The organism is Aquimarina sp. U1-2 (genome assembly GCF_017897595.1).
Classification (GTDB): Bacteria; Bacteroidota; Bacteroidia; order Flavobacteriales; family Flavobacteriaceae; genus Aquimarina.
Genome location: NZ_JAGKIK010000017.1, coordinates 1 through 82,628, shown reverse-complemented (window position 1 = coordinate 82,628; position 82,628 = coordinate 1). Strand labels below are relative to the sequence as shown.

The window sequence follows — 82,628 nt, the reverse complement described above, 5'->3', positions numbered from 1 at the left end:
TCTTTGATGGCTTCCAAAGCAACCTTTGCTTTGAAAGATGGACTAAATTTTCTTCTCGATTTTTTCATAAGTACAGCGTTAAAGTTACATCTTAACTAGCTGTCTTAAAAATAGGGAGTACTATAGCCTATACTTGGCATTTAATGTAGTTCTTTCTTTTAGCAATGGATATCCCGATAAAAAGTAATAATTTTGACCACCTTCTAGTGTGCTAGTGGGAATACCATCTAAATGCTCACCACCTAATGAAGTTGAAGTTTGATTAATAAATACCGCATTGCCTAACATTGTAGCTGCTTCTACAACACTTGGAATATGCCAATCCTTATAACCATTCAATTCTAAACCGCTAGCAAAACTCTGAATATTATCTCCAGGACAATTTTCAAACAATACTCTTGTATTTTCAGCTCCGGTTCTAAATCCCATTTCGGTGGTAACACAACAGTCTATTTGCATGCGTTCTGTCTATTGAATGTGGCACACCATACCATGTTTTCTTGTCGAATCTAGATAAAAAATTACTCCTCCTTCATGGAAATCTCCAAGCTTTAGACCTTCTTCCTGGACAGATATATAAACAGAAGTTCTACATCATTAATAATATTTGAAACAGGAGGGTCTACCGAATAAGTAAACGAAACCGTTCCTGTATAATTTTCATCTTCTGGCTTTGGGGTATATGTGATTGTATTATCATCATTTACTTTAAAAACATCAAAATTTCCTGCAGATACTATTTCAATTTCATAAAAATCTGGAAGATCATCGTTTGCAGTAATATCCATAATAATTGATTCTCCAGGAAGTGCATGATGCCCATCACTTACTATAACCGCATCAAAATCGTTATCAAAAATCGAAAAGGTTGCTTCTCCTGTAAAACAGGACTGTTGATTGTTTATATCACATACCTGATATACAAAAGTATCTCTTCCTGTAAAACCCGGATTAGGCGTATAGATAAAATCACCTGTATTAGAATCTAAAGTCAAGGTTCCATCACCTACATCCGTAACAACTTCAACAAGAACATCAACATTAACAATATCATTACGCAAAACATTTCCTTCAATATTATTTGACTTTGTGCCAGTATACTTTTCATTATCTATACGAATATCAATTTGTAAAATATTCAAAGTCACCTCAGCGATATCACAGACTTTGACTCCTTCTAAAGTACATACCTGATATGTAAATTTATCTATACCTGCAAAGTCTACATTTGGAGAATATGTAAAGGCTCCTGTTAATAAATCTATGGTCAACGAACCGTTTGATACATCTTCTATAATTGTGATAGAGACTCCTTCTTGTTCTGAATCATTATCTAATACATTACCTTGTATGTTCTTTCGATTGTCAAACCAACTGGTAACAAACATTTCGGTTTCATATACTTCTGGGTTTGCTGTTATCGAAGGGGTGGTATCTTCATCCTCTGAACAGCCTTGAATGATAATCAAAAGCAAAGAAAAAATAATGAAACTGAAAAAAAGATTACTCTTCATAATTATTAATGTTTAATTGCGCGGTTTAAGGTTAAAAAATGAAACTGAAATAAAAATGCCATAAAAATCACACCTACTTCTCTTACTAAAGTACTCTCTACCAGCGAAAAGAGTAAAAAGATCAAAAGCAACCCCAAAAATACTATATCTTTTCTCTTAAATACAATAAAACTGGTATAACATATAAAGGCGAGCAATACTGATATCCCAAACCACCCATACATAAGGCCATATTCTAAAAAGTTGTTATGGGCATTTTTCTCTTCAAGCAAATCTTTGTTTGATTTACTAATTTTTTGCCATATGGTCTTTTTAGTCTTTTGACAAAATGATCCTAAGGGTTCTTTTTTGATTATGTCGAGACTTGTTTTCCAAATAAAAATGCGTTCTGATGCGGGGCTTTTATTATCTAATTTGAAACCACATTGTTTGAAGTTTCTAAAGTCTACGGTAATTCTATCTCGTATTGAGGGCAATGCATAGTACATAGATATCATGAGTAAGAATCCAGACAATCCCAGAAAAATAACTTGTTTGTAAAGTCCAGCCACAACAAGCCGTACCAAAAAAATACATACTAATAAGAGCAATAGTATGTAAGCCATTTTTGAAGAAATCAATATGGTAAAAAGGGTGGTAATGATCAAGTAAAATATGTTTGTTCTATCAAATGTTTTGTTTTGCAGGTCTTTGTAAAGCAAATTAAGATTCCAATTAATTGCAGAGAGTGAAAAAAGTGACAAATAACTAGGGTGGATTTCTAATGATTTTAAAAACGCTTTGTGTACAAAGTTATTCCACCAATACGTTGTAGAAATTTCATTTATTGCTTCATCAAAAGAGTAAACCAAAAAGTAATTTTTAAAAAAAAAGACTCCAGCATTCAAAATACAAACCAAAAAGACAAGAACCAATGAAATATTCAATGATTTGTAAATCCATCTATCTATATCCCTATTTTTAAATAGATCGGTACTAAACACTAAAAAGAATAAAGGAAAGATAATATTGAGGGATATCGTTTTACTATTACATATTTGAATCATTGAGTAAATCAATGGGAGTATAAAAAAAACCTGAAAAATTAATGCTTTTTTGTTGAGCTCAAGTTTTTTTGATTTGTATAATTGGATTATAACACATAAAACCAACAACCCTAATGCGATTCTATTAAGTACTTGCGCTTTCTCAAGAAAAAATACCGATAAAACATAAAGAGAAACTAGTAATAAAAGGTAATTCTCTTTAATTTTTGTTTTTAAATAGGCCATTTTGTAATTTTTCTCATTGAGGTTCTTATAAATTTAGTCATTTACCAATAAAATAAGGGTTATGCGCTTTTTCTGCGATATAACAACTTAATTGCTTTAAATAAAGAATTAAATGATATCAGAATTTTAGGATTCTTAGCTATTAATCGAAAGCCTTGAGAATAATTTCTACCTTTCAGTTGTTTAAATAGTGCAACAAGAGTCAATAGATATTTTGAGTTGTAATTTCGATTCAATTTATTTTCATAGGATACCAAATCTTCCATTAGTTTATCATCAGTTAAGGCATCTTTTCCAAATTTTTCTCGTTGCTTTAACATAAACTTTAGTAAATCATTAATTACTAATTGCTTAAACGATTTGGCGTTAGCCGTAAAAGAATTAGAATGGATTATATAATTGTATAATGAACGATTTACACAAGATACTTTAAACTTTTCACTTATAAGATAAAACCAATAGTAGTCTTCGGCTCCAACTTTATTAAAATAATCATTATACCCTCCTATTTGATTATAAACTTCTCTACTAAATAAAATACTATTGATATTAAATCTCGAGTTAAAGTAATTGGACAACGCATCTTCTTTTAGCTTCTCAATATTTGGAACATCTTCAATAAGGTTTTCTTTCTCGTCTATTACCTTAAATCCAGTAATACAAGCACCTACAGTATCATCATAAAATTTTTCTATTTGGCATTCTATTCTATTAACTTCTGACCAATCATCGGCATCCTGGGTGGTAATTAACTCTCCAGTGCATTTTTCCATAAGATAGTTAATAGTATACAAGTATCCTTTGTTTTGCGAATTTCTATGTACCTTAATCCTATTATCAAATTTAGATCTTTTGGTTATTAAATCGTATGTTTCATCGGTAGAACAATCGTCACAAATCATGATTTCGAGATTTGAATATGATTGATTTACTATAGAATCTATCGCTTTATCAAGCGATGATTGAGCGTTATAACAAGGTATTAATACAGAAACAAGAAGTTTTTTTTGATTCATATTAAGTGTGTTATTTTAATTTAACTAAGAAGTAAACTTAAACTCGAAAGTATTTTCTTTTTAAGATAAAAGAAATCTTCTTGTATATATTCATCGACAAAAAGAGTGCGTAATTAAAAGAATTAAAGCCTTTTCGTAGTTTTTTTAATTCACTGTCAATAGTTAATTCATTGTTGCCAAAAAGCTTCCTCATTTTTTTCAAATAAAAGAAACTATTGGTGCTGGAATACTTATTCCAGATTTTGGTATTCAATACTTTTTGTGAAGACAAAATTCGACTTTTAATTTTTTGGTCATTACTTATAAAGTTAAGTAAAGTCCTAGAATCTTGACTTTCATTAAAGCCAATTCTATACATAGAAATAGGATGGCCTCCAATAATCGAACATTTATGTTTTTCAGATAATTTTACATAAAAATCATAATCAATTGAGGGGTAATTCTTTTGACTAAATCCTCCAACTTCTAATACCACATCTTTTTTCAGACACATTCCAACAGGAGGGCCCACTATATTTCCCCATAAAAAATCCTTTGTTTTCAGTCTTTGATCATATGAAATAAAATACTTTTTTCTTTCAGGAAAAGAAGAATTAGAGTCACCATTAATTACTGTATGAGGAGTAAAAATTGCATCATAAGGTACTTTTAGATTTGAAATTACTTTGTCCAAGTATGTCAAAAAGTTGGGATACAAAAGGTCATCATCATGCAACATAACGACATAATCACCAGATGCCAAATTAAACAAGCGATTCCAATTACCTGTCATACCTAAATTTTCCTCATTTTTAAAGTAACTTAATCGATAATCTTGATAGCTAACAACCAAATTTTCTGTCGAACAGTTTCGTGTTGGATCATTATCAACAACAATTATTTCAAAGTCTTTATTGTATTCTTGATTTAATGCACTATTAATTGCTTCTTGAAGTAAAGGTACTCTTTTATAAGTAGGAATTGCAATGGTAAATTTTGGAGTTCCCTTTAATTTATGTTTTCTAATAGATATCGAATTAATCTTATTAATTGATTTGAAATTATCCTCTTCATTATCTAAATTCATACTTTCTTTTTTGATATATTCAACAGATATTTAATTTTATTAAAAGATTCTAAACCACCTAATTTTAAGAAACGGATATAACTAATATTAAATTCTTTACAAACTTCTGAAGGCCATTTCCAATTAGCATATGCTAATTGTGTTAATCCCTGGACCACTATCAATCCCAATATGTCAAAGTTTGTTAACTCTAGAGATAGATAAGAGCACAGCCCGATAACCCCTCCGGATATCAGTGCAGATTTTACAAAGGGGATATCATTCTTAGTAACTATAAAGGTTGCAAAATTAGCATGATTTCCTTCTAAAAATATAATCATCAAAAACATTGACAATATATATCTTTCAGGCAACTCTGCATTTGATCCTATCAATTCTAAACCTACGGGGCCTAGAAACACCAATAAAACAGACCCTAAAATATACAACAAATAGTAAATATTCATTGAGAAAGAAAACTCATGTAACAATAATTTCTTTTTCTTTTCAATCCTTAATGCTGAGAAACGAGGTTGATATATAATGAATAATGTACTGGAAATAGTTCCGATGGTACTTGCAAGCTGAATCATTAATCCGTAAGAAGCTACTTGCTCTAATGACAAATATAATCCTGCCAGAAACATGCTTAACTTATTTATAGCATAACTTCCCAAAAAAACTAAACCGAGTTTTTTAGAATTATACCATATAATGTTAAACAAATCCAGTTTTTCTTTCTTTTCAATATCAAATTCAGAGATTTTTAATTTTAGTTCTTTTGTGAAAAAAAAACGATAGGACAAAAATCTTCCAATAAACGGAGCGATAAGATTAGCGACAGCTACACCAAGTAATCCTGTTCCTAGATACAATAATAAAAATGTTAGTGCGATATAAAAAGATTTAGAATATACATTGGCTTTTCTGGATTCCATAATAAGCCCTTTCCCAATTAAAAGAGAATTATAATATGAATAGTAAATATTGAAAAATACTGAAAGTGAATAAACAAACCATATTAGAAATGAATTATTAACACTAGTAAATCCTTCGGTTGCCTCATAAATATACCAGCTTCCAACGGTAAGCATAGTTAGCAAAACTATAAATGCTAGTCTTCTATAGACCAATTGGGCAGTACTAATCATTGTAGCCAATATCCTATAATTAACTTTTCCGTTTACTGTTTCATCATCTATTCCTTCTTTTTTAATATTATTAGCCCCACTAAATACATAGCTAATATTTCTGCTGAATTGAGGGGTAAACCCAAAGTCAAAAAGTATTACTAAAGAACCTACTGTAAGCATTAAATAATTTAATCCAATTTCTTCAGTAGATAAAAGCTTAAGTATTAGTGGTAGCGTAATTAATCCAGAAGCTATAGAAAAAAATTGTGAAAAGTAGCTCCAAAGAACATCTTTACGGGAAATTGCTATTGACATTTTAATTGCATTAATCCTTCCTCCAAAGAAATTAAGGGTTTATACGATGGTATTGGCCTCCCTTTTTCCCAAGGTATCATTACTTCTCTCTCTCTGTAATCCCTCTCGCCCCACTGAATGTTTAATTTAGTTTCCATTACCTTTTCATAAAGGTTCGCTAATTGTTTTAATGTTGTTCTTTTATCGCTCATAATAGCAAAGACATCTCCATTATTAACTGCAGGAGATTTATCTTGCATATGCTTAATTAATGTAATAAAACCATGAACAACGTTATTTACATGGGTAACATCAATTAGTTGTTCTCCTGGAGACATTTTAAGAATTTCTCCGGTTTGAGAAATTTTTTCCCATAAACTAAATATCTTTGGTCGAGTATCATTAGGGCCAAAAGTATCGGAAAGTCGTATGGTACAAAAATGTATTTGGCTTGTTTCGATATAAAATTTAGCAATGTTTTCAAAAGCCTCTTTGGTTGCAGCGTAAAGATTAACAGGAGAATACTTCTTGTTTTGATAGTTTTGCCAAAATGTTCCTGTGTTTATAAACCATTTTATATTTGCCCTGACGGCACATTCAAGAGTATAGGTGCTAAATTTTATATTTGAATCTATTAAATCATTAATGTCATTGGGACTATGACTACTTAAATACAGAGATGCTAAATGAACAATCCCATCAAATGCTTCTTTTTCAAGAAATTCAATATCATCTTCAACAGCTTTTTCTCCAAGGCAATAAGTTTTTATTTTTTTGCCATAAGGAGAAATTTTTCCTTTTCTTAAGTTAATTGTTACCTCATAGCCAAGTTCATTAAGCTTATTTACCAGATGACTTCCTATAAAACCAGTTGCTCCTGTTACAAATATACGCATAGCTAAAATGGTGATTGAAAATCTTTTAAAGAAGGATGATTTTTATCTCTTTCAGAAACAATAGGCTTAATAACATTCCATTCAAAACCAATACTATTCCAGTGGATTCCTTTGTCGTTTTCAGGACTATAAACACTTGATACTTTGTAGTACATCAAAGTATTATCTTCTAAACTCATAAAACCATGTGCACATCCTTTGGGAATATACAGCATTTTATCCAAGGTATTAGAATCCAACTTAAATGTTGCGTATTTCTTGAATTGAGGTGAGTTCTTTCTTAAATCTATAACGACATCTAACACAGAGCCCGTAAGGCATGTTACAATCTTGTCATGGTCCATTGGTGGTGTCTGAAAATGCATCCCACGAATAACATTTTTATTGGAAACCGAAAAATATTCTTCTTTCCAATTACAGCATAGTCCTTTTTCTTCAAAAACATCTGAGTGAAACGTTTTAAAAAAACTTCCTCTATTGTCTTCAAAACTGTCCAAGGCTATTTTATAACATCCCGGGATAAGAGTTTCTTTAAGCTCCATTTTAAAAATTCAATCCGAAAAACTCTTCCAGTTTTTCTCCAATAAAATCGAAATGTTCTTGCCCTAGTGCAGGATATATTCCTATCCAAAACGTATTATTCATGGTTTTATCTGTATTAGTAAGATCTCCAACTACTCTATGTTCAATATTTTTGAAATATGGTTGCTTAATCAGATTTCCTGCAAATAATAATCTAGAACCTATTTTGTTGTCGTCCAAGAATCTTAGTAAATCAACTCTATTTACGCCACTATCATCTTTTAGTGTAATAGGAAATCCAAACCATGATGGGTTACTGTTAGGAGTCGCAACAGGTAATTGAATAAAATCAGCAAGACTACTTAGTCGATCATGCAATAATTTAAAGTTTTCTCTTCTTTTTTCTATAAATCCGGCAGCTTTATCTAATTGCGCAAGTCCACAGGCTGCCTGCATATCGGTTATCTTTAAATTATAGCCCAAATGAGAATAAACGTATTTGTGATCATAGCCAAAGGGTAAATCCCCATGTTGCTGCTCAAAACGACATCCACATGTGTTATCACATCCTGGTGGACAATAACAATCTCGTCCCCAATCTCTAAATGATTCTGCTATCATTTTTAACTCTGCACTATTCATAAAAACAGCCCCACCTTCTCCCATAGTAATATGATGAGCAGGATAAAAGCTTAAGGTCGCTATATCCCCAAAAGTTCCAACCAGTTGACCATTATATGTTGCACCTAATGCATCACAACAATCTTCAATAAGCCATAAATTGTATTTATCGCAAAGTTCTTTAATTCTTCCCAGGTTAAACGGATTTCCTAGGGTATGCGCCAACATGATTGCTTTTGTTTTTGGAGTAATAGCCTTTTCTATTAAGTCGGCATTGATATTATGCGTTTCAATATCTACATCCACAAATACTGGTATTGCACCGAATTGCACAATCGGGTTCACTGTTGTTGGAAAACCCGCAGCAACTCCAATAACTTCATCTCCTTTTTTTATTGCTCTATCTCCTAATTTTGAAGAGGTAAGTGTACTAAACGCCACCAAATTAGCTGAAGATCCTGAATTTACTGAAATGCAGTGTTTAACTCCTAAAAATTCTGCTAATTTTTTTTCGAATTCAGTATTGAACCTTCCTGTGGTCAACCAACCATCTAACGAAGCCTCCACCATATTTTGAATTTCTTCTGTGCCAAGTACCTTTCCTGAAGGAGGGATTATTGTTTCTCCTGGTATAAAATCTTTTTGTTTTAGGGCTTTCTCTGAATACTTTGATACAAGTTCTCCTATCTCTTTTCTTAATTCTTCCATTGTAGTTTCGGTTTCTAACATAAGTTTTATCTATTGTAGTCTACAATTTCTTGTATACATTTTTCTTGAACATTTTTTCCTGACAGCCATGACTGGTGCCAATCTATAATTAATCTTAACGTATGCCCTAATTCCCATTTTGGTTGCCAATTCAGTCTTAAGGCAGCTTTCGAACAATCTAGTTTTAAAAATCCTGCTTCGTGAGGATTCTTGTTTTTATCCAACTCCCAACAAGCTCCATTACCCCAATTTTTTACCATTTGATCCAAAATCCAACTTACTTGTTTGCAATCATCGTCTTTGGGTCCAAAATTCCAAGCTTCAGCTGCTACTTCGCCCTCTGCATACAGTTTTTCTGCTAGAACCAAATAACCCGAAAGAGGTTCAAGGACATGCTGCCAAGGACGTGTAGATTTAGGGTTTCGTATAATAACAGTTTCTGATTTCTCAAATGCTCTGAGAATATCTGGCACCAAACGATCGGTCGCCCAATCTCCACCACCGATAACATTGCCAGCCCTTGCTGATGCCACAAAAGCTGAATCATTCGTGTTGAAAAAAGAACGTCTATAAGCCGATGTCACTAATTCTGCACACCCTTTGCTACTGCTGTACGGGTCGTGACCTCCTATCGGTTCATTTTCTCTATAGCCCCACTCCCATTCTTTGTTTTCGTAACACTTATCCGTTGTAACGGACACAATTGCTTTTAAATTAGGGCAAGATCTAGCAGCTTCCAGAACATTGGCTGTACCTATAACATTGGTCGTATAAGTTTCCAGAGGCTCTTGATAAGATAATCTTACTAAAGGTTGAGCCGCCATATGGATTAGAATATCAGGGTTGAACAACTTCATACTGGCACTTAAAATTTGTAAATCCCTAATATCTCCAATTTCTGAATCCATATTCTTCTCTACGTTTGCTTCGAAAAACAAAGATGGTTTGGTAGGTGGTTCAAGTGAAAACCCCTTTAAAGTTGCACCCATATGCTGCAGCCATAAAGAAAGCCAACTACCTTTGAATCCAGTATGTCCAGTCAAAAAAACTCTCTTTCCTTTCCAGAAAGATGAATTAACTTTACCTTTTAGCTCTTCCATAATTTCCATGGTGCGTTGTTAGAATCCCAAAGGCTTTCTAATTTTCTTTTATCTCTTAAAGTGTCCATAGGTTGCCAAAATCCTTCATGTTTAAATGACATTAATTGACCATCAGCAGCAAGATTTTTTAATGGCTCTTGCTCCCATATGGTTTCATCACCAGAAATTCGATCAAGTACTTTTGGCGACAAAACAAAAAAACCACCATTGATTTGGGCACCATCACCCTTAGGTTTTTCTTGAAACTTTTTTACGACCCCGTCTTCAATATCTAAAGCTCCAAATCTTCCCGGAGGGTAGGTAGCCGTTAAAGTAGCTTCCTTACCATGGAAAGTATGAAAATCTATTAATGATTTAATATCTACATCGGCAACTCCATCTCCATAAGTAAAACAAAATGCCTCTTCATCTTTTATATACGGAGCGACTCTTTTTAATCGCCCTCCAGTCATTGAATCATCGCCTGTATCGACCAAAGTAACTGTCCATGCCTCAGCTCTTTTTTTATGAACAATCATCTCATTTTCTTTCATATTAAATGTCACATCCGATAGATGAAGAAAATAATTAGCGAAATACTCTTTTATAACGTAACCTTTATATCCACAACAAATTATGAAATCATTTATTCCATAATAAGAATAAATCTTCATAATATGCCATAAAATTGGTTTCCCTCCTATTTCCACCATTGGTTTAGGCTTTGTTGTTGTTTCTTCGCTTAATCGGGTTCCAAGACCTCCTGCTAGTATAACTGCTTTCATATTTAATTGTTAGTTTGAGCACACAAACGCATCAGAATAAAAATTATTCTTTGGTAAACCATGTTGCATTAATAGTTTTTGAGACGATTCTATCATATCATTTGAGCCACATGCATAAACTTGAGCATCCGTTAAGTCACTTAACTCCTCTAAAAGTATGTCTTGAACATATCCTTTTTTACCGAACCACTCTTTTTGTCGAGACAAAACCGGAATAAACTCTAGATCTTCCTGACACTGTGGTTTCCAAAAAAGGTCTTCTTCATATCTTCCTCCCCAGATTATTATAACTCTTTTATTTTCAATTAATTCTGGATGATTACTAAACTTCTCAAGTATTGCTTTTACAGGAGCAATGCCCGTTCCGGTTGCTAAAAAGACGATGTTTTTGAAATTTGATTCTTTATAGAAAAAAGTTCCCAATGGTCCTTCTATTCTTAATAAATCATTTTCTTTAGCTTCTTGAAACCAGTATTTGCTCATTAATCCATTTTCATAATTCTTAATGAGAAACTCTATTCCACCATTATTAGAACCATTAGCAATAGAATAACTTCTTCTTATATTTCCTTTTATTATATTAACGTACTGACCTGGGATAAATTGAAAATTACTATTTGGAGGCAATCTAAGTACTACTTTAATTACGGTAGAAGAAACTTGAACCACCTTGGAAATCTTTGCTGGTAAAGTTCTGGACTTTGGTAGAATCATATCACCCATATCTTCAATGTCCAGATTTATGTTTGACAATGCTTTTGAATTACAAGAGAGAATATATCCTTCTTCTCTTTCATCGCTAGACAAAACAAGGTCTTCCTGAACATCTTTGGTCTCACCATCCAAAACCTTCACTATACAACTTCTACACCTTGCTGATAAACAACTATGTTCTAAAACAATTCCTTCTTTCTTTGCAGCTTCAAAAATGGTTGATGACTCGTCGCAAACGAAAGTTTTATTATTTCTTAATCTTATTTCAAACATATCACACAAATAGATTCAATCCTTTTCGAAAAGAAATAAATATTAATCGAAACAAATTATAAGATACTATTGTAAGCTTTTCAATAGTTTTCTCAAAGAAACAGGCCATTTGGATATATTCAAATTCGAAATTTCATGAAATTTCTTTTTATCCAAAACACTATATTTTGGCCTTCGTGCAAAAGTAGGGTAATTATCTGTTTTTTCAAGCTTTATGGTATCAAGTTTGCCAGAAAGCCTTAAAATTTCTTCTGCAAAATCATACCAGGTCGCTTTTCCTAGACTGCTAAAGTGATAAATTCCATATTTTGAACTATTTAGATTTATAATATGAAGAATGAAGTTTGCCAGATCATTAGCATTGGTAGGAGTGCCTGTTTCAGCCATTGTGACCTTAAGTTTTTTTTCAGATTTTGACTTTTTCAAAATCGTTGTAAAAAAATTATTGCCGAATTCAGAATATAACCATGAGGTTCTAATAATAAAATATTTCTCCAGAATTTCCTGAACATACTTTTCTCCTTCCAATTTAGATTTTCCGTATTCATTGATTGGATTGGGAATATCTTCTTCGGTATACGGAGCTCCTTTTCTGCCATCAAATACGTAGTCTGTTGAGATGTGAATCAATACTGCGCCATGTTCTCTACACAATTCTGCTAGATTCTTTACCCCTTCGGCATTAATCAAAAAGGCTCTTTCTGATTCTTTTTCGGCTCTTTCAACGTTGGTAAACGCTGCACAATTGACTACAAAATCAAATTTTCTCCCAGAGAATACTTTATCTATCTGGTCCTTTTGGGTGATATCCAAAGCTTTAGAATCAGTAAAGTACATATCTAAAGTAGGATAGTCTTTTTCTATTTTTTTCAAACATTGCCCTAATTGACCATTTGATCCGGTGATTAGAACCTTTGCTTTATTACGTTTTTCCTGCATTTTCAATATCTTTTAGACGAGGCAGTGTTTTGTCTTTTTCAGACAGCAAAATCTCGGTATCGCTTAATTTCCAATCTATAGCCAGATCAGGATCATTAAATACAATTCCAGATTCTGAAGCCTTATGATAATAATTATCACATTTATATGCGAAAATGGCTGTTTCGCTAACAGTTACAAATCCATGAGCAAAATCCCTTGGAATGAATACCTGAAAATAGTTGCTATCATTAAGTACTATAGAAAAATGTTTCAAATACGTTTTTGAGTCTGGTCTTAAATCAACCACAACGTCTAAAACTTCTCCCCGAATCACTCTTACTAATTTTGCTTGTGCAAACGCTCCGGTCTGAAAATGTAAGCCTCGCAGCGTTCCTCTGGTTGATAATGACTCATTATCTTGAACAAAATTTACCTTTACCCCTGTGTTTTCCAGAAACGTCTTCTGATTAAAGCTTTCAAAAAAATAACCCCTATCATCTTGAAACACTTTAGGTTTCAGGATAAAGCAACCTTCTAAATATGTCTTTTCTATCTGCATTTGCTATAGCCCAAAATAATTCTAATCCTATCTGTTCTAAAAATGGATTCCAGCCTACGCTGGAATGACAAATTAATAGTCCTCTATTCTAATTGAAGTAAATATTTACCATAACCACTTTTTAAAAGAGGCTCGGCTAATTTAACGAGTTGTTGTTTATTTATAAAGCCTTTTTTATAGGCAGTTTCTTCGATAGCACCTATCTTGAGCCCTTGTCTTTCTTCGATTACCTGAACAAATTGAGACGCCTGCATTAACGAATTAAATGTTCCTGTATCTAACCAGGCAGTACCTTTGTCTAATATGCTCACTTTTAATTTTCCTTTTTTTAAATATGAGTTATTGATATCGGTAATTTCTAACTCCCCTCTTTTACTCGGAGTAATGCTTTTTACTATTTCTACCACTTCATTATCATAGAAATAAATACCAGGAACCGCATAATTTGATTTTGGTTGTTTGGGTTTTTCTTCAATCGAGATTGCTTTACCTGAATTATCAAAATCAACAACTCCATACCTTTCGGGATCTTGTACATGATAGGCATAAATAATCCCTCCATCGGGATCATTATTACTTTCAAGAAGATTTTCTAAACCTGAACCATAGAAAATATTATCTCCTAAGATTAAAGCAACTTTATCTTTACCTATAAACTGCTCACCAATAATAAAGGCTTCTGCAAGCCCGTTTGGTTGATCCTGAACTGCATACTCAAACCTACAACCATATTTTAAACCATCTCCCAAAAGTTTTTGAAATAAAGGTAAGTCTTGATGAGTAGAAATAACTAATATTTCCCTTATACCCGCAGACATAAGTGTAGAAAGCGGATAAAAAATCATAGGTTTATCATACACCGGCATGAGTTGCTTACTTACAGCTAACGTTAAAGGGTATAATCGTGTTCCAGATCCTCCTGCTAAAATTATTCCTTTCATTTTTAATTGTTATGGTGTTACCTTGTTATCTTGTTATCTTCATAACTCGATAACTAATTAACTACTATACTTTTCTAAATACCAAGTTATAGTTTTTTCAATGCCTGTCTCAAAATTTTCATCAGCTCTCCACCCCAAGCTATTTTCAATTTTTGAGGCATCAATAGCGTAGCGCATATCATGTCCCGGCCTGTCTTTCACATAGGTGATATATTCTTTATATGATTTTTTGTTTTTCTGCGGAAGTTTAGCATCCAATATTTCACAAATTTTTATAGCTATATAATTATTGTTGCGCTCATTTCTTCCTCCTATATTGTATGTTTGTCCTGATAATCCTTTGTTATATACCAATTCGATGCCTTTACAGTGGTCTAAGACATATAACCAATCTCTTATATTTTCGCCATCTCCATAAATCGGAATTGGCTCTTGAGCCAGTGCTTTTCTAATTATAGTCGGGATTAGCTTTTCATTATGTTGTTTAGGCCCATAATTATTAGAACAATTACTAGTGACCACATTTAAACCATAGGTATGAAAATAACTTCTAACAATAAAGTCTGAAGATGCCTTCGTGGCACTATACGGACTATTGGGTGCATAGGGTGTGGTTTCTGAAAACAAACCAGTTTCTCCTAAGGTACCGTAAACTTCGTCTGTAGAGATATGATGAAACCTACTGGAGATGTGTTTTTCTTTAAAGTTATATGGAGATTTCATCCAATGATTTTTGGCCACATCCAATAGTGTAAATGTTCCAAATACATTAGTTTTAATAAATGCATCTGGGTGTGTAATTGAATTATCGACATGAGATTCTGCTGCGAAATGAATAACCCCATTAAAATCATATTTCTCAAATAGAAATTCTAATAACGTACGATCACAAATATCACCTTCTACGAATGTATAGTTTTCATTTTGTGATACTTCTTGTAAATTCTTAAGATTTCCTGCGTAAGTAAGCTTATCGATATTTACCAAATGTATCGATTCATTTTTATTCAAAAAATAAGGTATAAAGTTTGAACCAATAAAACCAGCACCGCCTGTTACCAAAATATGTTTCATGAACTATTTAATATACACTTCTAATAATTTCATCCCTCCCGAATCTTCTTCTAAAAAGATTTTTTCTATAACCGAAGGGATCAAAACGGTATCGCCAAGCGTTATTGTTTCTGTACCACCATCAAATGTAAGTGTTCCATTACCTTCTACACACATCAAAATTATAAAGGAAGGAATTTCCTCGTAATTTCTTTCAAAACTTGAGACCACATTAATAAAGTTTGTTGTAAAATAAGGAATAGATGCGACTTCATTAACAGCGTTACTATTCTTCTCAAACGAAAGCTTACAATTGTTATTGGTTTCAAAATTCAATGCATCAATAGCTTGTTCTGTATGCAACGCTCTTGCATTACCGTCATCGTCTGTTCTATCCCAATCGTAAACTCTATAGGTAATATCTGATGTTTGTTGAATTTCGGCTATCAAAGCCCCTTTACCTATGGCATGTATCGTACCTGCCTTAATCATATAACTATCTCCCTTCGAAATAGTTTCAAAATTTAATAAATCAACGAGTTTATTATTTTCCAAATAAACTTGATACGCTTCTTTATCGGTTTTTTTCTTAAAATCTACAATCAACTGGGTACCCGGATCGGCCTGGACTACGTACCACATTTCTGTTTTTCCAAAAGAATTATGTCTTTTTTTAGCTAACGTATCGCCAGGATGCAATTGTACCGATAAATCCTGCGTTGCGTCGATATATTTGATTAAAAGTGGGAACGTGTCTCCAAAAGATGGGTATACATTTTTGCCTACCAGGTCACCTTTGTATTTTGTGATGAGCTCTTTTAGTGTGATCCCTTGATGTACCCCGTTTGATACTCTAGAAATGTTATCAGGTACGGTAGAAATCTCCCAGCTTTCGCCTGTAGTACCAGATACACAGGGTTTGTTTAAGATTGTTTTAAGCTTTGTACCTCCCCATATTTTTTCTTTTAGAATGGGATGAAATTTTAATGGATATAACATACTACATTATCTTAACCCTAGCATTGTTTACTTCGCTACGGGATACTTTTCTTCTTGAACAAAAGAACTTGCTGATCTCATTAAATATCGTAATGCATACAATAGTGATACCAAACCAATTAAAAATAAGGGTACTGTAAAAAGCATTCTGTTCACCAGGATCTTTCTTTGAGTTACAATACTTCCATAGTTCATTATAGTGAATACTTCTTTATCAAGTGCTAACGCTTTTTCATCTGATTTGATTTTGGAAATCAAATCCTGTTTTCTTTTTAATAAAGAAGAAATGGTTGGTGTCTCTGACTCTGATGCAAAAATAATTTTCCCATCTGTCTGGGCTGGGTTCTGACTCAAATTAGCCAAATACTTATTAATAAAGTCTAATGACTTTCTATTTTGTGCCAATCCCGATTGAACTTGTTGAAGCTCTAAAGCGATGCGTTCTTTAAAATGTTGATTAGCTTTAAGATAGTCTAGAATACTTTTGGATACTTTACGATTGGAACTTTGTTTAATTCTAAAAATGAACGTTAGTTTATGTTCTTTATAGAAGGTTCTAAATCGCTTTTCTTTTAACGTAGCCTCATCATAAGCTTCAATAAAAGTGGCTTCACCTCCGTTCTTTTCGAGCCCTGTTAGTACTTCTTCGGCTACGATAATTGGTTCTAATAGTATTTTTTTTACATTTTCTACTTCTGCGATCTGCAAACCTAATTCTTTTACATACAAACTATCTTTCAGATTATTTTCCAGGTCCTCGATAAAGTCATATATATATTCTGTAGATTCGTATTTGGGTTCAATAATAATTTCCTGAACATACTTGTTTTTAGTATCTTGGTATTGATCCATAAAATAACCAATCCCTAAGCCAACCACAGCCAGGATTACAAACAGCAACCACTTTTTTCGATAAAAATCTATAATCGAAATAACCAATCTCAAGACTTTCCTAAAAAACTCTTTGATCATGCCAAAAAGTTGCATCAAATCAATTTCTTCGTTTTGATTTTCCTGACTCATGTGTTATCGTTCTTTAAATATTTGTTCTAGTATTTTTTCTGTAATTAAATAGGTGGGTTTTACACCCGTGGTTCCCAATCCACCCGAAGCCAAGGTGCTTCCGGTTTCCAAAGGGTTGTCTGAAGCATAATAGGCATATCTTACCTTAACTTTTGGACTTATACTTCCTCTAAGTCGTGAGGCAGACTGAATCGCTTTCTGGTAATGCGCTCCTTCCATCTCTAAACCAATTACATTCCATGTAGAATCATGAAAGAACTTTAAAATATCCCTGTTTTGTAGTGAGGTTCCTAATACGGTAATCATCGCTCCGTCATAAACATCAATACCATGACCTTCTAAATCTTTCTTTTTCAGTTGATTTTTAAAAGGGTAATTGTCTGCTGTACCTTCAAATACATGAGCCGACGGAATCATAATATCTCCTTTTCCTCCTTCTAAAATTCCGGCTTTGCCCATTACGGAAACTGATTTTACATCGAGATGTGCTTTTTTTTCTTCTGAAAAGATGTAGGGCTTGAGCAATTCATCCATAGTCTCATAAGCCTGCTCACCAAAAGCATAATCCATTACAATAAGTATAGGTTTATATTCTTTAGCTATAGCTGGTAGTGAACTTTGATAGTTACTTTCGGGATATTTGGCGGTATCAAAAACTTGTACATTAATATTAGCTCCGCTCTGATCTTCGATATAGGTCATTCCCTTTTGTAAAGCTAGTTTTTCAACCTTTGCCCTTAGTTTATCATTTTTTTTATCACTTAAAGACTCATAAACATCAAAAACTGTTTTATTTTTAAGTTCTGTTTGTAAGGCTAATGGTGCATATAATGTATTCATTACACTATGCATGTTTGCACTAATGATATGAATCGGTCGTTCCAAAACTTTAAGTTCCTGTAATTTCTCTTTAATAGTATTTGCCCATTTTTCACCATGAATATGATGCCCCAAACGTTCTCTTAACACTGGACTAAACGTTACAATTCGCTTTTTGTCTTCAATATATTCCTCTATAGCTAATTTGCCTAACCAATAGATAATGTGTAAGAAACGTTCTTTATTTTTTAAACAAGAAAAGTCATCATAGATCGTAGATACTTCTTCAAAAGTTCTTCCTAAAATATTTGCTGTATGTGTTAATGCGACTTCTTTTTCGGCTTTTGTAAGTTCTTTCTTAGACAATACTGCTTTTTCAAGCTTCTCCCAATCTCTAATCACATTCCCTTCTTCATTAATCACAACACGGTTCATGATTTTATGGGATTCTATAAAAAGAAATGTCAAATGCGTAAGAATATCGTAAATCTCTGATCGACCCCTGGTAATTTCTATATTCATTTGCTCCTCGTCAATCCGGTAACAGTTTCTTCGCCGCTTTGGAGGCACAATAACTTTAAAATGAGAGTCTTTATACCCCTCTTCGCTTGTTAAGTTAATATACCGACACTCTTCGATACCAAAAGGTAGACGGTCTATAACGTATAACAAACCGCTGAGTTCTACTTTCTCTTCAGCTACAGAACCATAAATCTCGGGTCGTAAAATTAACAATGCTTCTCGAAGTGTTTCTCCTGAGACCCCCATAGGTTTATAAAAACCTCTATTAAAAAGATGACGCATGGTGATATACATGCGTTCTATTGCACTAGAGCTTTCTTGAGCCCTTGTTCTTCTTTGTAAGATCAGATTTGCCATATATTTTTCGTAGCAAATATAGCTTATTTGTGAATCATAGCCGTGAGACTATCGGCAATTTTTCGATCATTCGCCAGTCGAGGCAGTTTGTTTTGACCCCCTAATTTGCCAATGGATTTCATATATTTTTTGAATCCATCTTTTGGAACGATCGTTATACGCAATGGTGAAAGAATTTTTCCTTCAATCAAATCGTTGTAATATGAATTTTGTTTTCTTAAGGCATCGTCAATCGCTTTTGCCAATGGTGCTATCGTGTTAGGAGTCTCTTGAAATTCTATAAACCATTCGTGATAAGGTAAAGTTTCTTGTTCTGGATGTACTTGAGGAGCTACCGTAAAGTCTTTTATGATGATACCTAGGGCATCTGCACCTTCTTTAAGTGCCTGATCAACTTCTTTACCAATCACATGCTCGCCAAATGCAGATATAAAATGCTTAATTCTACCAGAAACTAGTACGCGATATGGCGAAGTGCTCGTAAATTGTATCGTATCACCAATATTGTAGGCCCATAATCCTGCATTTGTAGAAATCAGGAGTACATAATTAACACCTATCGCTACCTCGGCAAGAGTTATCCTTTTTCGGTGCTCTTCGAAAAATTCATCGGCTTTCACGAATTCATAAAACATACCCGAATCTAATTGCAAGAGCATTCCGTTTTCTTTCTGGTTATCTTGAAAAGCAAAGAAACCCTCTGAAGCCGGATACAATTCGATCCCTGCTACCTTTCGACCGATCAATTTTTCAAAAGTACTTTTATAGGGCTCAAAATTAACACCTCCATATATAAATAACTCAAAATTTTTAAAAAGCTCTCCTATATTTTGATTTGTTTTTTTCTGAAGTTTTTCAAAATACATTTGCACCCAGGGCGGAATACCACTAATAATGGTCATATTTTCATCGACAGTCTCTTCTACAATGGCCTCTACTTTCTCTTCCCAGTCCTCTATACAGTTCGTCTTCCAACTTGGCATTCTGTTTCTTTGAAGATATTTAGGAACATAATGTGCGACGATTCCTGATAATCTACCTACTAATATGCCGTTCTTTTCTTCCATTTCAGGACTTCCCTGAAGAAAAATCATTTTACCATCGACGAAGCTTGCGTTTCCTGTTTCTGCTATATAACATAAAATTGCATTTCGCGCTGCATTGATATGGGTTGGCATTGATGCAGCAGTGAGCGGAATGTATTTTGCGCCACTCGTAGTTCCAGAGGTTTTTGCAAAATATAAGGGTTTCCCTGGCCAAAGGATATCTTTTTCACCCTGCACAACACGATCTACATAGGGTTTTAATGCTTCGTAATCTCGAATAGGCACAGCTTTGGCAAAGTCTGAGTAAGATTGTATACGCTGAAAGTTATGATCTTTTCCAAATTGTGTATCCTTTGCTTGTTGTAGTAAACTTTTAAATACCTTTTCCTGAGTCTTTACCGGGTCTGAAGCCCACTTGTTAATTCTTTTCCTAATGTACTTGGCGAATAATTTAGCGCCTACTGTTTTTAGAGACATCTATATGCTGTTAATTTCAGATACAAGGTAAATGGTGAGCGCGAAGTTTCATTCAAAATCAATAAAATTTAACGGATCGGTGGGGAATCCGTCCTTCCACAACTCAAAATGCAGATGGGGGCCGGTAGATAATTCGCCCGTCGAACCAGCGGTTGCTATCACTTCTCCAGAGGCTACCTGTTCCCCTTGTTGTTTTGCCAGTGAAGCATTATGTTTATAGACCGTTAACAGGTTGTTGTTATGTTTTAGAATAATCACATGACCTGTTTCTGCCGTCCATTCTGCAAAAATCACAGTTCCTGATGATGCAGCTTTAACGGGGGTGTCTTTGGTCACCGCTACATCTACCCCGTAGTGTTTTTCGTTTACATCATATCCTGAAGTAACGTTACCTTTCACCGGAGGAAATAACGAGAAGTCGGTGCTGGATTTTTCGCTTTCAAACAAACTGTATTTATCCTCTTTTGATACTTCTTCTCGAAGTTTTATATCTCGTGCCGAAGGTGCGAGGTCAATTTCTTCAGGATTCAATTTTTGAGATTGTATGGCAGAATCGACATCAAATTCGACAGTTTTCACATCACCGGTCAATACTTTTCGTATAGATTTATAATACTCTTGATTAACATTAATTACCGTTTCTAGAGAATCTGTGGTACTGGCAAGCTGGGTAGCTTTTAAATTTAAAGAAGTCGAAGAGTATCCCGGTATGTATTCCCGCAAAGGCGTAAAAGCAATCAAAAAGGTGGTCCCGGCTATCAAAACAATACCTGTAATAGTTACCATAACGAACACATTAAGCCTATTGAGTTTAAACGATATACGTTCCTCAAAAGTGTCTTCGTTTAAAATTACCAAGCGATACTTATTCAGTAGCTTTTTCGTAATTTTTTTTGGTTCTTTATTCTTTTTTGCCATAGGTTTACGACACAAATATACATAATGAACGCATACCACACATAGAATAGTATAACGTATTTAACAGGGTTTATGCGCTAGAAAACCCCCGTCTGCCATTTTAATAGAAAAAGGCGGGCAGGTATTACTGCTTAAAACTGCCGCAAAACCAAACACTACGTTGTATTTTTAAGTGTCACCGTAGCCCTTGGCCTCCACTCAGGGTAAACTGCTATGCCAAAACTTAGAAGACACTTTCAACACTACATCTCACCCAAGGTATTGCGTTGTAGTAACAGTTTCAAACCTTTTAACGACGTTTTAATACTTAAACCAGGTTGAAGTAACAGTTCGAAAAAACGGATTCTAACTGTTTTTTAACAGCATAAACCTAATATTTCGTCATTTCTTGCTAACTTTGTAATCTAATAGGTCAAATATGATAGCATCAAGTATAATTTTAGGAATGATAGGTCCCTGGCAAATTGCCCTGATAGTAGTGATTGTGCTACTGCTATTTGGAGGTAAAAAAATACCCGAATTAATGAGAGGACTAGGTAGCGGAATTAAAGAATTTAAAGATGCGTCTAAAGAGGATGAAGATTCTCAAATAGACGAGAAAAAATAGTTTTAAAAACATACATTAATTGCACCCCTTCTACATTAGTAAAAGGGGTTTTTTGTGTTGTTCTCTTTCAATCTTAATCCCATAGGCAACGACCACCATTCATCGAAGGCGAGATTACTATATCCCTAGCTCTAAAAGGTATACTAACATTCGCTAAGCATGAGCTTAAAAAACACCTAGTCAATCAAGGATAACTGAATTCTTTTTCTGGAAATATCTACATCAATAACGGTAACCATCAAATGCTGGTGTAGTTGTACAATGGCATTTACATCGCTTATAAATTCATTAGCGAGTTTAGAAATATGGATCAATCCACTCTCTTTTATCCCTATATCGACAAAACAACCAAAATTGGTAATATTATTTACAATGCCAGGAAGCTTCATTCCGGTTTTTATGTCGGAAATACTTTTTACATTAGGATCAAATTCGAAAACCGTAGCCTTTTTTCTTGGGTCTGCTCCTGGTTTTTCGAGTTCTCTTACAATATCGGTCAATGTGGGTAAACCGACCTCTTCTGTAATATAATTTTGTAATTTGATGTTTTTGATGGCCGAAGCATTACCAATCAAATCTGTTAAGGGTACTCCGGCTTCTTTTGCCATTTTTGATACCAAAGGGTATCGCTCTGGATGCACGGCAGAGTTATCCAGGGGATGGTTCGGACTCGTAATTCGTAAAAACGCCGCGGCCTGTTCAAAAGCTTTCTCGCCAAGTCGCGGTACTTTTTTGAGTTCTTCTCGTGATTGTAGGGCACCATTAGCAGATCTGTATGCTACGATGTTCTCGGCAAGTTTTTCTCCAATTCCCGATACATAACTTAACAAAGGTACACTTGCAGTATTTACATTAATCCCTACACTATTTACACAACTCATCACTACGGTGTCTAATTCATTTTTTAGTTTGGTTTGATCCACATCATGCTGATATTGCCCAACACCAATAGCTTTTGGATCAATTTTTACCAGTTCTGCCAAGGGATCTGCTAATCGTCTTCCTATAGATACCGCACCTCGAACCGTTACATCATAATTGGGAAACTCTGATCTCGCAATTTTTGATGCCGAGTATACCGAAGCTCCACTTTCATTAACCATAAAAACCTGAATTGGGTTTTCAAAAGGAATTTTTTTTATAAAAGCTTCGGTTTCGCGAGCCGCAGTACCGTTGCCAATTCCTATCGCTTCAATCTTATAAGCATTAACAAGAGAACGTATTTTTTTGATGGCATTGGTCGTTTCTCGTTGGGGCGCATGCGGATAAATATTCTCATTATGTAATAAATCCCCTTGATTATCTAAACAAACTACTTTACAGCCCGATTTAAAGCCAGGGTCTATTGCTAATATTCTTTTTTGCCCAAGGGGTGAAGCTAATAATAGTTGTTTGAGGTTTTGAGCAAACACCTTGATCGCATTATCATCAGCTTTTTCTTTGGCTTGATTAAGTACTTCTGTAGCAATAGCAGGGGCCAAAAGTCGTTTGTAGGCATCAGAAATGGCCAAGAACATATGATCGGTACATGCCTCGACATTAGTTTTGATCACAATGTCATCAATACGGTCTAGGGCATCATCTTCGGGTACCGAAATTTTTACGCGTACAATTTTCTCATTTTCCGCTCTTAATATTGCCAATAATCGATGTGAAGGGCATTTATGTAGCGGTTCTTCCCAATCAAAATATTGCTGGTATTTTTGAGCTTCCTCTTCCTCTTTTTTAGTTTTTATAACCTTTGCAACAATGGTCGCTTTTCGTTGATACAATCTTCTTAAACGCTGTCTCACTTCTTCATCTTCATTGATCCATTCAGCAATGATATCTCTTGCTCCTTGTAGTGCCATTTCTTCATTCTGTACAGTATCGTTAAGATATTTTGAAGCTTCAAAAAGGATTTCTTCTTCTTTTTGCTTCATAATAGTTTGTGCCAAGGGTGCTAACCCTTGCTCCCTGGCCACTGTTGCTTTGGTTTTTCTTTTTTTCTTAAATGGAAGATAAAGATCCTCGACTTGGGTAAGGGTGTCTGCCGTTTTCATTTTCTTTTCAAGATCCGGGGTGAGCGCCTCTTGTTCTTTGATTGCTGTAAGAACAGTTTCTTTTCTTTTCTGCAGCGTTTCAAACGCAGTTTTATATTTTACAATTTCACCAATAGCTACCTCATCCAGATCTCCTGTCATTTCTTTACGATAACGAGCAATAAAAGGGATTGTAGCACCTTCATCTAAAAGAGCAACTGTTTTACTAATTTGTTTTTCTGAAATAGGAAGATACTTTGTGATATAAGAAATGGTATTCATAAACATAGTATTACAATCGCTAAATATAGCTAAATTGATACAAAATGACATTTAAGATTTATAAAGAATAAACTTGGAGTTTGAGGCAAAAAACGTAGGTATAGCCTTAGCTACACCGAGGATTTTTAACGAAAAAATCGAAGTCTTTTCTATGAAGATTTGTGTTATTTTATATTGATTTAGCTATATAATGCCAAAAATGGTCGATTATTTTATAGCAAAGAAGAAAGTTTTCTACAACTTCGAATCTACGTACAGGTTGCTAGTATAATTCGTCTTTCACAGTTTCTTCAATATCTAATTTTACCAATTCCCAATACTTATTTCTTAAACAAATTGGGTCAAAATCGGTATCTGCCTCTGTAAAATCAGTTAACTTTTTTATAAGTTCATCTTTGGAATGCCCATAGGGATATTTCTTAACATAAAAATTTATCATTTGCTTTAGTGAAAAATGTTCTAAAAGTTCATGTAAATCCCAAAAATCTTTTTTTCTACCATTATTGCCAATCACTTCAAGTTTCATTGCTGTAATTTCTTCAAGTTGAGACAGCCTTAGTCCTTCAAATTCAATAATTGGAAATACAAATGGTTCTGTATAAAATAAATCTACCTTTATAGTTTCATCAACATCACCAATGTAATAGGATTTACCTATACTTTTGTTTCCTCCATATCCCATTTCTACTTTTTCAAAAGAATTAAGAAATAAGTTATCTAGTCTTTCAAAATTAATTGAACCGTATACTACATCGGTAAATAGATCAATATCTATAGAGACCCTATGACCTAGCAATAAGCTAAGTGAGGTACCTCCTACTAATCGAAAAGATTTTAACTCATCAAATGCCATAAGTTTTGAGAGTATCCTTAGCAGTGCATCTGATACTGTGTTTTTATGAAAATTCATTTTAAAGATTTATTTGTCCAAAAAAAGACTGTACTTCTTTATATTATGGTCAAACGAAGGAAGAAAATCATTTTTTATATTTTTGAGTTCTTTTGAAACAACCTCTTTTCCGTAAAACGAAATAATTTTTCCGATATCATGGTCATTGCCTCTTTCAAAAACCCTTTTTATAACGGCCCTTTTATTTTTGTCCCAATCAATAGTGTCAAAATCAGTATCCCAAAATATATTTTTTCTAATATGTAATGCACTGTAATTTTTATAACGTTGTTGTTTCAATCGCGCTTTTCTTACATCATAACTTGCCTGTAATAACATGAAGTAGTCATCGCTAACTCCAAATCTTTTTCCTAATTTTATTGAAAGATTGGGATTAATGCCTCTCTTTTGGTTTAAGATAGCGCTAATTGTTTGCGCATGTTCATCTATAGCGCTTGCTAAGTCTTTATTTTTAAGTGCTTTCTTTTTTAACACTCTTTTTAAAATTGCTCCAGGGTGTATTCCTTTTATTTTAGAAATTTCGGGCAGCATAACTCTTTAATTTATATCTTAAAGATACTAAAATGAGTTTTGATAAACAAATTTGTTTATTATTTCAAAATTGATATCATACGTGGTGTATTATGAAAGAAATATTAAAGAAAAATATCAATCAAGGTGATTTTTCGTAGTGAAATGAAGAAAAATTGTATCAAAAATAGATTTTCAAATGAAAAACCCTACTTACATACACTTTTTTTTCAGTAACGCACCCAAATGGACTGATTTTGAATGAGAAAATCAAAATGCTTAACAGGTTCGAGAGGTAAAATTTAAAAATAGTCTTTACTATAAAAGATTAAAATTTATACTCTAGGAATATAACAAATAATAATAGTAACAAAATAGTGATATCTATTCAAAAACGGCTACCGCTCTAACGGGTGAGCCAGTTCCTCCTCTAATCTTTAAGGGAAATGCGATAAATCGGAAGCGACCTCTACCTATTAATCGATGAAGATTGATCATATTCTCATAATGCGTAAAGTTAAGTGCTCCACAAATACGATGTACTTCTTTATTCGAAACTCCGGGTACACCGGGAGACATCGTTTCTACTCCAAAAGCTGCTATTTTCTGCGCTCCTAACCACTTTGCTGCTTCGGCAGTAATACCTGGTCCCTTAAACCAATCAGACTTTCCAAAATTTCTTCTATAATGGTCGGTATGTAACAAAATGGTATCGCCTGGTTTGACAACTAGGTGGTCTTTTTTACAAGCTTCTTCGATTTCATGAGATTGAATGAGCTCTTGTAGCCCTTTGTGCGAAAAATCCAAACAAATACCTTCCGTATAAAACAAATGTAACGGCATGGTATCAATAGATTGATCTTTGTAAGCTTTACCCATGTGATTTATAGCGTCTACATGAGTACCTGTATGTTCTCCGAGCTCAAGTTTGTAGACACTGGGGGTATTTGTAGTTGCATTGATATTACCCTCCCACTCCTCATGAGAATTGTGCATATTTATTTTTACCTCAGGTAACCCTTTATAGACAGGCATCCCCGCATAAATTTCTTGACTTAAGTCGATAATCTCTGGCGTCATAATTATTCAAAAGTAATACTCTTCATAATAGCTTCTAGCTCGAACATCTGATCTCTTTTGTTTACAGAAGGAGCAAAAACAAACCCTTCTAACACGACTATTCTATTGTTTGGTACATCTCTAATAACATAGTTTACAAAAGGTCCTGCCATAAACCTATCTTTTATTTCCCATGTACCTTTCGTTTCAAACGTAAATTTATCGTCTAATGTAGTTTCATATAAATAAGGCGCATAGGCCTCTTCTGTTACGAAATTGCCTACTTCTGTCGGAATTTTTATGGCACCAATAGAATCTCTCATTTTAATAATGCTTGAAATCGTATTAGAATCTTTGGAAACTATACCTAACGGAAGTTCATAAATCATAAGATTCATACTACCTTGCGGAATATCTTTGCGAATCCAAAAGAAATTGTCTTCTTCTATAGCAATTCTATACGCTGTTGGAATATTTAAAGAAATACCCAATTTTTCTTGCAGCTGTGGTATTTTTTCCAAAGATTTACGTATTCGCTTTTGTTTTTCACGTGTTTCTATCAATTTATATTTTGAAATGATCGTTTCATGATTTTCTTGTATATGTTCTATAATTTCTTTTTCGCTCCCAGAAAGAACTATACCCAGTTGCGGAGTCGCATACTTATTGTCCAATTCGGTATACTCACTTTTTGAACCTATATTAATTTGAAGAAAGGTACGGTTCTTACGAGCCAATCCCGAAAATGCATTATGTGGTATTTGCCGCATAGAAAATAGAGGTTCTTCCTGCGGTAATCCTGGTACTTCGGCTCCAAAATACTTTCGAATAGTGTCACCTAACCTTCCGTTCCACAAATCATTATCAAGAACTACAGAAAGTTCATTAATTTTACCTACTGAATGGGCCATAGCACCTTTAGATGCCTGATTTTTATTCGTTTTTGTTTCTGTACAGCTTAACATACATAATACACAACATAGCAGGAGTAGTAAAAAATTCTTCATGTGTTTGAATTTCAGTAGTTATTTAATAATACGCTAATTGCAAATTGAGAACGTATAGAATCATGATATAATCATATCGATAGGTATTAACCTCATCGCAAAGGCTTATTCCAAAAAACGTAATTTGCGGTTAGGATCTTGAAAGCTTCAGTTTCATACCGGGTTTTATACCACTACCGCTAATATCGTTCCAATTTCTAAGATTTTCGACAGAAATGCCTTTAAATTTTTGAGAAATACTCCATAAAGTGTCCCCAGGTTTCACCGTATACAGTTCTGAAGAACTTTTTATCACAGGTTTTGATGATGTAGAAACCGTTACATTCTTTTTTGGTTGATGTACCACAGGCCTTCTTGGATAAATAGTGAGTCGTTGCCCTATTCTAAGATTATTGGTTCGAAGACCATTCCATTTTTTTATACTGCTTACCCGTACCCCGTAGCGTCTTGCAATTTTGCCTAGGTAATCTCCACTACGCACTCGATATCTAATCCTATCGTTAGCCTCAAAATACTTTGGTAATGGTTTTTCTCGTTTATCAAATTCGGCTTGTGCCAATGCGTAAATTTTTTCTTCGTTGGCTACAAACGGGCCAATTTTATCCAAAGGTAAACGCAATACATAATCTTCATCTTTAATGAAAGGAATAATATCTAATTTGTACGAAGGGTTTAAAAATTGCAATTCTTCAATATCAATATTCATATATTCTGAAACCTGATCGAGAGTTATCATCTGCTTTACCTTGATGGTGTCGGTTTCAAAATGTCCAAATTCTGGTTTTTTGGGTTTAAAATTATGTTTGTCGGCGTATTCAAAAATGTACATTGTAGCCAAAAATGCAGGTAGATACCCTGCCGTTTCTCGGGGAAGATTGTGACGTATATTCCAGTAATTGGTATACCCACCACTACGTCGAATCGCTTTGGTTACATTACCGGGCCCCGAATTGTATGAAGCCAGCGCCAAATCCCAATCTCCAAAAATTTTATACAAATTTGATAAATATTTGCAGGCTGCTTTTGTAGCCATAATGGGATCCATACGTTCATCGACATACGAGCTTACTTCGAGTCCGAACATCTTACCTGTACCAAACATAAATTGCCACAATCCCGTTGCCCCTACTCTAGATTTTGCTCTGGGTTTTAGTGCAGATTCTACAATAGCCAGGTATTTTATTTCTAGAGGTATGTTGTAATTATCCAGTTCTTGCTCAAATAAAGGGAAATAGAACTTGCTAAGCGCCATGAGTCGTTCTAAATGCTCATGACGGTTTTTTAAGTATTTTTTGATAACACTCTCTAACGAAGGATTGTATGCCACATTAAAAGGTGTTTTGGCATTTAATTCTTTAAGTCTTGCTTTGAGTGTATCTGTAGGAAGGTCAACAAATTCGACAGGTTCGTAAGTCATACCGGTAACTGATGCATATATGGTATCAAAAAGGTTCGAATTGTATAATTCTTGTTTCCAAAGCGAATCTAATGTAGCCATTTTTGGATAATCCTGAGCTACATATAGTAAACTATCTTTTATACTAGTTGAAGTAACGGTGGCCGTTTGCAACTCTGAACCTATTGTTCTTATCACTTTGGTGGTATCTACTACCTGAACCGTATCTTGTTGTATATCCAGATTTTCTTTTAGTGAAATCTTTTTAGTTTTGTTTTTCTCTGAAGTTGTTGCGGTAGTTTCTTCTTGCGCTATTAATGATGCAGAAATTAATACAAAACAAAAAATGAATAAAAACCTGTTTTCCATTCTTAGACTTATTTACTTACATTTATTTTTACGAATATCCTTAATTCAACCTAAATGGTTTGCGTCAAGCTGAATACTGAAACGAGTTCAGCACAGGCTCGTTTCAGCTTTTCATCCTTAATTTACCGAAAATAAACTTTATGAGATCCTGAAATGAATTCAGAATGACGTCTCAGTTAAATTTTAGGTATACTAACGGACAATCAAATTTATTTTTATGAGAATTTTGGGGTAAAAACTATTGTTTTTGACAACTTATCAACAATACGATAGCGAAAATCGTATTTTTTTTCAAAAGCACAAAGAATCAATACGTTAAAAACGGAAAAAAACAGGTTAAAATAACAAGTTTACAAATATTCTTACAATAAAAATGAGATTTCTTACAAATTGCCAATTAGACAGCTTGGTTGCTACTATACCGATGAACTTGCAATTTGGAAACTATAAAAATATTATGTACATTTGAATGTACTTTTATGTGTACAATTACAAAATCATATTATGAGAGCGATTACAATTTCAACATTGCGAAAAAATATAAAAAAACACTTTGATTATGTTTCAAAATCTTCTGAAATTATTGTAGTTCCACGAAGTAAAGAGAACGATGCCGTCGTTATCATGTCCATAAACGAATATAACTCATTAAAAGAAACTGGACACTTATTATCTACAAAAGCGAATAGAACCAGATTAATAAAATCAATTGAACAGCTTGATAATGCCCAACTTGCATCTTTTAATGAAGACCAAATTCATGTAGATCATAAATGAACATTGAATTTACTATCTACGGCTGGGAAGATTTTACATATTGGTTAGAACATGATGTTGATACCGCACTTAAAATAAAAGAACTAATAAAAGTAATTAAACAAAATCCATTTAAGGGGATAGGAAAACCAGAACCTTTAAAATATAATCTCAAAGGGTTTTGGTCAAGAAGAATAACCGGTGAGCATAGACTTATCTATAAAATTTCAGGTAGAAAAGGCATTGACCAAAAATGTTCAATAGTTCAATGCAGATTTCATTATGATAACAGATAAAGCCTATTTCCATTACATATCTACATAAAGAGACCGTTCAAATTAGCTATTCGCAACAGCCGCTATTCCAGGCAATGTTTTTCCTTCAAGGCTTTCTAACATAGCTCCGCCGCCGGTAGATACATAACTTACTTTATCACCAAAACCAAATTGTTTTACAGCTGCTACAGAGTCGCCACCACCTACTAAAGAAAATGCTCCGTTTTCGGTTGCTTTTGCTATAGAATGTCCTAAAGCAATAGTACCTTTGGCAAAGTTTTCCATTTCAAAAACGCCTAAGGGTCCATTCCAAAGGATGGTTTTTGATTTCATGATAACTTCATGAAAATTTTCTAAGGTTTTGGGTCCGGCATCTAATCCTTGCCACCCATTAGGTATCATATCGACATCAATTACATCAGTATTCGCTTCATTATCAAATGCATCGGCCCCGATTACATCAACAGGTAGATGAATTTGTACCCCTTTTTCTTCGGCTTTCTTCAAAATATCTAGCGCCAACTCCTGTTTATCATCTTCGCAAATAGAATCGCCAACCTGGCCTCCTTTAGCTTTTATGAAGGTGTAGGTCATACCCCCACCGATGATTAGATGATCCACTTTATCCAGAATATTCTCGATGATCGTGATTTTAGAAGATACTTTTGATCCCCCAAGAATAGCAGTCACCGGTTTTTCTCCACTACTTAGTACTTTGTCGATACTTTCTATTTCTTTTGCCAGTAAATTTCCAAAGCATTTCTGATCAGGAAAAAATTGTGCAATAATCGCTGTAGAAGCATGGGCTCTATGTGCTGTACCAAAGGCATCATTTACATAAATATCTCCTAATTTTGACAATTGCTTTGCAAACTCTTGATCACCGGCGGTTTCTTCTGCATGAAATCTTAGGTTTTCTAACAGTATGACTTCTCCAGGTTGTAAATCGGTTACTGCCGTTTCTGCTTCTGCGCCTATACAATCGGCAACAAATTTGACTTGAATTCCTAATACCTCAGAGGTTTTTTCTACAATATGGCGTAAAGAAAATTCGTCCTGCACCCCTTTGGGCCTTCCTAAGTGCGACATCAGCACTGCGCTCCCTCCATCTTCCAGAATTTTAATGATACTCGGTTTTGCCGCCTGTATTCGGGTGTCGTCTGTTACTTCAAAATTTTCATCCAAAGGGACATTAAAATCTACTCGAATAAGTGCTTTCTTATTTTCAAAACTAAAGTCATTAATGGTCTTCATGTCGCAAGATTACTATTGAAATACGAAAATAGTCCTATTTCATAAAAATATCCAGTTCTAGTTCGAAAAAATTAACAAAAATGATGCTATCGTTAAATTCGTCATCATTTCATCCGAATTATGCATTTATACCACTTTCAAATGCACGACAAAACATCGCTTTGGATGAGATGTAGCATTAGAACGGTTTTCTTGATGTTAGCATAGCATCGCTAATTTGAACCCGCTTTACGCATTAGAAAATCTATTACGGCTTTAAACTGCTGCAAAACCAAGCACTGCGTTGTATTTTTAAGTTTCACCGTAGCGATGCTATGCTGAAACTTATAAAACACCTGGTTTTATGGCATTTTCAACCCTCATTACGAAATTCTAATGCATAAACCGGGTTGAAGCATGTTTATAATTGTACCTTCTTCTTTCTAAAACATGGTCATTATGATCTAATGTCTCTATATTTCGATTAAAAGTATCATAGGCATACGAAGCTTTTTGCTTTCTCGAATCTATAGACTCTATAATTTTACCTTGTGTATCGTAAAGGGTAATCTCTATAAAAGCTTTGGGCAATTTATCATATAGTTTCATCAATTCTCTTTTTAGATCTTGATTATCGAGATGCTGTAATGCTGCTACTGATAGCTCTAAATTTGCAACTACATCATCATAGCGCAAATTGGAGATAGTCGCCACAGGATATGTAGTCTCGTAACCATAGAGAACGGTACTGTATTGTCCCTTGCCATTACTTGTTTCTTCGACTAGTCCTTTGGTATTAAATTTGATGTTTTCTGAAATTTTTCGAAGGTTTTGTTTTGAAGTCCCCATCCATGAAGAAGCAGGTACGATGGTGTTTCCCCTTTGTTCCCAAATCGTACGATTAGCCGAAATTTCTTTTGTGAGATTTAAACGCGTTGTCGTTTCATACGGCTGACTTATAAAATTAGCAGCTTTCATAAAAGGATAGATCTCACTGGCATAGGTAATGGCTCTGGTATTAATTTTGCCTTTAGAATCCTTTGTTGTACTCGAAGATAAGCGACAAAAATTTAAGCGGTCATACGTATGTGTTGTTGTTGCAGTATATGCGCCTTTTTCATAAAATGTTATGTTTTCTTGTTGTTTGAGCTTAAAAACAGTACTTATTATAGATCCCAAAGTGTATTTTTGCCATGTGTTTTTATTTTTGGCAAGTGGTGTTCCTTCTGCATTTAGGATTTCCTCTTCTAGCAGAAGCCCCGCCCGGCGAACATCTTGAGCCCCGGTATCATATTTTTTTACTACTTTACCATTATTAAAAGTGCCTCTTCCTTTTTCAGCAATGGTTACCTTACCATAAAAAATCGAACTATGGTCTGCCGTAGGGTCGGGTTCTTCAAATAGATAAGAAGTCATATTGCGATATCCCTCATTATCATTAACAAGAATACTGCTGACTACAATATCGTTGATCGTGGTATTCACTTCTCCTTCTATAATCCTATATAGATAAGAGGTAAATTCACCAGGATCAGAATCATCTTGAACCCAAAGTGAATTATTACTTAAAAAAGGAGTATATCCAGCAAATTTTGGCATGGAAGAAGGGTGATATTGGGCGCCTAATGATTGTTGCCGTACTGCATTGGTTTTTTTATCTACATTAATGAGCAGGCTATAGAGAAAATTTAGGCTACTAACACCGCCTCCAAGATCGGTCACTTCTGAAATTTCGGTAAATACATTCTGGAAACCATCGCTATAACTAAATTTATTCTTGTGATTGTTGATGGTGGTAAGATTTCTGTCATAAAATACCCTATTGATATTTCTGGAAAAGTTATAAATCTTGTTTCCGGCTACAAAAAAATCTTTGGCAGTACCGGTTTCTCTATTTACCCCGCTTTTGAGATCCAGATTGGTGTTTACATACCAGTCTTGGGTATTGGCACTGTAGCGCATTACACCAAAAGTATCGCTTGTGCCATAGTCTTGAAATACAACCGCATCTTCTGCAAATGTTGGCATCGCTCTAAAACTCCCTAAGGTAGCGAAGTCATAAATATTCCAATCAACACCATTAAATCTAGACAGTTTGTAAGGTCTTCTGGTCGCTGTCGTACCGTTTTGCATCACGAACATTCCGCTATAGGTCGGGGTTATGGGGTTGTGGTCGTTGTAACTTCCTAAAACATTATCGGCAGCTATCAAATTATAATTTTTGTCCCAGCGTAAAAAATACTCCGGGTTATTTTCGGCTACAAAACCTGTCATGGCATTATTGGGATAAAAATAACTGGCATGCGTTATTTGCTGTAAGTATTGCTCCATACGTGCAGACCATGATTTGGTATTCCAATTGCCCTCAAGATCCAGATAATGTATATAGTAATTATCCCAATGTACGGTCCCTGTACTATCGTCTGGACCCCCGGGTTCGTCTAAAATTAATACAAAATTATTGGTCGCACTATAATAGTAAGAAAGACCTTCATTAAACTTTTTACTGCGGGCAGTCCAAGTGTGATTATCCCAAGTATACGTATCGAGTTTTCCTGTTTCTGAGCCTACGGCTACAAAGTTTTCGCCCGACATGAATTTGGGATAACCCGGACCGATCTCGGTGGTAAAGACTCTTGTACCCCAGGTATGACCATCTGCATTGCGATGAAACAAATGTACGGTGGCTGTGACACCTTTGTGATACAAGAATGCATAAAAATCATCTCCAAAGGTGGTATAAAAATTCTCTAACCTGGGAACCCCAGGGGCATTGTCATAAATCGTGTATGGCAGTAAGAATGAGTTGCGTACCCATCCCTTACCGTTCCAGGTATGACGTACGACTTTAAAACGATGGTGACCATCGGGTTGTATGGTAGTTTCTTTTACCAGAAGTAGACTGTAGTTGTTTTTGACCACCATAGAGTGATATTTATATCCTTTGAAGTCGGGTGCCGATCCTACAAAACGATTTGGGGTGTTGGTAAACAGGGGTTGATTTTGATACGTATATTCTACAAATCCCCCGGTCGGCTGAATAATCTTTTTGAGCCCCCCTTGAAAATCACCACTGGTAAAGTATTCAAATTTCTGGGCGGGTAGTGCCGTACCTAAGGTATCCTTTTGCGTAATCGCTGTGAGATAGCGTTTTATGTGATCATTTCCCTGATCGAAGGTCTCGTAAGCAAGGTCGTATGTAAATATAAGCTTGTCATTACGATCATAGGTCGTCACTTCGCTTATATACTTTGTTTCATAGCGCTCTTGGTAAGCGTCTGGCTCTGGTTGTTCTCTGTTCGGTTCATTTTGGAAATATTCATTAATATATTTTGTCTCATAATGTATCCGTATTTCTTCTCCTGTAGACGAACTTATCTTTTGTAGATACGCGGCTTCAGTTTGCGGTACACCCCCAATAGAAGATTCCTGCAAAAGATACCTAAATTTTAAGCTATTGTCCCATTGATCCTCTATGGTAGAGAGGTTCCAGACTGTCGTTGCCCGTTTCCCTCCCGGTTGATTTGAATTTCCGATCCAGTTGCCCCAGGCCACAACATTTTCACGACTATTTTGTGTCTCGCCATAGTAGTATTTCATTCCCTTATCATCGGTAATAACCCATAAATCCAGGGGGATTTCATGATAGCCATCTCCCAGGGGTCCTCCAAAATGCCGTTCAATACGGCTTTTGAAGTATTGTATTTTGTAAGGTATATATTTTTCGGCTTCAAAACTCCATATCACGCTTCCCTCCTGAAAGGTGCCCGGTCGTTGCCTGCCCGTACATTTTAATTGGGTATTAGATGCACCGTCTAATAGATAAAAGGTATCGTCTTCTTGCGTTGCTGTATTTTTGTTATCTACGACTATTTTTGGGGTTTGTATACTAAATCCTACCCCAACAGTACTGGTAGGCGCATATCTGTTGGTATATTGCCCGGTTTTAAACGCAGCATCTCCGTTATAGGTAAGCGACAAGCTATATGCGACCCCATGGGCAGCAATCGAGGTGATAGGTTGCGAAAAAGCAACTTTACCCGTAGGTTCGTTAATAGCGCTTTTTACCCAGCCCTCTAGGTTTTGACCTGTAGAAAATGAGGCTTTTTGTGGTGCAATGACATCGACACCATCGTCTTGACCGTTAGCAAAAATAGAAAAGATGATGATTAGTGCGAAGATTTGTTTTGTATACATGGGTTTAGGTTTTAAGAGGGTTAGTATTTGGCTATTTTTTTGTTGATATTTTTTGCATTTGTCCTATTTTTTCTGTGTTAATATCGTTTTGCATTTGTACTTTGATATAGATATTTTCTGATTTATTTTTAAAAATAGTACCTCTTGCTCGGTGTTTCTCTAGGTCCTGAGGCCTAAGGCGATGCATAGCTCCAGTTGCAGGATCAACTACCAATCCTATGATGCCACCAAAAAGAACATTACCGATATACCAGGCATTAAACTTTCTTTCTAATTTCATCTCGTAAGTTTCGTAACCATCTAGCTTTATGGCCAACTGGTATTCCTGGTTTCTTTTGAGGTTTTGCTCAACAGGTGTATTTCCAATTTCAATTTCGTTGATATATACTTTTGCCTCACCTGGTTCTGAAGCTATTTCTACCTTCTGTCTTGCGCCCGAAACAATAGTTGCACAGCTTGAAAATAGTACTATCAAAATATAAAGTAATGCGGGTTTAAAAATTAAGTTCATCATGTTGTTTTTTAGGGTTAATGTTAATCAAGTTGTAATTGATATTGTTGCGGTAACAACGTGACATCGCCGTCGTATGTATAAAGTTCAATTTTAAGACGGTAGCAGGTACTCCACAAATCGGGTTTCTTTTTGTGTACTACTTTAACGAGGTTTGCGCCACCATTTCGTGCCAGCGTTCTTGCTCGATTCATGATACTGTTAAAACTACAGTCTGTTGAAAATCCAGTATCCTGAAATCTTAAATTCCCAATTTTTATACTGTTATCAGGTAATTGATGATCAATATCCAAAAGTGCTACTTTTTCATCGATGGATAATTTTGGCTTAGGATTACTAAAATTTGAAGTAATTTTTGGGCTACAGTTTGTGCTTACCAGTATCGCCAGAATAAATGTTAGTTTAATGGTTTGTTTCATTTATGTTGTGTTTTTGGTACTTGGTTTTTTTAAGTAACGTATGATTGAATTGTTGCTAGCTATACTGCTACGTAAAGTCTCCCGACTTTGCGAAAAAACGTATCGTAATGATTATTATGATTGTATTGTGTCATTGTCATTTTACATATTTTATCTTTGATAATGGTTTCATCATTCGTTACTTGCACAGTTCCACGAAATCAGGAGACTTCGCGGAACGGGGAAACGGGAAGTTTAATTTTCATACCAATTTTCAGACTCTAAAAATTTAACTCCACCAGAGCCAGTCATTGTATTTATCAATTTGCCTTATCCTTCTTCTACGTATTTAACGTTTGGAATAAATTGAGTTGTGTTTTTTGTAACTAAATCTCCTGCTTCAGGAGGAAAATAATCTGCCCAATTGCATACTATAGAATTATCTTCGGTTATCATCCTACCTATAAAAGCATTATTCGAAAACTGATCTGCAAAAAGCATATTTCTTACATCATATTTTACTTCATCTTTAGTGTTCACATACCATTTTGAGTATACCATTCCTTCGAAAAATACAGTGCTATTTTCAGCACTCTCATAGAATATATATGTTGCCATAATAATTCCTTGTAGAGTTGATTGTATTGGTGATGAATTTTTAATATCCTCAGTTTTATAATTCTTTTGTATTATAATCTTACCTATAAAAGGTCTTATTATCTCATTTCTTTTAGTTTTTCCATACACAAAGTATTCATTTGGGTTTTTCAAATCTTTTGTAACAGATACTATTCTTACTTTTAATCTTTTTTTATGCTCTCCATAAAAACCATATGTGGGATGATTAGAAGATTTAAACACTTCGGTATAGTCATAATGCCGTAAATAATCGACCATATTACTTGTGTTATATATTTGATTTGTTGAGAAGTTAGACATAAAACTATCATGCTTTTGCGAGTATGATATTCCAACACACAAAACGAAGGTTAAAAATATAACTAGATGTTTTATTAAATAAGTCCTTGTTTTATACATCTTAACTTCTTTCATCAGTGTTGTATTTTTCATTTTTAATGTCCTGCGAAGAGAGAATTTGAAAAGTGGTTTTCTAATAATCTCCAATTAATAAATTTTTTAGCTCATCAGATGGCTCAAAAGTGATAGTTTGACCAGTAGGTGTATTATTTTCAGCTATTTTATACTCTATTATTTTTGAACCAGTTTGCCTCAAAAACTTTCGAATCATTGTTATTTTAGTGCCTGAGTTTGCCAATCTGTATTGGTATTGACCTTTTTGATTAACTCTCCCCTCTCTAATGAAAGCCCCTTTTAGAAACATTAGTTTTTGTTTTCTGGTTTTAAACTTCGATCTTTTAAGCCGTCCCCAATAAAAAATGTACTCATTATCATGTTCATCTGTATGTAGAAAATTGGCTTTCTTGTATATATAGTAACTGTGAAAAAGTTGATGATATTTTTCAGATAAAATGAAAGTCATCGGATTTATAATTGAATCGTTCTCATTAAAAATATTAAAGTGATTGATATCTAAACCAGAGTTTTTCAGATGCTTGCTAAATTGATTCAATGCTTCTGTTTGACCATTATAAAAATCTGTGATCAAATATTTATATGTAGGATGGTTTGGCACATAAGTTCTTCCTCCATAATCGTTAAACATACCTATTAGTAGACTCATTGTATCTAAATCTAATGATGAAAAGTCTTTTTCCTGAGCTTGCAATGAACAGAACCCTAATGTAAATCCTATTAATACTCTTTTAATGTTTTTATTTATTTCCATATGCTAAACATTGAATGATAGGTTTTAAAATTTCTAACATTTACTCGAGTTCCAGAACTAGGGTTCATAACTGTTATTTTAAATTTTGATAAATCTGATAAATACTTCACTTTTTTGACTAAAGTGGCGTGATAACTATTTTGGTATCCAGGATTCATTACCTGGGTACTTAATTGTACTGCTCGATTTAACTGCATTTCTCCTACCATCCATTTTAAAACCTCTTGTTTATTAAAATTGCCCTGAAACAAATTTCCACTATACCCGCCTTCTCTAAACATTTGAAGCATGTACCTATCTGATAATCCTTGATTTTGATTGGCTATCCCTAAATATTTAGCATTGATCGCTTTTTGATTTATATTTCCAAAATAACTGTCTATAGATTTTTTACATGCAATACCGCAGTCATAAGAACCACCCTGACGGGAGTAAGGTAAATTCATGCTCCTTTCAACATCCCATTTTTTAAGAATTTCTTCTGTATTGTCTGTAAACGAATTTGTTCCATCAATACCATGTCCTGTAATTACATTCCATTCGCCCGTCCAAAAATCTTTATTGTTGCTGATAGCATCCATACCTCCGAAAATACCACCAAAAATACCAGCGGTAAGGCCACCTATTGCTCCTCCGGTTAAACCAGATACGTAACCTTCTCCAAAATTAGATCCATTCATCCAAGCATTACCGGCACCCGCTACAAATCCGCCTGTAAATCCACCGGCAGCTCCCGTTAAGGCACCTCCAGAAAAACCACTTAACGGAGATATACCACTTGCTACTGCATTACCAACGGCTCCACCTGCCAAACCTGATGCAGCACCTATAGCTACACCTTTGGCTATCCCTTCAAAATCGCCAAAGGATTTACCGTTCATTTGATTGTTCATCATCCCTTGCATCATACCTAACCATGCACCTGCGATAAGCGCTGTAAACACAAACTCCCCATCGGGATCCACCGCATTAGGCCAGCTATTGCCCATAGCAGTATATGGGCTGGCAAACTGGTTTTGGGGATCCTGGCTCCACCAGCGGCCTAGCGTAGGATCATACATTCGTGAGCCAAAATCGTAGAGTGCCAGGTCACCTTCGGGTTGGTATTCTTTGCCTTGTAGTTTGTACTGGTGCTCGGCAATCCCGTTGATTAATGAGTTTGGATGATCGGGACCATAGTCCAACTCATACCCCAGGGCATCGTAATCCTGTGCCTGCAAGATCTCGTTATTATAATCGCCATCACCATCGATATCTACACCATCTCGCGTAATATCGACCACCCCATCACCATCGCGATCGGCATACGATATACGTACATTGCCCAGGTGATCTTTAAACTGGTAAACATACATTCCGGCCACCTGACCCCCAGAGGGGGAAGGGTTTGCTACCGAAGGCCCACCATTATGACCAGATGTTAATGTTTCTGCTTGAACAGAAGTCGAGGGTGCTGCCTCAAAATATCCTTCGGGCGTATGAAAAAACTGCAATTGCCCATCCTGGTACTGAAATCCATTTAGGCAATCGGTCTGCGACGTAAATGCACCATCGGTATACGTTTTACGTAACTTTTGCCCCGTGGCATCATATGTAAAGTTTAGGGTGCTACCATTATCAAAAGTAACGGTTTCAATACGGTCCAGGTGATTATAGGTAAGATTTATGCCTTTGTTCAGGTCTTGTATCATATTGCCGCTGGGATCATAAATGTACTCAGAACCACGTATACCATCATCGTAATCGATAAAACCTGTATTTTTATCGGCAGTATCAGTAATCTGTAGTGGTTGATAACCTGAAAAATAAGGAGATACGTTAGGTTCATACTGATAACCACTATAACCTACCGATACATTATCAATTTGATTACCGGTACGATTGAATCTTTCTAATCTGATAATATGGTCAATGGAACTGCCGTATTTTAAAATAAGCTTAAATGGATTAAGGTCTGTATGAGTACTTACGTCATGAAAATAAGCTTCTTCTAATTGATCACGGTCATCGTATCTCAGATTGTATGCTTTTTTAAGCGTATCTATTTGTGTTTTAAACAAGATCTGACTTATGATTCCATTGTACTTTCTATCACTATTAAACGGTCGGGCTCCTTTATAACGGTGATAATTTAACGTATATGCCATGAGATCACTACTTCCCAGTGCGTCTGTATTATTCACCTTTCTAAGCCACCCGCGAATATTATATTCATAGTCCAGGGTTTGTAACGGCTTGTTTTGATCTCCTACCGCAAAAGGATTACCGCCAATGTGCTTTTTAACAAGCTGACCCAACTCATTATATTCCATGGCGGCAATACATTCTTCAGGACGTTCACCAGCGGTTTGATATTGTGCTGTTAGGCGATCACGGTGATCATAGTCAAAACGATCTGTTATCATTACAACAGGGTCTACAGCACTGCGTTGATGGTGTGTGGTTGTTGTTATCGCTTTTCCGGTAAAATCCAGCTGGTTATCTACATACGTAGTTCCGCCTAAATAATTTTTTTCATAGGTGCGAATGGGTCTTGCCTCTTCATCATAAAAGGTATAGGTTTTTGACCAGGTATCCTGCCCAAGGGTTTTAATCCAACCTGCAGTTGCAAGTCCTAAAGTACGGCGGGTGACTGCCTGTCCTACAATTGTATCCTGTATTGCTGGTATATCGGGATCGTTAAAGGTGTAATCGTCGTAATAGTTTATAGACAGGATTTCTGAGATATCATTTTCAGGAAATGCAATATTGGTATAATTAAAAGTTGTGGTATTAATGGTAACAGGAGTCGTGGTACGTTCTTCGTAAACCGCAACATCTCCTTTCTCCACATAAAAAAGATCTACTTCGGCTTGTAATTCTTCTCTGGATTTGGTGCTGTGGTAGGTTCCTGTGTATACCACCCTCCCATAGGCATCATATTTAGTAAACAACCATTGATGAGCAGCCCGCAAATTTCCATCTTGTACCAAGATTGGTTGATCCAGATTGTCATAGATCACATATTCCCAGGCTTTTCCTGGATTTTTCTGGGCGATTTGGCGGTTGTATTGATCATATTTATATTGATAGCATACTGTATTTAACAATCCCTGGGTAAATTTGTCACCTTTAGCAGCTTCTGGTGGGATCATAACACGTAAATTTCCGTAATCATCATATACATAGGCAGTCGTATACGTTTTTAGAGAAATTCCTTTTAGATTATAGGATACAGTGCTTACTATACGACCCATTTTATCGGTATACGTATCGGTAGTGTTAGTTTTCAATATTCGGGTATTGGTATACTGCACCCAGTTTTCGTTTTGTACGTTTTGTTTTTGCAATGTTCCTGGTTCATAATACGATATAACAATACTGTCATTAAGGTTTAATTCGTATTTTCGTACTTCTTCTGCTACATTAGTGTCATAGGTATATTCGACGGTACGATCTCTACGATGATCGGGTCGTGTATTCAATCGCCAAGGTACACCAGGGGCTGCAGTTTCTAAGATGCGATTGAGCGGCGATAGTTCATACCTATTTTGTGTAAACGACCGGGTATCGTTGAAAAGTCTCCTATAGTAACTAACTGTGGTATTACCCGCGTTAATTCGATAATCCCCACTATTACTATACTCATTAGGAAACGGCAGGTACGACTGCTCTTGCCTGCCTAGCTGATCATACTCATAATGCTGTACCAAATCTTTACCATTAGATGTCGCCCCTACCTGAACGGTTTGCTTTTTTCTTCCTAAGCCATCGTAATAGGATACCGTGTTGTATAATTTTTGATTTTTAATTTCTGGTGTGCTGGTAAGTAAAGTATCGACCTCTTCTTGAGTTAATGCTTCTCTGGGAGCAATGGTTTGCGTAAAATTCTGATAGGTGGATTGTGCTTTAAGAAGGTTAGAAAGCCCTAAAGCTATCCCAAGGTAAAAAAGTGGTTTCATTGATTTCGGTTTTAAAAGGTTTACCCATAAGATCTTGTTGGTACAGATCCTAATCGTATGGTCTTACTGATAAACTTAATGTTATTTTTGGTTGGGGTAGGTAGTAATTGTGATTTAAAACTAAACAGATATTTGAAATGGGTATGTTAAAAAAATTAACCTTAACATATTTTTAGTATATGAAGTCATACATCGATCTTATTCCAATTTTTCGAATATATGCCTTAATAACAGCCTCAATATTAGTTTTTTTAGAATTTCTGAAGTACAACGTGTGTATTTTATCGAGGTAAACATCTCTTAAAATTTTAGTGCCTATTTTTGATTTTGTTAACTTTTAGTTTCGGAATATTTTAAAAATGCCAACTGTTAAGCAAACCTTTGATACTTAAATTTAGCTGCTAGAATTACCTTATATTTGTTCATGCTTTTTTCCGAAATTTTAGGCCTTACCCATATCAAAAGTTATCTAACCACCAGTGCAGATCGCCAAAGGATTCCGCACGCACAACTTTTTGTTGGTCCCAGTGGCAGTGGTACCCTACCCGCTGCTATAGCGTATGCTCAATACATTCTATGCCAAAATCGGCATGGTGAAAATGCTGAAGGGAACACCGCTTGCAATACAAAATTTAATCGTTTGGCGCATCCCGATCTCCATTTTGTCTATCCTGTCTCGACTAATGCCAACGTAAAAAAACATGCTACATCAGATCAATTTGCAGAAGCATGGCGAACTTTTGTTCAAGAAAATCCGTATGGAAGTGTTTTTGACTGGTATGTTGCTATTGGTATTGAAAAAAAGCAAGGACAAATAGGCGTTGATGAAGCTCAGGAAATTGTTAAAAAGCTGTCTCTTAAAAGTTACGAAGGCGGCTATAAAGTAATGTTAATTTGGATGGCCGATAAAATGAATATCGCAGCATCTAACAAGCTTTTAAAATTGATTGAAGAGCCTCCAGAAAAAACTATATTTATCTTAATTACCGAGGATGAAGAACAGCTTTTGCAAACCATAAGGTCTAGGTGCCAGGTTTTGCATTTTCCTCCACTAGGAGAGCAAGTAATTAAAGAAGCACTGCAAAAGAGTGAACATATATCCGAAAAAGAGGCCGCCAGGATAGCGCACCAGGCAAACGGAAATTACAATAAAGCTTTACATTTACTACACCAAGATGGAGGCGATCATCAATTCGAAGCATGGTTTATACAGTGGGTACGAACAGCTTTTAAAGCCAAAGGAAATAAGGCGGCAATCAATGACCTGATTACCTGGAGCGAATCTATTGCCACTACAGGAAGAGAAACACAAAAGAGGTTTTTACAGTATTGTGTCGAATTTTTTAGACAAGCTTTGCTCGTAAACTATAGTGCTGAGTCCCTGGTTTTTTTTGAGCCCAATACTCAGGACTTTATATTAGAAAAATTTGCGCCTTTTGTTCACGGAGGCAATATAAACAATATTTGTACCGAGCTACAAGATGCTGCATATCATATAGAGCGGAATGGTAATGCGAAGATCATTCTAACCGATTTATCCATAAAACTTACACGCTTACTTCATAAAAAAAATGGATCCTAAGTATCTGGTTTGACTGCCATTTTATAGCAAATCTATCATAGATGATGAGTATATGAGTGGGTGAGTGAGTGAGGAATGAGGTTTGAGTGATGAGGGATTCATCATTCGAAATGCAGAATTCTGAATTAAAAAACACCTCCCTTGCCCTCCTCAAGGAGGGAATACTCGAATGATTACGCGCTACTTCGTATATTATACTCCATGCTCTGTACTATATACTAACTACTATTTTTCATTTCAATGAGATGATACTAGTATTACAGGTTTTTGATTGTATATACCCTATATTTGAAATCAAATCATTACGACATGGACAATTTTATGACGCATAGTGTTGCTATTATTATTTTGCTCTTTCTATTGATCACCTTTTTACAATCCGGAATTGACAAATTGGTAGATTGGAGAGGAAATCTAGAATGGCTGAAAGGTCATTTTGCCAAGACGTTTATGGCCAATATGGTTCCGTTATTGCTCGCAACGATTTTAGTGGTTGAGATCATAACTGCAATATATTCTATTATAGGTATCTATTATTTGCTTGTATACAACAATACATATTTTGCCTTTTTTGCTATGTTTCTAGCTTGCATAACGCTTCTAATGCTTCTTTTTGGACAACGAGTAGCCAAAGACTATCAAGGAGCTTTAACGATTACTTGCTATTTTATTGTTACCGTATTTGGCATGTATGTGGTTGTTTCCTAAAATATTAGAGAATGATCAAAAAACAAGCTACACCAGAAAGTAATGAAATTCAATCTATCTTACAGTTTTGGTATACTTATTTTAGGTTTTGTAATGTAAAGAGAGCCTCATGAACCAAAAAAAATCAACTTTAGAATCGACGAAAATTGCTGTTTTAATACCCGATGGCGAAAGTCATTTGTTGATTTATGTAGTCAATTGTCTTAGTCAAATACCTGGTATCTCGATATTCGTAATGTCTTCTTTGAAATGGAATCCGGTTCGGTTTTCAAAACATATATCTAAATTTATTTACCATCCTGCTACCCAAAATGATAGGCTTTGGATACAAACCATTAATGCCGAAGTAAAAAACAATAACATAGAGGTTATCATGCCTATATTCGAAAAAGGTATTCGAAGAATAATAGAAAATAAACAGTCTCTGGATCAAAAAAGTCGCCTGGTCCCTTTACCAGACCTAAATACATTTACTACCACAATTAACAAATGGAAACTTGCGAGGTACTGCACAACAAATAAGCTCCCAATACCTAAAAGTTTTACATATAAACCGGGTGATGATTTAAGTACTACTTTTTTAAATGAAATTAGATTTCCTGTTATTGTGAAACCTTTAGAGGGTTTTGGTGGAGGCTTAGGAATTCACGTTTTTACTCATATGAAAGAGCTACAAAAGTATGTGAGTAAAACTGTACACTACTCGATTATTGTTCAAGAATTTATCGAAGGATATGATATTGATTGTAGTATTTTGGCAAAAGACGGAAAAATTATAGCATACACCATCCAAAAAGGATATATGCAAGGAGAAAGCCCTTATGCTCCTCAAATAGGCTTACAATTTCTCAACAATCCGAAATTGCTTGAAGTTGTTGAAAATCTTATACGTTCTTTGTGCTGGGATGGTATTGCACATTTGGATCTTCGATATGACGAAAATGACAATACCTACAAAATCATAGAGCTAAATCCTCGTTTTTGGGCATCTGTAGATGCGTCTTGTCTAATGGGGATTAATTTTCCGCACTTATTGATACAACAAACCCTAGGTTACGAAATACAAAAAACACAGTATAAGCATGAAAAATATCTTAATTTGAAAGGTTTTGTAAAAACCCTAAGAAAACGACCTTTCTTTCTACGGCAAGTAACTTTTATACTAAGAAATACCCAGTTCAGGTTTGTTATATACGATATGGCTCCAACTATTTTTAAATTTTTAGATCGATCCAAAAATTTACTTTTGTTATACGTTAGAAAAAATGGACATAAAAGAAAACCTATGCCGATTTGTAGAGATTAACCACTTTTTTTCTTTTGCCAGATGAAAGTGCAGGTATTTCGTCGACGTACGCTATTTGAATCATTGCATCTTGTCCGAAATCTTTTTTAATATCATCGATGAGCTCTTTTTCAAAATTGAAAGAAGAAACGGTATTGAGTTTTACTACATATTCGTTTGCTGAGACCTGAACAAATTGATATTGCCTTAAAAGATTATAGTATTTATAAAACTTTGTATATACTATAAATGAAGAAATCACTTGACCGCGTGTATTATACACGATATCCATTTTTCTTCCCTCTATGCGTTCAAAATATCGAGATGGAATATCATTTTTACCAAAATTCGCTCCAAAACTAGCTACATCACCGGTATCATAACGTATCATCGGCATGCAGTAATTAAAAAAATCGGTAACCACTACTCTACCTAATTCTCCCAGTTGGGCAGGAACATCTTGATTCATCTTCAAAATTTCGAAGTGGTAGCTCGACCAATTAATTTCAAATCTCTTGTCATACATGTCGTAAGTTTGCTGAGCCATTATTCCTATTTCTTCGTTTGAGTATCTCGAAATAACCGGAACGCCAAAATACTTTTGCATTGTTTCTTTAACATAGTCTGTTAGTGTTTCAGAAATCGCTAATATTGAAGCAATCTTGGTATGAAAGAAACTAGCTTGAGTTCGGTCTAAATACTTGCATATATGTTCGTATGCCGAAGCAAAACCTATAAAATGCTGAGGATAACGTTTATTTTTAATAGACTGTAAAAAGCTCTCAATTTTTTCGTCATGAAATTCAGTTATATCGATATATTTTAAATTCTGTAGCCAGGCTTTAACCGGGCTATTCATATTAATCCCTCTCCACACCTCCAAATCGTACAACCGCTCACCTATATTAAAATTTGCTTTTTTTAAGAAATAAATGGTATCGGCTGTATTTCTTTTCTTTTTATTGGCATCCTGAAACAATTCAAATGGAATCCCGGTTGATCCGCTTGTGTGTACTCTAAATTTTGCTTGAGAAAGATAGGTGTCAGATTTGAAGTCATTAAAACATTCTTGAACCTTAGTTTTTTGTATAACTGGAAAATCGGTTAGAGAAGTATACCCCTTATACTGCCTATAAAAAGGCGTAGTATGTACCGCATGCTTCAATATATTGTGCATATATTGACTACGTTGGATTGCAGATTGTTCTGAATCCAAATTCTGATCTATAAAAGCAATTTCTTTATAATGTCTGCTTACCCTTTCTCCTTTCAACCTATCCAAAAGCCAAAAAGATGTTTCCCTAATTTTACTAGCGCTAATCACCACAGTTTTTTAATCCCTAATCCCTGATCAGCAACGTATATTACTATCATTTCTAATGTAAAAGTAAACCTGTACACTTCCCCCTTAAAATATAGTATTAATTCCTAAACTATTGCTATAGGATTGTTTTACGTGCTGATCGTAGCTACAATAGTAGACAATACTTGTAATTTGAGCAAATAAAAATTTATAAAACCAAATTTTACATTCGGTCTGGCCTTAGCTATATTTCGCAGGTTTTTATTTTGATGTAATATCACTTCCACTTTAAACCAGCTTTATGGCATTAGAAAATCTATTACAGCTTGAAACTGCTGCAAAACCAATCACTACGTTGTATTTTTAAGTTTCACCATAGCGATGCTATGCTAAAACTTAGAAAACACTTGGTTTTATGGCATTTTCAACCCTCATAACGAAATTCTAATGCATAAATCGGGTTAAAATTACTCAAATAAAAAGGAAAGGGAGAAATAAAAAACCCCGAGATAGAGCCTCAGGGTGAATTATTGAAATTAAAAAGTACTGTTTTCTTTTTATACACCTAGTAAGTACATCCACACTTACTTTGTCTACATCCAAAATCCAAACCAAGAGTAATCATATGTGAACCAGCAGACGTAGTAGGTTGCAGCACTTCGTTAACATTTACTTGATAGCCGTAAGCCACATAAAAATTTGATTTCTTTATCCCTACCATTGGTGAAATTGAGAGTGGTTTAAAATCTTGATCTACAAGTGATCGTAAACTAATCCCTGCCCATAAATAATCTTCACGATACATTTTTCGTACTTTAATATTCAGGTCTGTAGTTGAACGACCATCACCAGAAAAGTTTTGATACAAAATTGAAGGTTCTATTTCCAAATCACTAAATCGATGATAAAAAGTATAACCTGTGTAGATATAATAGTTCTGTATTTGAGACGGCTCTGTAGGGTTAAAATCATCGATTTCTTTTTGCAACAAATTTACAGCGTTGGCACTTAAAAAGAATCTTCCTAAGCGATATAGCATAGCAATATCAAAGTTAGAATCGTTAACAGAAACATCGGCTAAGCCTGGATTTATAGGTGCATCAGGATTTCCGTTATTAAATTCTGAAGTATCTATACCAAATTGAGTAAATTTATAACTAATCCCAAAAGAAAGATATTGATTATTATATTCACTTAGCGTTAAATGATGAGCAAACGATAACTGAATACCCCTTTGCGTGGTAAAACCATTTTGATCGTTAAACAGGATAGCTCCTACCCCGGATCGATCTGATATTCTACCATCTATAGATAGCGATTGTGTTCCTGGAGCATCTTCAATACTTACCCACTGCTCAAAACCAGAAGCTCTGATTTGCCAACAGTCCCCGATACCCGCATATGCAGAAGATATCAAATAAGGGTTATCTGCAATATATTGGTTTTGCACAGGAGCAAAAAACTCCTGCGCAAAAGTACAATAGCCTACAAATAGACTTGCTATTATAATATATTTCTTCATCTAACATTTAAAATTATAGACCATTCAGCTATTTTCTTTCTCAATCATTAGGCTTAGGCCATATTATTTATTAACTCTCATATGCTTCATATATTACCTATATAAAGTAAAGTGACCAGTAAACTCTCTATTATCAACATCGTTAAGAATCACTGTAAACCAGTAATCTCCTGATGGCAGTTCTTTTCCTTGATATAAACCAGACCATCCTTGCTGATTTCCTTTAAATTCTTCTAGCATTCTACCATACCTGTCGAAGATCTTCACTTCCATATTTTCAAAGAAGAAAGGATCGTCTGTATTTGGTGTGATCTGTCTGGGATACCAGAATCTTTCTTCTGGGGTAGCATTAGGATCGTTTGGCGTAAAGTAATTAGGAATACGAATATTGATATATGTAAGATTGGTAATTACCAACACTTCACATCCATTCGCATCACTAACTCGAATTAAATAATCGCCAGTCTCTCGCACACGGAAGGTATTACCATCTACTTCTACCGGATATTGGATATCATTAACCGTACCGCCATCATCTAACAATACGACAGAAAACGTGTAAAATGGGTCGCTATCTAAACGATTTCCTCCTGTTGCAAGAATCTCATACTCATTAGGATCCTCGGGATTGCCTGTCATTTGTACCACAGGTATGTCTAGAGGCGTGTACTGTGGCACTTCAATAACACCCACAGTTCTTTCGCACATTTCAAATAACATAATAGCATCATAGCTACCTGGGGTTACCTCAAAAATTCGCTCGAAGCCAGAATACTCTGCCGGACCAGCAGAACCATCAGTTCTTACTAACCTGTAAATTACCCCTAGTGCTTCTGTTTCTGGAGAAACAGTAAACTCTACCTCATTTCTATGTGGTGTGAGTATTGAAGGTGGGGTATCTACTGTTGGATCGCTCCAAACAGGGCAGATTAATCTTGATTCTAATTGTGCAGCTAATAACACTCCAGGTTCTATTTCAAACTCTCTAGGGGTTTCACAATCAGGACTGTTATTTACATCTCTAATAAAGATAGTGTTTCTTCCGGCAGGTAAATTTTCAACCAATAAGCTTGTTGGATCAGTTACCGGCTCAAAATTAATACCGTCGATACTCCAAAAATATACAGGTAAACCAGTAATAGGATCGGGAGTTCCTCCTGTGATAGAAAAAGTAGCCGTACCATCATTATCACCAGCACAAACTTCACCTGTGGTTGCTGTAACATCTATCAAAATAGGAGCAGGTTCTTGTATAATGAGATTTTCAATACGTATCGTACAACCTAATCCGTCTTCGACAATTACTGTATATCCTGTCAAATCTTCTGATAATTCTTCAAAAACATGACTGCCTATGGTATTATCAGCTTCGTCTGAGACAAACTCAAATACGCGTTCACCAGTGCTTCTAAATAAAGAAAATCTATAAGGACTGTTTACATTACCACCGGTTGCTGTAATGGTAATGGTTCCATCCTCTTCTCCATTACATGTAATATTGGCAGCAATGGCTTCGGCCTCAAAAGGTGTATCTGGTTGTGTGATTTCAAAAGGAATTTCTAATTCACATCCAGAGCCAGGCACGCTTTCGATACGATATGTATACTGACCTGCAGGAAGATTGTTAAAGAACGGGCTTCCTTGCGGGCCTAATGTTATTGCTGGTGCAGCTGGATCTACCGGAGTTCCTGTAAGAGTATAGGTATTGCTTCCTAATCCTCCGCTTATAGCACTTGTATTTACAGAGGCGGTAGCCTCACCAAAACAAACAATAGTAGTGTTACCTAAATCTAACGTTGCTTGTATTTGATCTGGAACCGTAATCACTACGGATCCTGTTCTTTGTGACTCACAGCCATTACTATCTACAGCATAGAACTCATATATCCCTTCGGGAACGGCAGAAAACGTAACCGTACCCGTAGCATTGGTCGCTAAAGGTGTTCTAAATGGTCTATCTCTATCTGCATCTGATATAGGACTAGATGGTGTAGAAATTACATCTCGTAATGTAACATCTCTAGCAATTACAGTATATGGAGCTGCCAAATCTGATGTAGCTGTTAAAGTTACATCGGCCGTAACTATTGAACATGTGGTATCTGTAATACCATCTACCTGTATCGTAACCAGGTTTGGTTCGACTATAGTAATTGGTGGCGTAGTTACTGCAGTACAATTAGAACTGTCGTATACCGTAATAATATAATCTCCTGCAATTAAATCGGTAAACGTGTTGTTGGCCACCCTAGCGCTTTCTGTACCTGTTATTACCGGGGTAATCGAGTATTCCAATGGTTGATCAGTACCTGTTGCAATTACTTCTATTTCTCCGTCACTATCTCCTCTACACGTTACATCTACGGTATTTACACCAGTAATGGTAACATCATTAGCAGGAGGGCGCACTTCTATGGTCTCTGTATCTTCACAGAACGAAGTTCCCGTTGGACTTGTTGGATCTGTAAACGTGTCTCTTGCTATTACTGTAAATGTTGCAGGCGTAACAGGATCTGTAGGTGCAAGTCCCGTAAATGTACCATTGGTTGAAGTAGCACCTGTTTCGAGGATAGTATACGTAACCGTACCTCTAGCACCGTTGGTACTAGCTGTAAATGATCCATTATTAAGCGGAACATCACATGTCGTCGTTATAAACGGCGGTACAATTAATTCAAGCTCGTTAGGTCCAAGAATAATTACAGTGTCTTCTTCTTCACATTGTGGATTGCCAACTTGTCTCACTCGTACGATATAGTTGCCTTGTGTGGCTCCAAATGGCAGATCAAATGTCTCGGTATCTACACCTGGCATTGACAATGTACCACTAGATCCAGAAATAGGACCTCCCACTCCATCAACAATTTCTAAACCTGTTGAAGGATCAATTATGGTATAGGTTATATCGCCTCCAAGAATGGTGGTGCCTGTAACATCTACAAAAGAATATCCCGATACAGTGATCCGTATGGTACCATCGGCATCGCCCGCACATCGCTCAGGATTTAATTGCGTAGCTACCACGTCTAAAAAGTCAACTTGTTCTGCAGTATGATCAATTTCTAAATAACAACCCGTATTATCGTTAGTAATTCTAAATCGATATGTTCTAGACTCATCTGGTGGATTAGGTAATGTAAATACTGCCTGTGTTTCTGCAACCGAGGGCGAAGTAGCATCATTATCAAATGGGATTCCAGACTGAACCGGTAAACCGGCACCTGTGATTTCGGCAAACGTAAAGGTATCTCCTGTAGTACCTCCTTCGATAGAAACCGTTACTTCTTCTGAAGCTACACATGTGCCTCCGGGAGCGGTTACTTCTACAGATGCATTTGTTAATCTATTAAATGCAGGTACGGTTGCTGTCGTACTCAACTCACAGTTATTATTATCTTTAAATGTGAATGTATAGCTTCCTTCTACTGTGGCAATAGTCTCAAACTCTATTACCGGTGTTATAGGATTTGCATCTACTACAACTTCATCAACAATTGGTGATAGAGGTGCAGGACGTGTATACGAAACTCGATAACTACCACTAGCAGTAAGGGTGCCCCCAGAAACCTCTATGGTAATCGTTGGGAACTGCTCACTGTTATCAGACGGATCACAACTAAATGGTGATACCGTTGGTGTTGAAAGTACTATTGCCGGTGCGGTACCTACTACATAATCGGCAGTATCTTCGCACACTACATCGTCTGCTGTAGTACCTAGGTCATTTTCTTCAGTAACTACAACACGTACAGTATACGTATCTGCAGCCAGATTATTAAAGATATTGCTATCCTGAAGTGGTCGGGTTACTCCCAAAGTAACAGATCCAGTGATTTCATATTGATAGGTTGCTGTTGGATCAAGCCCCCCTACTAGACTAATTTCTATTCTACCGTCTCCTAATCCTGTATCAGGAGCAGGAGCAGGAGAAGCTGCATTACAACTTGTATTGGTTATGCCTGAGGTATTGTCCAGATCAGGTGTATCAGGAGCCTCAATACTTACGGTAGTTTCAAAAGGACAAGAAACTCCGGCAGCTCCCATACCTGAATCCTCTAATCTTACAGTATATTCACCCGCAGGAACTTGCTCAAATCTTCCTGCTCCTGCATTGACAACTCCAACTGCCGGTAGCCCAGTAGCTACATCAATAAGCGTATAAGTATGGTTAGTAGCTCCTGATCCTATTAATCCCAAACCGTCAGGGTCTAAAGTAGTCTCTATAATACCTAGAGGAGGAGCTGTAGTACAATCAGGTGGTGTGATAAACGTTGCCGTAATATCAACTTGTGGGAACACCGTGATTGTTGGTCTAGGTGCTTCACATCCATTATTATCCTGAACCACTAAATCATAAGTACCCGCCGTTGGGAAGGTATATGTATAACTACCCGGTGGTGCTTCATCAAAAACAATAGGGTTTGTACCATCATCAAATCCATAGAAAATATTTCCGTTAGAATTTAATGCCAATGGATCTGCCGATGTTTCAATGGTTATGGTATAATCACTCAATGCACACGGATTAGATACAACTCCTGGATTTACATCGATCGATGGACCTGGTGTGACATCAATATCAATTTGTAATGGTCCTACGATACAGTTATTGTCATCTACCGTATAAATATCCCATTGAAGATCTGTTGCAACACTAGGGTCTATAGTAAAGGGATCATTAATTGTAGTAGCATCGAAGGTAAACGATGTTAGCGGTGGTACCGCAGGCGGCGTAAAACTACCTCTTGCTTCTCTAGCATATCTATATCCTTCATCAGTGGTGTTACTACCCCCCGTAGGTGTACCTCCATTGGTCGTTATAGAGAAAGCTACTTCGGTATCACAAATAGCTACTCTTGGATTATTAGCTTGAGATACTATTGGATCTGGGATTTCAATTTCGAAATCCTCCCTAGTTGGACATAAGGTTCCATCATCTTCTTGAACTTCAATATAATATAAACCTGCAGGCAGGTCTGTTACTGTTTCTGTTATATCAACAGCCCCTACTGCTGCAGTACCTGTGGTATTTGTTCCGGTTGCGGGTGCTCCAGAACCCACTTCAAATACTGCCCATGAAACTTGAGTTACAGGTGGAGCGGTTCCTAAAGAGCTTACATCAATAGTAAATGTAAAGGTTCCATCCTCTGGTAATGGTGTAATTGGATCTCCATCATTACAGCTTATAGACGTGGTAGCAAGATCAATTAAATTGGGTTCTGACGGCGGTGATACCGGATCTACAAATTGTACGAAAATACAATTAGATCCTGTATCTTCAATTCTAACCTCATATCGTGTATTGAAAGGTAAAAGCGGAGCACTATGATTTCTTTCAGGGATACCTCCAGACGGAGTTGGTAATCCGTTTAAAGGTGGCCCATCAACATGTAATGTCGATCCCGAAGGGTCTAAAATCTCAATAGCAAAAGGACCAACACCATCAACTACCTGAACATTCAGAGTTACCAAAGCTGGGCATGTTGCTATTGTAGTAGAAATAATTGTAAGGTCACTAGGGTCTGATGCCACTGTAAATGGGCCTATACGCTCAGAACACCCATTAACATCTTCAACAAAAATGTAATATTGTCCTGCTGGTGTGTCATTGAATACGATAGTATTTGATGTCACTGTAGCCGGGTTGGCGGATGAAGTGTTCGTTGATGGTATTAATGGTACAGCGGCAACATCAGAATCATCAACAAGTGTATAGGTATATTGTAATGCGCCTCTATCTACAATAGTTAAACGAATACTACCGGGTATTGTAATAGATGGAGTAACTGAATTATCACAAGTTATTGGAATTTCATCTCTATCAAATTCTACAATTGGACCTGGAGAAATTACCCGTACTGCATCAGTATGCAAACATCCTCTACTATCTCTTACTGTAATGTTATATTCGAAATTTGGATCAGCCGTTGTAGCTCCTGTATTGGCAGGCACATTAGGGATTTGTACTTGATTAGAAACTGTTTGTACAAATGCATCTGTAGTACCTGGATCATTATCATCAAACTGTACAAAATATTCTGTTTCTGGTCCGGTTACTGTGATTGTTACCGTTCCTAAATCTCCATCACAGGTTAGATTTACATCTGGAGCAGTGATTGTAGGAGTGGTACGATCAGTCAACTCACCAGTATCTGTAGCTACACATCGTGTTCCTGTTGAACCAGCTCTATCGGTTACCGTGAAGATATAGTTTCCTGCATCAGCACTATTAAAAGTGATAGGGCTTGCAGTAGTTGTAACACCTAGTGCTACATTACCGGTCGTTGATGTAGTAGTGTTTTCGTAGGTGATATCATAGTTTGCAGTTCCTCCGGCAATCGTAAGCTCAAACTCACCATCTATACTGGCCCCTGTGCTAGGATCACAGATGAGATCATTAACTCTTCTAGCTGTTAATGTTAATAACGGTGCCACAGTTTGGTTTAAAATAACCTCACAACCTTCACTATCTCTAAAGACAATTTCATAGGCACCAGGCTGAGAGAACGTATCGGTTACAATAGGAGGCCCAGCTACAACAGTGTTGGTCTGAACCAGCGTTCCGTCTCTAGAGACTGTATAGTTATATGGAGGATTACCAATACTACCATTACTGTTTGGGTCTACATTTATGGTAAAGCTAACCGAACTGGCAGTAGCATCTAAACAGATATCAGAATTCTCATCAATTTCTACCTCTAATGGTGTTAATGGAGTAATGGTTAATGGCGATGAGGCACTACATGCTGTTCCGGTAACATCAAATACAGTAACAGTATATTCTTGTACAGGATCTGCAGGATCTATGTTAGGTACTCCACCTATAGCGTCTGCAACTGATGCTGGACCAAAAGTACCATTAGTTGGGTGTGATACTTGGAATGTATACGTTGGACCATTACCCCCTGTAACGTTACTAACCGAAACTTCGTTTAAATTAGTAGCACAGTCCTGATCGGTAATATTAGGCGTAAACGTAATCGCATCAGGTTGTGTAATCACAACGGTTTGGGTGTCTGTACATCCTGTAGATCCGGCACCTAAACTTCTATCGGTTATTGTAATTGTATAGGTACCGGCAACAATAGGTGTCGTTGCAGAACCTGTAATTGTTACTGGATTTGTTGTATTATTATTGACAGTAATGTTGGTTCCAGGGCCTGTGATGGTATAATCAAACGATGTTACTGGATCAGTAGTACTACCATTACTAACCGTAAATTCAAACACTCCGTCGTTACCACCATTACAAGAAACCTGACTAATTTGTCGTCGATCTGAAATTACGGCTACCGGTATATTTGTTGGAGGAAAAATAGTTTGCGCGGTACAATTGCTATCAGACCTTGTTGCTTCAATAGTATATGAAGTACCATTATCCAAAGTATAAACTCCTGCGGTTACCAGTGCTGCCGGGGTAACAGTAAATGAGTATGTAGCCCCAGAGGGTAACGTAGGATTGGCAGAAAGCGTTACTTCAGTAGTTTCTGCAGTACAGTTTACATTTCCAGTTGTTACAATAACTTCGTCAACCTCTCTAAGCGGTTGAACTTGAAATGATGCGCTAGCACGACATGACGGCGTTGGTGCAGTAACTACATTTCTAACATAAACTACATGAGGTCCCGAATCAGCAATATTAGTTATCGTAAAAGGAAGGGTCCCTACAGCTGTATAGGTTCCATTGGGGTCATCAAGACTATATTCATACGTTCCTGAACCGCCTTCGATATTTCTAACTTCTACAGCAGCATTTGGACCCACAGGACAGCTTAATTCTGTCACGTCGCCCAAGGTAATTACGATCTCATCAGGAACTGTAAAACTTACAGGGTCCAGCTCCTCATCACAAGCAACACCGTTTTGAACCGTAACTACAAGGCTTGTTGCCGGATCAATATTTTCGAAAATATAATTTCCAAGACCGTCTGCCGTACCAGGCGAAGTCGCTGGTGTTGCCGGGTTTCCATCTATTAGAAAAGTAAATGGCCCGCTACCCGCAGTCACGTTTACATCTATCGCTCCTAATTCATTAAAACATGGTGGATTTATGACTGTAGCTGTGGCTTCAATTTCGACAACATCGTTTATAGTCGTAGCGCCATTTGCTGTACAACCTGCAGTTCTATCCTGAACATATATTGTAACTGAAGCTGCAGTTTCAAATCTAAATCTATATACATTCCCTGTAACCTCGACAGGAGTGATATAAAAAGCAGAAAGACTAAAGTTACTATTTGTACTAAACCTATAATTTCCAGAATCTGGCGTCGAGGTAATCGTTAAGTCTACAAAAGCAACATAGCGAGCATCATCAATAGTATCCTCTTCACCTGGTGGTACTGGACCGGGATTAAAATCTGGATTACAAGCAAGATTTGCTTCTCTAGTCACCGAAACTGTTAATGGATTTCCCGGATTAATAATTAAATCACTTATCGTATCAAAACAATTTGTATCGTCGTCATCGTCATCTGAATATGCATTTAAGGTATAATTACCTGGTAACAATCCACTAAACTCTGCCGTAGGATCGGCAGAACCAGAAATTTCTCTATCGATAAACCCTGCAGGGCCGTCGGTAAGCACATAACGATACGTGGGCAATCCACCTGTAACTCGAACTTCAATTCTACCTGTGGTGTTATCTGTTGTACCGTTTAAACAGCTAGGCTGCCTGGTAACTGTGGCCTCTACAATTGGGTCTACCGCATTAATTGTAATACTATTTGAACGAAATACACAGGCTCCTGCGGGTCCGTTGATCTCTCTTGCATCAACTGCATATGAACCAGGATTGGTAAGATTTTCAAAAAGTCTTTCTTCTTGAAAACCACCGATAGGGGTTCCATTAAAAACCAACTGGTATTCAAATTGATTAGGTGTCTCTCGAACTTCTAAAGCTCCCGGAGTTCCACAGATGATATCTCTTACAGGTCTAATTTCCGGAGAAAAATTACTTTGAAAAACGTTAAAATAGATTTCATCAGGGCAATCGCCATCTACGGTAGTTAATATTCTATATTCTCCGCTTACATCTCCTGTAGAAGGATCCAAGACAAAAGTTTCTCCAACAAAAACTTGATCCCAGAAATCATCACATCCAGTAGCCTCGGTAGGACAATCTGGATCTCGTGGTACATCTGGGCATGCTCCATTTCGTAGTCGCTGCCAAACTGTAGTATCTCCTAAACCAGAATCTAAATTTAAAGTGCCCGAGCCACATAAGAAAATTTCGGCAACCTCTTCGTTTGTAGAACCACATAATCGAAAATTACCGTTGGCATTTGGGTAATCATCGGGATTACTTATAATGTCTCGTGCAATATTAGCAATAGGATTAACGGGTACACTTTGTTCTTCTACTACAAATTGCCTTCTGGTATCTTGGCAATCTACACTTGTAGTGGCAACCACATACGTACCTGCCTCTGTTACTACAATATCCTGGGTAGTTCTTGGGAATGATGAATCGGTTGGATCATCTGCCCGAGTCCATCGATAGGTATCAAAACCTTCACCTCCTTGTAGTGTTGCTCTATTATCACAAAGGCGAGCAGTATCAGCTTCATCAAAACAGGTTCCTTCATTAATTAGAAATGTTGAAGCCCCCACAACATTAAATTCGCAATCGTCGCGCTCTACAACACTATCGGCTTCATCTGTAACTGTTGAAATTACCCCTGTATATTGCGATGCCGCTACATTTCTTATTTCGTTTGAACAAGCGTCGCGCAAAGAAGCGCAATCTTCTACTACTCGTACCCTAAATCTAAAAGTGACCGCAGGGTCGTCCTTTCTAACAATGTTATCATCAAGTTCTAGAAAAATCGAACCATTGGGTGTGTCGAAAACCCTTCCATCACCGGGTCGTGTAAATGTAGGCGACGTATTACGTGATAGGGTAATACCCGGGCTTACCACGTCAAAATCTACAAAGTCTATATTAACCGGAAGGATATCAAGAATTGTAGTATTAATAAGATCTTCATTTCCTACGTTTTGAATGGTGATATCGTAAAATATTTCTTCATTAAAGTTAACGTTACCATCAGTAATATCTTCAAAACCTGAAGGTTCTGATGCATCTGCCCTCAAAATTCTTTTGATCATTACTAACTCTGGTGCAATAATCTCTACTTCGAATGTGTTTACGAATACTTGATATTTGTCAGAGCCTGTGATCAATCTAAAGTTTACTGCATTCTGACTATTACCAATAATGACATTTTGAGCTAAACTATTACTTTCTTGAAGCGGAAATATGTCTACATCGTATCCCAAACAGTTTTCTGAAGCCGGATTTCTACTCAAATAATTATCGCCATCTACAGTAATGGTACTATCGAAAAAGTTTCCCGCTAAATTTTCCGGACCTACAGAAACGTTTTGAAAATTATTTGATCCAAAGGGTTGATATTCAACTTGTAAATTATCTCTAGGGATATCTTGATCCCCCTCGTACGTACCAATGCCATATCTTGCGTTTACAGCCAGAGGCGTAGGTAGCGTGGTAAAACCTGAATACGTAAAGTCTACAGTGCCTGTTATTTCTTGAGAAATTGCTGCCAGACCATAATTGCTACTAATATATTTTCTTGGTAATGAAGGGTCTTCGTAAATAATAACTAATGTCCATCCTGCAGCAAGGTCATTTCTAGAACCACTTCTACCACTTGAAAGATCAACTATAGGACCTACAGTAGCCTTTTGGTCTGCAACAAAATAAGTTCCATCAGGATTTGTAGATTCTCGTACGATACTAGTAACATCAGCATAACAGTGATAGGGCATATCTACCACCGCATTTGTATTTATATTAGGCCAATTAGGATCACTTGGCGCGCCCGTAGTATCATTAGGTCCAAAATTTGGATTAAAAGGAGAACCCGGATACCCATCATATAAAATTCTGTCTGCTGTGACGTTACGATAATTTCCGCCTGCATTAGGGGGTTTAAATTTGATAACGTTATAAGGATCTCTTGGGTCTGGTTGTATTGCAGTTTCATAATTGGGACGCAGATCCCCATTACTTAATACGGTAGTTTGATTTACATCATAATAGGTTGCACTCCAATATAATCCGGCATATACGACTTGTCCACAAGTGGAATTTCTTACGAAATCGGCACTACTAGAACTTTCAGTATTAGGATCGCTATCTACATCGATATATCCATAAGCTCTGTGTTGCCCATTTTCAACATCTCTAAAATTATAAGGGTCATTAGGGTTTCGAGTACTACCATTTCCTCTAATTGTAGGAGATATAATAGTATTACCTATCATTTTGAGTTCCCCTCGTATTTCATGCGTACTATTAGGAACTACTTCAAAAGGTACGCTCGAAGGAGCTCGTATTTGACTAAAAGCAGAAAAATATCCTGTAAAAATCAATAGAAGTATTAGTACTTGCTTATTATAGTGTAATTTCCGTTCCATAAGCTGAGTATTTAGTGTTTTATTTTGGGTCGTTCTAGTCATCGTTCGGGGTCATTTCATTATTCTATTTTCAAGATGTAAAGATCACCACTATAGGAATTGTTTACATTTGAGAATAGACTCTGTTTCGCTTCATCCAGATTATCAAATTTCTTTAAATACACATAGATGTAGTTATCTTTTGGATTTCTAAAGAACTTAGGTTCTAACCCCTGTTCTTTAAGCTGTTCCATTTTTCGTTCAAAATAATTTTCTCTCTTAAGGATATTTGTGATTAAATAATATCCGTTCTCTATATTATGCCCACCGATGTATGATAAACTTTCTGTAAGTACCGTATCATCCTTCACAGTATCGGTGATCAGTCTGGTTTCCTGCAATAATCTCTTGAAAGATTCTACTCTACTTTTAGCAATATGTAATATCCACATATCTCCAAAGTATCGATTATCAATATTATTGAGGTACTTTCTGGCAGCTTCATCTTTATCACTATAGCTTTCTATGGCCACATATTGGAACTGATTCTCTGGATTTACAATGATTTGCGAGTCATTAAATCCTAAATCTTTAAGGGTACTTGTAAATTTATTTGCGTACTCTCCACCTTTAAATACGTTTCCTATAAGATAGTATCCTTCGGGATAACCGGGTATAAATTTGGTTGCGAACTGTGCCTGTGGTCTAGTGGCATCGGCAAATTTAACAAACCTGTTACTTGCAGAAAGCCTTTTAGAACTTACCGGATCAGCATCTTTAGCTTCACTTGCATCGTCACCCATGTTTACCAGCGATTCTAACAGCTGATTAAATCCACGTTTATCTACATTTAACGCCGTTGTTAATAGGGAATCTCTACGGGCGAATATCTTACTCGATACTCTACTGTTGTTATCCAGTTCTTGTTTAATTTCGTCTAAACCTTCTTCTTTCTCTTGTGCGGCAGCAGCGGCAGCTTCTTGTCGTTTTCTTTCTTCTTCAGCTAATCGAGCAGCTTCGGCGGCAGCGGCTTGACGTTGTTCTTCGGCAAGTCTGGCAGCTTCGGCAGCTTCAGCTTCTTTGGCGGTTATCGCCACTTCAATCTCAGACAATAAACTTTGCTGATCGGCCTGCGGAAGAATTTCACTGGATCGCACCACCTCAGCCTGACTTCGAAGCTCGTTTACTGTACCCGTTGCAATAATCTGTCTGGTTGCCGCAATTAGTTCTTGTATTTTGCGCTGTTCTTCGGCCAATCGAGCGGCTTCTGCTTCTGCAGCCAAACGTTGTTCTTCAGCGAGTCTCGCAGCTTCGGCGGCTTCAGCCTCTTTGGCAGTTATCGCCACTTCAATCTCAGACAATAAACTTTGCTGATCTGCCTGCGGAAGAATTTCGCTAGATCGTACCACTTCAGCCTGACTTCGAAGTTCGTTTACTGTACCCGTCGCAATAATTTGTCTGGTCGCTTGCGTGAGCTCTTGTATGCTTCGTTGCTGCTCAGCCAATCTAGCGGCTTCTGCTTCTGCAGCCAAACGTTGTTCTTCGGCGAGTCTCGCAGCTTCGGTGGCTTCAGCCTCTTTGGCAGTTATCGCCACTTCAATCTCAGACAATAAACTTTGCTGATCTGCCTGCGGAAGAATTTCGCTAGATCGTACCACTTCAGCCTGACTTCGAAGTTCGTTTACCGTACCGGTTGCAATCATCTGTCTGGTCGTTTGCGTAAGCTCTTGTATACTTCGTTGCTCCTCAGCCAATCGAGCGGCTTCAGCTTCTGCAGCCAAACGTTGCTCCTCAGCTAAACGTGAAGCTTCAGCTTCTTTGGCTTGAATAGCGGTATTGAGTTCTGTAATAAGACGCTGTGTATCTGCTGCAGGAAGGAGTGTGCTGGCTCTTACGATCTCAGCCTGGCTTCTCAATGCCTCTAAATTCCCATTGGCAATTACTTCTCTGGTATTGGTAACCAACTCTTGTGATTTACGCTGTTCTTCAGCCAGACGTGTAGCCTCTGCTTGGGCAGCAACTCTGTCTTCTTCAATTTTTTGTTGAGCTACTTCTCTTTCTAGCTGCTTTTGAGCGGCTAATCGTTCTTCTTCAGCTTTTTGCTCTGCCACCTGGCGCTCTAATTCTCGTTGCGCCGCTAATTTTTCTTCTTCTTCCTGTTGTTTAGCCGCTTCGGCCTCTCTTTCTGCTTCCTCCGCAGCTATTTGCGTCTCTTCAGCACTTTGTTCCTGCTGTGTAACTTCGCGTTCCAATTCTCGTTGTGCAGCCAGACGTTCTTCTTCTGTTTTTTGCTGCGTTACCTCACGTTCTAATTCTCGTTGCGCAGCCAGACGTTCTTCTTCAGCTCTTTGGGCAGCTTCTTCTCTTTCCAGATTACGTTGAGCGGCTAATTCTTCTTGTTGTTTGTTTAGCAATTTAACTTCTTCTTCGCGTTTTAATTCTAATTCGCTTGCCGCTCTTGCTTCTTTGGCTTTCGCTTCGGCAATAGACCGCTCTAGTTCACTCATGGCTCTCTGCTCTTGACTCTGTACTTGTCCGCCGCTTTGATCCTGAAGATCTCTTATAATTTTATTTTGTTCTAATATTTCTTTTTTCAGCCTTCTAATTTCTGAATCTCGCTCTTCATAAGCTTTTTGCGTACTTGATTTTGAACCGCTTCTTCGCCTTCCTCTAGGTCGCTCGGTAGCAAAATTATACGCCAAAACGACTTCGTGAGTAGCTCCAAACTCGCTGGTATCTCCCATACCCATTTCATAGGTATATCCTACAGAAACATTTTCAGTAATATTACCACCAATACCTACTGAAGCACCATAGAAACTATTATATCCTGCTTGTGCCCATCCTAGCTCTGGCAATGCTACAACAACATTACCGCCATATCTAAGATTCGAACCGGCATCTACATCATCGGGTCCTAAATCGGGAAGCATATTGGCATATACCATACCGCGTATCGTTTTGTCTGAGCGTCGTTCTAAGCTAGTGGTGTACATCACATGACCTGTAAATGCCATATTATCGGTAAGTAATTCACTTGCGCTTAAATTGTAAGCTGCCAGATTAGATACCGCAACCCCGACATCAAATTCAGCATAATTAAAATTTATACCCGGACTCAATACAAAAACTGAGCTGTTTTCAAAGTTAAGGATGACTGGGTCATTTACCTGTACACCATTGTTGAGCACCGTACTTGTGGCTGAATCTATATTGGATTTAATTCCGCTTTGCGAAAACCCTAAATTAAGTCCGAAAGTAAAGTTCATATCATCGTCTAACTCCAGATTGTAGGCAAAGTTCGCAACCCCTCCAAAATATCTGTAAATTCCTTCATTTTGCTGAAATAAACCAATACCAACTCCGGTTTTCTCATCAAAATTGGCAGTATAGTTTATCAAATATGTTTGAGGATTGTCGTTAAATCCCGCCCATTGTGTTTTGTTGTATACGTTGATGGATCTTTTATTTTCACGAACTAAAGAAAACGTTGGATTAAAATAAAAGCGATTATATGTAACGAGGTTATGAGTAGGAATATCTGTTGGAAGCACACCAAAATTTGAGGCGCTTTCATCCTGTCCCTTAACTTGGATAAGCGATAACAACAGCGTACATATTAGTAATTTTCTGACCATAAAACTATCTCATTACCGTAATTGAGCCTTTTCTGACTACGGAATTATTTCTCGTGATTATATAATAATAAATCGGATTTTGTCCCGATGATCTTGAATTTTCTAAAGGCCAGTTATTTTGGTAATTCGACCCCATAAAATCTACCTGACCTCTTGCATCATAAATAGTTACCTCGACATCCTGTTGGTTTACCATAGATTCTGGAAGCAACCAACTGTCATTAATACCATCGTTGTTGGGGGTAACGATATTGGGTATAATTTCTGAAACTCCCGGAGGTACAGTAGAAGATACTGTCACTCTTTCTGATGTTACAACACACTCTGACAACGTTATTTCTACATAATATTCTCCTTCGGTATCTACTTCTATACTGTTGCTAATTTCTCCGGGTATGATCTCGTCATTAAAAAACCACTGATAACTATAATTAGCACTTTGTGGCGCAGTAAGTATCACCGTTCCTCCATCGGGTAATACGGGTGGGTCTACTTCTATTTGAACCACCGCATCTAAAAATTCTACGACTAGCGCCGGAGAACTAGCTGTAGGAAAACTGCCGTCTCTAATGGTGGCGTTTAGCACATAGGTTTGACCTACATCGTTAGCGTCTACAGCTATGGTTGTATCTGTAATGCCTGTAGCGGTATCGTTTCTAAACCATTCAAAATCAAAGAAGGCATATTGATCGGTAGTCAACGGTATTGGATTACCATCTATATTTACACCAAACAAGTTTTCTAAAGCTAGCGATGATAGTGCATTATCATCACAATTTAGAATGTTTGCGATTTCTAAACTTATCTCTACAGCGGCGAATACGAGTGTTCTCACCTCTAGTATATCCATACAGACATCATCGGTAGCGATTTCGGCTCGGTACTCTGTAGCATTCGAAACTAAAGGACGGTTGGTTACTAAAAATGACAATGCCCCAGCATCACTAATTGGTGTGGGGGTCCCCTGAGAAACGTTATCTACAAACCATTCGACTGTACTGGTTAGCGGGGCGTTTGTTTCTATCTCTAAAAGTATGGAGCTTTGAGAAGGAAGAAAGATGAGTTCTGGAGGGGGTCTGGATGTAATATCAGACCCTAAATTATTGACCTGTACGGGGTTTGATTCTTCAGAACAGGTACTTGTCCCACGGACAGTCACGGTATAAGCACCTTCAAAATTACTTTCTGGTAAAATGATAGATGCCTCGGTTTCTCCTTCTAGAATTTCGTCATCTTTACGCCATTCGTATATAAGACCACTATCGACAATACTACACGTTAATATTTTTACATCACTGGGACAATATTCTTGTGTGCTTGGACCATCAATTGTAACCGTAGTTTTGTTGAAGTTTACCACAGTAATGTTGTCTGAATTACGAGTAAAGCGCCTATCACATTGCCCGTAACTAGCCGTAACGGTATACACGCCCTCTTCTGTTACATTTTCTAAAGTAGTGCCTGTGCCAACAAGTTCATCATCTAGAAACCATTCATAATTATTGAGTGTTGTTATAGATACATTGAGTGTGGCCGACTCCCCTTCACAAAGAGCCACTATGTTTGCATTTGGATTTGGACCCCTTATTATTAATCCATCAGGATCTTCTGAAAGGTCTAGAAAATGAATAGCTACTCTATTATTAGTACGGCCAATATTTTCATTTCCATTAGGTTCAATATAGCGTACTCGCAATCGGTAGTCATCACTACTTAAATCTGAAGGGACTCGAAATGAAAATCTAATATCACCACCAGGAGCTACAGCTGTACCGGAAACGAAACGGGTAAGTTGTCTTATATTTTCTGAAGGAAACGTACCATCTGGTTCAGAAATTTCTAAAATGAATTCTGTACCGATAGGAAAGTCAGTAGTTCGATCAGAACTTGCCAGAGCTTCTCGATTTGGACTATTTGATGTAACACAAAGTTCATCATCAAAAGAAATACCACCACCAACTTTAGGAGGTGATATTTGAGCCGTTACTTGTATTGTAAAAAATAGTACAGCAATAGCAATTGACGATATGAGGTTAAGCTCTTTTTTCATGGATATCCCACTTTACAAAAAGTGAATATACTTTTATCAACATTGCGATTTGGGGCGCTTGTTGATAATCTTGTTAATATATTTTTTACCAAGACATAAAATTATAAATTAATTGTTTATGACAAACTAAAATTCACTATTTTTTTGTAATAATTTTCTGACCCGGCTTATATCGCCCCGTATAGAAGCCTTTGTTGTCATTTTCAAAATTCTCTTAATATACATAAAATTTTGTTAATCAGTCATTTATAACGGTACTAAAACCTCATCATGACAATTAAAACCAACCAAAATAGTATTCAATTTATAAAGAATATGAGCTATTTGTTACCCAAAATTCTCTGTAATTTTCAAGCTTTTAACGTTATTACCTAAAAAAAAATTGCCTAAAAAAGGCAATTTTTTTCGATGAAGTGTAAGAATTTAAGATTTAATCTTGACTTAAATAATCCTTTTTGTAGTACTTAAATTTCAGAGAATAAAAATCTGTTTCCACAAAAAACTCATAAAATTTGTTGTAATGTAAAGGGTTTAAAGAAAATACCCTACTTTTAGAAAGAGGTAGTATCTTTTCTTATATGTAATTATTGTTTGACAATACTTTTCACTATTCTATTACTCCACCACTATCATTTTACTTATTAAACCACCGCTTTTTGTTTCTATCTTAACAATATAAGGTCCTTTTGTTAGTTTATTTGTATCTACAAATTTGACATTATCATCACTTTTATATGTTATTTTACCTGAAAGAGAAAATACTTCTAAGTTACTTATCTCTAAATCTGATTGAATTATAAGCTGCTCTCCGCGCTTTATCGGAGAAGGGTAAATCTTAATTTCATCCTTGTTTCTCGATATATCTCCATGCCTTGAAAACCTAAGGGGAACATTTTCTATATTCGAAAATGGAGGTAACTGTGAACATTGACTTCCTACAACATTTTCAGACCAAATACCAAGACTAGTTCTCGAATTGAAAGGCCTTACCCTCCAAGATTGTATGTTTGCAGAATAGGGAATAGTTAAATTACTAAGTTCTTTCTGAGATTCGTAGTACCCTATATTTCCATCACTAAAAGTAACTTCTATTTCGTACTTATCAATATAATTTAAAAGTGAAGAGTCATACTCCCAACTCATCGCTAAGAATGAAGAAGATCCAAAACTATATGTTAGGCAAGATAGATTGCTAACTGGTCCAGGTCTATAGCTTTGACAATTGCCTCCGAATCTAATCTGATAGTCTACCTCCCAATTCTGGTTTTCTACCTGAGCACGAGCGTAAGAAGTATCATCTACGTCAACACACGATAATTCTGGAACATTTACTGCATCTAAGTCTATTATTTGTATGCCGTTTTTTAAATTTAGTGTATGCAAATTGGGATTATTCCTAAAAATGGCATTACTAACCTTTGTGTTACTTATATCTACACTACGAATTGGAGAATTAGCAATAAAAATTTCTTTTAGGTTAGGGTGATTAGACAAATCTAATTCTGTCAATTTAGATTCTGTGATTTTCAATAGCAATCCTAAATTTGGAGTGTTGTCTAGATTTAATTCTTCAAGTTCTGGACCTCCACAAATTAATTCTAAACCAAGAAGCTTATTGCTTACATCAAGACTTTTTATTGGATTATCGCTACACCAAAGCTGACCTATTGGATTATTACCTAAATCTAAACGAGTTAATCTGTTATTATGGCATATTAAACTATTTAAAGATTCATTATTTGGTAATTGTAAATTAGTTATCTGATTATATGAGCAATTTAAAGAACTTAACTTAGTGTGGTTATTAAGATCAATACTGCTTATTAAGTTTCTGTAGCATCTGATGCTTTCTAATTCTAAATTTTGACTTAAATCCAAAACAGAGATTCTATTGTCGTTACACGAAAACTGGAATAATTTTGTGTTTGCGCTAATATCAATAGATGTTAGATTATTATTTCCACATTGTAAGCTATGTAAATTGATGTTTTGAGTGACATTAATACTAGATAAATTATTTTTGAAACAACTAAAACTTTCTAGTAATATGTTTTGACGGACATCAATATTACTTAAGTTGTTTATCTGACAATTTAATTCTCTTAAATTTGTAAATGCTTCTATACCTATTAAACTTGAAATATTCTTATTAACAACAGAAAGTATTCTTATTGATTGGGCATCTACCCTGCATATTTGTCCATTAAGAACACCGTCGCTATCAATATTCTGATCTATTAATGCCTGCTCAAAATTAGGATCTGGAATAGCTACAGGATCACACTGAGTAGAAGAAAGTGTGTATTCATTAGTTTCTAATGCGCTAATTGTCAAGGTTGCAAAACATGAGATCCATAATAAAATAGTTTTCATAATTTAAGATTTTAAGATTATTCTTACAAATTATAAATAAATCTTTTTCTCCAAAAATCACAAAGGTTAATTATTTGTTATTTAACATTGAATGTAAGTTATTAAAAATCATTATTTTAAAAACAAACTATAGATTAATAACTTTCTTTAAATCAATGGGTGAAAAACAAGAATATCGACAAAAAAGGGTTTTTGTCGATATTCTATGTGGGAATACCATAACTCAATTCATTAAGAATGCTTTCTAAAAGAAAACCCCACCAAAATTGGTGAGGTTTTTATAAAAATAGCTCAAATACCATTATTATTTCTCTTCAGAAACGGGCTCTTTTCCTCCGTTGAGCTCCTTGATAATCTTATCGGTAATATCCAATTCTTCTTTACCATAAAGAATATTACTTACCTCGGTGTCTCCATATATATAGGTATATCCATTCTTTTTACCATAGTCTTTGATAAAATCTTTTACCTTACCTATAATAGAGTCTATTTCTTGCTGACTACCTTGCTGGATTTCTTGCATTCTAGTTTGCTGTTCTCGTTGCAATACCTGCTGTTTACCCATAAGCTCTTGCTCTTTCTTTTCTCTATTCGTTTTGGACATAGATTTCATGATATTCTGATATCCTTGCACCTCGATCTGGAACTGCTTTGCCTTTTCCTCAAGTTCTGCTCTTACTTCGTTGTTCTTTTTAGTCCATTTGTCTTGAGCTTCTTTCATCTCTGCATATTCAGAAACTACTTTGGTATTATTTACAAAACCTGTTTTTACATTTTGTTGATTGCAGGCAGTTATTATTAAAACTACACTAACAACCGATAAGAATTTTTTCATACGTTTAAATGTTTTTAATTGTTTAAAAACGAAATAATTTAAAAATTGAGAACGTAGGTAACCGCTGCGCTCTCCCATTAAAAATTTCAAATATTCCCTTTGGTGAAATAATTTTTAAAATTTATGAATGTTCGTTTAGTCTTTCAAAAATTTAGTTCTGCGCAAAAATATCAAAGTTCGAGTGATCCCATGAATAATAAAGCTTTAAAATATCATTTCATAACAAAAAACGATTATTCTGAATAAAGCAATAGATATAAGCTATTAAAAAAGATACGAAATAAGACGATTTAACGGCTTTTTGAAAAAAAGCAATGTCTTATGCTATATAAACTATCGAAAACGTATTAAAAAGCCAGTAACAAAGAATTATTGTTTTTTAAGCACGTAGATATGCGAAGAAAATTCTTTAGAGTGTATTGCTTTTATATTTGAATAGAACCCCACCCACAACGCTTTTAAAAAGTTCATTTTACCATGCTGATACTTTTCTGACAACAAAGACACATAAAACGAATCAAATCGCATTGGGACAATTGTTTCTAATTTAAAACCTTGAGTACTAAAAAGTTTTTGAATTGAAGTTTTTGAAAAATGCCATAGATGTCTCGGCACATCGTAGGCTGCCCAAAACGATTTATAATAGTGTGCATCATACGACTTGAAGTTTGGAACAGCAATCACAACATATCCATTTGGTTTTACAAGTCGTTGTAATTCCTCAATTTGATTTTTCACATTTGACACATGTTCTAAAACATGCCACATGGTAATGACATCAAATTTCTCATTTTCATAATTCGACGTTTCTAAAACTAAACTAATTTCTTTTTGCTCTGCTAGTTTTTTGGCATGATCGTTAGGTTCTGTTCCAGATACTGCCCACCTCTTTTTTTTTGCCGCAACCAAAAAATCACCTGTTCCCGCTCCGATGTCTAAAAGTTCTCCTGGTCCATTATTCAATTTGGAAACCAACCCTACTTTTTTTCTTAAGGCATATGATTTTATCCATTGATACATGTTTTCAAAGAGCGAACGCTTAGCATCGGTATGTGATATGTAATCGTCACTTTCATAATATGTACCTAAATCTGCATCATTAGGTTTCGGAAAAGTAACCAGCATATCGTATTCAACATCATGAAGCAACTTAAACTCTTCTCCTGATACACTATGATCTTTACAGGTGATAAAAACCTCTAAACTTTGTTCTTTATTCATTTGTTATTTGCATACTTTTTTAGGAATGTTTATTCAATAGTAAAAGGTTCTTTTCATTCTTAACTGTTTTGATATCCTATTAACCCAAGTTCGTTTGTTAATTTATTGATTTTTAAAAACCTTGTTTGTTTTTGTCCTCTCTTGCAAGGTTGAAAAGTAATTTTAAATTCATAACCCGATCTCGAGACCGGTCGACCAAACAGGCGAAAGTAAACAAATACTATTCAACAAAATAACAATCAAACTCAAGATATTAATTATGGTATAATTAAAACGTAGATGTTTTAAATTTTATAATACAGCTACATCAATATAAAAGAATAACAATAATATTCTAACGATTCTAACTGACCATTAAAACACAAATAGATGATCAAATTTGCACTCTAAGACTCTTGAAGATTGAAATATCCAATAGGAGTTATCAAATTTTTAATTTTGTTCCACGTGGAACTATGATTTATCGGCTTCATAGATTTCTATAGACAACATAGTATGTAAGGCTTTAGCTTTATCTAAGGCTTTTTGATAACTTGCAGACCTATACAGTGTAGCATATCTGTTTCCCGTAAAAAACCGAACTACTGTTTTGTCATGTTTTTCTTGGGTTCCGATAGCACTTACCGCTCCCCATTCATTATCTAATTTAAAAGAAGTAGAAAAAACAGAAATATAGTCTGGAAATTCTAACTTCAATTTTGTTTTGATCAACACTACTCCAAAAATCGAAAATAGTTTCTGATTGTTAAAATCTAGATTAATTTTATAAGAAATAGAAAAGCCAAACATGCCCAAAGCTATCAAGAGCATAAATATTCGCGAATATATTGGTACAGAAGTTTGAAATGCATAAAAAACAGAAAAGGCCAAAATCAATATTGATAGTATCCTTCCTTTTAATGCCTTTTCTTGTTTTAAAATTACATATTCCATTACCTACCCATGTACACTAATAACACAGAAATATCACTAGGGGAAACTCCGCTAATTCTTGATGCCTGAGAAATGGTAGCAGGCTTTATTCTTGACATTTTTTCACAAGCTTCATAAGACAATGATTTTAATTTTGTATAATCGAAATTCTTTGGAATTTTAACTTCCTCTAAACGATTTAATTTATCTGCATTATTTTTTTCTTTCTCTATATATCCTGAATACTTTACTTGGATTTCGGTTTGTTCTAATATCTCTTTATCCAGATGATGCTCTTTAATATAGGCTTCTACTTTTTCGAAATTTCTGACATCTTCTAAAGTAATTTGCGGTCGGGCAAATAGTTTAAACATTTTCCCACTTTGCTTTACTGGTGACGAATTTTTTGCTTCTAAAACAGGATTAGCTTCATCTGGCGACACACTTGTTTCTTTAAAAAATTGCACAAATGCAGTTGCTTTTTTTTCTTTCTCTTCCATTCGTTTCATTCGCTCTACTGAAGCTAAACCAATGTCAAAAGATTTTGGTGTTAACCTAAAGTCTGCATTGTCTTGTCTTAACAACGTTCTATACTCTGCTCTAGAGGTAAACATTCTATACGGTTCTTCTGTGCCCTTTGTGATAAGATCATCAATTAAAACACCTATATAGGCTTCGCTTCTTTTTAGAATAAAGGCTTCTTTTTCTTTAACTTTTAGCGCCGCATTAATTCCGGCAATTAAACCTTGAGAAGCCGCTTCTTCATATCCGGTTGTTCCATTAATTTGTCCGGCAAAAAATAAACCAGACACTAATTTTGTTTCTAGTGTATGCGTTAACTGCGTCGGTGGAAAATAATCATATTCGATTGCATATCCCGGTCTAAAAAATTTCACTTTTTCAAAACCCGCAACAGATCGCAAAGCCTTAAATTGAACATCCTCGGGTAGCGAGGTTGAAAAACCATTTACGTATACCTCTACGGTGTTCCAACCCTCGGGCTCAACAAAAAGCTGATGTCGATCTTTATCGGCAAAACGATTAATCTTATCTTCTATAGATGGGCAATACCGAGGGCCTATACTTTTTATTCGTCCGTTGAACATTGGAGATCGATCAAAACCTTCTCTCAGCAAATCATGAACCTGAGTAGACGTATAGGTCATATGACAAGACCTTTGTTCTAAAAGTGGTTTGGTAGCATCTGAATAACTAAATTTTTCAGGATGTTCGTCACCTGGTTGTTCAATCATCTTTGAATACGCTAATGATCGGCCATCTACTCTCGGGGGTGTTCCCGTTTTCATTCTTCCGGAATCAAATCCCAAATCCACCAATTGTTCTGTAATTCCGGTCGCCGATTTTTCACCAGCTCTACCTCCACCAAATTGCTTTTCGCCGATATGAATTAATCCGTTTAGAAAAGTTCCGTTAGTAAGGACTACAGTTTTGGCACGTACTTCAATCCCCAACGAAGTTTTTACTCCACATATCTTTCCATCATTTACGATCAATCCACCTACCATTTCCTGATAAAAGTCAAGATGTTCTGTTTGCTCTAGCAATAATCTCCATTCTTCAGCAAAGCGCATTCTATCGCTCTGCACTCTAGGACTCCACATTGCAGGTCCTTTAGATTTATTCAACATCTTAAATTGGATAGCCGTTTTATCACTTACTATCCCACTGTATCCACCTAGCGCATCTATTTCTCGAACAATTTGCCCTTTTGCTATACCGCCCATAGCAGGGTTACAACTCATTTGAGCTATATTTTGCAAATTCATTGTAATCAACAACGTACTACAACCCAAATTTGCAGCTGCGGCCGCTGCCTCGCTTCCTGCATGACCAGCACCTACAACAATAACATCATATTCCTTTTCAAACATAATTCTATATAAATTGTTCCACGTGGAACGTTATCATAAAATTGATAATCTATGGGTGAACCTACAACGCTTTTTGAAATATAGTTTTTCCATTATCAAAAATGCATTAAAATAATCCACTCCGTAATAGTACTATTACATTGTTCCACGTGGAACAATGTAAATAATCAAAACTACAAATGTTCCACGTGGAACATTTGTAGTTTTTCATTTTCCTTGTTGGTCATTACTACTTTATCTTTAGCAGACTTATCTTTATAGCCACAAAAATGAAGTATGCCGTGAACCATTACGCGTCTTAGTTCTTCATTTACATCAACTTTAAATTGTACTGCATTTTCTTTTATCCTCTCATAGGATATAAAAATATCTCCATGTAACTCATTACCTATCGTATTGTCAAAACCAATTACATCGGTATAGGTATTATGGTCTAAAAACTCTTGATTTAATTTCAGTAAATATTCGTCATCACAAAAGATATAATTAATCTCACCTGCTGTCTTATCTTCAGAATGAATTACCCCCGTTATCCAATTACTTACTCTATCCTTATCCAAAAGATTTATATCAGTCTCAAAGAAAAAATTAATCATTGTTCTTTTTAAAATACTCCTGTACTTTTCGTTTGTGATTTTGCCGCAAAGGTAACACTTGTCTATTTAATATCTCAGTAGTATTAAAATATTGTTTTGCTGCCTTTATTCTCTCGGCGGCGTTACTTTCAAAAGACTTTTTATTCGTCGCACTTTCTCTCTTATCGTCTTCATCCTGTTGCAATGATGCCTCTTCTAATTTTAATAACTTGTGCTTTAATTCAATCATTCTGGATAGCGTACTTTGATCAAATCCATTTTCTAATAACGCTTGTTCTACCCTTTTCATTTCATCCAAAAGAGTACTTCCTAATTCATTCTTCACCCCTTGTTCCTTTATTTTATTTTCCAATGCATTGCGCAATTGCTGTTGTTGTTTGTATATTTCATACAGTTCCCCGTTTAGATCTTCGTTAATGTCGTTTTCCTTTTCACCATCATTTTCTTGAGCACCTTTCCCTTGATTATTTCCTTTATCCTTTCCATTTTTAGAGCCTCCTTTACCATTCTTTTCACCATTTTTTTGTTCTCCCTGTTCACCATCCTTACCTTGTCCTTCACCTTTTTGATCTCTTTTTTTTTCTCCAGGTTTCTTTCCTTTCTCTGACCCTTCTTTCATTTTCTCATTAAGCTCTTCTTGCTTTTTAATTATATCCGGCAATTGAAATTCATTTTGACTCGAACCGCTTTTTCCCTTTCCAGATGCCGACATACTGTTTTGCATTTGTTCCAGAGTTTGGCTTAATAAATATGCCAGATCATTAGCACCTGTTACCGTGTATTGTTGATTAGCTGCTCCTTGTAAAATTTGATTTTCAGCCAACCTTTCTAACGATTTATCAATATTAAACTCTATATCGGTTAGCTTTTTAGTCACGTCTTCTGTGATTTGCGGTGTGCGCATAGCAAGTGCATATAGGCTATCGTCGATATGAATAAAATTTTCTCTAAGCACACTCTGTCGTTTCAATTTATTAGAATACGATGGATTATCCTTATTGATCTTTTTGAACCCTGCCATCAAGTCCTCTTGTTCAAAAGAAAAATCAACTAGATTATCGAGAATCTGTCGTAACATTTGCATGTCTTCCGTTTGCTGTTCTGCTCCAGACATTTGCATCTGCATCTGCATTCCCTGACTCATTTGCTTCATCTTTTGCGCAGCACTTTTTTGATTTTTCTTAGCTTCTGTATTTTTTTGCTGTTCAAGATTATCGCTTGCTTTTTCTTGCTCTTCTTTTATTTCTTCTTCTTCGTTCTTATCCTGATCAAGATCCATTGGCTTCTTTAGTTTCTCATTTTCATTTCTCAGTTCCTCCATCTCCTTTTGAAAATTTTGGAATTCCTTATTCAATTCATCCTGATTCTTTTTAGAATTTTCATTATCTTCTTTTTTAGAAAGCTGCTCTTGTTTATCAGCAAGATTTTCTAAAGCCTCAGCTAATTTTTCATGTTTTTCAATTACATAATATCGCTTTGTTAATTCTAATAACCGTTCGAGGTTCTTTTTGATGTTCTTATTTTCTTTGCCTAGTTCCTCCAATTTTTCAGTAAGCTCTTCCTTCTGAATTTTATCTGCCAAACGATCTAATTCTTCAAGTAATTTTTCATTCTTTTTAAGACGCTCTTCATTTCTTTCTAACCGCTCTTTTAATGCATCTTTAAAAGGTTCTTTCTCTTCATTTTTATCAAGTTGCTCTAAATTGTCTTTTAGCTTTTTGGTAAAGTCCTGCATCATTTTTTCTTGTTGCTTTTGCTTTTCCAGAAATTCGTCTAACTTCTTCTTATCATTAAAATCTAATCTTCTTTTTTCCTTTTGTAATTTTGATAGACTTTTTAAGGCTTCTTCTTGTTTCTTAAATTTCTCTAATGAAGTGTTTAATCCTGAAATTGCTTCGTTTTGTTTTTGAAGAAGCGCATTTTCCAGTTCCTTTTTAGTTAGCCTTCTGAAATCAAAAACCTCGCTTTTCGTACTCTTATAATTATGAATCACATCATTATCAAAAATTTCGAAATACATAGCATAAGTAACACCAGGAGTTAATTCTTGAGTTGAAGGAAAAGTATAAACAAATTCATCAAAATTCGTTTGATTGATAGGAATACGTTCATACCTTTTACTAGAAATATCATTCACATCATAATATACCAATCGTAATTTACTTAAACCATAATCATCACTTACCCGACCATAAAAATATAAGGTCTGTTCGCTAATAGAATCTCGTTCTGATTGTATACGCATCTCAGGAAACTGATCCCTTATTACGTTCAAATTAAAAGCAAGATTATCATAATTCTGTATGGCTCTATTTGATGTTGTAATTTCATATTCCATATTTGAATACACCCTTACATCCTTTGTAAAAATATCTTGGTTTTTTGAAAATTTATACAATGAATCTTTGGCTCTAATCTCTACCCTATCTGTGTTTTTTGTACGTACATTCCAGGTGACTTTAGTGCCCTCGGGTATCACAGCATTACCCGAACCTTGCAATCGCTCGTCTCTCTTTTTGGTATATGCTGGATAATCAAGATTCATTTCAAAATTCAACAACGTAGGCACTGGTACTACCGATAGCGTATAGGGTATCGACTGGATTCCGTTTGCTTCTAACATAAACGTTGTCGATGTTTTAGGCTGATTAAAGGTGTATTCAAAATTTCCTTGTCCGATATTTCTCATAAAATACACCTCATCGTTATACGCAATAGTCACACTTTCTGGAATAATTTCACCACTTACGTTTACCCGAAGTAAAAAATCACGATCTTCATAGACATTCAGTACATCGTTCAGCAAAAAAAACTGAAATGGCGCCGGTGGTGCATACGCCACTTGATAATTTACCACTCTTTTATAACTATCTGATATCCAATTAGTTTTATTAAAAATGAATAATAAGAGAAAAAGGAGTGCCGGTATCGCAGCATACTTTACATATTTAAAGTTTTTTCTAAAATTTATAGCCACTTTGAAAGGAACAGGTCTTAACTGACTTGATTTCTGCTCAATACTTGCTAACAATAGGTCAGAAGAAAACTCCTTTTGATGCAACTGTAATAAATTCAATAATTTATCATTCACTTCAGGAAAATGATTCCCTATAATCTTGGATGCTTCATCAAATCCTATACCTTTGGTCAACTTTAATAGCTTGGTTATTGGCAGTAGTATAAATTTAATGAACAGTCCTGCTTCTACCGCGACAAACAACCAAAATAGGAAGGTTCTTCCTAATTTTCCCAGCCATAGGAAATTCTCAATTAACATAGTTACCAGAAAATACAAAGCTCCGATAGCAAAAAATAGAATCGCCCCCTTTATTAATTCATTACTATAATATCGCCTAATAAATTTCTCTAACTCGACCTTTATATATTCAAAATTGCTCATAACTACATGCTGCTTTTTCAATAACCTTTAAAACTACAATTTTATTTTCAATAGAATTGTTATATTTATAATAATTCAACTCCTTTTAATAATCTGGTTATGAAAGATTTAAAATACCTTTGTGCCTACACTATTCCTATAATGGCTCTACTAGGATTATGGTTTAAAGATTTATTTACGTATCTCACCCCTATTTATGCCTTCGGTTTTATTCCTTTCATCGATCTTTTTACGCAATCTTCTATAAAAAACTTAAACGATAAAAATCGTCTTGAAAAACAACATAATAAAATTTTTGATTGGCTTTTATATCTTAATTTACCTATTGTTTACGGTGTATTATTTACAACACTTTATGTTACTACTACGGTATCACTACAAACTTATGAACTCGTTGGTATAATACTTTCTACTGGAATAGTTTTGGGAACAAATGGAATTAATGTAGCTCACGAATTAGGCCATCGTTTCACAAAAGAACGTTTTGTTGGTAAAGCATTATTACTACCATCTTTGTACATGCATTTTTACATAGAACATAATTTTGGACATCATCAAAAAATAGCTACTACAGAAGATCCCGCTACGGCACGTTATAATCAACCTGTCTACTTCTTCTGGATCACCTCTATTACAGGTCAATATATAAGTGCTTGGAACATACAATTTTCACTACTTAAAAAAGAAAAGCTTCGATTTTTTTCATTTAAAAACGATATGCTCTGGTATAGTGTCATCACACTCTCATACTTGTCACTCATCTTCCTGTATTTCGGATTTTTTGGATTCCAGGTAGCTCTATTTAGTGGCATAACAGGATTTCTACTTCTAGAAACTATAAATTATATTGAACACTACGGATTAAAAAGGAAAAAAACTGCCTCTGGGCGATATGAACGCGTTCGCGAAATTCACTCATGGAACTCTAATCATACGTTAGGCAGAATTATGCTTTACGAACTTACACGACATAGTGACCATCATCATCGCGCATCCAAGAAGTATCAACTATTGGATCATCACAACGAGAGTCCCCAACTACCTTTTGGATACCCAACCTCTATGGTATTGGCTCTTATTCCACCAATTTGGTTCTTGATTATGAACAAACATGTACCACTCGAAATGAAAAAACTGGCCAAGAAAATGGTTTAACCCGCTCTATGCATTAGAAAATTCCCGCCTGCTATTTATTTAGAAAAAGGCGGGCAGGTATTACGGCTTTAAACTGCTGCAAAACCAAGCTCTACGTTGTATTTTTAAGTTTCACCGTAGCCCTTCGACTCCGCTCAGGATAAACTGCTATGCTGAAACTTAGAAAACACTTCCAACGCTACGTCTCGCCCAAAGCAATGCTTTGTCATGGCATTTTCGACCCTCATGACGAAATTCTAATGCATAGAGCAGGTTTAAATTTCTTGTTAGAAATCGCCTTTTTACCCTTTTGAACATCGTATATTTACCCTAATTTTGGAAACTTTTAAGTTCATTACCACATACTATGACAAACACAATTAGGGTTCGTTTCGCACCCAGTCCCACCGGACCATTGCACATAGGCGGTGTTCGAACCGCACTTTTTAATTATCTTTTTGCTAAAAAAAATAAGGGCACCTTTATCCTAAGAATAGAAGATACCGATCAAAACCGTTATGTAGAAGGAGCTGAGGACTATATCAAAGAAGCTCTAGACTGGTGCAACATTCCTTATGACGAAGGACCCCGAAAGGAGGGTGACTTTGGATCCTATCGACAAAGCGAACGCAAACATCTGTACCAGCGATACGCAGACCAATTGATAGCAAAAGGGCACGCCTACTATGCTTTTGATACTTCTGAAGCACTCGAATACCATCGAAAAGATCATGAAACTAAAGGGAAAACGTTTATCTATAATTGGCATAATAGGGAAAAGCTAGACAATTCTTTAAGTTTGTCTCAAGAAGAAATCGAAAAAAAATTACAATCTGGTGCACCTTACGTAATCAGATTTAAATCCCCACAAAATGAACATTTAGAACTTTTTGATGAAATTAGAGGTAGCATTCAGATCGATACGAATACATTAGATGACAAAATATTGTTTAAGAGCGACGGCATGCCGACATATCATTTGGCCAATATTGTGGATGATCATTTAATGAAAATCACTCATGTTATTCGTGGTGAAGAATGGTTACCTTCTCTTGCACTACATGTATTATTATATCGCTCACTAGAATGGGAATCTCCTAAATTTGCACACTTACCTCTTATTTTAAAACCTATTGGAAAAGGAAAATTAAGTAAAAGAGACGGTGATAAAATGGGGTTTCCAGTATTTCCACTTCAATGGAAAGATCCCAAAACTCATGAAATATCATCAGGATATAGAGAAGATGGTTACCTTCCTGAGGCAGTAATTAATATGATGGCGTTTCTAGGTTGGAATCCAGGTACCGAACAAGAACTGTTCTCTCTAGAAGAATTAGTTCAAGAATTTGATCTCAAGCGGGTACATAAAGCAGGAGCCAAATTTGATCCTGAGAAAACAAAATGGTTTCAGCAGCAACATTTGCAGCGAACGGATACTTCTATATTGACCGAAGAATTCTCTGCACTACTTGCCGAAAAAAATATCGTTACTGATACAAATCTCAGTGCAATTATAGACGTTGTAAAAGAACGCGCAGTTTTTACAAAAGATCTCTGGGCTCTTAGTAAATTCTTTTTCATCGCACCTGTTAATTATGACACAAAAGCTGGAAAGAAAACATGGAAAGAAGATACCCCGGCTTTACTACAAGAATTGATTCGCGTTCTTGATGGTATTACCGATTTTTCGGAAGAAAAAGTATCACAAGAAGTAAAAGGCTGGATTACTGCCAAAGCTATTGGATTCGGAAAAATTATGATGCCATTACGACTGGTTCTTGTTGGTGATTTACAAGGCCCTGATTTATTTTTTATTACAGCTGCACTGGGTAAAGAAGAAACCATTCAAAGAATACAAAATGCAATAGAACGGCTATCGGTCTGAAGTAAGGTGAAACCAAATACACGTTTTGTAAAAATATCTCTTTATACCTTCAATTAGTTATTAATGCAATTTTTCAGTACATTCATCATGTTCATTTATAGAACTGGTTTATGCTTTTTGGATTTGAGTCAGAAATGGAAAAAACGTAAACCAGTTCATAACTTCTAAACTAAATAACCATGGGCTTCTATCTAATTCCTCTATTTATTTTCGGTTTTATCATTCTTATATCAGGAATATTTACTGTTAAACAACAAACTGCAGCAGTCGTAGAACGCTTTGGTAAATTTCTAAGTATCCGAAATTCTGGATTACATTTTAAAATTCCTGTTTTTGATCGAATTGCCGGACGCATTAATTTAAGAATACAACAGCTTGATGTTATCGTAGAGACGAAAACGAAAGACGATGTGTTTGTACGTCTTAAAATATCGGTTCAATTTCAAGTGATCAAAGACAAAGTGTATGATGCATTTTACAAACTAGAAAACCCTCATGACCAAATTACGTCATATGTTTTTGATGTGGTTCGTGCCGAAGTTCCCAAAATGAAACTTGATGATGTATTCGAACGTAAAGATGATATTGCCATTGCAGTGAAGCAAGAACTTAATGAAGCTATGGTTAACTATGGATATGACATTATCAAAACACTAGTTACCGACATCGATCCAGATTTACAAGTTAAAGAAGCTATGAATAGAATTAATGCTGCAGAACGTGAAAAAGTAGCAGCTGAATATGAAGCCGAAGCCGAACGTATTAAAATTGTGGCAAAAGCACGTGCTGAGGCAGAAAGTAAAAGATTGCAAGGACAAGGAATTGCAGATCAACGTAGAGAAATTGCAAGAGGTCTTGAAGAAAGTGTAGATGTTCTTAATAATGTAGGTATCAATTCTCAGGAAGCCTCTGCACTAATTGTGGTTACTCAACATTACGACACACTTCAATCGATAGGAGAAGAAACTAACACGAATTTAATTTTATTGCCTAACTCTCCGCAAGCTGGAAGTGATATGCTCAATAATATGATTGCTTCTTTTACAGCTTCTAATCAAATTGGAGAAGAAATGAAAAAACAAAATGCCAAAAAAGGAATCACCAGAAAAAAACCTGATACCAACTAAAAAATCCCAATAGAACGTTTCTATTTACGTAAACGGCATGCATTCGTAGTCTAAGTATACTTATATGTAAAAACACATAATACCGCATTATATTCGCTCTATTTTAATAGTTAAAAATTATAAAAATTGTATTTTTAATAGTAACTACTGATAATATTTAAAATATGTATCTTTATCAAAATTTATCCCTAAGAAACGCACATGAATAAATTTTAAAAATTACTTCACTAAGGGGAGTGTTTAAAATTTTTAATGTGAGAGCGTAGCGCCTACATACGTTCTCAATTTTTAATTATTTCGTTTCTAAAAAATTTAAACGTATGAAAAAATATGTTATTATTTTATTTTTTATTTCGGGAACTATTTTTTCCCAAAATATTAAAACATTAAAAAAGCAAGCAGAAAGAGATGCTAAAGCAACTTCACAAGCATCTATAGACAGAAATTTAAGTACCATCTTGAAATACACACATCCAAAAGTCTATAAAGCTTATGGTGAGCAACAACTTATGGAAACTATGAATGACATTTTCAGGACGATGGATGCTCAAAAAATAAAAATTGTTAATGCTACCGTAGATGAAGTTACCGATGTCAAAAAAGAGAATAAAGAATATCGCTGCTTAGTAACAACCACTACAGAAATGGATTTTAGCGGGAGATTGGTAACTTTAAAAAGTTCATTATTTGGTTTTTATAACAATAAGAAAGAGCAATGGTATTTTGTAGAATCGAATAAACTTCTAGATGATCCTGAAACTAAAAAGTTGTTTCCTAAGTTTAAAACCGATATTGATATCCCTCTAGATGAGCATATTGCGGAAAATTAACTGTAATAGTTAATACTTAATCTGACAATTTTAGTAATTTAGTTTAAATCAATTTAAATATTTGTCAGATGAACACAGAAGAAAAAATCATCAAACCAAAGTTAGGACTATTAGAGTTAGCAAAAC

At 35.7% G+C, this 82,628-nt stretch carries 56 protein-coding genes; 10 read left to right on the top strand and 46 right to left on the bottom strand.

Annotated elements, in window-relative coordinates; translation table 11 throughout:
- Positions 1 to 120: 120 nt before the first annotated feature.
- The 21 genes from J8281_RS16955 to J8281_RS16855 all read right to left on the bottom strand — a co-directional run bounded on the left by J8281_RS16955 (position 121) and on the right by J8281_RS16855 (position 21,506).
- Positions 121 to 459 (bottom strand): hypothetical protein, encoded by a 339-nt coding sequence (locus J8281_RS16955; RefSeq protein WP_210198848.1) that lies wholly within the window; start codon positions 457 to 459, stop codon positions 121 to 123.
- Between the two features lie 92 nt (positions 460 to 551).
- On the bottom strand, positions 552 to 1,514 hold the full coding sequence (locus J8281_RS16950) for an Ig-like domain-containing protein (protein ID WP_210198847.1): 963 nt from the start codon (positions 1,512 to 1,514) through the stop codon (positions 552 to 554).
- Positions 1,515 to 1,519: 5 nt separating this feature from the next.
- Positions 1,520 to 2,365, bottom strand: a complete 846-nt coding sequence (locus J8281_RS16945) for an O-antigen ligase (protein WP_210198846.1) — start codon at positions 2,363 to 2,365, stop codon at positions 1,520 to 1,522.
- Positions 2,366 to 2,844: 479 nt separating this feature from the next.
- Positions 2,845 to 3,801, bottom strand: a complete 957-nt coding sequence (locus J8281_RS16940) for a glycosyltransferase family A protein (protein ID WP_210198845.1) — start codon at positions 3,799 to 3,801, stop codon at positions 2,845 to 2,847.
- A 37-nt stretch (positions 3,802 to 3,838) separates the two neighbouring features.
- Positions 3,839 to 4,867, bottom strand: a complete 1,029-nt coding sequence (locus tag J8281_RS16935) for a glycosyltransferase family 2 protein (RefSeq protein ID WP_210198844.1) — start codon at positions 4,865 to 4,867, stop codon at positions 3,839 to 3,841.
- Positions 4,864 to 6,294: an O-unit flippase-like protein gene (gene wzx / locus J8281_RS16930; protein ID WP_210198843.1), complete on the bottom strand. Its 1,431-nt coding sequence runs from the start codon at positions 6,292 to 6,294 to the stop codon at positions 4,864 to 4,866. The genes J8281_RS16935 and wzx overlap by 4 nt, the downstream gene beginning before the upstream one ends.
- Positions 6,285 to 7,169: an NAD(P)-dependent oxidoreductase gene (locus J8281_RS16925; protein WP_210198842.1), complete on the bottom strand. Its 885-nt coding sequence runs from the start codon at positions 7,167 to 7,169 to the stop codon at positions 6,285 to 6,287. Before J8281_RS16925 ends, wzx begins: the two co-directional genes overlap by 10 nt.
- Positions 7,170 to 7,171: 2 nt before the next feature.
- Entirely contained in the window at positions 7,172 to 7,711 is a 540-nt protein-coding gene (gene rfbC, locus J8281_RS16920; protein WP_210198841.1) for a dTDP-4-dehydrorhamnose 3,5-epimerase, read from the bottom strand.
- Position 7,712: 1 nt separating this feature from the next.
- The gene (rfbH, locus tag J8281_RS16915; protein ID WP_210198840.1) at positions 7,713 to 9,041 is read right to left on the bottom strand and encodes a lipopolysaccharide biosynthesis protein RfbH; all 1,329 of its coding nucleotides are present in this window, start codon (positions 9,039 to 9,041) and stop codon (positions 7,713 to 7,715) included.
- Positions 9,042 to 9,046: 5 nt separating this feature from the next.
- Positions 9,047 to 10,120 carry a CDP-glucose 4,6-dehydratase gene (gene rfbG / locus J8281_RS16910; protein ID WP_210198839.1) on the bottom strand — a complete coding sequence of 358 codons (1,074 nt, stop codon included), beginning with the start codon at positions 10,118 to 10,120 and terminating at the stop codon, positions 9,047 to 9,049.
- Positions 10,108 to 10,884 (bottom strand): glucose-1-phosphate cytidylyltransferase, encoded by a 777-nt coding sequence (gene rfbF / locus J8281_RS16905; RefSeq protein ID WP_210198838.1) that lies wholly within the window; start codon positions 10,882 to 10,884, stop codon positions 10,108 to 10,110. The genes rfbG and rfbF overlap by 13 nt, the downstream gene beginning before the upstream one ends.
- Before the next feature lie 9 nt (positions 10,885 to 10,893).
- Positions 10,894 to 11,871, bottom strand: coding sequence for an FAD-binding oxidoreductase (locus tag J8281_RS16900; protein WP_210198837.1), 978 nt, complete (start codon positions 11,869 to 11,871; stop codon positions 10,894 to 10,896).
- 66 nt (positions 11,872 to 11,937) lie between these two features.
- The gene (gene rfbD / locus J8281_RS16895) at positions 11,938 to 12,810 is read right to left on the bottom strand and encodes a dTDP-4-dehydrorhamnose reductase (protein WP_210198836.1); all 873 of its coding nucleotides are present in this window, start codon (positions 12,808 to 12,810) and stop codon (positions 11,938 to 11,940) included.
- Positions 12,794 to 13,351 carry a dTDP-4-dehydrorhamnose 3,5-epimerase gene (gene rfbC / locus J8281_RS16890; protein WP_210198835.1) on the bottom strand — a complete coding sequence of 186 codons (558 nt, stop codon included), beginning with the start codon at positions 13,349 to 13,351 and terminating at the stop codon, positions 12,794 to 12,796. The genes rfbD and rfbC (J8281_RS16890) overlap by 17 nt, the downstream gene beginning before the upstream one ends.
- Before the next feature lie 83 nt (positions 13,352 to 13,434).
- On the bottom strand, positions 13,435 to 14,292 hold the full coding sequence (rfbA, locus tag J8281_RS16885) for a glucose-1-phosphate thymidylyltransferase RfbA (protein WP_210198834.1): 858 nt from the start codon (positions 14,290 to 14,292) through the stop codon (positions 13,435 to 13,437).
- A gap of 57 nt (positions 14,293 to 14,349) precedes the next feature.
- Positions 14,350 to 15,366, bottom strand: a complete 1,017-nt coding sequence (gene rfbB / locus J8281_RS16880) for a dTDP-glucose 4,6-dehydratase (protein WP_210198833.1) — start codon at positions 15,364 to 15,366, stop codon at positions 14,350 to 14,352.
- Positions 15,367 to 15,369: 3 nt separating this feature from the next.
- Positions 15,370 to 16,344: a type I phosphomannose isomerase catalytic subunit gene (locus J8281_RS16875; RefSeq protein WP_210198832.1), complete on the bottom strand. Its 975-nt coding sequence runs from the start codon at positions 16,342 to 16,344 to the stop codon at positions 15,370 to 15,372.
- 27 nt (positions 16,345 to 16,371) lie between these two features.
- On the bottom strand, positions 16,372 to 17,367 hold the full coding sequence (locus tag J8281_RS16870; RefSeq protein ID WP_210198831.1) for a hypothetical protein: 996 nt from the start codon (positions 17,365 to 17,367) through the stop codon (positions 16,372 to 16,374).
- A gap of 3 nt (positions 17,368 to 17,370) precedes the next feature.
- Positions 17,371 to 19,065 carry a hypothetical protein gene (locus J8281_RS16865; RefSeq protein WP_210198830.1) on the bottom strand — a complete coding sequence of 565 codons (1,695 nt, stop codon included), beginning with the start codon at positions 19,063 to 19,065 and terminating at the stop codon, positions 17,371 to 17,373.
- A 23-nt stretch (positions 19,066 to 19,088) separates the two neighbouring features.
- Positions 19,089 to 20,588 carry a GH3 auxin-responsive promoter family protein gene (locus J8281_RS16860; protein WP_210198829.1) on the bottom strand — a complete coding sequence of 500 codons (1,500 nt, stop codon included), beginning with the start codon at positions 20,586 to 20,588 and terminating at the stop codon, positions 19,089 to 19,091.
- Positions 20,589 to 20,636: 48 nt separating this feature from the next.
- Positions 20,637 to 21,506, bottom strand: a complete 870-nt coding sequence (locus J8281_RS16855) for a M23 family metallopeptidase (RefSeq protein WP_210198828.1) — start codon at positions 21,504 to 21,506, stop codon at positions 20,637 to 20,639.
- A 418-nt stretch (positions 21,507 to 21,924) separates the two neighbouring features.
- On the opposite strand from J8281_RS16855, the gene J8281_RS16850 reads away from it, so the two are divergent.
- A complete protein-coding gene (locus J8281_RS16850; RefSeq protein ID WP_305852742.1) occupies positions 21,925 to 22,113 on the top strand; it encodes a twin-arginine translocase TatA/TatE family subunit in 189 nt (62 codons plus the stop codon).
- A gap of 176 nt (positions 22,114 to 22,289) precedes the next feature.
- Here the strand turns inward: J8281_RS16850 and J8281_RS16845 are convergent, their stop codons facing one another.
- The 6 genes from J8281_RS16845 to J8281_RS16820 form a co-directional block, all read right to left on the bottom strand.
- Positions 22,290 to 24,416: a Tex family protein gene (locus J8281_RS16845; RefSeq protein ID WP_210198827.1), complete on the bottom strand. Its 2,127-nt coding sequence runs from the start codon at positions 24,414 to 24,416 to the stop codon at positions 22,290 to 22,292.
- A 262-nt stretch (positions 24,417 to 24,678) separates the two neighbouring features.
- Positions 24,679 to 25,326, bottom strand: a complete 648-nt coding sequence (locus tag J8281_RS16840) for a nucleotidyl transferase AbiEii/AbiGii toxin family protein (RefSeq protein WP_210198826.1) — start codon at positions 25,324 to 25,326, stop codon at positions 24,679 to 24,681.
- A 9-nt stretch (positions 25,327 to 25,335) separates the two neighbouring features.
- The gene (locus J8281_RS16835; RefSeq protein WP_246849148.1) at positions 25,336 to 25,857 is read right to left on the bottom strand and encodes a HigA family addiction module antitoxin; all 522 of its coding nucleotides are present in this window, start codon (positions 25,855 to 25,857) and stop codon (positions 25,336 to 25,338) included.
- A gap of 363 nt (positions 25,858 to 26,220) precedes the next feature.
- Positions 26,221 to 26,916: a cyclase family protein gene (locus J8281_RS16830; RefSeq protein ID WP_210198824.1), complete on the bottom strand. Its 696-nt coding sequence runs from the start codon at positions 26,914 to 26,916 to the stop codon at positions 26,221 to 26,223.
- Positions 26,917 to 26,918: 2 nt separating this feature from the next.
- Positions 26,919 to 27,902, bottom strand: a complete 984-nt coding sequence (locus J8281_RS16825; protein ID WP_210198823.1) for a DUF4837 family protein — start codon at positions 27,900 to 27,902, stop codon at positions 26,919 to 26,921.
- 130 nt (positions 27,903 to 28,032) lie between these two features.
- Positions 28,033 to 29,667 carry a lytic transglycosylase domain-containing protein gene (locus tag J8281_RS16820; RefSeq protein ID WP_210198822.1) on the bottom strand — a complete coding sequence of 545 codons (1,635 nt, stop codon included), beginning with the start codon at positions 29,665 to 29,667 and terminating at the stop codon, positions 28,033 to 28,035.
- A gap of 504 nt (positions 29,668 to 30,171) precedes the next feature.
- Here J8281_RS16820 and J8281_RS16815 point away from each other — a divergent pair.
- Positions 30,172 to 30,444 carry a type II toxin-antitoxin system Phd/YefM family antitoxin gene (locus J8281_RS16815; RefSeq protein WP_210198821.1) on the top strand — a complete coding sequence of 91 codons (273 nt, stop codon included), beginning with the start codon at positions 30,172 to 30,174 and terminating at the stop codon, positions 30,442 to 30,444.
- Entirely contained in the window at positions 30,441 to 30,719 is a 279-nt protein-coding gene (locus tag J8281_RS16810) for a Txe/YoeB family addiction module toxin (RefSeq protein ID WP_210198820.1), read from the top strand. Before J8281_RS16815 ends, J8281_RS16810 begins: the two co-directional genes overlap by 4 nt.
- A 42-nt stretch (positions 30,720 to 30,761) precedes the next feature.
- On the opposite strand, the gene pgk is transcribed toward J8281_RS16810, so the two are convergent.
- The 7 genes from pgk to J8281_RS16775 all read right to left on the bottom strand — a co-directional run bounded on the left by pgk (position 30,762) and on the right by J8281_RS16775 (position 42,785).
- Positions 30,762 to 31,952: a phosphoglycerate kinase gene (gene pgk / locus J8281_RS16805; RefSeq protein ID WP_210198819.1), complete on the bottom strand. Its 1,191-nt coding sequence runs from the start codon at positions 31,950 to 31,952 to the stop codon at positions 30,762 to 30,764.
- Between the two features lie 372 nt (positions 31,953 to 32,324).
- The gene (locus J8281_RS16800; protein WP_210198818.1) at positions 32,325 to 36,128 is read right to left on the bottom strand and encodes a hypothetical protein; all 3,804 of its coding nucleotides are present in this window, start codon (positions 36,126 to 36,128) and stop codon (positions 32,325 to 32,327) included.
- 31 nt (positions 36,129 to 36,159) lie between these two features.
- Positions 36,160 to 36,642: a PEGA domain-containing protein gene (locus J8281_RS16795; RefSeq protein WP_246849147.1), complete on the bottom strand. Its 483-nt coding sequence runs from the start codon at positions 36,640 to 36,642 to the stop codon at positions 36,160 to 36,162.
- A 20-nt stretch (positions 36,643 to 36,662) separates the two neighbouring features.
- On the bottom strand, positions 36,663 to 37,058 hold the full coding sequence (locus J8281_RS16790) for a hypothetical protein (protein ID WP_210198817.1): 396 nt from the start codon (positions 37,056 to 37,058) through the stop codon (positions 36,663 to 36,665).
- 309 nt (positions 37,059 to 37,367) lie between these two features.
- Complete coding sequence (locus J8281_RS16785; RefSeq protein WP_210198816.1) at positions 37,368 to 37,976, bottom strand: hypothetical protein; 609 nt, start codon at positions 37,974 to 37,976, stop codon at positions 37,368 to 37,370.
- A gap of 172 nt (positions 37,977 to 38,148) precedes the next feature.
- The gene (locus J8281_RS16780; RefSeq protein WP_210198815.1) at positions 38,149 to 38,844 is read right to left on the bottom strand and encodes a hypothetical protein; all 696 of its coding nucleotides are present in this window, start codon (positions 38,842 to 38,844) and stop codon (positions 38,149 to 38,151) included.
- Entirely contained in the window at positions 38,835 to 42,785 is a 3,951-nt protein-coding gene (locus J8281_RS16775) for a DUF6443 domain-containing protein (RefSeq protein ID WP_210198814.1), read from the bottom strand. The genes J8281_RS16780 and J8281_RS16775 overlap by 10 nt, the downstream gene beginning before the upstream one ends.
- 424 nt (positions 42,786 to 43,209) lie before the next feature.
- Here J8281_RS16775 and holB point away from each other — a divergent pair, with 424 nt between their 5' ends.
- The 3 genes from holB (at position 43,210) to J8281_RS16760 (ending at position 46,381) form a co-directional block, all read left to right on the top strand.
- Positions 43,210 to 44,367, top strand: a complete 1,158-nt coding sequence (gene holB, locus J8281_RS16770) for a DNA polymerase III subunit delta' (protein ID WP_210198813.1) — start codon at positions 43,210 to 43,212, stop codon at positions 44,365 to 44,367.
- Between the two features lie 309 nt (positions 44,368 to 44,676).
- On the top strand, positions 44,677 to 45,075 hold the full coding sequence (locus tag J8281_RS16765; RefSeq protein WP_210198812.1) for a DoxX family protein: 399 nt from the start codon (positions 44,677 to 44,679) through the stop codon (positions 45,073 to 45,075).
- Positions 45,076 to 45,184: 109 nt separating this feature from the next.
- Positions 45,185 to 46,381, top strand: coding sequence for an ATP-grasp domain-containing protein (locus J8281_RS16760; protein ID WP_210198811.1), 1,197 nt, complete (start codon positions 45,185 to 45,187; stop codon positions 46,379 to 46,381).
- On the opposite strand, the gene J8281_RS16755 is transcribed toward J8281_RS16760, so the two are convergent.
- The 12 genes from J8281_RS16755 to J8281_RS16700 form a co-directional block, all read right to left on the bottom strand.
- Complete coding sequence (locus J8281_RS16755; RefSeq protein WP_210198810.1) at positions 46,359 to 47,642, bottom strand: CoF synthetase; 1,284 nt, start codon at positions 47,640 to 47,642, stop codon at positions 46,359 to 46,361. The genes J8281_RS16760 and J8281_RS16755 overlap by 23 nt on opposite strands.
- 586 nt (positions 47,643 to 48,228) lie before the next feature.
- Positions 48,229 to 49,185, bottom strand: coding sequence for a type IX secretion system membrane protein PorP/SprF (locus J8281_RS16750; protein WP_210198809.1), 957 nt, complete (start codon positions 49,183 to 49,185; stop codon positions 48,229 to 48,231).
- Between the two features lie 93 nt (positions 49,186 to 49,278).
- A complete protein-coding gene (locus tag J8281_RS16745; protein WP_210198808.1) occupies positions 49,279 to 60,630 on the bottom strand; it encodes a T9SS type B sorting domain-containing protein in 11,352 nt (3,783 codons plus the stop codon).
- A gap of 59 nt (positions 60,631 to 60,689) precedes the next feature.
- Positions 60,690 to 64,247, bottom strand: a complete 3,558-nt coding sequence (locus J8281_RS16740; protein ID WP_256437915.1) for a PorP/SprF family type IX secretion system membrane protein — start codon at positions 64,245 to 64,247, stop codon at positions 60,690 to 60,692.
- 4 nt (positions 64,248 to 64,251) lie between these two features.
- Complete coding sequence (locus J8281_RS16735) at positions 64,252 to 66,297, bottom strand: gliding motility-associated C-terminal domain-containing protein (RefSeq protein ID WP_210198806.1); 2,046 nt, start codon at positions 66,295 to 66,297, stop codon at positions 64,252 to 64,254.
- A 615-nt stretch (positions 66,298 to 66,912) separates the two neighbouring features.
- Complete coding sequence (locus J8281_RS16730) at positions 66,913 to 68,670, bottom strand: T9SS type A sorting domain-containing protein (protein ID WP_210198805.1); 1,758 nt, start codon at positions 68,668 to 68,670, stop codon at positions 66,913 to 66,915.
- Positions 68,671 to 68,974: 304 nt separating this feature from the next.
- Positions 68,975 to 69,505, bottom strand: coding sequence for an OmpH family outer membrane protein (locus J8281_RS16725; RefSeq protein ID WP_210198804.1), 531 nt, complete (start codon positions 69,503 to 69,505; stop codon positions 68,975 to 68,977).
- 369 nt (positions 69,506 to 69,874) lie between these two features.
- Positions 69,875 to 70,726, bottom strand: a complete 852-nt coding sequence (locus J8281_RS16720; protein ID WP_210198803.1) for a class I SAM-dependent methyltransferase — start codon at positions 70,724 to 70,726, stop codon at positions 69,875 to 69,877.
- 453 nt (positions 70,727 to 71,179) lie between these two features.
- Positions 71,180 to 71,659, bottom strand: coding sequence for a hypothetical protein (locus J8281_RS16715; RefSeq protein ID WP_210198802.1), 480 nt, complete (start codon positions 71,657 to 71,659; stop codon positions 71,180 to 71,182).
- A complete protein-coding gene (gene mnmG, locus J8281_RS16710; protein ID WP_210198801.1) occupies positions 71,659 to 73,530 on the bottom strand; it encodes a tRNA uridine-5-carboxymethylaminomethyl(34) synthesis enzyme MnmG in 1,872 nt (623 codons plus the stop codon). Before mnmG ends, J8281_RS16715 begins: the two co-directional genes overlap by 1 nt.
- Before the next feature lie 173 nt (positions 73,531 to 73,703).
- Positions 73,704 to 74,126 carry an rRNA maturation RNase YbeY gene (gene ybeY / locus J8281_RS16705; protein ID WP_210198800.1) on the bottom strand — a complete coding sequence of 141 codons (423 nt, stop codon included), beginning with the start codon at positions 74,124 to 74,126 and terminating at the stop codon, positions 73,704 to 73,706.
- Positions 74,119 to 77,526 carry a DUF4175 family protein gene (locus J8281_RS16700; protein ID WP_210198799.1) on the bottom strand — a complete coding sequence of 1,136 codons (3,408 nt, stop codon included), beginning with the start codon at positions 77,524 to 77,526 and terminating at the stop codon, positions 74,119 to 74,121. The genes ybeY and J8281_RS16700 overlap by 8 nt, the downstream gene beginning before the upstream one ends.
- Positions 77,527 to 77,625: 99 nt before the next feature.
- Here J8281_RS16700 and J8281_RS16695 point away from each other — a divergent pair, with 99 nt between their 5' ends.
- The 4 genes from J8281_RS16695 (at position 77,626) to J8281_RS16680 (ending at position 82,502) form a co-directional block, all read left to right on the top strand.
- Positions 77,626 to 78,681: an alkane 1-monooxygenase gene (locus J8281_RS16695; protein ID WP_210198798.1), complete on the top strand. Its 1,056-nt coding sequence runs from the start codon at positions 77,626 to 77,628 to the stop codon at positions 78,679 to 78,681.
- 346 nt (positions 78,682 to 79,027) lie between these two features.
- The gene (gene gltX / locus J8281_RS16690) at positions 79,028 to 80,545 is read left to right on the top strand and encodes a glutamate--tRNA ligase (protein ID WP_210198797.1); all 1,518 of its coding nucleotides are present in this window, start codon (positions 79,028 to 79,030) and stop codon (positions 80,543 to 80,545) included.
- 179 nt (positions 80,546 to 80,724) lie between these two features.
- Positions 80,725 to 81,672 carry an SPFH domain-containing protein gene (locus J8281_RS16685; protein WP_210198796.1) on the top strand — a complete coding sequence of 316 codons (948 nt, stop codon included), beginning with the start codon at positions 80,725 to 80,727 and terminating at the stop codon, positions 81,670 to 81,672.
- Between the two features lie 320 nt (positions 81,673 to 81,992).
- A complete protein-coding gene (locus J8281_RS16680; protein ID WP_210198795.1) occupies positions 81,993 to 82,502 on the top strand; it encodes a hypothetical protein in 510 nt (169 codons plus the stop codon).
- The last annotated feature ends 126 nt before the right edge of the window (positions 82,503 to 82,628 follow it).

Coding starts and splice junctions, on each gene's coding strand:
- J8281_RS16955 (WP_210198848.1), bottom strand. CDS start 459: ATGCAAATAGACTGTTGTGTTACCACCGAAATGGGATTTAGAACCGGA.
- J8281_RS16950 (WP_210198847.1), bottom strand. CDS start 1,514: ATGAAGAGTAATCTTTTTTTCAGTTTCATTATTTTTTCTTTGCTTTTG.
- J8281_RS16940 (WP_210198845.1), bottom strand. CDS start 3,801: ATGAATCAAAAAAAACTTCTTGTTTCTGTATTAATACCTTGTTATAAC.
- J8281_RS16935 (WP_210198844.1), bottom strand. CDS start 4,867: ATGAATTTAGATAATGAAGAGGATAATTTCAAATCAATTAATAAGATT.
- wzx (WP_210198843.1), bottom strand. CDS start 6,294: ATGTCAATAGCAATTTCCCGTAAAGATGTTCTTTGGAGCTACTTTTCA.
- J8281_RS16925 (WP_210198842.1), bottom strand. CDS start 7,169: ATGCGTATATTTGTAACAGGAGCAACTGGTTTTATAGGAAGTCATCTG.
- rfbC (WP_210198841.1), bottom strand. CDS start 7,711: ATGGAGCTTAAAGAAACTCTTATCCCGGGATGTTATAAAATAGCCTTG.
- rfbH (WP_210198840.1), bottom strand. CDS start 9,041: ATGTTAGAAACCGAAACTACAATGGAAGAATTAAGAAAAGAGATAGGA.
- rfbG (WP_210198839.1), bottom strand. CDS start 10,120: ATGGAAGAGCTAAAAGGTAAAGTTAATTCATCTTTCTGGAAAGGAAAG.
- rfbF (WP_210198838.1), bottom strand. CDS start 10,884: ATGAAAGCAGTTATACTAGCAGGAGGTCTTGGAACCCGATTAAGCGAA.
- J8281_RS16900 (WP_210198837.1), bottom strand. CDS start 11,871: ATGTTTGAAATAAGATTAAGAAATAATAAAACTTTCGTTTGCGACGAG.
- rfbD (WP_210198836.1), bottom strand. CDS start 12,810: ATGCAGGAAAAACGTAATAAAGCAAAGGTTCTAATCACCGGATCAAAT.
- rfbC (WP_210198835.1), bottom strand. CDS start 13,351: ATGCAGATAGAAAAGACATATTTAGAAGGTTGCTTTATCCTGAAACCT.
- rfbA (WP_210198834.1), bottom strand. CDS start 14,292: ATGAAAGGAATAATTTTAGCAGGAGGATCTGGAACACGATTATACCCT.
- rfbB (WP_210198833.1), bottom strand. CDS start 15,366: ATGAAACATATTTTGGTAACAGGCGGTGCTGGTTTTATTGGTTCAAAC.
- J8281_RS16875 (WP_210198832.1), bottom strand. CDS start 16,344: ATGTTATATCCATTAAAATTTCATCCCATTCTAAAAGAAAAAATATGG.
- J8281_RS16870 (WP_210198831.1), bottom strand. CDS start 17,367: ATGAGTCAGGAAAATCAAAACGAAGAAATTGATTTGATGCAACTTTTT.
- J8281_RS16865 (WP_210198830.1), bottom strand. CDS start 19,065: ATGGCAAATCTGATCTTACAAAGAAGAACAAGGGCTCAAGAAAGCTCT.
- J8281_RS16860 (WP_210198829.1), bottom strand. CDS start 20,588: ATGTCTCTAAAAACAGTAGGCGCTAAATTATTCGCCAAGTACATTAGG.
- J8281_RS16855 (WP_210198828.1), bottom strand. CDS start 21,506: ATGGCAAAAAAGAATAAAGAACCAAAAAAAATTACGAAAAAGCTACTG.
- J8281_RS16850 (WP_305852742.1), top strand. CDS start 21,925: ATGATAGCATCAAGTATAATTTTAGGAATGATAGGTCCCTGGCAAATT.
- J8281_RS16845 (WP_210198827.1), bottom strand. CDS start 24,416: ATGAATACCATTTCTTATATCACAAAGTATCTTCCTATTTCAGAAAAA.
- J8281_RS16840 (WP_210198826.1), bottom strand. CDS start 25,326: ATGAATTTTCATAAAAACACAGTATCAGATGCACTGCTAAGGATACTC.
- J8281_RS16835 (WP_246849148.1), bottom strand. CDS start 25,857: ATGCTGCCCGAAATTTCTAAAATAAAAGGAATACACCCTGGAGCAATT.
- J8281_RS16830 (WP_210198824.1), bottom strand. CDS start 26,916: ATGACGCCAGAGATTATCGACTTAAGTCAAGAAATTTATGCGGGGATG.
- J8281_RS16825 (WP_210198823.1), bottom strand. CDS start 27,902: ATGAAGAATTTTTTACTACTCCTGCTATGTTGTGTATTATGTATGTTA.
- J8281_RS16820 (WP_210198822.1), bottom strand. CDS start 29,667: ATGGAAAACAGGTTTTTATTCATTTTTTGTTTTGTATTAATTTCTGCA.
- J8281_RS16815 (WP_210198821.1), top strand. CDS start 30,172: ATGAGAGCGATTACAATTTCAACATTGCGAAAAAATATAAAAAAACAC.
- J8281_RS16810 (WP_210198820.1), top strand. CDS start 30,441: ATGAACATTGAATTTACTATCTACGGCTGGGAAGATTTTACATATTGG.
- pgk (WP_210198819.1), bottom strand. CDS start 31,952: ATGAAGACCATTAATGACTTTAGTTTTGAAAATAAGAAAGCACTTATT.
- J8281_RS16800 (WP_210198818.1), bottom strand. CDS start 36,128: ATGTATACAAAACAAATCTTCGCACTAATCATCATCTTTTCTATTTTT.
- J8281_RS16795 (WP_246849147.1), bottom strand. CDS start 36,642: ATGATGAACTTAATTTTTAAACCCGCATTACTTTATATTTTGATAGTA.
- J8281_RS16790 (WP_210198817.1), bottom strand. CDS start 37,058: ATGAAACAAACCATTAAACTAACATTTATTCTGGCGATACTGGTAAGC.
- J8281_RS16785 (WP_210198816.1), bottom strand. CDS start 37,976: ATGTCTAACTTCTCAACAAATCAAATATATAACACAAGTAATATGGTC.
- J8281_RS16780 (WP_210198815.1), bottom strand. CDS start 38,844: ATGGAAATAAATAAAAACATTAAAAGAGTATTAATAGGATTTACATTA.
- J8281_RS16775 (WP_210198814.1), bottom strand. CDS start 42,785: ATGAAACCACTTTTTTACCTTGGGATAGCTTTAGGGCTTTCTAACCTT.
- holB (WP_210198813.1), top strand. CDS start 43,210: ATGCTTTTTTCCGAAATTTTAGGCCTTACCCATATCAAAAGTTATCTA.
- J8281_RS16765 (WP_210198812.1), top strand. CDS start 44,677: ATGGACAATTTTATGACGCATAGTGTTGCTATTATTATTTTGCTCTTT.
- J8281_RS16760 (WP_210198811.1), top strand. CDS start 45,185: ATGAACCAAAAAAAATCAACTTTAGAATCGACGAAAATTGCTGTTTTA.
- J8281_RS16750 (WP_210198809.1), bottom strand. CDS start 49,185: ATGAAGAAATATATTATAATAGCAAGTCTATTTGTAGGCTATTGTACT.
- J8281_RS16745 (WP_210198808.1), bottom strand. CDS start 60,630: ATGGAACGGAAATTACACTATAATAAGCAAGTACTAATACTTCTATTG.
- J8281_RS16740 (WP_256437915.1), bottom strand. CDS start 64,247: ATGGTCAGAAAATTACTAATATGTACGCTGTTGTTATCGCTTATCCAA.
- J8281_RS16735 (WP_210198806.1), bottom strand. CDS start 66,297: ATGAAAAAAGAGCTTAACCTCATATCGTCAATTGCTATTGCTGTACTA.
- J8281_RS16730 (WP_210198805.1), bottom strand. CDS start 68,670: ATGAAAACTATTTTATTATGGATCTCATGTTTTGCAACCTTGACAATT.
- J8281_RS16725 (WP_210198804.1), bottom strand. CDS start 69,505: ATGAAAAAATTCTTATCGGTTGTTAGTGTAGTTTTAATAATAACTGCC.
- J8281_RS16720 (WP_210198803.1), bottom strand. CDS start 70,726: ATGAATAAAGAACAAAGTTTAGAGGTTTTTATCACCTGTAAAGATCAT.
- J8281_RS16715 (WP_210198802.1), bottom strand. CDS start 71,659: ATGGAATATGTAATTTTAAAACAAGAAAAGGCATTAAAAGGAAGGATA.
- mnmG (WP_210198801.1), bottom strand. CDS start 73,530: ATGTTTGAAAAGGAATATGATGTTATTGTTGTAGGTGCTGGTCATGCA.
- ybeY (WP_210198800.1), bottom strand. CDS start 74,126: ATGATTAATTTTTTCTTTGAGACTGATATAAATCTTTTGGATAAGGAT.
- J8281_RS16700 (WP_210198799.1), bottom strand. CDS start 77,526: ATGAGCAATTTTGAATATATAAAGGTCGAGTTAGAGAAATTTATTAGG.
- J8281_RS16695 (WP_210198798.1), top strand. CDS start 77,626: ATGAAAGATTTAAAATACCTTTGTGCCTACACTATTCCTATAATGGCT.
- gltX (WP_210198797.1), top strand. CDS start 79,028: ATGACAAACACAATTAGGGTTCGTTTCGCACCCAGTCCCACCGGACCA.
- J8281_RS16685 (WP_210198796.1), top strand. CDS start 80,725: ATGGGCTTCTATCTAATTCCTCTATTTATTTTCGGTTTTATCATTCTT.
- J8281_RS16680 (WP_210198795.1), top strand. CDS start 81,993: ATGAAAAAATATGTTATTATTTTATTTTTTATTTCGGGAACTATTTTT.